The following is a 95,589-nucleotide window of genomic DNA, read 5'->3' as shown; positions in this document are numbered from 1 at the left end:
CCGGGGGCTGTTGTATACGCCGGCGGTGATGCTGGTCGGTATCGGTATTCTCGCCTGGGGTTCCCCACAGGATGCCATCCAGCTGATTAATGCTCTTCGTAATATGCCTGCTGCGGAACTGGTGCATCAGATTGGTTTTGTCCTGTGCCTCGTCCTGCAGATTAGCGTCATATCAGTTCTGATCGCTGATGTTGTAGCCGGGAGAGGATTGCCGAATGTATTTCGCCGCGCGTTGCTCGACAGGCTGCCGGCAGAGTTCTGCCTTATCAGAAGAGGGACAGAAAGATGAGGACGACGACAGGAAAACGCATCGGGAAAGAAAGGAACATCAGGGAATAAAATACATGGCAAAGATATTAATGATGGCGGGCAGTACCGTTGTTGTGCTGAGTTTGCTGGGGTTTCTGGTGCTGCTTCTGAAAGGACGCGCAGTAACGAAGACTTCCCCGGTTCTGATGTCACTCAAAGCCCTGGGTATTCGCCCCTCAGAGGCTGAGCAACGGTTGTGTCGCCAGCAGGTCTGGGTGGGTAATGACACACTGATGACGCCACGGGAACAACATTTTTTCCGGGCATTACTGAGGCATACCAGCCGAAATCGCTGGCTGTTGTGTCCTCAGGTCCGGGTGGCAGATATTGCCACACTCTCTTCCCATATCCGGCCACGATCCCGGACCTGGTGGCAACTCTTCCGCATGGCATCACAGTGGCACTGCGATGTGGTCATCGTTGACATCCATACCTTCGCTATCATCGGCGCAGTTGAACTGGATGATGCCTCACATCTGAAAAAACACCGTATCCGGCGCGATATTCTGCTGGAAGAGGTTCTGAGGCAGGCCGGTATTCCACTACTACGCGATCGGGATTCAGAGAGGCTGGTAAGAAGGGTCGGAGAGTTTCTGAAAAACCGCGGAGCCGATGCTGCCGAAAAATCCATAACCGGTATGAATTCAACGACAGAGCATACTGAACGCAAGGAGAAAGAAAAATGATTATCGCCGCCGAAGTGAAACGTGATGAACAGGGGTACTGGACACATCCAGCGCTGGCACGCAGTGGTTGTGAAACTTCCGCAGAATTAAGCTACTGGCTCAGAACTCATAAACTTCAGTGCTTTGTGATGACAATGCGCGATGAAGCGCCTGAAGCCTTTGCTGCCGGATTTACGGATGAAGCCCCGGATGCCCTTGGCTGGATACCGGAGCCGCCGGATGATGATGGCTGGTTCCTGGGCTCTGTCCACGATACCGGCGACGGACCCGTCTGCTACTGGTTTCGGCATACCACAAAATCCTGACGCCTCCGCATGGCGTCGTTGTCCAACCCCGGGAACGGGGAAAAGCCAGTTTCCCCCGCTCCCGGCGTTTCTTAAAACACCCGTTAAGGAAATACTGTGAAAAAAATTAACCGTACACTCCGCAAATGTTGTCTGTCGGGGCTTATCAGCCTGGTTTTGTGTGCACCTGTTCCGGCCGTGTATGCCGCCAGCATCGAGACGGGATATTCTCCGGAAGGAACGGCTCTGCAGCTGGTCCTGAAGACTATTGATTCTGCACAGCAGGAAATCCGGCTGATGGGCTATTCCTTTACTTCACCCGAAGTCGCCGGCGCGCTTGTCAGAGCAAAACAGCGTGGTCTTGATGTGAAAGTGGTTCTGGACTGGAAAGCCAATACCGGCAAGCAAAACCAGGCGAGCCAGGCGGCCATGAATCTTCTGGTCAATGCCGGCATCCCGGTTCGCACAGTGTCGCAGTACAAAATCATGCACGACAAAGTCATCATTGCTGACGACCGCAATATTGAAGTCGGGTCTTTTAACTACACCCGAGCCGCTGATCGGGTCAATTCAGAGAACGTGCTTGTCGTGTGGGATGATCCAGTCGTTGCTCAACTCTATCTGCAGCACTGGTCAACCCGCTGGTCGCAGGGGACGGACTGGAAACGGGCTTATTAACGCTCCTCAGACATAAAACGAGCATCAATATGGTTCACTTACGTCCATGCTAAAGCGCCTGGTCCACACGTCGCTCGTATCTTATCTCTTAAGCCTTGCCCCTGAAGGTACTCACTTTAGTTCAGGATAGGGCTACTCTCCATCTCTCTTAAAAGAGGACATAGGCATCTCATTCAGTTGAAATTTGTACGCCAATACAAATTACAATTTTAGAAAGGATCTCTTGCAAATTGAAAGTAAGTTATTGATTTGCAGGATCTGAGAGTTCTGTAGTATCCTCCGTTCCGAAGACATTTCTGAGGTGTCAGGAGAGCGATAAATGTCACGTTCAGCAGATAAAACAACTTCCTCTACGAATGCAAAACGAGCATACCGGAAAGGTAAGCCAATGTCTGCCAGTGAGAGACAGCTTGCCGCAATTGCGCGTAAACGCGAAACTCATAAAGAAGTTAAGGTTTTTGTTAAAAACCCACTAAAGGACGTGATGATAGCGGTTTGTGAAGAAGAAGGTCTGACACAAGCCCAGTTTATCGAGAAACTCCTCGAGCGAGAGCTTACAGAGCGCGGCCTTATAGATGTAAAGACTTCACATTCTTGATCATGTTTGTATTGAGTGCTAGATTGTTGATGGTCTGAATAATTTTGGGTGTGCCACGCCGTAAGGTGGCAGGGAGCTGGTTCTGATGAGGTATCTACCCGGGACCAGAAAAGCAAAAACCCCGATAATCTTCTTCAATCTTGGCGGAAGGAAAAGATTAACGGGGCCTTTCAAAACTGCATAGAACGTGTTGCTCTATGCAGGGAGTATATGTACATGCACAGAAAACTTCAAGATCAGTTTCTGTGTCATTCGCTCCTTCCGTGCAACATAAGCGCAGGAAGCGGTGACTGATCTTCTTCAAAACCACTATTCACAGGTCAAAAACCCGAACCCGGTTTTCACGCCGCGAGAAGGGAAAAAGACCCTGCCGTTCTGCCGTAAGCTGATGGCGAAAGCCGGCGGCTTCACGTCTCGTTTTGATTTTTCCATTCATGTGGCGTTTTTGCGTTCGCTGGGTAAGCGTCACCGGATGCCACCCCTGTTGCGCCGGCGTGCAATTGACGCGCTACTGCAGGCAATGTGTTTTCACTACGATCCGCTGGCCAATCGCGTGCAGCGCTCGATTACCAATATGGCCATCGAGTGTGGACTGGCCACCGAGTCCAGGAGCGGCAATCTGTCAGTCAGTCGTGCCACCCGGGCGCTGAAGTTTCTGGCAGAGCTGGGTCTCATCACCTATCAGACTGAATATGACCCGCAGATCGGCTGTAATATCCCGACCGATATCACGTTCACCCCGGCCCTGTTTTCCGCGCTCGACGTTTCTGAGGTGGCTGTGGTGGCCGCGCGCCGCAGCCGTGTGGAGTGGGAAAACCTGCAGCGCAAAAAGCAGAAACTGAAACCGCTGGAGATGGACGAACTGATCGCAAAAGCGTGGCGGTTTGTGCGTGAGCGTTTTCGCAGCTATCAGGCTGAGCGTAAATCTCACGGCCGGAAGCGGGATACTGCACGGCGGGATGCATCACGGCAGCGTCATGACATCGAGACGCGCGTGCGTCAGCAACTGACCCGCGAATACGCCACCGGCCGCTTCAGGGGTGATAAAGAAGCGCTGAAGCGTGAGGTTGAGCGCCGTGTGCAGGAGCGCATGCTGCTGTCGCGCGGGAACAACTACACGCGACTGGCCACTGTCCCCATATAACATCACCTTCCTTAAAAAATCCGGCCGGCGCCGGAGGCTTTCGCACGCCTGTTGGCCGACTACTACGTATTATCTCATCTTCAGACCTGCATTCCTCACCATAATTCCGGTCTTCCTGGCGTCAAAGTGGCCTTAAATGTTATCGCCTGCGTCACTTCTGACGGCCGAATTCTGTTATCCACATATAACTGCAAGGGTGTATTTCATATAGCGCGAACCGATATTTTCGTAGAGCGCCAACCGTCGGGCTTTCAGGGCGCATGGTTCCTTTTAAACATCAGCTCTGTATCTCTTTTAAAGATCCTTTAATAAATCCTGTAAACACATAACCTGTTCATCGCCTGCCCTGTGGACAGGCTCAGGAGAATGCCCGCCCTTGCAGCGACCTGACGGTCTCGCCGGTTCGGCAACCTCAGAGAGAGCTCCCATCGCTTCGCGACGGGCCCCGACCGGAGAACCACATTAGTTACAACATTCAAAAGGAAAATCATCATAAAACCGGCGCCGGTTTGCCAGCCGGGTGCCCCTCCCCACCACTGAAAAGCGCCGCCGCCCCCGGCCGAAGGCCGGGAGTAATGTCGCTTTTAATAATGGGTGTTGTAACTACTCTTCTTCATCGCTGTGGGTGGAGCTGCGGTCAGTTGTCTGGTACACGCTCGTAAGCGGCCCTGCGGCCCGCTAACGCGGAGATACGCCCCGACTGCGGCTGTCGCCTTGTCGGGACCACTCCGACCGCGTACAGAGGCATCTGAGACGTTTTTAGCGGGTATAGCTTTGCAGGGAAGGGGGTGGGATAGGCAGAACCTGTCAAAACAGCAGCCGGCTGCGCCGGGCGACGGCGCCATTTGCCCTCGGTACTCCATGCTGCTTCAGCTGGCGCCTCCATGCCGCTGACGCGGCATCCGGAAGTTTCCCATGCTGTAGACTTTAACGTCTGCTTTGTGCCAGAAGCGGACGTCACTCACGATAGCGCATGTTAAATAAATGAAGAGCGAGCTAATATGAAAGCTTGAGTAAGGTAAAATAAAAATGGATAATGTTAAGGGTGCTAGTTCACAATGGGATGATTTTAATGTTGGAAAAAGCTAAAGATAATTGCATTCGAATATTATACATAATAATATGTGCTATTATTGTTTTCGTTTGTTATAAATATCAACATGATATAATTAGCATAAGTGAAAATTTGAACATGTTTTCATATTATGCTTCTGTTGCTACTGTTATTGCATTACTGATTTCAATAATGGAAATCTTGTATAACGTTAGTATTACAAAAAGCATTAAAACTCGCTCTCTATTTAATCTGAGTAAGTTCAAAGATGCAACTGGATTAAGTTATGCACATGAATGTGTATCTTACTATGATCAATGCCTCAATGATCTTGCGACAAAAAAATACCCACTTCTAGTGGCTAATTTTACTATAGCAAGAAAGTTACATATAAGCCTCGCCAATCACTTCATGACAGAAGAAGACAAAAAGGAATTTGATGACAAAAAAACGGCATTAAACGATTTAGAAAAGAAAATATTTTCGACTCGTCATATTAATGCTTCAAATCCTTTGGGCAACGCTCAGATTAAAGAGATCCAAGACGCATTACTCGAGGTAAAACAGAGATTTGAAACGAAATACACATTCAGAAAGTCAGAGGATTAACAGATGTTACCAAATACAATTGTAAATTTTGTAAGCCAGTTAGTTTCTGAGACTCAGAATGGTATCATTCATTGGAATTATATTTCAGATGAAGATAAAGTATGGACTAATTACCAAGGAATGCGAATAACTCTAGATTATGCATTCGATTTCAACATGGAAGTAGGTGTGCAAAGATTAAGCATCATACAGAATGATGGGAGACATTTTTTCTTTTCTATATCTGAATATGATTCGGGTTATACTTTATTGAAACAACTTTATAATGAAGCCCAAGCTTCGGATTTTAAATTCTAATATCAGGCCACACACGTGGCCTAAATATATTCAGCAAGCATATATTTGATAGTTATAAACATTCTACTTAAACGATTCATTCACTTTTGTTAACTTCCTGCATTCCAGTGAGGCCAATGTCTGTTCTTCGCTCATAGCAGACTGCGCTCACTAACCTGACCTTAAGGGAAGGGGGTGGATGAGGCAGAACCTGTCAAAACAGTAGCCGGCTGCGCCGGGCGACGGCGCAGTACTCCATTCAACTGCTGCAGGCGCCTCCATGCCGCAAAGCGGCATCCTGACCCCGGATCCACATCGATCACATCTTCTATAATTTCAGTCTGGCCAATGGAGGTAACCATGTGCGGACGTTTTTCGCAGTCAATGACGCGGGAAGAGTATCTTTCTCTCCTCGCCAATGAAGCCGATCGAAATATTGCCTACGACCCGGAACCCATCGGTCGCTATAACGTCGCCCCGGGTACCAGGGTGTTACTTCTGAGCGAACGCGACGAACAGCTGCAGCTCGATCCGGTTAACTGGGGTTACGCGCCAGGGTGGTGGGATAAACCGCCATTGATTAATGCCCGGGTTGAGACAGCAGCCAGCAGCAGGATGTTTAAACCTCTTTGGCAGCACGGTCGGGCGATCTGCTTTGCTGATGGCTGGTTTGAATGGGTGCGACGTGAAGTCGCATAAGTGATTGTTCGGAACATATATTATTACCGAACCTGCCGTCCCATCGGCAGTACCCTACGAGGTAGGGCGGACTGGTAACAGGCCGTCCAAAAGCCCTCGGACAATGTAGCCTTTACCATTTGGTAAGTGCCAGAATCGTGAGAAAACGGCATGCCTGCGAGCATCAACGCGGGTCGGAGCTAGGGGGAGTGGCATGGTTAGCATATGCGAACCTCGTTTACTATCGTCAACCATGAAGGGCCCAAAGATGCTGACAGGGCTCGATTGCGGTCGGAGCGGATGTCCCATTCTCATCCGCCATGGGCAAAGTGACCGCCGGTAGCGTAAGAGGAACCTAAATCTCACGCACGGTTCTTAGAGGGGGTGTCGGAGGTAACTTCGGCACCCTACTCGACAAGCGTGAAGGAGACAAGACGCAGCCCTATTTCATCCACCGTAAAGACGGCCAGCCAATCCTCATGGCCGCGATCGGAAGCACTCCGTTTGAGCGTGGTGATGAGGCGGAAGGGTTTCTGATTGTCACGGCCGCGGCTGATAAAGGTCTCGTTGATATCCATGACCGGCGCCCACTTGTCCTGGTACCGGACGCCGCCCGGGAGTGGATGAAACAGGACGTTTCGGGTAAGGAGGCTGAAGACATTGCTGCAGATGGATCTGTGTCAGCTGATCATTTCATATGGCATCCTGTAACGCGCGCTGTTGGCAATGTGAAGAATCAGGGACCAGAGCTCATAGAGCCCGTTGGCTGATGAGATGTCGGAGGCTGATCCGTGTTTTAAGGCTAATGTACGCATACATTAGCTTTAATTTGATTGTGTTAACCGTCAACTATTGTCCGCTTTGCGCTGTGAGTTCAACTATCTGGACAGCACCTTAATAAGGCCCACAACAATAGACATTTTGTATGTCAATTCCGACATCTGATGTACAAGATATTTGCTAAATTAAACAACGTATTAAATATAGGCATCTTAGATATATCGCTATATCGAAGTTCTATCTTGCTAACTTGACTTTTTTAAGAAAACGACTAAAAGTAAGTATGGCGGCGTAAGCTTAAAAATTTTTGAAGTATGCAAAAACAAACGCCTCAATGTAAAAAGATAAATACTTAAGCATTAGGAGGTACAGTGAAAAAATCACTTATCTTGTTACTCCTATTACATACAGCCAATGTCAATGCCTTTGCTTGGGTACCAGTTGCTATTACAGCGGCCACATATCTATTGCAATCCAACACTCCTAAAGGAGATGGAGGAATCAGTATATTAATAGCTATGAGTAATAACATCGCTAAAATAAATGAAGGTATTCAAGCTATAAATGCTCACATAGGGGAAATAAATGAAACATTAAAAAACATTCCAACAACCACCTTTGAGATAATTGAAAAGCAAAAAGTTTTGACTGCAGCGGATAGATTAACAAAATTACAAAACTCAAAGAAAAACTATGATCCACTACACAATAGACGAGCATACTATAGAGACATTTATGAAATATATAATAATGGAGAAAATGTTCAGAGTGACGTTTTAAATAACGAGTTCAAATATGCATTTGTGTTCTATGTTCCGGTGCTATTTATTATACAGAGTTCCGCTTATTCAATGCATACGGAGATGCTAACTGGTATTCCTGAGGATGAAATTAGTGAATATAGAATAAACAGAGGGATGTGGATAGAATCTATAAAGAGATATTTAAATTATTACAATCAACAAAACAACCCTAATGTTATTGGTAGTTTTTCATGGGCCTTGAAGGAAATAGAAAACACAAATAACTTCGTTTCAAAGGATTCCAGTGATTTTAAAAACTTAAGGGAAATCATTCAAAACAACATAAAAAAAAGAGAGTTTAATAGCATATCAGGTAATATGTGTTATCCAGTAGACGTTGAAAAAAGGACGTTTTATACAGAATGTCATACTCATGATTTTGATGAAAGTGGGTCAGGGGGACTAGATTGTCAAGGAAGTGAAGATTATTTTAAATACAATATTGCCGAGGTGAATTTTCGAGCTTTAGTTATCGATGGTAACACGCCAGAATTTGATAATCTTACTATTATTTATAGTGGAGAAGAACATAATAATGAATATAAATCAAACATTACTAATTATATGGAAAATATGTGTACTGAGTTTACATTTTCAAACCAAGACAGAATGAAAGAAAAAATAGCACTTCTACTAAATCAATACATTAATCATTCTTTAAAGTATATGTTACTTTTGAAAATTGATGAGTTAAACAAGGCAGTATCTAAAACTATCTACACTGAAGCGAAAATATTTATTCCAGAAAACGAGTTGAAACAATACCCATATGTCAAACAAATATTTGAGGTGTCTAAATGAAGTACTGGAGAGATATTTCTATTGGTCTTATGACAGATTTGCTTGTAAAAATTTCAGAGGCTCTTTATGAGAACTACAAGAAAAGAGTGAGTCTGGATGACAGTCAAATCTCAGCTTTAGTATCGCAATATAGAATATTAACACCCAACATTCAAGTTGGTCTTGAGTATGGTTTTTTATTCACCGTTGTAAAAAATAATGATTCACTAATTTTCCTACCCGTTGGCTACGGGATTAGCCCAGCAGATGCTATATTAATTAACAGGGTATCAATGGAAAAGTATCCAAACATTAGTGCTGATATTCAAAAAAGCAACGCTGCTAGCATTCAATCTATTGGTGGCGGAAGCATAGACAGTCAAGCATTGTGGATTAAATTCAATGCATATACTAATAGTTGGATTGCTACATCTATAGACTATAATAAAGCCATTCTACATGCCGATTATAAAATGGAGGGTTTGAAAAGCGCATTTTATTTAACGGAAAGTTCTGCTGGCATAAATAAATTAAAAAACCAAGCGATTTCTTACAGTGTTTTATACGAAAGTTATAAGACATTGCTCATCAAAAATAAAATAGATGATGAAATAAGGAAACTAATAGAAGCTAATGATGCAATGACAAAGTCCATTGAAGACTCATTAGAAAACTATCGAAAAATATCTGAAATGCAAAATTTTTTTAATACATGCTCTTTTGTGTTAAATATAGTGAGTTCCGCTTATAATATTTATAACAATAACACTAAATCAATCTCAGATTTGGAATATGAGAAGATATTATCATATCAAGAAGTAATGACGTCAGGACAAAACTCTGCCCAAATTAACATTGAAATAATTAGAAAGCTTACTCCTATTATAACAAATAAAGATTTACCTCCTAAAATAAGTTATGATGAAGACATTGCCCCTCTTCTAGACTAATTAAATCTCATTATTGCTATGGATGTCCCTTTTTTCGTGCCAATTTGCGCATCCAGTTCAGAGTTACGTTAAAAAAAGCATTCGTCAGGTTTGCTCCACCAACCCCCTCCGCACTATCTGGTTCAGTTCGCCTCAGCAGACCCAGCGATAGCGTGGCTGCTGAATTTTAGGAGTTCGTTGTTTGCGGGGAATCCAGAGGCCGGCTTTAACCATGAGCGACCGTACATAAAAACTTTGCTGTTACAATGCTACTACGCTTAATGCGTTTTATGTTAAATATCAATTACTTGTATCATTAATTTGTCATATATCGATGTGTTTGTCGTGTCGTGACAGCAAAATCAGAGATGTGACCCACTAACGAGGTAAGGGCTAAGGCCATGAACAAAACAGCACATGAAGTACAGACCCGCTGTATAGGGGGTTAGTTTGGAGGAAGTTCCGCTTATTACCCTGTTGCTTATGGTTTAGGTGTTAGGTTTTTTGCTTCAGGTGCATTCGGCCCGGCACGTAGATCCCCTAATGCATCAAATTCAAGTGCCCCGAGTGCGGTCAGGCACTAACTTTCAACGACATACTACATGGTGAAACAATTGATGAAATTAAAAATACGCCCTGCCCTTACTGTAATATGCTGATCAGCAAGGAAGAAATCACACGACAAATTCAGAGTAATGTTGCAAGGCGAATTGGGGCTATGCTCGGAGGACTAAAATAGCCCTTCGTGGTTCAGTCGAAGGAAAGGAGTCCGGTGTGTCATGACATCACGTGACAAGCGCTCACCGGGGAGCCGTACTGGAATTTGCTGGCGCAGATATTCCTAGCAGGTTTCTATGGAACGGCGGAACACCACAGATGCCAGAAGGCTGATCAGTCCAGGCAGGCTGTACTGAATGAGGGGATACCCCGGCGGCTGGGGTCCGCCATAGGGCGTGTTGGTACGCAATAAAACAAAGGGGGTTTATGCCTCTCTGTGAAAATTTTTCAGCACCTCTTTTTTTCACTTTTTTTATCCCCATTACTTATAAGCAGTTTCACTGGGGGCTAATCCCCTTTCTTATGGCAAGGTATAGCGTGGGGCTTTATGAGTGATGATATGATTAGGAAAAAAGTTGGGGACTTAGTCATTGAAATACCTTCTTCAATGATAGTCGACGGTGAAGTATTACCCTTATCCCCTTCTGACTTAGAGCCTGTATTTGCGGAAGGAGGAGATCCAGATGACAACACTCCTATTGGTTTTAATTTAGTTCATGAAGTTCCAGGCAATGGAACTGTGAATAACGGTATCTATGTTGATAATTGGGGTGAAACCCATGTAACATCAGGGCCATTAGACGAACGCGATGACTACGAACACCTTGATGATAGTCCGATAGATACCCACTTCACTCCTCCTGATGATTTTATTCAAAACGTCAACGTATATGTCGAATACGATGACGAGGAAGGAGAAGAAAGCGATGATGAAGAAAGCGATGATGAAGATCTAGACGATTAATCAGCTCTTATTCTAAAGGGCCCTTCCGGGCCCTTTTCTTATCTGAGGATTATCACTGCTTAGCTGTTAATTTCTCAATCTCTTGAGCAATAGCATGAGCCTGCATGGAAGTGAGTTCAATCATCGTTCTACGGAAATTAGCCCCGCCCCCGGTTAACTCTTTAAAGCGACGCGCGGAGATAGCCTTGAAGCCGGTTTTAAAATCTTTGAGTGGCTTAGCGTATTTATCATCAGCTACGCCGTAATGCGCGCTTTTCACAAGCTCGCCATCCACAACACCAGAAGCAATGATGCCTACGCCACTCTGATACAGATAGACCTTATCACCTTTAGAAAGCTGGCAGATGTACTCCTTCCAACCTTCGCAAAAAGCCGCAGCCTCTTGGTTTTTAACCATGTCGAAATGCGTTTCTACATCGTTGTTGTAGTTCGTATTCAACATGAAGGCTTTCCTATCAAGAAAGCTAGTTGCGCTGTCTTCACGCTGGTCAACTAGCTGCTCTTTCATTTCAGCACTAATCAGAGAGCGTTCCTTTAGTAGCTCATTCGAAGTAACTACCCCGGCCTTAATAAATTCGCTGATTAGCGAGCTCTTAGAGCGATCAAGACTTAAAGATAGTTCGTCCAACTCGTTGTTTAAAATGGTAGGGATGCGGATAGATATAGGCGCAGAAACGCTATCATCGACTTGATTAAAAAGACTATTTTTTAAAATTTCTTTCAGATCTGGCATGGGTAATCTCGCTATCTGTATGAATACAAATTGTATTTAAGAAAATGTAATACAAATTGTAGCTATCGTCAATTGAGTAACAGTCGGGCGGCAGCTGCGCTGCCATACAAAGCAGTCGTGATGCCACCATGCAGCATACAAAGCAGCACCGGAGGCTGCCCCCATGGAACAGACACCACAACAGAAAGCCGCCGCACCCAGATGTGGAGAGATCACCCTGATATGGGCGTGCGCCCGATTGCCGTAAATCTTGGCATCAAACCCGGAATCGCTCCGGGCTGGCAGAATAGGTTAATAAAAAAAGTGGGATATTAAATCAGGATGGAATTGTCAGTGCCGATGGTGATTACTGTCTGGCCCTCTTTTACAATCCGGATGAATTCGTGTTTTTCGAGTATCTTAATTAACCTGTTGATACCCTTACCACCGCGTGAAACCTTTATCTGCGCCTTGATTTTTTCCGGGGCAATGTAGCTGTTCAGCCCGTCCACCGAGCACAGTGCATAAAACCGCAGGTTTGCAGAATGCCTCAGGAAATTAGCCTTCCGGTCGGGGCTCATCCAGCCAATCATATCTAGGATGTCGTCGTAATGTTTCCTCAACAGACTGCAGCTGGCTTGCGTACCGTACACTGGTTTTGAGTAATCAGTTTTTCCTGTGGCGGGATTTCTTTGGTGGAATTTCCACACCGCTTCATGATGCGACAGACGGTTTCTCAGCTCCTTTATTTGAAAAAATGCGGCACAAATATCGGCGCGCGTGTACCCTGCCGGGGCATTAGGAAATACATGTGAGGTCAATGTAGGCCAGAGTAACCGGTCCCCGTGGGGATCTTCATAGGGGGCCGTCAACAACGTGGTCCAGAAACCAAAAGTGAGCCCGGCGATGATCCTGTCAGGGGTTGGTTTTTTACCTTCCTTACTAATCTGGCTTTTGGCCTGAGATACCAGATTTTCCTCAGTCAATGTTCTCGCCAGTAGCCTGTTGCTCCATTTATCCAGTAGATAGCCAGCAGCATCCTGACGATCTTTACGATTTCTGGCTCGTTTGTAGCGTTCCGAAGAATTGATTCTGTTATCACCCATATATTTCGGAAGACTGGTCACCCAGTTTGTGTTGGTATCCCACAAACCTTTAGCTCCCGCAGGCGGGAAAGACTGGATCGCGGTGTTAATCGCATTGCGAAGCGTTACCTCAAGGCACTGCATAGCGGGAAGCAACGCGCCAGCCAGCGCTTTGTTCCAGTGATAAGCAGCCATAACCTGAGCGGGCTTAACTTTAAGGTGCTTTCTGTATATATCCAGCCTTTCTGTTGTGATGTAGTGTTTTGCAGTCATGAATGAAGTCCTGAAAATACTATTGACGACGCCGTCACTTTATGGCGTAATTAGTTAATCAAGGCGGAGTCGCCTCTTTCAGAGGTCTCACGCGGAAAAAGTAGTCTGGAAAAGCCATCCCTAGGGGTGGCTTTTCTCGTTTCAGGGATCGGTGACTGGCAACAGGGATTTCACGGCTCTGATTTCATTAATCGCCCTGTAATACTGCTCTCGTTCGACAACAAACCACAGTGAAGTGTAGAACTGTGCGATGGTCAGCCCGTCCCGCCCGGCCACTTCACAGAACAGGGCCATTATCAGTGAGATTCCCTTCGGCAGAAACGGAACCATGCCGAAACGAAGCTGTTTCGAACGCAGTTCCAGATAGGGAATGTTGTTCATCAATACACGTTTGAGGTCGTCCTCGTTTTTCAGCGCGAGGATACGGCAGTATTCCCGGTTGTAGATCGGGGTAAGATTGCTTTCAAAGCTCTGCAATATTATTTCCCGATCAGTCATCCGGGCAACCTCTTTGTCCATCAGGGCCACCAGTTCACTGGAACGCACAAAATTCCCCAACAGATCACCGAATGTGGACGTCAGTAACTCAAGAACAAGATCGTTTTTGGATTTCCCCGTCAGGCTGGCCTGTTCTGTAATGGCCGTATCGATATCAGCAGGAATTTTTCGCAGCGTTATTACTTTGCTGGCTTCATCCATGACTTTATCAAGAAACTGACCCATAACAGAACCTGTAATCATCTATGTGGATTGGTTTTATAGTTTTATCTCACAATTGAAAATAATGAGTCAATATCAATATTTTGCATCAATTTATATATTTGATGTGATAAGTGTTTTTATGAAGCAGCCAGTGTGTGCCATTCTTTGTTCAGATCCGGAAAAAGGCAGAGTCGGAAACTTAAAGGCCCGATTAATCGAGCCTTGGAGAGAGTGCTGTAGGGTGTTCCTTCAGCTGCGGGCCGTCATTCTTTTGTTTATCAAATCGCACAGCTTTTCAAACCGATCCAGTTCTTCTGTGGACAGCAGTTGAATATCTCCGTCTTTCAGACGGTTCATGAATGCGCGGGCGGGTTTGGCTTTCACAAAATGCTTCTTGTCTGTCGAGAAGGAATTTTCAATCTGTTTGACAATTCGCGGAATTTTCTCATTCAGCTTAAGAGTGCCAGGCTTCAGATCATAACTTTCATCAACCAGTTCGAGGAAAGTATCACGATTAAAGAGATCTTCAATATCACACTCGTCACGCTTTGACTCCAGAGCATCAGACACAAATACCACGTTCTTTCTGTTGAGCATGCCCTGCTGCTGAAGCTCAACGGAAGTCTCACGGCTTTGTTTCTCATCATCCAGAAGTACAACAACATTGAGATTCTGAGAGGACAGTAGAGAAACCATGTAGGACACCCGCTGTGCCCCACCGGCAGGAGTTATTATTATTTTGCTGTTCAGGCCTTTTCTACCAGCGGAGGTAAGTACATCTGAAATCGTACTGAGGTACCAGAAATCAGTTACTCCCTCGACAATAAGGTTATGAGATCCAATAAATAGCGACTGCGCAATGTCATATCCCAGCGCTGCCTGCAACGGGAATAAGGTTGTCGAATCCCCGCTGGGATCGTTGGTTACCGTCGTTCCTTTGTCCTCTGCAATAGAGACAGTTTTTACATCGGAAATATTTTTAATTGGTACAAGGAATGGAGAGTGAGTGGTATAGATAATCTGGTTATCAAAATCATTGGTCAGGTGATTGAGAAGATCAGCTTGAGATTTAGCATGCAAGTAAAGCCCTGGCTCATCCAGTAAAATAACAGCATTTTCTGCTGATCCACCCTTGGTATCAGCAAAAAATGTTATATAGAATGAGAAAAACCATTTAAACCCACGGCTTCTTTCGTCCAGGTTCACCTCAACATCGTAGGCATTATTGGAATCCGAAACATATGTATCAAAATAATCACTGTCAACATTAAAACGGATTTTAAGAGGTTTATCCTGCCAGAGCCTTCGGATTTCTGTCGTAACGACAGCTCCCGCTCTGTTTACAAGCTGATTTCGAACCTCTGAATTATTTCTGTTAGCCGTCAGCTCGTCAGGGGAAATCCCTGCCACCTTGCAAAGTTTCTCAAAATGGATATCGGCATTAGTTAATGCACCCTGCTGTTTATGATAAGTATATTCAGCCATTTGATGGTGACCGTTCAGTTCCGGATATTCATCTACCATCACAAACACAGGGAGTTTTGTAAGGATCCATTCTCGTGCCCGTTTAGATCGGGAAGAATCGTTGCTTATCTCGTTAAGAGTATCCTCCAGTTCATCTAGAGCATCATCTGATTCTGACTTAAGCTCGATGTCATACTTAACAAGAAATTTTCTCAGCTCCTGTGGTTTTCCCATGGCCTGCGCTGACCAGCCAATTGGACGGTCCGGGATCGGAAGTAAGGCATTGCATATATCACTGATAGCCTGTATATCAGGCTGAGTTTGTTCTGTTTCATTTTCGGAGTTATCGAAAAACAAATCAATTTGAGCCTTTATTTTACGGACTTCTTTTTTTATTTTTCGTTCATCATATGTTAATTTGTCAAGACCACTAAAATTGATGTACCTGATTTTTCCATTGTATCGTCTGCTGATGTCAACATAAGTAATACTTCGTGCGCGTGGATAAATGGCACTGAGTTCAGCCAGTTCTGGTTCGGTTAATTTCCACGTTGTATCTACAACTGGTGTGTCAGGAGTACATTCACTCAGTTTTCTGTTTCTTGGGAAATCTTTTATATCATTAAGCTTGCCGAAACCTTCTGCCGGATTAAGGCTTTTAAGAGCGAGTAACAAGTTTGTTTTCCCGCTTTCATTCCTCCCCAGAATTGCAGTCAGTTTCTCAGTGGTTATCAACCCACTGTCAAATACAGAGCGGAAGTTTCGAACACGAAAGGATTCCAGTTTCATACATATTCCCCTATTTCAGTAATGCTGTGGCAATCGCAGTGACGGAAGAAAGAAAGGCCAGCCCAAGAGCAGACCATATTTTAAGATTATTAGTTTTAATTTCGAAGCTGAGCCTTTTATTTTGTTCTTCTACGGCAATCATTTTCGTCACGAGATCCAGCATAATGCCCATCTCTGCAGCACTGACTGGAGGAGATTCACGAGCATCTGTTTCATTGTTTTTCCTTCTTCTTGCATAGCGTAGATGGAGCATATAGAGGGGTTCGCCCTGTGAACTGAGATTGGAAGAGCGTCTGAAAAACGCCGGGTAAGAAGCAAGCACCCGTTCTACCTCCTGCATGTCCATGCCCAGACTATCAGCAATATTCCTAGGGGTTCTGCTGTTCCAGCGTTCATGCGCGCCCAGATGCTGTATCAGAGCTGTCAGGTAGTGGAAATCTCTGGCAAAAGATGGCTCGTTATGAGCAGGTTCATTTGATTGCCGTCCAAATATCATATTTATCCTTAAGAGATACGAACACGATTTACGGAAGAGTATCGGGGAGATCCTGCCCTTCTACGATATGTGAGTTTGTATTTTAAACGGATTTTTAAATGACATCATTGTGGTTTTTAGATGCCTCATACTTACCGAAAAGATTCATAATTATTGATATTAATGGATAAAATCAAGAATTTTTTTGCTTAAATGCAATAATCCTAAAATAGCAACAATTCTGTTTTTTTTGTGATTCACCAGCAATAATCCTCCTCCTCTTTTCCTGAGCTCCGAAAACTCCAAAAATCGAAACCACCCAAATTGACGAATGGCATTGACTCAGTACCTCCTGAATTGACATCCCGTTATACTCTGTAAAAACAGGAGGCTGGCGTGAAACTGAAAATACAGGACCTGAGACTGTTTAATCTCGTCTTTGAAAGCGGTCCGGGCTGGATACTCGATTTCTCCAACCGTACGCTGTCGGCTTTTTTGATGAAGAGCTGAACATTGATATTGATGATGAACTTTATAAGGAAGAAGGAACCTCAAAACCTAAACGGGTAAGATGTTTGCTGAAACAGGTGGATCGTGAGACAGCCCTGCGGGTTCTTGATGCTCTGTGGCGGTATAAAATGTAGACCATGCCTGAGCAGGCCGAACAAAGCCGCAATGACTGGCTTGACTGATTTCACGGCTGAAAAATACGGACGCTGATACAGCCAAAGGCGACAGGCCTGTACAGGTATGGCACGGTGTTGACTGGCCTTCACTGATAGCTGAAATGAACGAGATGAAATCCCTGCCGCCAGATCCGCGGGGTTTCCGTTTTGAAGCATGGCTTGCAGAACTTTTCAGTATCTTTAAGCTTGCCCCCCGCTCATCATTTCGTAACACGGGCGAGCAGATTTGCACGTATTCGAAGGAAAACTCAGCACCAAGGCAAAGTGGGCCCGGGGGGCGTTCATCAGCTGGATGGGGTTTACTGATGAAGGTCTGACGGCCTTCGGGAAAGGAAAACGGGTGATCTGTGTCAGTGGATATGATCTTTAGCATTCACTCAGTCACGGTATCGCTCTGCCCGACCTTCGGACGCAAAACTCCGACACGCAGCGGAAACAGGGGAGCCTTATGCCCAGTTCGACAGGCTTTACACTCTTAAGGGCATAATAACCGGCACGCCGAAATAACCTGCAGGGTAATTCAAGAAATTACCCTGCAGAGAGCGGCTTACTTCACCCAGTCTTCCAGCACCAGGCCAGGCACCCGCTCAAACTCTCTTGTATTATTCGTCACCAGGATGGCGCCCGCCGCGATGGCGTGTCCGGCAATCGCCGTGTCGTTCGGGCCGATCGGCGTGCCGGCGAGGCGCAGCGCCACTCTGATGTCCATCGTGGCATCCACCGCGGCGCGGTCCCAGGGCAGGATGGCATCTAGGCGGGAGCAGAACGCGTCGACCAGCTGAATATGGAGCGGCGAGGCCTTCGGGCCGGTGGCGCCGAAGCGCATCTCGGCATACGTCACGGCCGAGACCACGATGCGGTCACCGCGCAGCACCGCCTGCTCCAGGCGCTTCAGCACCGCTGCCGGCTGCTCGCGCATAATGAACGAGCAGATGTTGGTGTCGAGCATCCAGGTTTTCTTCATGGCTCAAAGCGTCCTTCATCGCGGACCACATCCTCACGCTCCGCCATAAAGTCCGGATCGGCCCTGTCCAGCTGCGCGAATGAGCCCCAGGTCGGCCGGACGGGACGCAGAATGATGCTGTCCCCTTCCCGGACGATCTCCAGCTCACTGACGCCGTCAAAATCCAGGTCCCGGGGCAGACGGATGGCGCGGTTATTGCCGTTTTTAAATATCGAAACTGTGCGCATGGATGTTCCTCCTCTCTGATCTGCATGATGAGTGATTGCATATGTGTAGTATATGCCTGCCTTAATTTTCTGTATAGGTTTTACATATGCAGATGACTGGCATATGCGTATGCCTAGGATATGCAGATGTCAGGCATATGGATATGCTGAACATGTTCTTCTTTCTCGTTTTTTCACCACAGATCCGAAAAAAGGCACAGCTGGAGGTGGCTGTTTGAACCTGCTATTCAGTGAGATAACAGGAACTGACGGCCGGTAAGCGGGTAAACGCCTTCAGAAAAAGTCACCCTGGGCGAGAAAATGGAATTGGGGAAAATGGCATGAAGGAATTAAATAACCAATTAAAATCAGATAAATAGTGGGTTTTCGTGCCTTGAATCGGGCGAAATTTAATGTTTTCGGAAGTGAGAGGTTGCCTGATAATGGCATCAGGCAGCTGCCGACCGGTGATATGGTGATTTACAATAATGCCGGACAGTACCTGATTTGCGCGATCTATTAAACCTGGCACCGGGCTGACAGTCTTTAATTGAGCGACCTGCAGGCCTCTATATAGTTTTATCCCTCGTCCGGCGTCATACCGGAGCCACTGATACAGGATGTCCTGATGCACTTTTATGTTGATGAAACCGGCCATACCGGACCGAACCTTTTTGACAGCACTCAGCCGATACTGTCCTACGGCGTGCTGTCCTCACCCGATGATCTCGATACTGTCGCGGAGCCTGCCCTCGCTGCGCTGCGTAAAAAAATGGGGGTGGTGCGACTGCACGCCGCCGAACTGGGTATGCACCGCCTGGATAACGTCATCGATACGTTACTGGTTCTGCAGAAAAAGCACCGTATCCGCTTTGATATCTGGCAGGTGGTCAAACGCGATCACGCCATCATTTCCTTCTTCGATCAGGTGTTTGACCAGGGGATGAATCCGGTGGTGCCCTGGACGTCCTACTGGACCCCGCTTCGCTATCCCCTGCTGATAAATCTGGCCCGGCTGTTTGATGATGAGCTAGCGGAAAAAGCCTGGCGCGCCCGTCTGGAAGCCCACGATGGCCGGTCGGCGGCGTTGTTGGGGGAAGTCTGCAGCGTACTGCTTTCACGTGTCGGGATGCTGGGCGATCCCCGTTTCATTGAAATTGTGACTGATGCGCTGTCGTGGGCAATGGCCCACTTTGATGAACTCAGCTACAACTGCAAAACCAATAAAGAAAAACTGCAGATCATGCCCAACATGATTGGCTTTCAGTCCGTGCTTCATGGGATCTGCCACCGGCTAGGCGCTCCCAACCGCAAGGCCCGCATCATTGTTGATCAGCAATCGCAGTTCAACACCACCCAGCGGGAGTTGAGCGTATTTTATCGTCAGATTCGCGCTCAGCCATGGGAGCTGGGGCCAGGTCTGCCGGTGATGGACATGAAAAACATGCCAGAGCAACCGCTGGTCTTCCAGTCTGGTACGCAGAGCGCCGGACTGGAACTGGTTGATCTCTATCTGTGGATCTTCAAACGCTTTATGGAAGGTAAAGAACTAACCCGGCCGCTGACACGCCTGGTTTATACCAACCGGCATACCTCTATCACCTCCAGCGTGTCACTGGACGCGATCGGCAAACAGTTTAAAGCGTTCATGGAGACCCTGCCGGAGCCAACGGCGGACATGTTGCAAAAAGGGCGTGAACTTCAGGCCCGGGAAGAAGCCCGCCGTCTGCAGCACCGGGTTCCCGGTTTCACTAGCATCTGACCGGCGGGTGGCACGATGGAAAATCAGGAGCACCTGACGCTGATCCACTCGCTGATCAAAACCCACGCCTTCAACGGTTATACCCTAGTCAGCACGAAGTACTGGCAGACGCCCTCGGTCAGTGACATTTCCGTGGTCCGGGGGCTGATCCCCCTGACTGACCTGGAGCTGGCCCACCGGCTGGCGGTGGACCCACGAACTATCCGCAAATGGAAATCCGGCCAGACACAGATGGTGTTCACCACCTGGTGCTGTCTGTGCTGGCTGGCCGGGCTGGGCATGCCGCTGGATAACGAAATCAACGACTGAAGACGCGACGGTAGATACGGCGGAAAATATACCGGCGGTAATATCGCCAGCTGCATGTCCAGATATAGGGAAGCTCGTCAAAGTGGGTGAAGAACCAGGTGAGGCTCCGGTACGCTACGACAACGGCCCAGATGAACTTACCGATGGCGATGAGGGTGAGGATGACAGTAAATACTGCTGCGATAAATGTAGACATAGTGTTCTCCTTTATGTCCGGGTTGATGTGCAGGTATTTACTGTTGACGAGCGGACTTAAAGGCCGCTTTTCCGCAAAAAGTGAAAATAAATTCGTTTTTCGCCTTTTATTGCCGTTATGTATTGAATAAGACAGAACCTTTGTTGATTACGCATTAATGCCGTTTTTGCAATAATTTTTCACTTTCTTTCTTATTTTGTTCGCAATGTCTCTGTTTCGTTCCTCAGATCCGAAAAAAGGTAAACCCGGAAATGATGGGTTGCATGGTTCTGTCGTGAGGGTATGGAGAAGATTTCTCGAACCGAGCAAGGGAAATTACTCACACCATTTGCTATGCTAACTGCCACACTATTCAGCCTTTTTTTGGGGTAATACATGCCGTTAACACAACTGATGCGTGACACTCTCTCCCTTGTTAAGCAAAATGGCGACAGGACTGATGGGATAAAAGGAAGTGTTCAAAAGAATAAGATTTTCATTAACCGGAGCGATATTGCTATTGAAAAGGGGGATCTGCTTATACGCAGTATGCCGCATGGCGGTACTGAAGAATATATTGTAATCGAGCCTAATTTCAGAATGGGTGTAGGGGGTATTCCTGCGACCTATCAGGCTGAGGTGAGACTGAAGGAAAATACAACTACCGAGGAAATGATGTCATCCTCTTCCACAGCAGTACCGGAAGCAGTTATTGCCACTGTAAATACATTCATTGCTCTGTGTGTCACCATTGTAAATGAGGGTGCATCAAGTCCTGATAAATATGTTTCGCAGTTTTATCGCTTGCGTCAGGAATTACTTGAACTCGATGATAATATCACCATTCCTTCATGGATCAGATTCTCCATGTCACCCGCTGACATTAAGAATAATGTTGGCTTAAACGTCACAGGTGGCGATGGAGCTTGGGGACGAAGACGTCAGTATTTACAGAGCGAATCGATGAAAATACTTTCAAGCTATAAAACCGCTCCAATTATTGAGCATTCTGTTAGTGAGAACAAAATAAAAAATACTGAGCAAGTCAGCGGGTTGACAACGATGGCAAGCGATGCAGGGTTAAACATGAAGAAGAAAGTATTCATTGTCCATGGGCACGATGATAACCTAAAAAACGAGGTTTACATTTTTCTGGCAAATGAAGGTTTCCAGCCTGTCATACTTCATCATGAAGCCAATGAAGGACAGACCATAATCGAGAAGCTTGAGAAGCATATCGACACTGTATCCTATGCAGTGGTGCTTTATACTGCCTGTGATGAAGGGAAAGCCAAGGATGAAACTGCACTAAAAAAAAGAGCCCGGCAGAATGTTGTTTTAGAACACGGCTGGCTCATGTCCAAGCTATCGCGTAAATTCGTCGCTGCGATAGTTGAAGATGGTGTTGAATTTCCTGGAGACCTGTCCGGAGTAGTCAGAATATCTGCATCAGACTGGAAATATGATCTATCTAAAGAATTAAAAGTGCTCAATAATTAAATTGTACTCAGTGATGTAAGGATATTTTTATGGGGTACACCAGAAATCAACACATGCTCTCACAGTGGTTTCTCAGGAACTTCCGCAGTGATGATACGTCACAGAGTCCGAAGGAGAAGCAACGGGTCTGGGCCCACGTTGTGGTTCCTACGGCAGAAGGCAAAAATGACATAAAGGACATCCCGCTACCGATATCCAGCGTGGCCGTCTGTAAGGACTGCTTTCGTCTTACCGACGGTGATACAGGCGAGGTTTTTGATATCGAGCATGAGCTCAGTGACTATGAACAGGATATGGCTTTGCTTGTCCGGGATCTTGTTCAGAACCATAATTTCCCACGTCTGGCTAAATGTGACACTGATGATTTTCCGGTAGAGAAGCTTGCAAGTTTTGCCATATTTCAGATGTTACTTAACCTCAATAACCCGCAAAGTAGATTTCCGGGTAAAAATGAGTTATTTCAGTCATTCATCAATCCAGTAAAAAACAACCTTCAGCATATTATTTCCGAAACAATTTCTTTGCCTGAAGTTATGCCGGAGCTGGCGGCTTTAAGTATCTATCAGAAACTGATTCGTATAGCTCGTTCTTCTTCAGGGGATGACGAAAAAGCTAAGGCCATGTTTGTATTATTTTCCCTTCTAGCGCTCCAGGGAAAAATAACAATGATTGACGCAATGGCCAGGTTACGCGGAGAGGTTTTTTCAGGAATACATCGTGTGGATATATTTCATACCGGGCACCACTTTGACAGTACAGAACCACGTCCGGTTTTTACAGTATCACCTAATGTATTTTGCAAAATAACAGAAGAATCCGTCCTGTACCTTCCCCTTGCTCATAATTTGGCTCTTGAGTTTTATCAGTACCCTGAACACGGATTTTTTACCCCACTGGAAATTAATGTGTTCAGCCCGGCCCCCCAGAAACTACTGACAAAAGACATGTCACGAATCAATGTTTATAAATGCTCCTATGATTATATTGACCAGGTTATGTCAATAATTGATATGTATAACGTCGGGTTTTCAAATATTATTTATTCTAGCTGGCAACTTAGTGACGTAGAAAATTATCTGAAGCTGCAGAACGAACATCATGATAATTATTATCTTCCGGAACATCCCGTTTGCTGGACTGTATCCAGGGAGAAAGGCTGATGGCCCTGACCCCGGAACAGATAAGTTGCCGGAAGAAGCTCGTGGCAACGGGTGACTTCAATGCCCATACTCTGCTGCCTGGAGAGGAGTGGACCAAGCCAGAAACGTTGATGTCCGGCACGTTCTGTCGTTGATCTCACTGAATGACATTCAGTTGGCCGAGCGGCTGCATGTCAGGGAGCGTACGGTCCGTAAATGGAGATCAGGGGAAACCAAGATGGTTTTCACCACTTGGTGCTGCCTGTGCCAGATTGCCGGACTGGGCTCCCTGTTAGAATAATTTACTGAACCATCTGCGGAGCCTGCATTTCATCTCAGGGAACATGAAACGGCGATAGTATCGCCAGTTTCGTTTCCAGATATGAAGAGGTCGTCAAAATTGGTCAAAAACCATGTTAGACCACGGTAAGCGACCACGATAGTCCGATAGTCCAGATATAGTGGCCGCAGGCGATCAATGTAAGTACAGCTGCAAATAATAATGACATAGTAAGTTTCCTTGTCTGTGGTTTATCTACAGGTATTTAGAATTCGCCTGGCGGCCTTTAAGGCCTGTTTATGAAAAATAACTGAAAAAAGTTTCCCTTACTTCTTTGTTGCTGTATCAGACTCAGAAAGCAGTGAATTTTGCATTCCCATGAAATAATCCACTTTACGCAACAATATGGTGTTTTTTTTGCTTTTAATGCAATAGTCCTTCTCTTCCTCTCCTGAGATCCGATTTCTGGTGGTTCCGGATCTGCGCACACCGCTCCGGGGCTCAGCGGCGCATAGACACAAGATGTAGTGTTATTGTCAGCTGTACACCACGCTATATGTTGTGGATCTCCCCTGCCCCGTGACCCGGCGCGCAGCAGCAGAAAACAGTGCTTCGCTTACTTCCTGACCGTGGTACACTTCCGGAAACGGTGAGATAGCGGAAAAGTCGGATCTACCGGAACCGGCCATCCGGTAATTTAACGGCGTGGTTGTATGGCTGCTTTTTATCTAGGATAGAATGATTACTTAATGGAAAAATCACAATATGTGACTATCAGGCGCGTCAGTAAGTGATGACAGATGATGTCAATTCGGTACTATTAACTGGGTAATTAATTTATGACTCAAAGCACTGACTTACCAAACACTGGGTTATCCGGGTTATGGAATGAACTCTGTGACTACCAGCGAATTTGGTTTCACAGAACTAACAGCTACGGGTATCCCTTGGTACATGTTTTAGATCATGACGGTAGGGAGATTGCTCGTCGTATTAACTCAACTGGGCACTGGGAGTGGAGAACTCACTCTCCTGAGCGTTGGTTCCCGATTCCTGATGATGCTATTCCTTACGAGTTCCAGAGTGACGAGGAACTCGATGGTATCTACCTGGATTCGCTTGATACCACTGTTCCGGGTGGTTTCAGGGGTTTATCCATCTGAAGTTGTAACAAGTAAATGACGGGCGGGATTTCTCCTTTATTAAGGCACTATAAGAGGTCACAGCAATATGGGTAGCATGAAGGAATATATGCAGGATCTGGAAGCTGAACGGTTTGATGAATGGCTTGAGGAGAATTACCCGGATGTTATTCCCAACTCTGAAGAATGGGAGCAGGCCGCGAACTTGTACTGCTGGGAGCAGGAAGCGCTGGCCGATCTGGCTCAGTGGGATCATGAACACGGGCTCTTTGTGGCTTCTCTGAACAATATTCATCAGCGTTACATACACGCAAAGGAGGAGCTGAAGAAGCTGTATACCCTACTCGATAAGGAGCAGCCTGAACTGGTGTACAGGATGTCTTTCGTCCATGCCGTTACGGTCATGGAGGCATACCTGATGTATTGCGCCAGGGCACTGCTTGAGCATGACTGGCCCCTTACACGTTTCAGGGATGAGTTTTATATGAAGTCAGATAGAATAAAAAACCCGGTAAAACATGCTGCCCGTGAGATGGAGCTTTCACTTTTCCGCCCTGCGGCGCGAAACTTCGTTTCCCGAATGACTTTTCATAACGTTAAAACCATTAAGCGCTATTTCGGGGCCGTGCTGCACATCCCTCCCGTCTGGCCAACTGAGCCACTGGGCATCGTCTCAGACTGGCGAAATGATCTTGTACACCGCAACGGCGTGGATGAACATGATGTGCCACGAGTGATATCAGCACAGCAGCTGCAGAATACCTTGCAAAAAGTATCGGACCTGATAGAGGCGGCTGACATATCCCTGCGACTGGAAGTGGACTATTTCGGTAACTGGCGTAATGAGGAAAACCGGGAAATCATCGCATCAGCACTGAATATACCTCCAGCCGGAGAGTCACACTGATGACCGGACTCGTTACCCTGGGGCAGCAACCAGGAACGATAGCTCAGTTGCCTGTGTCCATCGACTATCCGGCGGCGCTGGCTCTGCGCCAGATGGCTCTCGTTCAGGACGAACTGCCCAGATACCTGTTGGCTCCGGAAGTTAGTGCCCTGCTCCACTATGTTCCCGATCTGCACCGCAAGATGCTGCTGGCAACACTGTGGAATACGGGCGCGCGTATTAATGAAGCGCTGGCCCTGACCCGGGGGGATTTTTCGCTGGCGCCGCCGTATTCATTCGTGCAGTTGGCCACGCTCAAGCAGCGCACCGAGAAAGCGGCCAGGACGGCAGGTCGTGCCCCCGCAGCCAGTCAGGTCCATCGTCTGGTTCCCCTTTCCGATCACCACTATGTCAGCCAGCTGCAGATGATGGTGGCCACCCTGAAAATTCCTCTCGAAAGACGAAACAAGCGCACCGGCAGAATGGAGAAGGCGCGTATCTGGGAGATCACAGACCGTACCGTCCGCACCTGGCTTAGCGAAGCGGTGGAGGCTGCAGCGGCCGACGGGGTGACGTTCTCAGTACCGGTGACTCCCCATACGTTCCGTCACTCCTACGCAATGCACATGCTGTACGCCGGCATACCACTGAAGGTTTTGCAGAGCCTGATGGGCCACAAATCGATTAGCTCGACGGAAGTCTATACGAAGGTGTTCGCACTTGATGTTGCTGCGCGGCATCGAGTTCAGTTTCAGATGCCTGAAGCGGATGCGGTAGCCATGCTGAAAGGGAATATTTAAGTACTTAGGAGACTGATGCTGGCGAACGTCCTGCTCGCCGGTAAGGTCTGTCAGAAGTTATCTGGACCAGCTGACGGGAATATGTGCTCTGTATTCCTGATACTGCTCATAAATCGCATGCTGAAGCATCGTAATACGTTCTGACAATCTGTTGGCGTCCGACATATGCCGCCATTCCCCCTCAATAGTGGTTTTCTGTCCATCCGGGAGATTGAGCGTGATCAATACCTTTGTATCACGAATAATCACCCCATCAGTGAAAGAATTAAGACCACTCCTTACGGTATTATCTATCTGTATATCTTGAAGTTTCATCTTGTTACCTCCTGTTGTAAGGATCCCTAGCATAAGTATCTGAATTCATATTGCCAAGTGAAATGTCTGGATATGCCGCATTTTACCCAGTGCGCCGTAATTCTGGTCATGGATATGATCGAGCCAGCAGTGCTCGCCGCAGCCGAGCGACAGGGCGAAGCCCCGAGTGAGCGAGGAAGCACCAGGGAACAGTGCTTATATATTCCGCTTACGCTCTATGCCTGAAAAATTTCCTTACCTAGGGGTTATCCACTTATCCACCGGGATATTTTTATAAGATCTTTTTTTATAGTTGTTAGATCTTTATTTTTAGAATGCCCGCAGGCCTTTATCCATGCGGGTTCCAGAGGAGGAACTGTGACAAACCGCCCTTTCAGTGTGACAAACCACCCTCAAATAGCATTCCTTTCTGTGACAAATCACCCTTAACCCTGTGACAAATTGCCCTCAGATGGCGTTGCTTTTCACAAAGTTATCCATCCCTGTTGACTCTGTTTTATGAAGTGTGACAATCTGAAAACCTGTCACACTTCACATGGATCTGTCATGGCGGAAATAGCGGTTATAAACCACAAAAAACGTAAAAATAGCCCGCGGATTGTCCAGTCAAATGAGCTGACTGAGGCGGCATATAGTCTCTCCCGGGATCAAAAACGTATGCTGTATCTGTTCGTTGACCAGATCAGGAAATCCGATGGTTCGCTGCAGGAACACGACGGCATCTGCGAAATTCATGTTGCTAAATACGCTGAAACATTCGGGCTGACCTCCGCTGAAGCCAGCAAGGATATACGACAGGCTTTGAAAGGTTTTGCAGGTAAGGAAGTGGTTTTCTATCGCCCTGAAGAGGATGACGGCGATGAAAAAGGGTATGAATCCTTTCCCTGGTTTATCAAACGTGCCCACAGCCCATCCAGAGGGCTTTACAGCGTACATATCAACCCCTATCTCATTCCCTTTTTCATCGGGCTACAGAACCGGTTTACGCAGTTCCGGCTCAGTGAAACAAAAGAGATTACCAATCCGTATGCCATGCGTTTATACGAATCCCTGTGTCAGTACCGTAAACCTGATGGCTCAGGTGTCGTGTCCCTGAAAATCGACTGGATCATGGAGCGCTACCAGCTACCTCAAAGTTACCAGCGTATGCCGGACTTTCGCCGCCGTTTCCTGCAGGCAAGTGTTGATGAGATCAACAGCCGGACACCAATGCGCCTCTCTTACATCGAGAAAAAGAAAGGCCGCCAGACAACTCATATCGTATTCTCTTTCCGTGATATCACCTCCCTGACAACGGAATAGTTTGAGGGTTATCTGTCACAGATTTGAGGGTGGTTCGTCACATTTGATCCGGCAGGTTGAGGGTGATTTGTCACAGTTTTGCTGTTCCCTCCCTGGCAGCCTGCGCTTATTAATACCTTTTTGGCTGTAACCGGTAGTGAAACCAAGTTTGAGGGCAATTTGTCACAATACATGAGTGCAGTTTGTCACAGTTGAATGAGTGCAGTTTGTCACAGTTGATTTCCCCTCTTTCCCTTTTTCCCTCTTCCCTTTAGTCGCAAGTCCTGAGGCAGTGGTCGAGCTCGTCATAATTGATGAGGGCAGATTGTCACACTTATTGCCCTGAACAGGCTATCTGCGCGTGTGCCTGCGCTTGGGGCGTTTCCCGCAGACCCGGCCTGACCCGTATCCCACAGTCAGGGCTGCCTGCGAAGTTGCCCTGTTTCCAACAGAGGATGGAAACCTATTCATGTATTGGGCGTAAGAGCTATCTGCCTGAACGGCTCCTCTTTGCTTCCTCGCCAGTTCGCTCGCTACGCTCGGTCTCATGGCTGCGGCGAGCACTGTTACAGAAAAGCTATCTTTGAACGGTCGTAACAAAAATCAGCCCCTGAGCGTAAAATTGCGATTCAGAACGGTGTTTGAGTGGAACACCCTTCTGGCTTGTCCAAACCCTCCCATTGTTGAGAGCGAAATCAAAACAACATGATTTTTTACTTGCAACATGACTCTTTTTGTTCAAAATGACAAAAAACGTCATGAGGTGATGAATGGACAATATTGAGCAGTTACGGAAAGTCGCCACACGTGCAGGTAAGCTTCTGACATCTTTGAGCGAAAATATACGCCAGCAAAAAGAGGAATTGAAACTTACCGAGTTCTATCAGGAATACAGCAAAGCCGCCCTGTATAAGCTGCCTAAACTCAGTAAAGGCAGTGTTGAGTATGCTGTGGCCGAAATGGAAGCCGGTGGCTACGTTTTTAAAAAGAAACCTTCCGGCAATACGATGAAATACGCGATGACGATTCAGAATGTCATCGATCTGTATTTCCATCGTAAAGTGCCCAAGTACAGGGATCGCTTCGATAAAGCCTTCACGATTTTTGTTTGTAATCTTAAAGGTGGTGGTTCCAAGACAGTCTCTACCGCTTCATTATCACATGCTTTTCGAGCTCATCCTCAGCTTCTGTTCGAAGACCTCCGTATTCTGGCCATCGATTTCGATCCGCAGGCATCTTTGACAATGTTCCTGAGCCATGAGAATTCAGTGGGCTTGGTTGAAAATACGGCTGCTCAGGCCATGCTCCAGAACGTGTCTCGTGAAGAATTACTTTCCGATTTTATAGTGCCGTCGATTATTCCGGGTGTTGATGTCATTCCCGCTTCCATTGACGATGCATTCCTTGCTGAAGGCTGGAAGGGGCTGTGTGAAGAACATCTGCCAGGGCAAAATATTCATGCAGTGCTTAAAGAGAACATTATCGACAAGCTCCAGCATGACTACGACTTTATTTTCCTTGATAGCGGTCCTCACCTTGATGCATTCCTGAAAAACTGTATTGGTGCGGCAGACCTGATGTTGACCCCCCTTCCACCGGCGACGGTTGATTTTCATTCTTCCCTGAAGTTTGTGGCCAGCCTCCCTGCCCTCATTGATTCGATCGAAATGGACGGGCATACCTGCAATCTCATCGGTAACGTCGGCTTCATGTCCAAAATCCTGAACAAGTCTGATCACAAAATTTGTCATAGCCAGGCCAAAGAGGTTTTCGGTGCCGATATGCTCGATATGGTTCTGCCGAGACTGGATGGTTTCGAACGCTGTGGGGAGACTTTTGACACCGTTATTTCAGCAAATCCCGCAACCTATGATGGAAGTACAGAGGCGCTAAAAAGCGCAAAATCAGCAGCGGAGGACTTTGCGAAGGCAGTATTTGATCGCATTGAGTTCATTCGTACTAACGGAGGTATGTGATGTCGAATGAGAGAAGAAAAACCATCGGCAGACAGTTAAATACTCAGGCGTCAATGGTCGAGATGACTGACACCGATAGAAGCCAGGTATTTACCTTAAAAACCGGCAGGAAGGTAACGTTCAGGTTTGTTCGGATACCTGCAGCTGACGTTGAAAGTATGACCTTCGTAAACCAGGAGAACAATGGACGAGATCAACTTGCTCTAACCAGGGAGTCTCTGAAATCCATTATCCAGACGATTAAGTTTCAGCAGTTCTTCCCCTGTATTGGTATTAAGCAAGGTGAAAAGATTGAGATACTGGATGGTTCAAGACGGCGAGCCTCAGCGATTTATATCCGCACAGGCCTTGATGTCATGGTTACCGATGAACATTTATCAGCTGATGAAGCTCGCCAACTGGCTAAAGATATCCAGACAGCTAAAGAACATAACCTTCGGGAAATCGGCCTGAGACTGATAGCTCTTAAAGAATCCGGATTCAATCAAAAGGAAATTGCTGAACTGGAGGGGTTATCTCAGGCTAAGGTCACCAGGGCGCTGCAGGCGGCGGCAGTACCGCAAGACTTGATTGCTCTGTTCCCGGTTCAGTCGGAGTTGTCATTTAGTGACTATAAAATTCTTTTAGAAGTTAACGAAAAACTCAGTGAAAAGGGCTTAACGCCTGAAGAGCTCATTCAGTCTGTCTCAGATCGGCATAATGCAATTTTAAGTGATTGCGAGCGACCAGAAGACGAACAGAAAGCCAGTATACTGAAGCTGATTTCTCAGGCATCTCAGGCATTGATAGCGCCACCTCCCAGGGAAAAGTCAGTGATTTCCCCACTCTGGACCTTTGAAGAAAAGGACAAGTTCGCACGCAAGCGTGTGAAAGGGCGCACGCTGACTTATGAGTTTAGCCGTATGTCAAAAGTGGTTCAGGATGAACTGGACAAGGCTATCAATGAGGTCCTTGAAAGAAATTTGAGTCAATAATTTCGCCATGGCGATTTCACATCTAACTTGTTGTAATTAAGAAGTTTAGGTTGAGAATTTCAAGGTGAAATCGCCAAAGTTTTACGCCAGTTTCGCTTCAGGAATATCTGACCATCGTGTCGTATAAGCAGGAGAAAGCATCTCCCGTTTCATCTGCCATTCCGGGGCAATGCCCCGCCCCGCAAACCATACTTTACCCAGCCCTGAGTGGTTGATCCCGTCCAGAACCTTCATCAACTCAGCACTGTGAGGGCGTGGCGGGCGTTCGTCGAACAGTTGCAGCTGCGAAACGCCGGAGCCGGTGAAGTCATTCAGCATAACTCCGGCTTTGGCATACCGGTGCTCATCCCTCCAGATACGCTCCAGAGCCGTTGTGGCGGCTGCAATGATGTCCCTGGTGTCCTGAGTCGGGGTAAGCAGTTTTTCCGTGGCCACGTTGCCGTAGTACAGCTCTTTAGCGGCGAACGGGGACGTTTTGATGAAAACGGAAATATGCCGGCAATACTGGCGCTCTTTACGCAGCTTTTCAGAGGCCCGCTCTGCGTGCTGGCAGATAGCCTGGCGGAGCGACTCGAACTCAGTGATCTTCACGCCAAAACTGCGGCTGCACACAATTTGCTGTTTAGTCGAAGGGGCTTCCTCAAGCGAAAGGCAGCTTTCCCCGTTCAGTTCACGTACCGTTCGCTCAAGGACCACAGAAAAATTTTTGCGGATGAAGGCCGGGTTCGTCAGAGCCAGATCGAGTGCGGTCTTTATGCCCAGCACATTCAGCTTGCGTGCAATACGGTTACCCACCCCCCATATTTCTTCAACTGGCTGCAGTGAAAGCAGTTTCCGTGTTCTCTGCGGATTTCCCCTGGTCAGAGCGAGTACGCCACGAAACTGTTTCCACTCTTTTGAGGCCCACTGGGCTGATTTTGCGAGGGTTTTCGTTGGTCCGGCGCCCACGCCAATAGTCAGGCGGGTACAGTCATACACGTGCTGACGCAGCTGCCGGCCGAAGTCCTCAATCTCCATACAATGCTCCACGCCGGTCAGGTCGAGGAACATCTCATCAATTGAATACTGTTCCACCCTGGGTGCCAGTTCCTCCAGGCAGTTCATCACGCGCGCTGACATCGAGGCGTAAAGTTCATAGTTACTTGAAAATGCATATATTTTTTCCGGGTACCTTTCGTTTTTTATCTGAAACCACGGAGTCCCCATTTTGATCCAGGGCTTCGCCTCGGCACTGCGAGCGATTACGTTCCCGTCGTTGTTGCTCAGGACGACTATCGGCTTTCCTTTCAAATCCGGGCGGAAAACACGTTCACAGCTGGCATAGAAGCTGTTCACATCGGCCAGGGCAAACATCAGTACATCTCCCTCGGTCGGTGGATGATATGCGTGACGACGCCAAAGATATCCAGCTCGTCGGGGTCAGGATAAATCGGCGACCAGGAGGCATTCATGGGCTGCAGCGTCAGCCGTGGCGTCAGCAGAAGCCGTTTCACCGTAAACTCCCCCTGTACGCTGGCGACAACGATATCGCCGTGCCGCGGCTTTTCAGCACTGTCCACAACCAGCAGATCGCCATTGTACAGACTGCCGTCGGCCATGCTGTCTCCGCTGGCACGCAGGTAGTAAGTCGCGCTCGGATGCCGTATGCAGTAATCATGGAGATCCAGATCGGACTCGACATAGTCAGCAGCAGGGCTGGGAAAACCGCAGCAGGCCAGATCGGCAAACAATGGATGGGCCTGTGGCGGGAGTTCTTTCCCGGCGCTGAAAAGTTGGAGCTTCATCTTTCCTCCTGATACTCCAAAAAATACTGGTTATGCATACAGTATATTTTACAGCGTGGCGATAATCCAGTTCGCCTTCTGAACGAACTTTTTGAGTAAATAAAAGTGCTCAAAATGCTCTATTTAATCATTTTGATGTTTTTATATTGCTCATATTGAGAAATATTACTTTGATTTTTTCATTTTGCTCGTATAATTAGTATCAAATTGAGTGTGATTAACGGAGCATAATGATGAATATTTACTGCGATGATGGTTCAACTAATGTTAAGCTGGCATGGTTTGAAGGCGATGAGCTTCAGACCCGAGTCTCTGCGAACTCCTTCAGGCATGGCTGGAAAGTGGCGGAATTCAGTGCGGCAACGTTCAATTATCAGGTGGGCACGCTGAAATACACCTGGGACAGCGTCAGCCGGGATGCCATCCCGACAACAAACGTGGATTATCAGTACGGTGATCTCAACCTGCTGGCTGTGCATCATGCGCTGCTGAACAGCGGACTGGAGCCGCAGCCGGTGAGTCTGACCGTGACGCTGCCCGTGAGTGAATATTACGACGGGGACTGCCAGCGGAACGAGGAAAACATACGACGCAAACGGGATAATCTGATGCGTGAGCTGGTTCTGAATAAGGGCAGGGCGTTTACCGTAACGGACGTGAAGGTGATGCCGGAATCACTGCCGGCGGCGTTCTCCCGTCTCGCTGAGCTGAAACCTGGCCCCGCGGAGACCACCCTGATTATCGATCTCGGTGGCACCACGCTCGATGCCGGTGTGATTGTCGGCCAGTTTGATGACATCAGTGCGGTGCACGGTAATCCGTCTGTTGGCGTGTCACAGGTCACCCGGGCAGCTGCAGGCGCACTGCGGGCGGCAGACAGCGAAACCAGCGCCCTCATCGCTGACACTATCATCCGCAACCGCAATGATCGTCAGTATCTGCAGCGTGTGATCAACGATGCCGGTAAAATCGACGAGGTTCGGAACAAAATAGCAGAGGCAATCACCTCCCTGGGGGCGCGAGTCACCAGTGAGCTGACGGCTTTCAGGAACGTTAACCGGGTATTCCTGGTCGGGGGAGGGGCCTCCCTCATAGAAGAAGCTATCCGTCAGGCCTGGCCTCTGGCCCCTGACCGTATCGAGGTTATCGGCGATCCGCAGATGGCGCTGGCCAGGGAGATTGCCCTTTACAATAAAGAGGACTAAACGTGCCGGACGGCCAGTATTCTTTCTATCTGCACAGCGACGATCGCACCGACATCGCGGCGATGGCTACCATCAGCACCATCTCACAGCCCCTGCGCGGTGAGTTCATCCGTACCGCCGCCACCGCCGGGTCGGTGGTATACCAGGTGGATGCCCGTTTACCGGCGCTGATCCCGGTGTTCTTTGCCGGGCAGCTGAGCGCTGTCCGCCTTTGCGCTGTTATGGCCCTGGTCTCCGGAACCTGGTCTTCACTCGCCGGCCTTCCGGATGAGCCCGAAAGTGGTGAGGCTGCTCTGCCTGTATCACCGGAGACGGAATATCAGCGCCGGCGTTACACCCTGACGCTTCAACATGGCCGGAGCGGAGAACGGGTGGAAAGTGTGCTGACGGAATCATCATCCCGTCTGCGTGGCGATCTGCTGAGAAACCTGATTATCACCGGTCTTGCCCTCCACACGACGGCACCGGAGCTGCCGCGCCTGCTGGCCAGTATGCCGGTACCGCCCACCTCGGTCAGTGAGCTGCAGGCGCTGGTTCAGCAGATGGCCGGCTCCGCTGGCGTGAGCAGGGCTGCTGCTGCAGTAGCGGATACGCCGGCAACATCTGCCGTGCCGGTGTCGGGGTCGGATACCCGGGAAATAAAGAAAAATATGCGGCGTGCATTCGGTGACTAACAGTACGAATCACATCCACCACTATACCGATTTCAAATGACTGGCATCCCCAGGGAGGTTCTCATGTCACCAGGATTCAGAAATGTTCTCCGTCTCGCCCGCATTCCCGTCGACAGCAGTGAACCGGTGCGCAGAAAATTTGGCAGCCGGCTGATTGGCATTGTGACGGTATGTCTGCTTCCGCTTCTGGTTTTCGACGTTCCGCAGTGGGGTTTCATTTTGTCGCAGGTCATCTGGGGGGCGGGCGTCTATATTGGCCTGTCCGTGGCCGGGGATAAATCCCTGAACCGCTGATACAAACTTTCTGGTTGTTCAATAAAAGAACAGACGTAGTGGCGTCTGTTCTCCCGTGCTTCTCCGTCGTTTGCCTTCAGGTTATCCACAATCTTAAGCCCCGGATTTGTGGACAGGTATGCCGGTAATTCCCCATTCGCCTGACGTTAACGCAAGCCTGCCACCCGCTGCCAGTGTCTCGCGTCCGGTCTGGTACGGGACGGGCGGTTTTCCGCTCCGGCCCGGCGTCGTTGAGAGTGTACGCCAGTCCCTCGCCCTTTTAAGGAACGCCCTTCAAGCCGCTTTCGCGGCATATCCTTGCCGTCGAAAAGACGGACGGCTGCGGTATTCCACGGTCGGCCTGACCCGTGACCGGACGCGATGAACAGGCAGCGTGCGGCAGGGAACGGTATCGCGGTGATGCCTCCTGCCCCCTCTGACTACAGGAGTGCTGCCATGTCCAGATTCATTCTCGGGAACTGTATTGATGTGATGCGCGGATTCCCCGACCGTGCCGTGGACCTTATTGTGACCGATCCGCCTTACCTCGTCGGCTTTAAGGACCGCCAGGGCAGACAGATTGCCGGGGATGTGACGGACGAGTGGCTGCAACCGGCCACGCTGGAGATGTACCGCGTCCTCAAAAATGACGCGCTGATGGTGAGCTTCTACGGCTGGAACCGTGTGGACCGCTTTATGGCCGCGTGGAAGGCGGCAGGATTCTATGCCGTGGGCCAGCTTGTGTTCACCAAAAACTATGCCTCCAACCGCCGTAATGCCAAGGCCCGACGCGGATTTGTGGACTACTGCCACGAAGGGGCTTATGTCCTTGCCAAAGGCCGTCCCGTGCCGCCACTTAAACCGCTGCCAGACGTGCTGCCCTTCCCGTATACCGGCAATGCCCTGCATCCGACGCAGAAACCGGTGGAGGCGCTACAGCCGCTGATTGAGTCATTCAGCGCCCCGGGCGCGATTGTTCTCGACCCGTTTGCCGGAAGCGGGTCGACCTGCGTCGCCGCATACCGCGCCGGACGCCGCTATATCGGCATCGAAATGCTGGCGCAGTACCACCGGGCCGGAACCGAACGACTGGCCGCCATGCACCGGGCCGTCAATACCCCGGCGGCGAATGATGAATGGCTCCCGGAGGCCGCGTAATGAATTACGACGGACACGAAGCCCTTCGTCGCGATATGGCCGGGCTGGCGAACAATCTTTGCGACCTGAAAACCACCCTGAAAGTGCTGGAAGACACGTACCACTACCGGCACGACGGACTGACGGAACGGCTTGCCGGTATCAGTCTGCGACGTCTCAGCGTCCTGATGGATGAGGCGTTCAATATTGCACTGATGATCGATGAAAGCTTTCTGGAGTGAGGAGAGAAAATGTACGGAATCCGTGAAGACATTTGCAGGATGCTGAGTGAGCAATATCCCGCAGAAACCCCGCTGAACCTGATTATCTGGACTCCGGCGGATATTGAAGCGCTGGCTGACGGGATGGAATATTCCGTTTCAGGACAGGACGTAAGGGCCGTGCTGGAACGCATGGATGCCATACCGGAAGAACAACGTCTTGAGTCGGGCGTGTCAGCCGGACTGGTGATGGCACTGATAGACCAGGTGAAAGAGAACGGGCAGAGGGTGACTGTGCCGGTTGACCTGCTTGAAACCCTGCTGATTACAGCTGAACAGGCATTGTGGGACAGGGAATGGACCGCACGGGATCGCAATCACCCGGTGCCGGAAAGCGTCATGCGCCGCCTGGCAGATACAGCAAAAGTGCGCGCATTACTGAAAAGCTGACAGCAGCTCGCCCCGACACGCTGCGGGGCAATATCACCCGAACAGAGACGATAATGATGAAAAATGAAACCCTTAACGCGCTTATTCTGCGTCACGGCGACCGGATGCTGCGCCAGGCTGGCTGGCCCGACGCTGTTGATATGGCACCCGTCGCACCCGAAACCGTACCCGGCTGGCTCGCCGCCTGCGGCTCTCTCAGTGGCGTGGAAATCCTCACGCTTACGGAACAGCTTTGTCAGCCGCTGACGTATGGCCGGGCAGCGTTGTTGCTCGCCAGCGCCCGGCGGCTGGCGGGAACCCCGGCCCGTCTGCATCTCTTTCCGGTGCAGGCATATCCGCATCCGGAGCGGCTGGCTGACTGTCAGGTTATCCGCCTGCCTTACGCTCAGGAATGGCTGACGGCGGCGGAATGTGTCGATCTGCTGGCCTTCCTGAAAGCCTCCCTTACGCAGATAACGGAAATCGTCCACCGGGATACGAAGCGCATCGCCGCCGCACTGAAGCCGTCCGTCACTCCTCATCTGATGGACAGGCGGATCGGTGACTGGCGCTTGCTGGCCGCTGAGTATGATCATGATAACTGGCTGGACGAGGATGAGACCGACAGGCTGGATCAGGTCCTTGATGCCATTCTTATTCGCGATGCGCGATTCTGCCCGGTTCTGCTCACCCTGGTTAACGAGCGGGAGGAAAATATCAGGAGCGCAGGGGTTATCACTGATCAGCTGCGTTTTACGGACACTCCGGTCCGGCGCTGGTTTGATCGCCGGGTTTTAAAGGATGTGGTGAGAGAGGCCCGCGCCATCAAAACTCAGGAGTGACCGCCCGGCGCATCAGGGGAGGGGGGATCCTCCCTTGTCAGCCTGCCGGCACAGGAGGAGTGGTGCAATAAGGATGTCGCCGTGCCAGCTCCACGTCCACCCGGCCCGTTTTCCGGGCCTTTTGGGTGAACCCCCCCCCTTCTGTTAATGCCGTACCGTATGCGGGCGGTGCCGTGCCTTCACTGTAGCCCGGCTGCGGCAGAGGCAGGAGTTCGCTGGCGCAGCCATCCCCGGATGAAGTCGCCGGCTTGCCGTTGCCGCCGGCTCCGCTTCACCCGGTCCCATCCCTCCGGTCTGTGGCCTTATTCCTGCGTCTGTCGTGTCGCGACATCTGCTTCCGCTTTTCTCCCTGTGGTCGAAAAACGGGACAGAAACCCTGTATTCAACCTCCTGCATCGCGACGGGTAGTGCCGTGCCTTCACTTTAGCCCGGCTGCTGCAGATGCAAGGGTTCGCTGACGCCGCCATCCTCGCCCGGTCGCAGTTTTTTTATGATACTCGCCGTTCTTCCCGTCGTTTTCTCGCTCAGGTTTCGCTCGAAAACCGTCCAGACCCGCTTCGCGCTTTATCTGCGCTGCGGCCTCCGGTGTCGCCCCTGCATCTTCCGCTTTCCGCCGGGCTGACGTGTCGGCACGGCACAACCCGGTGCCGCAGTCCATGTGATTACGGAGGTTTATCCATGCAGTATGTGAAGACATGCCCTGTCCTGAATGTTGAAGAGTCCGACCGCCTGTCCTTCATGCCGTACCTGTTCGGCACGGATTTCATGCTCGCGGAATTACAGGTGTACGCTCTGGCCAAAAAATGGATGCCCGGATATGAGGGCGGCTTCTGGCATTTCATCCGCCTGCCGGAGGGGGGCGGATACATGATGCCAGACAGTGGGCGGGTACATCTGGTCAGTGGCGAAAACTGGTTTGATCGCACGGTCAGCGCCGACGCGGCGGGCATTATTCTGACCAGTCTGGCAATTAATCGCCGTCTGGCGGCCCATCATGACAGCAGTAACCCGGCACTGACTCGTCTGTATATGCTGCGTGATGCCCAGCTCTGGAATCACATCACCCTTCACCCGGAATGCAGTGCTATTTACGCCGCGCTGGACTGATTCACGACCGGGGCGGTTACTCCGCCCCGTAAGGAGATAAAAATGACTTCATCAGTAACCGTTCCGGCCGTCTACGTGGGCACATATCACCAGTACAACGGCGGCAGTATTTTTGGCGAATGGTTTGATTTAACCGACTTCGACGACGAAGACGAATTTTATGACGCCTGCCGGGCGTTGCATGCCGCCGAGGATAACCCCGAGTTTATGTTTCAGGACATCGAGGGTATTCCGTCACAGTTTGCCTCTGAATCCTCTGTTAAGTGGGCGTTTATCGAGGCATTCCGGCAGGCTCAGGACGAAGGACGCGCCGCCGCGTTTGTGGCCTGGGCGGAATATACCGGCGAGTGCGACTATGACGCCTTTGATGATGCGTATTGCGGCGAGGCTGAAAGCGAGGAGGATTTTGCTTATGGCTTTGTGGAGGATCACGGCCTGTTAAACGAGGTGCCTGAATCCCTGCGCGTCTATTTCGATTATGAGGCTTACGCGCGGGATCTGTTCAGCAGCGGCTATGTCTTCCATGAAGGCTATGTATTCAGCAACTGATTACTATCCGGCGGGGAAGCCCGCCGGTTAAGGAGAAAGCACATGAAACTTGCACCACAAAGCCGCGATATCCTGCGACAGTACAAAGCCCTGATTAATGCCCGCCGCCGCGATGCCGGTCAGCGGGAACTGACCACTGCGCAGTTGATGGATGAAATCTGTGAATACATGACCTGTCAGTGTGCCGTCTGTATTGGCGGCCATTTCATCCTTCAGGGGGGAAAGGAACGATAAATCACAGGGCAGGGGGGAACCTCTGCCGCTGCCGGCCGCGCGAAACCCCGGGCAGGCTTCGCCTGCCGGAGAGAGACGTCGCCGCGCCTCCGGCACCGCGTTCGCTCTTCTCCGTTGTCAGTCGCTTCCGCCTGATAATGGGCGTATTATCAGGTTCTCTTTCTGTAAACCTGACCGGTGGTGTATATGTCGACGTGGAATATCGCCGCTTTTTCAAAAGAGGAGCAGGACAAAGTTGCCGTCGATAAGGTGGCCGCTGCTGTTGCCTGGCAGTAACGCATGAACAAGCCCGTCATGCCGGAACTTGTTGAACGGGAACAGCCTGAACACCTGCGCGAATATTTCCGTGAACGGCTCCGCGTACATCGACTGAACAGTCAGCAGCTGCCGCGCGCAAATGTGCCCGAATATAATAAACCGGGTGATGATCTGCAGAATTGATTTTCTTACTCAGTGTGTCCAGGGAGGGTAATCTGTGCGTATGTCTCTGATGTTTGCTGCCGTGACGCTTTTAACCGGTATTAACCTGTTGTTTATTCCGTTTCAGCCTGTCCCGGCTCTGTGGGGGGCTATCCTGGCCGTTGCTTTTGTTCTGATTAATGTCGTGGCAGAAAAACTGCGCCTCTGGAGTGGCATGGCGTGGATTATCGCTGCCGCCATCATCATAACGCTGATGCTGAAGGGGAAAGAGCCGGGTGACGAATTACGCGTGCTGATCACCGTTTTTGCTTTCCTGGCTTCGGCCTGGTACTGCGTTGTGCAGTACAGAAAAGAAAAGCATTTTCGCTCCTGATGTTCCCGGCTGGTATCACGCCGGATAATCGTCAGCCATCTCTTAAGCCACATGTAATCCATTATTACCCTCCCGTTTTCTGTTTTCTGCCCGTTCCCGTTTTCACTGCGGGCGTCCGGGCGGGCTGTCGTGAACGGAGCCGGTAAACCGTCTCCGCCCTTCGGGCTTCCATCCCATGACGCAACACCAGGGCTTGCAGCCTCCGTTCCGGATGCGCCGCCCCTTTTACGCGCCGTATCCTGCGCTTTTCGCACCCCGGCAAACTGACGCCGGGCTGTAAGGCGCAACGCCGTTTCGCGCCCGCGCGTTCCGTCGTTGCGGCGGGTCTCTGCTCATTTCCGTTCCTGGTGCCGTTCACCCCTTTAAGCCCCTTTCGCCCGGGCTGACATAGCCACAACCTGTCGCATTGGCTGTCCAGGGTGTAATGAACAGTCCACAAAACTTTTTGCATGGAACTGCAAAAACTTTTGTGTCCTGCCCCGGACAGATGCGTCAGGCCGTGGCGTCTTTGCCCTTGCGGCGAAGGTTCTCAAACGGGTGATGGAAAATACCAGGGGAACAAAACAGCAGGTTCCCGCAAAACGTCAAACCCGCGGCTTCCGGTAACTCAACGGATGATGGGGTTTAAAAGCAAAACCAGCGATTAAAGGAGACATTCATCATGGCATCACGTGGGATTAACAAAGTCATTCTGGTCGGTCATCTGGGACAGGACCCGGAAGTACGCTACATCCCCAACGGCGGCGCAGTGGCCAGTCTGACGCTGGCCACGTCTGAAACATGGCGTGACAAACAGAGCGGCGAAGCGCGCGAAAAAACCGAATGGCACCGTGTGGTGATCTTCGGCAAGCTCGCGGAAGTGGCGGGCGAATACCTGCGTAAAGGTGCGCAGGTTTACATCGAGGGCCAGCTGCGCACCCGCAACTGGCAGGATGATGCCGGAACCACACACTATGTCACCGAGGTGCTGGTCGGGCAGAACGGCACCATGCAGATGCTCGGCGGCCGCCGTGAATCCGGTGAGCCTGAGAGCGCTGCGCAGCCGCAGAGTCCTGCCGCCCCGGCACAACCTGCTCAGGCCCCGGCTAAATCCCCGAAAGCAAAGGGCGGTAAGAAAGGCCGTCAGGATGCGGCTCCGTCGCAGCAACCGCCTCAGCCACTCCCGGATGATTTCCCGCCAATGGATGATGACGCGCCCTTTTAAACCATGATGAAGACACCCCGTTCAGGCGGGGAAGAAAAGGAGAAACACATGGACCACAACGTTTTGTCCCCGCTTGAATCCTTGCCGGATGGCACGTTTACCCGCAGGCAGGCTCAGGTTGCCGCAGCGCAGTATCAGAATGTGGCGATTGAAGATGACCAGGGGACCCATTTTCGCCTTGTCGTCCGTCATCAGGATGACGGCAGCATGATCTGGCGCGTCTGGAATTTTGAACCGGGCGGTGAGTACCTGATGAACCGCTATATCCGGGACTACGGAGTACGCAAAACGCAATAAGCCGTAAGAGGTGCCGGGCAGATGGGCCTGCCCGGCAGACATTAATCAATATCGGAGAGAAATCAATTATGTCAGTGACCGAGTCTAAAGCAAAAGCAACGGTTAAAACCAGCAAAAAAACGGTGAAACCTGACGAAGCCGCCGCCCTCAAAGCCGCGCTTGAGGCTGCTCAGATTGAAATGGTGCCGCTGTCGTCGCTGGTCAAATCCCCGCTGAACGTTCGCACTATCCCCTATCCGGCTGACAGTGTCCGGGAGATGGCCGACTCCATCATGGCGATCGGCCTGATCCAGAATCTGGTGGTTCACTCGCTGCCGGACGGTATATCAGGTGTGGCTGCAGGTGGCCGTCGTCTTGCCGCCCTGCAACAGTTGCTCAGCGAGCAGCGTATCGATGCCGGATATCCGGTTGTCGTCAAGCGTGTCAGTGACGACCTGGCGGTGGTCGCCTCGATGGTCGAGAACGACAAGCGTGTGGCCATGCACCCGGCAGAGCAAATCAGCGGGTTCCGTACCCTCTCAGAACAGGGGAAAACCCCGGCGCAAATCGGGGACCAGCTGGGCTACAGTGCCCGTCACGTTCAGCGCATGTTGAAGCTGGCAAGCCTCGCCCCGGAACTGATTACCCTGCTGGCAGAGGACAAACTCGACGTGGAGCAGTGTCAGGCCCTGAGTCTGGAGAGCGACCCGGCACGTCAGGTGCAGGTGTATGACCAGGTGAAAACCTCATACGGCAGCACACCCGCTCACCTGCTGAAGCGGGCCATCACGGATACGGAAATCGCCGTAACCCACTCCCGCTTCGTGTTTATCGGTCGTGAAGCGTATGAGGCCGCCGGGGGCGTGGTGCGTGAGGACCTGTTCAGCGCTCAGGAGGGAGACGGAACGGCGGACGGGGTACTGGTTGAACGTCTGGTTCAGGAGAAGCTGGCGGCGGCTGCACTGGCTATCGAACAACAGGAGGGCTGGTCATGGTCACTGGCTCGTGAGGGATCCGTCAGAAACTACGGTGATGACCGCGAACATTATCTGGTGCTGCCGGCGCAGGAGGGGGAATTCAGCGCTGAGGAACTGCAGCGCCTTGATGAACTGTACGCCACGCTGGAGGCAACGGAAACCTTTGAGGATGAAGCCGCCATTCAGGTGCTGATCGATGAGATTGAAAATGCCGCATCGGTTCGGGCGTGGACACCGGAGCAGAAAGCGGCCTGTGGCGTGGTGGTCAGCCTGTATGACGGTGAGCTTTGCGTCCAGCGTGGTGTGCAGAAGAAGATCCAGACGGCGGCATCTGACGGCGGGGAGCACGGTGGCGAGCAGGCTTCTGTGCATGTGGTCACCCGCAGTATGCCGGATGCAGCAGAGGGTATCAGCGTGCCGCTCCTGAAAAAAATGTCTTCAGAAAGGACACTGGCGGTTCAGGCCGAACTGGTTAAGCAGCCACAGAAAGCCGTGGCCCTGATGGTCTGGCGGCTGTGCAGCTGCGTGTTCGACTATTGCACCACCACCCGGCACCCGTTTGTCCTGCGCCTTGAGGTGCATCACAGCGGCCTGACCAGTGAAGCCCCGACCGGAGAGGAAGGTCAGGCATGGCGGTATCTGATGCAGGAGAAAGCCCGTCTGGAAGCCCTGCTGCCGGAGGGCTGGCAGAAAGATTTCACCACCTTCTTCACCCTCGACGGACAGACCCTGATGTCGCTGATGGCCTTCTGTACCGCCTGTTCCGTCGATGGCGTCCAGACCCGTGAATGTGGCCACACCCGCCGCAGTGACCTCGATGGCGTGGAGGCGGCGCTGGGATTTCATCTGCGCGACTGGTGGCAGCCGACAGCGGATAACTTCCTCGGGCTGCTCAGCAAGGCCCAGATTGTGGCGGCACTGAAGGAGGCCGGGCTGACCGGAGCCGCCTCGGATGCCGAAAAAATGAAGAAGGGTGATGCTGCCAGCCATGCTGAACAGTGGCTCTCCGGCTCCCGCTGGGTACCGGGATGGATGCAGTCCCCGGATGCCGCAAACCCGGACGATGCACATGTTGCCCCGGACACCGATGAACCTGCCTCACACGCTGCCTGATAACGGAGACGCCGCCCTGCGGGGCGGCGATAAGGAGACTGAAAATGAAAACGTTACTGACTCTGGATGTCCTCAAAACCATGTCCGTCGATGAGCTGGAAGATTACCGCGCTGCCGGTGAAGATTTCCGCCGTGAGCTGACCCATGCTGTGATGCGTGTTCTGGATTTGCCGTCAGGCTGGTCCGTGAACGGTGAATATCGCAGCGAGTTTGGCGGCTTTTTCCCGGTTCAGATCCGCTTTTCTCCGGCCCATTGCCATTTTGATGTCGCTGTCTGCAGCCCCGGAGAGTTGAGTGAGCGCTGGATGATCGTCTTTGTGACACGTGGTGGCCAGCCGTTCTCTGTTGTTCGCAGCATCGAAGAATTTAACCCGGAGTTGATCTCCCACACGCTGGCATTGATAGCGTGTCTCGATACTGACAGATATTCCTGCGCCAGTATCATCAGCACGCTGGAACAGGAGGGCGCACAATGATCCATTCGTCCCGTTCCCTTGTCACCCTGCAGCCTGCCCGGCAGGCTGCGCTGCAGGCCATTATGACCGTGGAGAATGCCCGCCAGCGCGGTGCTCGTCTGTCTGCAGCGCCACACGTGCGTACCTTCCTGCGCCTGCTGACCGGGAACAGCCGTATGAACACGACCGTGGCGCAGCGCATTCCCGGCCTGAGCTGGGATCCGAAACATCGTCTGAGCAGTCTTAAACAGGTGGAAGAGGCGCTCGATGCACTGATTGCCAGTCACGGGGAGTACTGTCCGCTGCCGCTGCCGGTTGATGTTCAGGCCGAACTGTTCCCGGAGGTGCAGCACAGCCGGACTGAGCGCCGGAAACAGCGCAGCAGCCTCGCCTTTACCCGTAAGATGCGTCGGGAAGAACGCGCATTGGCGCATCACTGGCGGTTACGGCAGAACCTGCTGGGACAGGCCGTCACGGAGCTGAATTTTCAGTCGCCGGAGACGGTCAGTCGCTGGTACCGCCGGTGGGCCGATGAGTTTGACGCGCGAGAGCTTGCACCTGCCTTCTGGCACTGGCGGTCGCGGTTTGCCTCGCTGGCCTCTCTGGACTGGCTGCGGGATGCCGGGGAGCCGCTGTATGAGGTGATGCATGAAATCAGTTTTATCGTCAGGGGATCCGGGGAACACATTCTGGAACGCGAACGCTGGCTGGTTCCCAACAAACTTGAGTTGCGGGAGATAAAACGATGAGAAATAACCCCTGCAAAACGGAGCTGAAGGTGGCCCGCAGTCAGCGCAATAAACTGCATACCATCTCTTCCCGACTTAAAGATATGACCTGCGAATGGGACGGGTTGAGTGGCTGGCTGGAAACAGAAACAGAGCGGCTGGTTGAATATGTCGATCAGCATATTCAGGCGCTGGATGAACAAATAAGGGACTGGTCTGCAGGAAACAGCGACAGGGAGTTCTGATGAGTATTGTCAGCCGGAAGTTTGATCGGAAGGATGTGGGAACGGTATTTCGCCATGCGGTGACCGGGAGAGTATTGTGCCGTCTGGAGGTAAAACTGACTGCAGAAGACAGGGAGGAGTTACTGTCCTTAATCAGTCTGGTGTATCGCGCCGGAGAGAACGCCGGTAGTGAACAACGGGCGGTTGAAATCCGGCAGGCGCTGGGTTTACAGACAGAGAACGAGTCAGGAGGTGTTTGAGGATATATTCAGTTATCAGGCTGTTAGTCCTGGGTGGATTCGATACGACAGGGTATAATGACGTCGGCGCTTGAGGCTTTTTGCCTCATGACGTAAAGGTGGTTTGTTACCGTGTTGTGCGGCAGAAAGCAGAAAGCCCCGTAGTTAATTTTCATTAACCCACGAGGCCCCCTGTATGTCTCATCAACAACAGTATGGCCTCTTACCGTGCTCAATGCAAGGAGGAGTAAACCATGAAACTACCGCGAAACGCCCTGGTCTGGTGCGTATTAATCGTGTGTTTAACGCTCTTAATATTCACATGCCTGACCCGGAACCGCTTATGCGAAGTCCGGCTGAAGGACGGGAACAGGGAGGTCGCGGCAAGCCTGGCTTACGAATCCAACGGTAAGTAGCAACCTGGAGGCGGGGGATACCCCGCCTTTTCAGGGCTGCGTTGGTCTGACATGCCTGAAGCGCCTTTATGAAGGGGTTGCCGGTTCGCCGGTAGCCCCTTTTTCCTTATGTGCCCTGCATGGGCGCACTCCTGTGGGTGAAAGTCCCGCCTTAAGCTGGTCACTGCGAAAGAAGTGAAGCGCAACTGCATGAGGGCGACCGAATGTGGGTAGGAAGCGTGGAGCATAAATCATGAATTGATGTGCTTATCGTGTCGTGACCCTGGCCTTCTTCGCTGGTACCTCATACAGGAGCGCCCGGCGCTTTACAGGCTCTGGTTTTGTTGTTGATAGCCCGACGTTCTGTTTTTCAGCCAGAAAACGCAGTAGCAGCAGACGACGAACGGAATGCCAAAATACAATGCGACGCGTTGGGAGGGATCGAATGCAATACCGATGCACGCGCACACGCACAGTACGATGGAGACAATGGGAACAATGGGAAAGGCTTTCACCTTATATTTGAGATCATCTACGCTGCCGCCGTTAGCGATAAATGTCTTACGAAAAGCGAGCTGGCTGGCTGAAATACTTATCCAGACCAGCACCACCGCGAGTCCCGAGATCGAGACGAGTGCTAAATACACCGTATCGGGAGAGAGCACGCTGCTCAAAAGAGATGCGCCTGCACCCATCATGCTGAAAATAATGGCAAAGACGGGCGTGCCTTTGGCGGTTAAACGTGAGAATGAAGTCGAAATATGCCCCTGATCGGAAAGGGTCCACAGCATACGCGAGGCGGCATATAGTCCAGAGTTGGCCGCTGACAGCAATGCCGTGAGGATCACAAAGTTCATCACATCCGCCGAATAGGAAAAACCGGTTAACTCAAACACCATCACAAAGGGGCTTTCGACCAAACCCGCTTTCTCTCGGGGCAGCAGCGCTGCCAGAACAAAAATCGTACCGATGAAGAATAGTACCAGCCGGTAGATCGTGGTTTTGATCGCTTTAGGTATTGACTTTTCCGGGTGCTCTGCTTCACCCGCCGTAATCCCGATGAGCTCCGTCCCCGAAAACGCAAATGCCACGGCTAATAATGCCGATAAGATCGATGCGGGGCTCGTCGGGAATAGCCCTTCACGAGTGAAATTTGCCAACCCGTACTGCATAGAACTGTCGTGATGAAACACCCCAACAATAACCAGCCCACCGACGACAATGAAAACGACCACCGCGATAACCTTAACCAGCGACAGCCAAAACTCTGTTTCCGCAAACAGTCGCACCGAGACAATATTGCAAATCATCACCGACGCTGCGAAGAGCAGACTCCAGATCCATACCGGAGACTCAGGAAACCAGCGCGTCATGAGAATACCGGCGGCGGTAAACTCGGAACCAATCGCCACCGTCCATGTTAACCAATATAACCAACCAACCGTATATCCCGTTGCCGGACCGATAAACTTTGCGGCATAGCGACTAAATGACCCGGTTTCCGGCATATGTACGGCAAGTTCCCCTAACGACATCATCACCAGATACACCATTACGGCGCCTACCGCATAAACCAACACCGATCCCAATGGCCCTGCCTGATTAACCGTATATCCGGATGTCAGAAACAAGCCGGTACCAATCACGCCTCCTAGCGCCAGCATGATAATATGACGAGTTTTCATTTCCTTTTTAAAAGAATTATCGCTATGCGACTTGCTTATTGTTGCAACTTCCATCAGGACACCTCGAGAAAATAGTTTTCGTAAGTAATAAGAGTGTTGTCTGGTCATATTTAAGCAACGAATTAATGTTGTTAAATTATTAACTGCATTTATCGTTATTCTCATCCTGAGCACAACACGAGGCAGTTGCCGGGTAATATATATTTCGGAATTTTAATATCCACGCCATGAGATATAGTTCGCCCGTTCTGGCTGGCACAAAATTCAATTTCTTATATGTATTTTAATTTAGATATCTCAACAGTTTCCCGGCTATATCCGTGCCATCGCTAACCCGAGAATCTAATAAATATTGATATTCGCAAAGTAATTAATAACGGGCCTGAGGGGGCGTTTTTTTAATGTCTGTCGCAATATCCCACGCCCGGAGACTGAACGAATTGACCGGTTAATGGTCTTGTAAATATTTGTTTTTTTTGATATTTTATATTTTATACTGTGTCATTAAGGCCCCCAGATGCATCAGGCCAGGGGGCAGTGTATAAGAGGTAAGTATCAGCAATCAGAATGAACGTGCTTTTGTATCACATGGAATGCTTATTACATTAATGTATCCCCTGACGAATGCCTCACAAGCCATTCAGCAAAACGTCTGGCAAAAGGGTTGCTGAAACCGGTGGTCGGATAAATCAAATAGAAATCCTCGGTCGTCGATAAGTGCTGTTCGAAAGGGGCGACCAGCGTGCCTGATTTCAGTTGATCCTCGACCAATGAAGAGCGGCCCAGCGCCACGCCAAATCCCGACTCAACAAGATTAAGGACGCAGGCATAGGTGTCGAACTGCATTCCTCTGGAGGTATTGACGGTACTGCAGCCGACATATTTTAACCATTCTCCCCATCCCTGTTCATAGCCCATAACATGGATGAGATTATGATGCTCAAGGTCATGAATATCATTTAAATTTAATTGATTGAGTAGTTTTGGTCCGCAAACGGGAAAAAGTTTATCATGGGTCAGACGCACGAAATTGACGCCCTGCCACTGGCCCTTCCCCCAACGAATCTCCATATCGGCGCTGATGTTTTCCTCGCGCATCCAGATATCAGTGTTGAACTGGATATTGATATCCGGATGTTCTTGATGAAACAGGCTCAGACGACGGGCGTTAAGCCAGTAGGTGAAAAAAGCGATACTCCCTTTAACCTTGATTTGTTTGCGATGCCCTTCACCAAAAATCTCATTTGTGGCGATTTCTAAATGTTGAATTGATGCCTGCACGATGGTCAAGTAGGCCAGTCCCTCTTCCGTCAGTTCAATACGGCGCGCCAGCCTGATGAACAGATGTGATTTAAGGTGCGCTTCCAAGCTTCTGATATGCTGACTGACCGCTCCCTGTGTCATATGAAGTTCTTCTGCGGCAAGGGTAAAACTCATGAGTCTTGCCGCCGATTCGAAAGAACGCAGCCAGTTTAGTGGGGGGAGCTTTCTCACGTTTTGCATCTCGTTCCTCGTGTTCTCTCCTGCTGCGTGCGGCTAGGGTCATGCGCAGGAACAGAGTTAATTCTGCGATTGTCACATAGCTTCTGAGCCTATGTATTAATTTTTCGATATCTTAGCACGTTATTTTTTCTGTTTAATTTTTTCTCATTTTAAGAGATTCTCCCGGCATAGGATCAGCTGACAGGCTATAGAGCTGCTGGATAACTTTCAACTGGTTATCGATCTGATTACGATTATGAATAGAAATTAAACCCATTTATATATTCTGTTACGGACATTTTAATGAATAATTTTGATACGTTACTTGCGGGGTTAGATCACTATACGGATAGCATAACGGGGGGATTGGTTCCTTCAATTCATACCGCCGTTTCATCCAGAACAATAATGAATGATGCAGCGATCAATTATATTCGCAGCGGCAATCCAACCACCCAACTGGCGGAAAATATTTTAACCAAAATGGAGGGCGGGGCGTCTGCCGCGGCGTTTAACTCCGGTGTTTCAGCGGCGTGGGCAGTTTTGCTGACTCTTAAGCCACATGATGCCATTGTTGTTGAAAAAGACTGCTACTATGAATTTTTCAAAATCATGAGCGATTTTTGTAGTCAACATCAAATTACGATTTATTTTATTGATCTATCTGATTATGATGCCCTGGAAACGGCATTAGCCGGAAGAGCTATCTCGTTTGTTTGGGCGGAAACCGCCACCAATCCCTTATGGAAGATCGTCGATATTGCCAGAGTCGCCCGTCTCGCCAAGCGCTACGCATCGCGGTTAATCGTCGACTCTACAGTCTCAACCCCGCTTGCGGTACAGCCTTTGGCGCTAGGCGCCGATATAGTCCTGCATTCCGCAACAAAATATTTAAACGGCCACGGAGACCTGACTGCGGGCTTTCTGGTGTGCAAAGAAAACGATTACTGGTGGCAGCAGATATTAAATTTCAGAACCAGCGCGGGACTGATTCTTCAGCCCATGGAAGCATGGCTGCTGGTTCGCGGGATGCGCACCCTGGCGTTAAGGTACGGTAAAGCTAGCGCTAATGCGCAACAACTTGCAAACTGGATGTTAACGCAAAGCGCCATTGCCGAAGTTTTCTATCCTGGAATAGCCGCCAATGAATCCGCCGATCTAGCCAGAGTTCAGATGAATAATCTCTATGGCGCAATGCTGTCATTTCGGGTGAAAAACGGAGCCGTGGCCGCAAGAATATTACCTAAACTTACCAAGCTATTCAGAAACTCGATCTCGCTAGGGTCAACAGAAAGCCTGATTGAATACCGAAAAGATACCGAAGGAGAGGAATCATCTTGTCCTGACGATCTGCTCAGACTTTCGGTCGGCATTGAAAATGGACTGGATTTGATCAATGACTTAGCGCAAGCGTTCGATGCGTTGCAAAAATTAAAAATATAATCGACATCATGAGTGGGACAATGAATACACCTATAACGCCGTTGGCAAAGCGTAAAGACCGATATCGAGGATATAGCCTATGGCTGATGCTGACGCTCATGGTATTATTATGGGGATTAAGTTGGCCAGCGATGAAAACAGCGCTCCATGATATTCCTCCACTGTGGCTAGGAACCCTGCGATTCTTAACCGCCGGAATATGTCTGTTTATCATCGTCGGGTGTAAAAAGCAATTGACCGTCCCATCGAAAAAAGATCTGCCGATAGTCTTCAGCGTCGGAGGCCTTCAGATGCTCGCCTTTACGGCGCTGGGGCTGATCGCAATGCAATATACCGACGTCAGTCGGGCGGCACTGCTGGCCTATACAACGCCTTTGTGGGGGGTGCTCTTCGCCTGGATAATCAATAAATCGCTGCCCCAGAAAAAGCAGCTGCTCGCTTTATGTATAGGCATTATCGGTATTGCCATCATCTGCTCTCCGCTGGAGATAGACTGGTCCCAGCAGGGGATGGTAAAGGGCAATCTGTTCTTGCTACTAGCGGCGCTTTGCTGGTCGGTGGTGATTTTTCACGTTAAACAGCATCAATGGCATCTGTCACCGCTGGCGCTGGCACCCTGGCAAATGTTATTTGCGACAATACCGATGCTGTTGCTTGCCATTAAATATGAGGGATGGCCACGTGAGATCCACTGGAGTCCGCTGCTTTGCGCGTTGATTGTTTTCATCGGACCGATTGCGACCTCTGTTTGTTTCGTGATATCGACGGAGTGCGGCCGAAAAGTATCCAGCTTTACAATGTCAAATTTCACGTTGGGCGTCCCGGTGATTGGCGTCATCTCATCCGTAGTTTTCCTCGGCAGTCATCTTACCTTTGTCTTTTTGAGCGGCTTAATCTTGGTGTTTACCGGGGCCATGATGGCAGTAGCCTTTTCATTTCGGGACGCTTAACAGAGGGAGTTTTACCTGGATGAGATTATCTGCTTGAGCAAAGCGGAAATTCGGCTCTGTCGCATTAAGAAGCCGTCAGATAACATACTGTTTTTTTTGCGATATTACCTCACTATGCAGTTGATCCGAAAAGCCTTCAAACGTCTGCACTATCCTGTCGATATTATTGCTCAGTGTGTTCGCTGGTATCTGACTTACTCACTCAGCCTGCGAAATCTCGAGGAGATAATGGCTGAACGCGGTATCACTGTCGACCATTCCACAGGCAAAGCAAGTATCTGAATAACCTGATTGAGCAGGATCATCGAAATATCAAACGACGAATACGTCTGATGCTGGGATTTAAGTCGTTCCGTCGGGCACCGACGTTGCTGGCAGGTATTGAGCTGCTCCACATGATACGTAAAGGACAGTAGCAACCCCCACAAAGTGATGGATTGTCACCCGCAGAACAATTTTATCTGTTAACTGCCTGTAAATTCAGCAGCATACAATTGCTGACATGCATACGCTAATGCGACAGAGCCCTTGAAGCTCGCGCCTGGTTGCTGCAGAACAAAGCTGAATTCATCGCTCTGATCCTGGGCATTGAAGTCGTAAAAGTCGGGTAATCGGAATGGCTGGCGGGGAAGAAATTGGCCTGTCAGCCTGTTCCCATATTGTCAACTCCCGTAGAGTTAAGTACAATGTTTCCATAATGGAAACCGGAGACATGGCGTGCATGTTATATCACGAGCCCCTTTTGATGAGGCGGCAAGACACTATCCGAATGATGCAGCGGCCATCGATGACACCTATCGTGTACTAAAGCGGGTTGTCGCAAAAAAACCGGATGAGCTAAAGCGATACTTTACTAGTCTGGATCGCATGAAATACCGGGAGAAATGGTGGGTTATCGATATCGGCGGTAATAACCTTAGAATGATGTTTTTTGCTGATTTTGAGCGCGGAAAGATATTCGTCAAACACATAACCACCCATGCTGAATATGATCGCTTAACGAAATATTATCGGGAGCACAAAGAATGATTTTTAGCGATGCCATTAAAGCTGCGAATGACCTGGCCAGTATTGTCCCTCTGCTGGGTGGCAGCTCGTCCCGCAAAGATTACGAAGAGGCACTTAAACTCGTTGAATATCTTCTGGAACATGATCCGGACAGCCCGCTGGTTGATATGCTGACTGCCCGCATCGATGCCTGGGAAGATAACGCGGTGGAATTTGAAGAATTTAATACGCGCATCGAAGCAGGCAAAAACGGTGTATCGTTGCTGCGGGTTCTTATGCAGCAACACGGGCTTTCACAGTCCGATTTCGAAAATGAGATAGGTAAAAAATCGCTCGTCAGCCGGATCCTCAGTGGTGAACGCAGTCTGACCCTTGATCACATGCGGGCGCTGGCAAATCGATTTCAAATCCCGGTCTCGATGTTTGTTGACTGATACCGGAACAGAGCAGGCGAAGAGGGCACAGATGAAAGAGCGAGACGTATTTTGTGAACTGCTGGAAGGCATGACTGCATGGTGAGAGTTCAATGCAGGGAATGAAACGCTGCGATCGCACAGTAGCTGTCTTAAACCTGTCATTCTGACTACGAGACGGGCAAAAAGGCCGCGCGCCTGCGGCGCCGGGAAAACCGGGCCGCGCTGACGCGCCGCCCGCATTTCCTTTCGGCGTCTTCCCTGTTTGCTGCCCGCTGTCTTACTGCTTCTTCTCCCTGCTGTGTCGTCGCTGTTAAACCCTTTAAGGCCTTTACGTCAAAGGCATAACAACTCTGGACCCCTTCGGCTCCTGACCCGCTGGCGCGGTTCAGTCGTCGAGCCACACTCCGCTAACCGCGAAAAGACGCGGTAAGCTCCGCCGAACCCGCTACGCGGTTTCGGGCCTGACGGCTAGTGTCTGAGGTCAGCTGCAGCGCTTGCTGCGACCGTTCCGGCCGCGCCGCTTTCACCGTGCCGGCGATACACCTGCCGGCACTCTGATGGCGCCACGCCGTTCCGTCGTGTCGGGTGTGTTCATTCTCATCCCTTCCCCTGGTGAGTCATCTCTAGTTCGTTCCCCGGCGAAGGGCTGTTCGTAGCACCGCCGTGTCGTCACCCAAGGGGTAAATAAACTCCGCCAAAAACTTTTTGCCAGGGACCGCAAAAACTTTTTGTCTCCGCCCCTTGTTCTCCTCCTTACGACGTTGCTCCTTTGCCCTTTGCCGCCAGGGAACTCACCGAGAGATGGATTAACCACCAGACCAGAGGAAAAGCAGAATGAACACACAGAACGTCAACGTCAAAACCGCCACCAAAGAATCTACCGAAAGATGGGTTGAAAACCGTCAGGCCAACGTGATTAGCGAGCAAAAGAGCCTCCTGATGTATCTGGCGGAGCTTAAAAACAAGCGCCTGAGAGAAAGCGAAAGAGCTGAACTGGTATGGGGCACGTTGATGCGTATGGCTGATAACGTCCTGGGTGCGGGAGTGGTTGACTGGCACGCGGACGTTCTGCAGGTGCATTTCGGCGTTGCACAACCGTGGCTTCAGTCCCGGAAACTCGTTGAGCTTTTTTATGGTGATACCGGTAAGGAAGCGTGGAAGGACGCACGCAAATACATTGCTGACTCAATGCGTGCTGAACGCCATATGCCATGAATCTGCTTTTTTTACCCAACATCTGGCGGTCCGGGGGCCGCCGGCGATCCACATAAGGAGAGACGTATGAACTCACACCTGACCGAATCCTCTGCAGTCCTGGGAATGCAGACCACCGCAGAGGCAGAACGTGCGTACTGGCTGAGTCGTCGTAACGATGCGGTGAAAGCACTGGAAGAAATCGACGTTCATGCCTTTCACGAGGCGCTGGGACTGATGTACCCGCTGAACTGGTCAACGAGCGAAAACAATGAATGGGAGTCCTTCATGATGGCTGAAATGTACTGCTGCGACGTGACAGAGATATACGCCCGCTACGGAGCCAGATATTTCCGGCTGCGGGATGTGTGCAACCTGAGCCATGCGCAGATTACAACGCGCATTAAGGAGGAATTTAACCTGTTCCAGAAATGAAAAAAGCAGGGAAAACCCTGCTTAATCCACGCCGTAAAAATCGCTGTAACGGTTTTTACGGCTCCATTAACTACCAGACGGAGTTAATTCTATGAACAGAAGTATTGTTTCACCTTCCACAGCGGCTGTAAAGCCCCGTCGTCATCCACGTATCCAGCGAGACGATATTGCGGCCCAGGAGATTGATCCGGCGCTGAAAGCCTTCGGACGGCATATTGCCCGCAGTATTCGTAAGGGGCGCGGCGTTCATATCCCCGCGATGAACAACACCGCCTTCGGGCAGGTACTCCGCACGCTTGAACTTAAACGCGCATGTAACTGATAAGGTGAGCCGCTCCTTCGGGAGCGGCAACAGCGGAGATAATTGTATGTCACAGCTGAGTTTTGCCGATTTTTTTAACATGGCCAGAGGAACTGCGGATAACAGCGCTGTCATTCAGGCAAGGCTACAGGTCCCGGAAATGGTGCCTTCTGTTCAGCGTTTGATGGACGAGCAGCACAGCCGGAGCCGCTTTATCCGTGTGTTTAAAGACACGGGCCGCCATCTGGGACGCTGGGAGGTGTTCAGTGATTTTCTGTCACTGGCCGCCAGTGAACTGGATATGGCCCGCATCAGAACGCCGGAAAGCATGGAGCACTGCCGGAAAATCTGCGCCCGGTACGAGGCCACCGACATCGCGAACATGCAGGAAATGTTCTGCATGATGGTGTGTGCGCTGGAGGCGAAATTTCATGATTTTCTCGGTGCCATTTTCATGGAGCTTGAACTCGGAGATAACTTTCGCGGGCAGTATTTTACCCCGTATTCAGTGCAGTGTCTGATGGCGCGGATGCTAATGCCAGGTGTCAGAGACACTATCCGCCGGGAAGGGATTGCCACAGTCAGCGATCCGGCGTGTGGGGCTGCCGGGATGCTGATCGCCTATGCAGAGTGCCTGCTTGAAGCGGATATTAACCCCTCCATGCACATGTTCGGCAGCTGCATTGACATCGATCCGGTGGCGGCAGATATGGCATTCATCCAGCTGTCACTGCTGGGGATAGCAGCGGAAGTGGTAACGGGCAACACGCTCACGATGCAGATCCGGCGTGTGAGGTATACCCCGGTTTTCTACCTCAATGACTTTGAAAAACGACTTGCAGATCTGCGCCGGTTCAGGTCTATGCGGGACTTTATGCGCGGAATACAGGGGGCCGCGTAAATAACCGGAAGGGCAGGGGATAACCTGCCCGACTGCGCTAAAAGGCCGCAGCGCCTGCGGCGCTGAATAATACCGGCTGCGCTACGCGCCGCCCGTATTACTCCGGCGCGGTATTATCTCATCAATATTCTTTATTCATCCCTGTTACATCGCTTCCGCTATTCTGCTGTGTATCTCTTCCGCTATTTATCTCTGATGAAAGATTAAATAAATACTGACCCGGGCGTCGTCCCTGTCGGGACACGGCTGTCGTGAACAGAGCCAGCAAGCTGTCTCTGCCCTGTCGGGCTTCCATCCTGACGCAAATTCAAAATCTCGCTTGCTGCATCCTTATCAGGATGCGCCGCTCTCACCGTGGCGATAAATACCCGCCACTCCAGGGCCTGAACGTGAATCTGATAAACACCGGATTGACGTTCAGGGTTGTGCGCATTCTCACTCCTGCTCGATATCGCCCGACTTCATCTTTCGCGGAGGGCTGCTTTTAGCATCAGCCGTGGAGGAAATAAAGGGGTATATAAACGCCGCGCGCCCCTTTATTTCCTCCCCGTCGGCTGCAAATTGCCCTTCGCCGCTCAGTGATGAAGTCGAACGTTTTAATAAACCGCGAAGGAGAAAATCAGTATGCGCACAATGAAAGTCAACACCGCCACTCGTGAATCAGACGAACAGTTTAAAACAGATAAATATCTGCGCAGTGCCGTAACCAATGGTAAAGCTCGCCTGGATTTTATCCCGGAGCTCTTTTTTACGCCGTTAGCCGATACTATGGCCGCGAACTGGTTACGCCAGCATTCTGAATACGACGGCGGTTCCTGGTCTTACTGGGTTATTCCACAGGGTGTCGGCGGGAATATTGCACCCAACAGCATCCAGTTCATTACCACGCAGACCGGATATATCGCACCTGAAGGTGAGCAGCGTTACAGGATGTGCATCCCGGGAAATTATTTCGAAGGTGAGGTCAGCGCTGATGCAGCAGGCATTATTGCCACGCTGATGATTATGAACAGGCTGTCCTGGCACGTGGCTGAAATGGGGCCGCAATATGACCAGATCTGCAGGCGACTGGTTTCACGGCAGGATGCACTGAAGGATTACATCAGCATTATTCATCATCCCGAACGGCATTTAATATGGCGGGCAATTGATTAATCACTTCCCTGTTCTGAAGACCTCATGAATGAGGTCTTCATTTTGTTGTTAAAGATGACTGGCCGGCATTTTTATTTTTCTTGATAGCGAGGTAGATGGCCTCAATCTTCCTGGCGTACTCCAGTCGTCGCATGGCCTGCCTGTCCGTTCTCCGGAACCCGGCGTTGTAGGCGCCGACTGCCTCCCAGCTGACTCCCCATTTTTTAAAAGCCAGTGCCAGATAATAAGCACCGGTGTAAATATTCAGACAGGCATCAGTCAGAAGGTGTCCCGGTTTAATACCGTACTGCGACAGTTCACCCTGGTGTTGCGAGTCGATCTGCATCAGTCCGGCACCGTAGCCAGCTCCCGGGTTTTTCCCGATGGCATTCACCTTCCATTTAGACTCCTGCCATGAAATAGCCCGCAGCAGATCGGGATCTATTCGATAGTCCCGTCCTGCCATATCAAAACAATCCGCAGACCAGGCAGGCATGGAAATTAAAAGCAGGGTGGCTAATACCAGTTGTTTTCTCAAAAGACTCCCTCCGGGTCGATTCCTGCAAATACGTTAACCCAGACCAGAACCAGACTCAACAGATATGCACTCCTCACCACAAAATCACCACACCCCACGCAAAATTAAAATTTTGCAGATTGCTATTTGGAAACAGTGAGTTATGAAATAAATAATGTGCAGTACATTTATTTAATGTGTTAATGCGAATCGGCTATGAATCTATATAGATTCACTAACGAATTGCATGAGATTCAGTAGAGACTATTTTTTTGTAAAACATTTATTTACAAGTGCCATGAATCTATATTAGATTCGTGGCTAAAAGGATAGTGATTCGTGAAGTGAATCTTCATTTCTATCATAGTGACTCTAATTGTGAATCGCGCAACATGCGTAGTTTTAGCTCTTAGGGTTTATGGATTATACGAGATTATAATTGTGAGGGACTATGGCTAAGATCCAGGTTTATGTAAATGACAATGTTGCTGAAAAAATTAATGCGATAGCAGTTCAGCGTCGTGCTGAAGGTGCGAAAGAGAAAGATATAAGCTATTCAAGTATTGCATCTATGTTGCTTGAGCTTGGTTTGCGTGTCTATGAAGCCCAGATGGAACGTAAAGAATCCGGATTTAATCAGATGGCATTCAATAGAGCACTGCTAGAAAGCATGGTTAAAACTCAGTTTACTGTAAATAAGGTGCTGGGGATCGAGTGTCTAAGTCCTCATGTTAATGGCAATCCAAAGTGGGAATGGTCAGGGTTAATAGAGAACATACGGGACGATGTTAGTGCGGTGATGGAGAAGTTCTTTCCGAATGAAAGTGAGATTGAGGATGAATAGCGTAAGATTTTACGTAATATAAATGTAATCATTGGTTGGGCTGGCTTATTTATTGTAGAATGAATTATTGTTCTTCTTATTGGTGAATATTTGGAAGAATGATCTAAGCTAATCAGATGACATCCTTTTCAATGGGATTTATAATTTAGGTGTAATTGAAAATTTGAGAATCATTGGTGTAGAGAGTCGAACCCTCTCTACACCAACTATCCATAGAAACCTTCTAAGGAGGAACCTATGTGTGCGATGGATCGTAGTAGTGATGACAGCTTAAGTCAATCGGTTAGGGATGCTCTTCTTCACATAAAGGGGTTGTATAACATCTCACCTGTCTCTGTTTGCGTAAGAAACCAACAACGTGATGTACTATATTCCAACACATCATTTGAACAAATGTATGACTTTTTTAAAACAGAATGTGTAGCAGGTAGTTTTTCTGGAACGTTTTATGAATTGGATTTGATGTTTTCCCAATTAGAACTTGATTGCATGGTGCTAGGTAAAGGCTGTGTTTTAAGTAAAATTTTTTCGTGTGGAAAATCGAATTTTCAAATTCGGATTGAGTGTATCAGTCTTTTGGATGATGATTTTTATTTTTTTTGGCAAATAAATCTTCTGATAACGGTTCCATTACCCAGCCGGAAAATGGAGGTTATCAAATCAAAAGGTAATTCAGATTTTGATGAGGCTATTTCAAAGATAAGTGATTTGAATATAATTCCTCTTTCATTTTATGTTCTTGGCTTTAGCTATTTGGATATATCAAGTTATATCTGTGTGTCTGAAAAAATTGTGAAAAAAAGAATCGATCGTTCGAAAGAGAAAGTACTGGAGATCTATCCTTCTTTTAGCTCATTCATATCGGATTGTTACAAGACCAGGAAAATATATTTTTTCATTGAGAGTGTTTACGAATATATAATGTTAATGAAGTGTTAAATAAATTGGGGCTATTTAGCCCCTTTATTTCCTGTGCCTTTCTGTGTAATGATTTGTCTATAAGGTCTCGAATCGGAGAAGTTGTGTGTCAAAGCGTTATACCAACACTGGAAATAAGAATATTGTTTCCGTTTACCTTGATGACGACACTCATGCACTTTTAGTTAGCGCAAAGAACCGTAGTGGCAGAACGAAGTCAACGGAAGTGGCGATGCGACTTAAAGATCATCTAAGACGCTTCCCCAATTATATTTTTTCTGAACAGAGCGAGGAGGAAGGAAGGTAAAGATATAAAAAATCAGGTTTAGATGTGATTTTCTACTAACGTATACATTCTCTTTAAAGGAAATAAATATGAATGCTGTATTAAGTGTTCAGGGTACTGCTGTCTCTGAAGAAACCAAACCGTCTTTTCTGTCTCGCGTTTTCAATAAAAAGAAAGCCCTGAAAGTCGCTAAAGTTGCGCTGCCGGTTGCTGCTGTGGCGGCGTTCTTCCCGGATGCTGCGATGGCCACCACCACGGCAACCGACCTGATGAAGTCCGGGGATGCGACCGTTAAAGGCACGTTTGGTAAGTCTTCCAGCGTCGTCAAATGGGTGGTTCTGGCAGAAGTCGTCGCCGGCGGCATCATGTACATGATGACCAAAAACGTGAAGTTCCTGTTCGGCTTCGCGATTATTTCCACCTTTATCACCATCGGTATGTCAGTCGCCGGTTACTGACAGGACGCTCGTGATGACGGGAGACGAATTAAAGCGATACCGTTTCCCGGAAACACTGACTAACCAGTCCCGCTGGTTTGGCTTATATCTCGATGAACTTATCCCGGCCGTGATTTGTCTCGGCTGGGGTTTCTGGACCAGCAAGTTCATTTTTGGTATAGCTGCAGCGGCACTGGTTTTCTGGGGTATCAAGAAACTGAAAAAAGGGCGGGGCAGTTCCTGGCTACGCGACCTGATTTACTGGTATCTGCCAACCTCCCTTCTTAAAGGTTTCTTTCATGATGTTCCGGACTCCTGTTTCCGGCAGTGGATTAAATAAATCAACGGGGAAATAACATATGGAACATGGTGCCAGACAAAATACCACCCGCGTTATCGCTGTGGGATTTATCAGTCTGGGGACACTCCTGACCCTCAGTCTTGCGACCAATATTATCCAGGGCATAAATAATTACCGTCTTCAGACAGAACAGAAAGTCGCTGTGACACCGATGTTATTCAGTGCTCCCTTTGCGGTGTCTCAGAACCAGGCTGACGCCTCTTATATTGAGCAGCTGGGCCTGTCCTTTATTGCCCTGCGTCTGAATGTCACGCCGGAAACGGTTGATGCCCAGCATCAGCAGCTACTCCGGTATGTATTACCCGCCTCGCAGAACAGCCTCAAGGTCCAGCTGGCTGAAGATGCGAAACGCATTAAAGACAATAACGTTAATGCCACCTTTTATATGACGTCGATCCGTGCCTGGCCGGCAGAGAACCGCGTGGATATCCGGGGTGAGCTGAAAACGTGGATTGGGGATTCCAAACCCTACAGTGAAATTAAAAGCTATGTCATTCAGTTCAGTCGTGTCGATGGTGTCAGCTGGCTGGCGCGTTTTGGAGAAATAAATAATGAAAAAAATTAACCCGTTATTTATTTCAGGCTGTCTGCTGTTGGTCGCCCCCGCGATGTCAGCGACCCTCAGCGGTACGCTGGCGCCGACAGTGGTCCCCCTGACCAATGGCGGTCAGGCAAATATTGCCGTGAGTAACACCGACCCGAATCTGTTCACTGTACCAGGCGATCGCATCACGGCGATAAACAGCCTGGACGGTGGCCTGACAAACCAGGAGCAGACCGACAGCGGCGGCGCCATTCTGGCGACCGTCAGTAAAAAACCATTCACCTTCATTGTGGAAACCGAACGCGGGCTGAACTTCTCCATTCGTGCCGTGCCCCGTGCGGGCTCAGGCCGGACAATTCAGCTGGTCAGCGAGCTGGCGGGGACACCCGGTCCGGCAAAAGCCTGGGAAGAGTCGAACCCCTATGAATCGTTACTGGTTTCGCTGAATCGCGCCGTGCGCCAGGGCAGCGTACCCGATGAGTATCAGTCTGTCCCCGTCACCTCTGAAGTGCTGCAGGTGCCGGCTGGTCTGCGCGCCACTGCCGACCGGGTCTGGGTCGGGCACCACCTGAAAGTGGTCCGTTTCAGTCTGGATAACGTCTCCCTGTCGCCCCGTATGGTGCGTGAAAGCGATTTCTGGCAGCCCGGAACACGTGCCGTCATGTTCAGTACCCCGGCGGGCCTGCTGACTGCCGGTGGTCGCATGCAGATCTGGGTCACGACGTCAGATGAAGGAGTGAAGCGCTGATGGCCAACTTCAACACGCTGATCAAACGTAAGCAATATATCTGGCTGGGACTCATTCTGGCGGGCGGCGCAGCAGCAGTCGGAGGCGGGCTGTATCTGTCAGATCTGAACATGAGCTCTGATGAGGAAGCTCCGGCTCAGGGCGAACCCGCGCCGGATATGACCGGGGTGGTCGACAGCAGCTTCAACAGTAAGGTGGAGCAGCACGCGACCACCGAAATGCAGGCGACTGCCGCAGATCTCAACAAGCGTTTTGACTCCCTGCAGGGGGAAGTGGAACTACTGAGTAAGGCGCGAACCGCTGACCAGATACGTATCGACAAGCTCAGCAGTGACAATGAAGCCATGCAGAATCAGCTGAAGGCGCTGGGCGTGAAACCGGCTGTCTCTGGTGGCGAGCCCGCGCCTACTCCTCCGTCACCGCCACCCGGTCCGGAAGGGGAGCCGCAACCAGCCAGTTATCCGCCGCAGACCGGCGCCGCGGTACCGCCTCCGACGGCATTCTATCCGGGGAATGGTATGACACCGCCGCCGCAGGTCAGCTACCAGTCTGTGCCGGTACCAAACCAGATACAGCGTAAAACGTTCAGTTACGACAAAGGAAAGAACGCGAAGTCATTGCCGTACATTCCGTCGGGGAGCTTTGCAAAAAGCATGCTTATCGAGGGGGCAGATGCCAACGCGTCTGTTACGGGGAATGAATCCACTGTACCGATGCAGCTGCGTATCACCGGTCGCGTGGAAATGCCAAACAGCAAAACCTACGACCTGACAGGGTGTTTTGTGGGGCTTGAAGCCTGGGGCGACGTATCGAGTGAGCGCGCCATTGTCCGGACCCGCAATATCAGCTGTATCAAAGGTGATAAAACCATCGATCAGCCCATTAACGGCCACGTGTCATTTATGGGGAAAAACGGGGTTAAGGGAGAGGTGGTGATGCGTAACGGAAAAATCCTCGGCTGGGCATGGGGGGCCGGTTTTGTTGACGGGATTGGTCAGGGCATGGAACGGGCTTCACAGCCGGCAGTTGGCCTGGGGGCAACCGCATCTGTTGGCGCCGGTGATGTTCTGAAAATGGGCGTCGGCGGTGGTGCATCTAAAGCTGCGCAGACGCTGAGCGAGTACTACATCAAAAGGGCCGAGCAGTATCACCCGGTCATTCCGATTGGTGCCGGCAATGAAGTAACCGTGGTCTTTCAGGATGGTTTTCAGCTGAAAACCATTGAAGAGCTGGAAGCGGAAAAGAACGGGCAACAGCAGGCTCAGAATCAGGAGGCGGAGCCGGCACCGCAGGCTGATGCACATCATCAGTCAGGCGGCGGTATGAACGGATTCAATACTGACGAGATGCTGAAGAAGCTGGGCAAACTTGATCCGCGGGAGTTCTCTCCGGGCGCAGCGCCGCAGGGGGAAAATAATGGCTAAGTCTCTCATTACTGCTGTTCTGTCAGCACTGCGCTGGGCTCACTGGCTGGTTAAGTGTGCGGTGGTCTATCCGCTGGCCATGATGATGTTACTGGTTGTTCTGGTGTTCCGGACGGGACCGTACACGTTCGGCCAGACGCTGGTGAAAACCGTAGAGTCTGTGCAGCAGGAGGGATATGTCATTCAGGACTGCACCGGGCCGAAAGAACTCTATGGTGATGCGGTGAACGCACCACTGCCTCCGGTTTTACAGGAAGACTGCACCACCGTCAGTACGGATGCGGCAGGGTATGCAGCATATATCGACCAGAGCTATACGCATAATATTCTCTGGCTCTGGCTGCTTATGTCTGTGGTGTTTACCGGGATGGCTGTGGTTTTCCGTAGGACTCCTGTCCGCAGGGGATTTCTCGGGTGAAGGATGTCAGGGGGGGTACCTGCGTAATGAAGAGGATGCAGGAGAAAAAGGAGCCTAAGCCTGTACCTCAATCTGCAAATTATTTAGACCCCAAACTTTATGAGGAGCTTGTAAGGGCTGCTAATAATCTTGCAGAAGCAGTATTCAGGAAGACTGACTGGAAATCGATTTTTAAAAAATAAACAGATTACGGGTGAATATATGAAGGAATTAATGCTGTTAATTCCTCTGGGCAGCGCTTTGCTCTTAACCGGGTGTGCGGGCACAGAGACCGAATTTCAATGTAATGCCACGACGTCGGATACCTGTATGACGATGGAACAGGCAAATGAAAAAGCGAAGCTGAAAGAGGAACGCAGTGACGCAAAGCCGGCTGCGGCCGGGTTGCCACAACTGGCTGAGGGTAATTTCAGAACAACGTCAGTTAATTCGTACCCGTTGCCGCCTCAACCTAACCTGAACCGGGCCAGAGTGGCAGCGGAGAAAGATCGAGCACGGGCAGTGTACCTAAATAATCCAACGGCAAAGAATGAGGCAGCATATTTCGAAACCGAGAAAAGGAGCCAGTCTTTGCCGGTAGTGAAAATGTCTTTACCAGTTGTGGCGTCAACGTTTACGTCGCCATCAACGCTGCCAGGTAATTATCCCCGGCCATTAAGAAAAGGGGAGGAGACAACGTCATTGTGGATAGCGCCGTATGTGGATGCAGATGATGTATATCACCAGCCAGCAACGGTTCTTTTTGTCGTGACACCATCGGCGTGGGGACAACCTCGCCTTAATTGATTCACAGCGCCATTACTGGCGCTGCAGTAAGTTTTCATTTCTGAATTATAACGAGTGCCCTCTGCGTTGAAAGGGATGGGCGGTAGCGTGTGAAATGAACGTCGATAACGAAAAATGAAAGGATTTGAAAAATGACTGACTCAATAAAATATCTATGGCTGCTTTTGCGCGAAGATTCGTCATATATTTTTATGTTGATGTTGATTGTTGGCACTGCCGTAGTAATGTCTTTCTTTTTGCAGAGGTTGTTTGTGTCATGGTGGGGTAAGTCAATCATTCTGATAATGTGTATTGTCGTCGCGATTACAGAAGTTTTTGGCTTTCTTGAGCCTGAGTCAACATATAAACAGATTCAAACCAGAAAACAGGATGTCATCTATACGCTGAAAAACTGCAGAATCTCCGCATTTGAAGCGCAGCAGGCAGGGTTTCTGGCTAAAGCGAAAGATGGCTGGTCTTGTCCGGATGGCGTAACACGGTATATGGATGTGAGATACAGGGATAAGGCAGAGGTTAATAAACTTAGCACGGAGGGTAAGTAACGTGATGGATGAATTATTCAAATGGCTGCTTGCTCTTGCTTTTTCAGTATATCTATTGCTGTTTGCTTTCAGTAATGACCCTGTACCAGAAGCGCTAGCACACCACTGGACTCATGACTGCCACTTGCTGGAGAGGAATATTGATAAAGGTTTATTCTCTCCCACGCAAAACCGGCTTCAGTGTGGTGATGTCATTGAAAATGTCAGTACAGATGAGTATGAACAGGCGATAAGCGGGAAAAAGCCGGTCACCTTACAGGAGTTAATCGAAGGGATGTTCAGTCGTTAATATATAAACAGGGGAAATAAAGTATGCATGCCTTTATTTTTCTGGTGCTGATGACGCCGAGTAGTGGTGGTGGAATTTGGGATATTACTCCCATGCCTAATACAGATGTCTGCATAAAAATGCTACGGGTACTCGAAGCACGTGGAGGCAGAGGTTACGGAAGTAATACAGGAGAGTGCATTGAAATTAAAACACGCGAGCCTTTGAACAGCGTGATGGAAACATTGAGTGAGGGTGGGTAAATGGCTGAATACCAGTTAAGTTTTGATGGTTTTGTACGACTGTTTTTTGCAATGGCAATCATTATCTGTGGTTACGGCTATGTAATTATTGGTGTTTTTGTAAGAGATACGCTTGCCTGTATTTTAATGTTGTTTGGGCTTACAGGTCTCAGTGCTTTATTTTCTTTCATGGTGTTCATGGATAAAAACATGTGGGCCGGTTCTCCTGATTTGACGCTGTCAGTAATAACGGGATTTTTTACAGCCACAGTGATCTTTTATATGTTTTATGTCTTGATTTATTCCTTTGATCGGATGGGGGCAGGTGAATAGTAAGACCGATGGTCAGTATTAACAATCTCACGTTATTTGAAAGTATGCAGCATAAGGAATAAGAAAGTGAAAGCGTACTATATACTTGGACATAACGTTGCATGGCTTAACGGTATATGCCTGATTCTTTTTGTTATTGGTGTGGTCGGTGCGCTGGCAATGGTTGCCATCCCTGAAAAACTCAATCTTCGAGTTAACAGAGGCGATACATTCATATACTGCGCGCTTATAGCGGTGGTTGGGTTTTGCGGGATGTTCGTTATCTCCATTCACTCATTTTCGATGGATGAACTTGAAGCAGGTAGACACTGGAAAGACGACTGCAGGACACTTGAGGTAAACATACCGACAGGCGCTTTTACCAGCCCTGTTAATAAACTGGACTGTTCTGGTGTCACCATTAATGTGCCTCGGGGACAGTATGATGTATATATCCGTCAGTGGGAATTATACCAGGCGAATAAAAAATGAAAATAAACGTCGTGAGCATGGTTAAAAACATTGTTATCCTAGCCTTTCCACTCTTTTTGCTGGGTGGCCTGCTGTATCTTGTTTACGATGATTACAGAGATAACGGTACAGCGACTGAAGAACAGTTATTAATGATTTCTCATGAAATACCCTGTGCCGGTGAGGGTTTTCGAACGGCACTCCGTAATAGCCCGGGACCATTAACCCTTCGCGATGCGAAGACAATTGCCGCTAAATGTACCGAGAAATATAAACAACTTAACGCACTGAACGCTATGAGCAAATAATCAGGGGATGGATATGATGCTGTTTTTTAGAAAGTATGGATTTTTGTTTATCCCTCCAGTCTACTGGCTCATCTATCTGGGCGCCAGGCTGACTTACAATGGACTGGTCGGAGAGTTTTCTCCTGATTTCTTTCAGAGTATTCGACATGATGGTGTCTTTATCATCTGTAGTTTGTGCGTTTTTTATTTTTTTTGCTTAGAGGTGGGGGGGAGTGATGTGGAGTTCTCAGCGAACATTCTGTTCCTGATTGTTTTCTTTCATGTGGTTTTATTATTTATCACTCTGCTTATTTGTTTGTGGAAAGGGGCGATGTTGTTGGATGCGATCTTTACGGGTCAGATTATTGCTTCCATGTGTTTATTGTTTTTCATTCCTGTGTTTTCCATTATAAGAAGGAGTTTCTAGTGCGGCTGTGAATATTCTTCTTGCCATTTATTACCCTTGTTATTTTGAAATGCTCTTAAAGGAACGCCCGCATGAGTAATAACATTATCGATGCCGTCACCCAGGCTGTGAATTCACTGGTGTCAGCACTGAAGCTGCCCGACGAATCCGCGAAAGCCAATGACACGCTGGGCAGCATGAATTTCCCCCAGTTCAGCCGTATTCTGCCCTATAAGGATTATGATTCCGCGACCGGTCTGTTTATTAATAACAAAACCGTCGGTTTTATGTTTGAGGCGCGTCCTTTACCCGGTGCGGATAAAAGTATCGTCGCCACACTGGAGCATTTACTGCGCAGCAAACTTCCCCGGGGCGTCCCGGTCAGTTTTCATCTGGTCTCCAGCAAACTGGTCGGCAATGACATCGACTATGGTCTGCGTGAATTCCGCTGGAGCGGTAAACAGGCTAAAAAGTTTAATGCCATCACCCGCGCCTACTATCTCCGGGCGGCGGAAACACAATTTCCCCTGCCGGACAATCTGGATTTGCCCCTGACGCTGCGAAACTACCGCGTGTACATCTCCTGCTGCGTGCCCCGGAAGAAGAACTCCACCACGCAAATCGTGGAGCTGGAGAATCAGATTAAAGTGTTACGGGCATCGCTCGGCGGGGCTTACATCCCGACGCGTATCCTCGATGCGGCCGGGATGGTCGAACTGATGCGGGAGCTGATTAACCCGGATCCGCATGAGATGTACCGGGTGCCGTACAAGCTGGACCCGTATCAGGACCTGAACTATCAGTGCGTGGATGACAGCTTTGATATGCAGGTCACCGCCGGTCATCTGAAAATTGGCCGCCTGGGGCGTGACGGGAAAGAGTGCGTGACCCGGGTGACGAACTACCACCTGGAGTGTGATCCGGAAATCGCCTTTCTCTGGACCGCTGCAGACAACTACGCCAACCTGCTGAACCCGGAGCTCTCCATCTCCTGCCCCTTTGTCATCACACTGACGCTGATGGTGGAGGACCAGGTGAAGACCCAGAACGAAGCCAACCTGAAATTCATGGACGTGGAGAAGAAAAGCAAAACCTCCTACGCGAAGTACTTTCCGAACGTGATAAAGGAAATGCAGGAGTGGGGCGATATCCGCCAGAGACTGGCGACCAACCAGACCTCTCTGGTGTCCTACTTCTTTAACATCACCACGTATACCGCCGATAACGCAGAGGCCTCTCTCGCTACCGAGCAGCAGGTGCTCAACAGTTACCGTAAGGGTGGCTTCCAGCTTATCCCGGCCCGCTATCATCACCTGCGTAATTTTCTGGCCATGATGCCGTTCAAATGCGGCGAAGGCCTGTTCAAAGAGCTGCAGGCGGCAGGTGTGGTGAAGCGGGCGGAGACGTTCCAGGTGGCCAACCTTCTGCCGATTGTCGCTGACAGTCCGCTGGCGCCGGCAGGACTCCTGGCGCCCACCTACCGTAACCAGCTGGCGTTCATCGACCTGTTCTACGAGGGAATGAACAATACCAATTTCAACATGGCGGTCTGCGGCACCTCCGGGGCGGGCAAAACCGGTCTGATTCAGCCCCTCATTCGCAGCGTGCTCGACTCCGGCGGGTTTGCCTGGGTGTTCGACATGGGCGACGGCTACAAGTCCCTGTGTGAAAACATGGGCGGCGTGTATCTCGACGGCGACTCGCTGAAGTTTAATCCGTTCGCCAATATTCTCGACGACGCTAACTTTGACCTGTCCGCCGAGCGTATCCGCGACCAGATGTCGGTGATGGCCAGTCCCAACGGCAACCTGGATGAAGTGCACGAAGGTCTTCTCCTGCAGGCGGTCCGGGCGGCCTGGCTGAGTAAGCGCAACAAGGCGCGTATCGATGATGTGGTGGCCTTTCTCCGGAGCGAGAAAGACAGTGAGGAATACGCCGACTCACCGGGGGTGCGCAGCCGTCTTGATGACATGATTATCCTGCTCGACCAGTACACGGTGAACGGGCTGTACGGGGAGTACTTCAACTCTGATGAGCCGTCCCTGCACGACGATGCCCGGATGGTGGTCCTTGAGCTGGGCGGGCTGGAGTCGCGCCAGTCCCTGCTGGTCGCGGTGATGTTCTCGCTCATCATCTATATCGAAAACCGGATGTACCAGTCCCCGCGCAGCCTGAAAAAACTCAACGTTATCGATGAAGGCTGGCGACTGCTGGACTTCAAAAACGAAAAGGTGGGGACCTTTATCGAGAAGGGCTACCGGACGGCGCGCCGGCACACCGGGGCCTATATCACCATCACCCAGAATATCGTGGATTTCGACTCCCCGACCGCATCGAGCGCTGCACGCGCTGCCTGGGGGAACTCCTCGTACAAGGCCATTCTGAAACAGTCAGCGAAGGAATTTGCCAAGTATAACCAGCTGTACCCGGATCAGTTCAGCAAGCTGGAGAAAGACATGATTAACGGCTTCGGTTCGGCAAAAGAGCAGTGGTTCTCCTCCTTTATGCTGCAGGTGGAAGCGAACTGCTCCTGGCACCGCCTGTTCGTCGACCCGCTCAGCCGTGCGATGTACTCCTCAAAAGGCCCGGATTTTGAGTACATGAAAGCGCGCCGGGAAGAGGGGGTTGATATCCACGATGCGGTGTATGGCCTCGCGTGTCGCAACTTTAAAGAAGAAATGGCTGAGCTTGAATCCCGAATACCGGTGAATGACATGGAGGATAAACAGTGATGAAAAACAACACCGAACAACCGGTCAGTACGACCTCTCATACCTTTCGCCGGATACCCGTCATCGTCGCTCTCGTGCTTTTCGCCCTGGCAACCAGCGCGTTTCTCTCGCGCGTGGTTCTGGAGTACTCCACGCCGCGGGTGGTGGCTTTTGATATGAAGAAAACGCTCGACAGTTTTATGGACAGTGTCAGCCAGAAGCAGCTGACAGAGGCGCAGTCAAAAGCGCTCTCTGAACGGTTTAACGACGCGCTGGAGAAGAGTCTGGCGGAGTATCAGCAGCAGCATCATGTGGTCATTCTGGTTTCACCTGCCGTGGTTCAGGGCGCACCCGATGTGACCCGCAACATCCAGCACGACATTGCCCGCCGGATGAAAGGAGAACAGTAATGATACGACTGAAAGGCTGTCTGCTCGCCGCCTGTCTGTTATCGCCGCTGACTCAGGCGGCTGATCTCGGTACCTGGGGGGATTTATGGCCCGTCCGGGAGCAGGACATGCTGCAGCTCATCACGCAGCGTCTGCAGTCGCTGCAATCCTCTGGCCAGTGGGACCAGACGATGGACGCGTTTAAGCAGCGGGTTATCGAGAACAGTCAGCGTCCGGCGCCGGTGGAAGGCATTAAGCGTGCGGAGAAATACGAGCAGCGCTGGTTTGATCCCAGCATCCGCCTGACCGAAGACCTGAAGGACAATGAGGGGCGGGTGTTTGCCCGCAAGGGCGATGTGGTGAACCCGCTTAAAACCGTACCGTTTGTCCAGACCCTGTACTTCATCAATGGTGACGATGCCGACCAGCTGGCCTGGATGAAGCGTCAGGTGCCGGAAACCCTGATGAGCAAAATTATCCTGGTGCGCGGCAGTATCCCTGACACCTCCGCAGCGCTGGACAGCCGGATCTATTTCGACCAGAACGGCGTACTGAGCAAGCGATTTGGCCTGACGGCGGTCCCGGCGCGGATCACGCCGGCGCCCTCCGGTGAACGGCTGAATATTGAGACCTTCCCTGTAAAATAAGGATGTTTCTGTGAAAACCCTGACGCTTTTCCTGAGTGCCCTGATGTTGTGGGGGTACAGCCTCAGTGCGGCTGCTGACCCCTCATGTGAGGGCCGGTTTGTTAACCCGATCACCGATGTGTGCTGGCGCTGCATCTTCCCTCTGTCGCTCGGCAGCGTGCAGGTTGGTAAAGGCGACCTGCCTGATACCAGCAATCCCGGTAATCCCCTGCAGCTGTGTCCGGCGCCGCCACCGCTTTTTGTTCGCCCCGGTCTGGCCATCGGGTACTGGGAGCCGATGGCCATGACGGACGTCAGCCGTTCGCCAGGTTGCATGGTCAATCTGGGGGGCTTCAGTATCAATCTCGGCAAGACTGGCATGGGAACCGCGAGAAAGGACGATAAGCAGGTGAACGGTGCCTTCTATCACGTTCACTGGTACAAGTACCCGCTGACGTACTGGCTGAACATCATCACTTCTGCAGGCTGTCTGGAAGGCGGAGACATGGATATTGCCTATCTGTCCGAGATTGACCCGACCTGGGTGGACAGCAGCCTCACCACCATCCTGAATCCGGAAGCGATCCTGTTTGCCAACCCCATCGCGCAGGGCGCCTGTGCTGCGGATGCGCTGGCCAGTGCATTCCATATGCCGCTGGATGTGCTCTTCTGGTGTGGTGGAAGCCACGGCTCACTTTACCCGTTTAACGGCCAGGTCAGTAATGAATCCAGCCCGCTGCAGTCATCGGTACTGGTCAGTGAACGTATGGCCTTCAAGCTTCACCGGCAGGGACAAATTATGGAGAGTATCGGGAAGGACAAGGCGGTCTGTTACGAATATCCCTCCCCGATCATCCCGAAAGAACGCTGGCGCTATCAGATGGTGAACATGTATCCGGACAGTGGTCAGTGCCATCCGCTTGGACGCAGCGTGATGCGCTGGGAGGCCGGCAAAAATCCACCCAACTCCCGCAAGAACTATGGCTACCTGATGTGGCGTAAACGTAACTGCGTATTTTTGTAACCCGGAGGCAGAACATGAAGCATAAGCATCTGGATTGTTTGATGCAGGACTTACACAATATCAGTCAGATGATTGCCGATGATATCCTGCAACGATCGGAGGCTGCCAGGGAGGTACAGGAAGTGCTCGATACCATGCGAATGACACTATTAAACAGAAAATGCCCCTCTTCGCGACTGGCTGAGTATGCGGTCTGTCTCCTGCGGGCAGAACGATATCGACAGGTGCGGATTTACGGTAAATCGTTAAGAGAAGTCAGGGATCTCAGCCTGTGGATTACAGGACTGAAAGCCTTCAGACGGAGACTGGAGAAAACAGAGGAAACCTGGCGGTACCGCCAGTGGGAAGCAAGCCGTGCTGCATATTCGCTGGCCGGATTATTTATTCTGCCAGCGTACCTTATTTTCTCCCTTGCAGTAGGTGTCGGTTGCGACTTACGGATAAGCTCGGTCATCCTGGGGGGATATCTTGTCTGTTTAACTGGCGTGGCTGTCCGGGCCAAAGACTGCGTAGCCATTTACTGGTCGTTGTACAGTTTCATTCCTCTGGTGATGCTGAATTGATATTTTTGATGCTCCTTTTTTTGATAGCAAATGCGTGCCCCGTGCGCCCGATTTTAACCCCGTTAGCGTGAAGTTTGTGTGAGAAAAGACAAAAGCGGGTCCGACCGCCATAGCGAAAGTTCAGCACTGCTACTTCACTCCAGCATAGTTTGTAAGCTTTGCAGTAACAGGGTATTTTCCGCTTCCTGAATTCTTTCTTCAGAAAGTTTTTACCTTGCACTCTTATCAGGTGAGATGAAAAATAAATTTTCTGGAAAGGTAATGCCTGAAGAACAACGATGTTGTCAACCAGTCTTACCAGTGCGCTGACATATTCCTTCTTTGAGGTTTCGTCAGGTAAATATTTTGGCTGAATATCTATCCTCAGGTTCCTGAATGCGGTTAGTAGCAACCCTGACTCTTTGCACCTCAGGTTCGCAAAGGTCATATAAAACACTACGCAAGGAAATATAATTGAGAGAATAATGAATAACGGGGTATTAAAATAGTTTTGTGGAGAAAAGTGGCAAAATAAAGAAATGAAATAAATACTGAAAAGCAGGACGAAAATAACCTGAGTGTTGCGGGTGTGCTGAAGAAACAGAAATAAAGAATGATGGTATCTGAACCTGAGCCTGGCAGTGAACGCGAAACCAAACAGTACGATCGCTACGGTATAAAGCATCTTTGTCCTCCTGGACGAATCCCTTAATGTAAAATACACCCAAACGGAGAGTCTACATGACTGGTATCAGTACAAAAAAGGATATTGAATACATAAAGGCCGTTTTTAATGACCTCAGTGAAGCGTTAACGCAGATGGCATATGGACAGGTTGTTCTGCCCGTCGATATCAAAGGGTTGCTTTCTGACATTCAGGCGTCTCTGATTAAAGGACGTCTGCCATGTGCCCTGGAAGTCGACTGTTTTGAGGAAAGCCTTCTTTTGTTCCTCCGAAGTGTCAGGCAGCAACGGCAAAGCATTGTCTACACCACTGAGGTGGACAGGCAAATGGCCAGACTCAGGGATGTCAGATACTTTCTTGTTGTGTTAACAGGATATCCTGAGAGAGTACAAGAACCACCCCGGTTACTGTGGAGATGGCGGGATATTAAAACGCTGTCCGTGCTCTTCCTCAGTGTAGTACTGTCTTTTTGTTCTGTCCTTTATCTCGCCTCAGGTAATAATGGTGCTGTGCATGGTGTTTATTGTATTGCGATAATTTTATTTTCTATTTCAATATATGCATTAGAAGAGTCTGGGGTTGGTGGTGTGGTGTTTTCTCTCTCGGGGGTGACCATTTTTACTGTTGCTGCTCTTTGCGAATACTTACCGCCTCAATAACTGGTTTTTGGCGTTGTCATGAAAGTATGCTTTGTAAAATAACTTACTCTTTTTCTATTTACAGACGTCGGTCTGGCGTTTTTGGCAATTATAGATTGTCCTGACGCATCATTTTCCACATAACTGTCGACAGAAGAGAATAATATGAATAAAAGAATTAGGGGGCTGGCCTGGGGGCTGAGTCTGCTTTGCACGACGGCGTCAGCCGCTGACAATATTAATACTCCCGGGGACCAGCAGTGGCTGAAGCAGCAGGAGAACCTCAGCGAACAGCTGCGCCAGCATCCGGATAAACAGCTGCAGCAGGAACTTGAGGCGCAAATCAGTCGCAATCCTCTGCCCAAATCTGACCGCCAGTTTATCGATAATCTGGCCAGTCAGCAGAAAGCGGCGAATCAGGAAAAGCCGGCAGAAGGGGCGCTGTACTTTGTCTCCTTCTCGATACCTGAAGAGGGGCTGAAGCGGATGCTGCACGAAACCCGGCAGTACGGCATTCCGGCGACACTGCGTGGGCTCATCAATAACGACATGAGGACCACCACTGACGCGGTGCTGCAGCTGGTGAAGGATGGCGTGACCGACGGGGTGCAGATCGACCCGACACTGTACACGCAGTACGGCATCCGGAGTGTGCCGTCTCTGGTGGTACGGTGTCAGGCCGGGTATGACGTGGTACGCGGTAACATTCACGTCAAACAGGCGCTGGAGAAAGTCGCACAAACCGGTGACTGCGCACAGGTGGCCCGGCAGATGCTTGATGCGCCCTCAAATGCCGCCGGGAGCCAGCCATGAAAGATAAACCGTACTTCATGGCGTTACCGGAAATGGTGAGGGATGCGGGAGGGTGGAAATGAAGACGGTTATTTCCGTGCTGACCGCGCATTTTTTTGTCCTGGGTACCTTCATCTGGCTGGCATCCCCCGCCTGCGCTGACAGTGGAGGCGACTATAAAGCCGGCTCGGATTTTGCGAAACAGGTGCAGGGCAATGGTCTGAACTCACTGAAAAATTTCAGTGGTGAGCAAAACCTGCCGGGGTATACCGCCAACCCGGATCAGACAAAATACTACGGCGGCGTCACTGCCAGCGGAGACAGCTCCCTGAAAAGCGATTCTGCCCTGGAGTTCAGCCAGGGGGATACCGGCAAAACGATTACGGAGTCGTTCACGAACCGGCCACCGGATCAGATATCTCAGGATGCGCCGTTTATTCAGGCCGCAAAGGATACCGAATCCCGTGCCGACAGCATTGTCGGCGATACCGGACAGTCCTGTACCGCCCAGGTTGTGAACCGCAGCGAGTTCACAAACCATACCTGCGAGCGCGACCTGCAGGTGGAAAATTTTTGCACACGGGAAGCGACCCTGAAGGATAACGCCACCACGCAGAAAGTTAACCGAACCTATCAGCAGGTGGTGACGCTGAATTATACCCGGAGTACCCGGCAATGGAGTGGCAACCTGACGATCCCGACCGATGGGCGTCTGCTGAATGTCTCGGTGGATGGTGAGCCTCTGGTGATCCCCTGGATTGAAGAATGCGACGCCGAAGGGAAGGTGCGGGATAGCTGCAAGAGTGCAGTGAGTGAAAGCCTGACCCTCTTTGAACGAACGTTCCCCATTGATGTGATCAGCTGGCCACGTTCAGAATCGATATGTTCAGGCGGCCAGAACACGCATTGTACGAAATATACCTATGACGGGAAGGCGAAGATTCATCAGTCGTTTGGTGTGGACAAAGTGGTCACTGCAGGGCAGAACTTTGCTGTAAGCAAAATATCACGAACCGTATCATCGGCCAGCCAGAAACCCGTACAGGTCACGGTCACCCTGGTGATGGAGGAAACCGAAACCGTCTACGCACCTGAAGTCGTCTGGGTGGAAAGCTGTCCGTTCAGTAAGGATGAAGGGACAAAAACGGGCGAGGAATGTATCAGTCCGGGAGGAACGCGAACCATCACCCTCGGAGGCAGGGATTACTCGTTCACGGAAGCCTGCTGGAAATATAAGGATACCTGGCTCACGCAGCCGGCGGACAACGGGTCCTGTGAAAGCCTGATGAAAAATACGGCTTGTACCCTGTCATCCCGCCAGTGCGCCTTCTCCAGCGAGGAAGGCACGTGCCTGCATGAGTATGCGACATATTCCTGTGAAACCAGGACGAGCGGGAAACAGATGGTTTGTGGCGGGGATGTGTTCTGCCTCGATGGGGAGTGTGACAAAGCCACGTCCGGGAAGAGCAACGACTTTGGCCAGGCCGTGTCTGAGCTGGCAGCGCTGGCGGCTGCAGGGAAGGATGTCGCGGCACTGAACGGGGTGGATGTCAGGGCCTTCACCGGAAAAGCGAAATACTGCAAAAAATTCGCGGCTGGCTTCAGTAACTGCTGCAAAGACGGCGGCTGGGGCCAGGATGTGGGGCTGGCACGCTGCAGCAGCGAGGAAAAGGCGCTGGCCAAAGCGAAAAAAGACAAGCTGACGGTCAGTATCGGGGAGTTCTGCTCTAAAAAGGTTCTGGGTATTTGCCTGGAGAAAAAAAGGAGCTATTGCCAGTTCGACTCAAAACTGGCGCAGATCGTTCAGCAGCAGGGCAGAAACGGCCAGCTGCATATCGGTTTTGGCGGCGCCAGCAGTCCTGACTGTCGGGGCATTACCGTCGCGGAACTCCAGGGGATTGATTTTAACGAGCTGGATTTCACAAACTTCATGGAGGATTTAATCAATAACCAGAAAATCCCGGATAACAGCGAACTGACCGAAAAAACAAAAGCGCGTATTAAAGAACTTCTCACGCAGTCTTCAGCAAAGTAACTCTCCATTAATAACATATCAAAGGTGACTAAATGGCTGCGTCCTTGATGGTCGTTGTTTTGCTTGTGCTCTTTCTTTTCATTCCGGCCTGTATCGCCCTGTTCATGTCAGGCCGCAGTCTGCTCCTGATATTCCTGGGTGCCGTGGCGTGCCAGGCGGCTGTTGCCGTTGCGTTTGCAGGACTGTCTGCCCGGGGCTGGTCTGAGTCGATGGGGATGGGGGCGGCATCACTCATTTTCTACGTTATCGGGCTGCACAAGGCTGACGGTGTAAAACAGAATACTCATAACGGGAGAGAAAAGAATGAAAGTTAATTTTCACAAACATCCTGCCGTCGATTTTTCTCTGAGACTGACGCTGACGGTAATTATCATATCTCCGGTGATTTATTTCTCCTGGGATGCTGTCAAAGGGACATCGGGGAGTGATTATGTTGAGAGTGTGGTCTTTATTCTCTGCATGGGCGGTGTCGGGCTTATGAATTATCTGTTTTTTTCGGCGCTGACCAGACTTTTACAGAAGGGAAAATAAAGGAGCAGGGATGGAAGAGAGAAAATCGTATGGAATGGTGGTGCTGTTTGTCAGCGTGTTTGTTGTTTTTCTGGTGAGCATTATGTCGTACAGCCTGTGGCGGGACAGACAGGTTAACGCATTTATGACCACCAACCGGGCCTGGGGGATCCAGTGCGACACTGTTTCTCAGGCCGCGTGGGTGATCAGGGACGGGGAGCGGGTGGACCTTCAGATAAATCATCTGCCTCTGTACTGCAGCGGTTACCGCTTTGAAGCCCGTGATGATGCAGGAAAGATACAGCGCCAGCTCGATAAATACAGTGTCTATCAGCATCTGTCACGCCAGTCGCAATAATTCATAAAAGGGTATTAGCCATGCGAACAATACATGCCGCCATGCTGGCGGGGTGCCTTTGCTGCGCCCTGATGCCGGCTTTCGCCAAAGACGCGGGCTGGCAGTGGTACAACGAGAAACTGAAGCCCCGTGATGAGGACAGGAAAGCCGTACCAGCGGCACCACCGCCGCAAATGGATATTCTGGAGAAACTCGCCACACTCCAGGCGGCCACCAAACGGTCGTTGTACGAAGCCATTCTGTATCCATCGTCTGAAAACTTCGTGAAGTATTTCCGGCTGCAGAACTACTGGACGCAGCAGGCAGGTTTGTTCTCGATGAGTGCGAAGAAAGCGATGCTGGAAAACCCCGAACTCGATTACAACCTGCAGTACAGCCACTACAACGGCACGGTAAAAAACCAGCTCGCTGCCGACTATGCCGAACAGCGACAGGCTATCTCCACCCTCGCACAGCACTACGGCGTGATGTTCTTCTACCGGGGCCGGGAAGCGATCGATGGCCAGCTGGTCCAGGTGATTAAAAATTTTCGCGAAACCTATGGCCTGAGCGTGATACCGGTGTCGGTTGACGGAGTGATTAACCCCATGCTGCCCGACAGCCGGACGGACCAGGGCCAGGCAGAGCAGCTTGGCGTGAAGTTCTTCCCCGCGATGATGCTGGTTAACCCGAAAAGTGGCCAGGTGAAGCCTCTCAGTTACGGCTTTATCAGTCAGGACGACCTGGCGAAACAGTTCCTCTATGTCTCCAGTGACTTTAAACCGAATTTCTAAGGAGTGTGTCATGCGAAATATTCGTTTTCCGGATTTAGATATCACCGGGATGTGGGTGCTGGCCGTGGGCGTGTTTTTCCACCTGATAGCCCGGCTTGTCAGAAAACAGCCTGAAATGGCCGTGCAGGCCGCTGAAATTCTGGGATTAGGAATGGTGGTGTTCGGGGGATACCGCATTCTTAACGCCCTCATTGCTGAAGCCGAAAAAGAGGAGAAAGCCTGTGAAAAGCAGCCTGAAGAACATCGCTAAGACGCCGCTGGCGGCACTGGCTCTTTCCCTTGCTCTGGCCGGGATGGCACAGGCGGGCACGCTCGATGAGGTGAAGTCGCTCTGGGATCCGCGGGGAATCTCCGGTAGTGAAACGGCTTCCCCGCAGAGCGACACTCCCCAGGCGGTGAGCGGGGCATCTCAGCCACGCTGGTTACGGCTCAGCAACGGAAAGCAGGTGGACCTGCGCGACTGGAAGGTGGTGCTGTTCATGCAGGGACACTGTCCCTACTGTCATAAATTTGACCCAGTGCTGAAGCAGCTGGCCGGACAGTATGGCTTCTCCGTGTTCTCTTACACCATTGACGGACAGGGTGATGACGCGTTTCCGGAGGCGCTGCCGGCGCCTCCTGACGTGATGCAGACCTTTTTCCCCAATATCCCGGTGGCCACCCCGACCACGTTTCTGGTCAACGTGAACACCCTGGCAGCGTACCCGATCCTGCAGGGCGCCACGGATGCACAGGGCTTTATGGCCAGAGTGGATACGGTATTTCAGATGATGCACTGAGTCTCTGTTATATCCGGTCTTAGCAAGTGATTAAGGAAAATAGCCATGAACAAATATATACGTTCGACGGGACTGTATGCGTTTTTATTTCCAGCCAGTTTAAAAGCACCCGGGCAGACAGCAGCAGAAAAAATAGAACAACTGAAGCCGGAATTTATCCACCGGGAAAGGCGTATGGAAATCTATCTGGAATTATTCATTGTGTTTCTCACTGCAGGTGCTCTGCTGTTATGGATAATGAGATTTTTATTTAATCTCTGCGTGGCTGACTGGATAGAAAGCGGTGACCTGCGAGTAAAAGACCTGTGGAATATTATGATGTACGCCATCCCTTATGCGCTGATGGCTGTTGGGGTGGGGTTCTTTGTTGCCGGAGTGACATTAGCGATCCGCAATTTTTTCAGTTATCACCTTAAGACCCTTTTTATTCTGAGAAATGACAGAGTTAAAAAAATGCTGTGCGTAATGGAGGACAGGATGCGAATTAAACTTCTGTCACTCTTCTGCGGTGCCGCGCTTGGCCTGTCATTTAGTGCCGCCGCCGACGTGAATGGCGACATGAACCAATTCTTCAATAAGCTTGGCTTTGCGTCCAATACCAGCCAGCCGCAGGTCTGGCAGGGACAGGCGGCGGGTTACGCCTCCGGCGGTTCGCTGTATGCCAGAACGCAGGTGAAAACGATCCAGCTGGTCAGCATGACCCTGCCGGATATTAACGCCGGCTGCGGCGGCATCGATGCGTACCTGGGGTCGTTCTCATTTATCAACAGCGAGCAGCTGCAGCGCTTCGGCAAACAAATTATGTCCAACGCCGCGGGCTACTTCTTTGACCTTGCCCTGCAGACCACGGTTCCGGAGATCAAAACTGCCAAAGACTTCCTGCAGAAGATGGCCAGCGACATCAACAGCATGAACCTCAGCTCCTGCCAGGCCGCTCAGGGCATTGTGGGCGGTCTGTTTCCACGGACCCAGGTGGCGCAGCAAAAGGTCTGCCAGGACATTGCCGGCGAGAGCAACATTTTTGCGGACTGGGCGGCTTCCCGTCAGGGCTGTTCGGTGGGGGGGCAGATGGACAAAGTGCAGGATAAAGCCAGCGATAAGGACAAGGAGCGTGTGATGAAGAACATCAACATTATGTGGGATGCCCTGTCCAAAAACCGGCTCTTTGACGGCAATAAGGAGCTGAAAGAGTTTGTGATGACCCTGACCGGGACGCTGATTTTTGGTGAGAACAGTGAGATCACCCCGCTGCCGGCACGCACCACTGACCAGGATCTGATTAAAGCCATGATGGAGGGCGGCACGGCTAAAATCTATCACTGCAATGATTCGGATAAGTGTCTTAAGGTCGTTGCTGATGCCACCGTGACCATCACCTCCAGTAAGGCGCTGAAAAGCCAGATTTCCGCTTTGTTAAGCAGTATCCAGAATAAAGCGGTGGCTGATGAAAAGCTGACGGATCAGGAGAAAGGGTTTATCTCCAGCACCACCATCCCGGTGTTCAAATACCTGGTCGATCCGCAGATGCTCGGGGTGTCTAACTCACTTATTTACCAGCTGACGGACTATATCGGCTACGACATCCTGCTGCAGTACATTCAGGAACTTATCCAGCAGGCCCGGGCGATGATCTCAACCGGTAATTATCCCCAGTCGACAATGGATATGATCATGGAAAACCTCAACCAGGCGAGTGTGCAGATTGCCGCTTTCCAGTCCCGCGTTCAGGTCCAGCAGGACGCCTTGCTCGTGGTGGACAGACAAATGAGTTACATGCGCCAGCAGGTCTCTGCCCGCATGATGACCCGCTACCAGAATAACTATCATTTTGGGGGGAATCAGTAATGCTTGAGGTATATGCCATTGCAGGCGGTGACTGGTTACGGGGCAACCTGAACGCGATTGCGGCGTTTATGGGGACCGGCACATGGTCGACCATAGAAAAGATGTGTATCGCCATCTCGGTACTCATTGTGGCGGGGAACTGGGTAAAAAAACACAACGTGATGGACCTTTTGGGCTGGGTCTTTTCCCTCACCCTGGTCTCTATGCTGGTTGTCATTCGCACCCCTGTGCAGATCATCGATTACAGTAACGTTGCGCAGGTCTATGAAGTCGATAATGTACCTATTGGTCTGGCCATTCCGGCGTCGCTGACAACGCGGGTAGGAAACGCGCTTATCCAGAGTTATGAGATGGTCTTCGCGCTGCCGGACAGTGTCACGTACAGTAAAACGGGGATGTTATTTGGCAGTAATCTGGTCGCGAAAAGTACGGATTTTTTATCACAAAATCCTCAAATTACGACGCTGTTCTCCGATTACGTACAAAACTGTGTGATGGGCGATATTTTCCTCAATCATAAGTACACTTTTGAGGAATTACTGAATTCACCTGACCCGTACACCCTGATTTTTGCAAACCCGAGTCCACTGCGTGGCGTGTTTGATAAAAACAACCAGTTCCAGACATGCGAGGAGGCCTCACGGGATCTGAAATCGGCTCTTGCGCTGGATACCCAGACAGGGGGTAAAACCTGGAACTACTATGTTCGTCAGCTGTTTGGTGGCAAACCTAATCCCGATCTGCTTTTCAGCCAGATGATTGGCGACAGCTACAATTACTTCTACAGCTCGGGACAGAGCGCCGGGCAGATTATCCGCCAGAACGTCACGATGAACGCCCTGCGCAGCGGGATCCAGAGTTATGCGGCCCGCAGCGGGGACACCGCCAGTCTGGTCAATATCGCTAACACATCATCCCTTGAAAAGCAGCGGCTGGCACAGGCCACAATGGGGCACCAGGCGCTTCGCGCACTTCCTCTGACGCAGACCGTCATTATGGGGTTAATGATTGGGATGTTCCCGATCATGGTGATGGCCGCCATGTTTAACATGATGACGCTGCAGGTGCTAAAGGGGTATGTGTTTGCGCTTATCTGGCTGCAGACGTGGCCATTACTGTTCGCCATCCTGAACAGCGCAATGGCCTACTATGCGAAGCAAAATGGCGTGCCGGTTGTTCTCTCTGAGTTGTCGCAGGTTCAGCTCAAAAACTCGGATATTGCGACCACTGCGGGCTATATTGCCGTGATGATACCGCCTTTGTCGTGGGGGATCGTGAAGAGCATGGGGGCCGCCTTCTCCAGTGCCTACAGCCATTTTTCTTCTTCCGGGCTTGGTGCAACATCGCAGGCAGCCTCCGGCGTGGTGGACGGGAATTACTCGTTTGCCAACATGCAGATGGAGAACGTCAGCGGCTACAGCTGGGGTACCAACAGTACAACGAGTTTCGGACAGATGTCACGGCAGCTGGCAAACGGGGGAATGAGCACGCAGACGCGCGATGGCTCGATGGTCTGGGACAGTGGTGGTGCAATGTCAAAACTGCCGGTGGATATCAACGTCGGTCGTCAGATAGCCAGTGCGCAGCAACAGATGGCCCGTGAGTCAGATGTTCAGGCCGAAAGCGCGCTGCATGGCTATAACAGCAGCGTGACAAGTGCCTGGAATAGTCTGCAGCAATTTGGCACCAATAAAGGGAACAGCGCCTCAACAACGACCGGGGCCGATACTACCGAGTCTTCGCAGGATTCGATGGCCAGAAGCAAGATGATGAATGCTGTAGATTCGTATGCTAAAGCTAACCATATTAGCCGTGATGAAGCATTCGGCCAGCTTATGGACAAGTCAGTGAGAGGTGATGTTTCTGGCGAGGCATATGTAGGAGCTAGAGGTGGTGTTGGATTCGAGCTCTTCGGTAATGGCGGTAAAGCTGAATTCGGTGGGAGGATGTCGGCGAGAGGGACAGCAAGTTCTGGATCTCAAGACAATACTACTGAGTCAGGACGCCAATCTAATGCTGACAATCATGATACCAGCAGTCAGGCAGTTAAAGACTTCAGAGAGTCTTCTGATTACTTCATCAACCAGAAATCAAGTCAGTCTGGAAACATCACTGATAACAATGCATCTTCTCGGGTTGATCAATTTTTCGCCTCTTTGGCCAGTGCGAAAAATAGCTATGACCAGTATACGACGAGCAAAACACGTAGCCATGAGTATAGTGAGATGGCCTCACGAACAGAAAGCATGAGCGGCCAGATGAACGAAAACCTGACTCAACAATTTGCTAATTTCGTACAGAAAAATGCCCCACAAAATGCTGAAGCTATTCTTACTGACACGTCTTCACCTGAAATCGCTGCCCAAAGGGAGCAACTGGCTCGTGAATTTGTGAAACAACAGGTTGAACCTAAAGTTGATGAGGCGTACCAGGAGGGCAGAAGAAACATTGGCGCAAATATGCCATCAGTTTCTGAAGGTAAAGGAAGCGGTACAGTATATGCGGACTACAACTCTCACGGTGATAGTATCGATGAGATGACCAAAAATGCAGGTATCAAAAATGATGTTCACCAATCGGTTGAACACATGGTTAGCGATAACCAGCAAGCTCATAAGGATAGGCAAGATAGCATACATAAGCAGGAGGATGATGTTCAGAATGAACACACTCGTCTGGAAAACCACCATAATTTGGAAGGAAATAAATTTGAGAAAGAATACAATGACAAAAAGGCTGAACAGAGAGCACTTCCTGGAGCGGATACAAGAGACGAACTCCTAGCTAAGGCCCAGGAATTTGAGCGGAAGCATAAGCCCTAACTAAGGGGGGAGGAAAGTAAAATATGAAAATGATTGCTTTGCTACTTATTCAGGGTATATCGTGCCTATTAGCAGGATGGCGAGTATCAGAAACTATTTTTATAGTATTAGCATCCGCGATATGGTTGTTGGTGTTCAAATATGTTTTCATTAAAGTTGGTGCGAAAACAAAACGCCGAGTAGCTGATGTTAGTAATCTTTATCTTGTTCTGGCCGGAGTCTGTTGTATTGTTAATCCCATAGCCTGTTTGATAAGTATTGTCCTATACCCAATTTGGGTTATGAATAAAGCAATAAAGTTTGCAACTGTGAAATTTAGTAATGATAATGAAAGTGCATTCGAAAATGGGACCGGCAGGAATTATGTCGGGAGAACACAATCATTGACGACCTTACCATACAAGGAAGTGTTCTCCGAGCGAGAGTTTATGAGTTATCAGCTTGAGCATTGTTCTGACGGTTCAGTCAACCTCGACCAACCTAATAGTACATGTAGCAGTGCTATGGGGCTATATGGAAATGAGATATCTATAAGTACCCATGATATTAATCCTGCGAGTGGGCTTCCTATGATTGAAAATGTAGACGTTGCAGGAAACGTGTATGGTATAGATCGGAATCATTAACAAATGATTAAGCTAATTTGACCACTAAAACTCAGCAGGGAGAGTGGCTGGTTTTAAAAAATCCCCCCTCAAATTTGGCCTATCAATTATGGTGGTTAGTTGGTAGGCTAAAAATACACATGCGAAATTATTAGTGCATTAATTTTAATAAATTTCCACTCAAATAAAAAGTTGGATATAGTAACTGCGCATTCTGGATGCAGAAATGGAATGTGTATGTCTCATAATGATTATGGCACAAGGAATATGTATGCAATTAAATAAATTGATGACTGTTATGGTCGTCAGCTCTGCGCTGGTGTTATCTGGATGTAGTGCAATGGGAACCGCCATTAAAAAGAGAAATCTGGAAGTAAAAACCCAGATGAGCGAAACAATCTGGCTGGAACCTTCAAATAATAAGACGGTTTATCTGCAAATCAAAAATACCTCCGATAAGGATATGAGTGGCCTGCAGGCAAAAATCGCCAGCGCCGTCACTTCAAAGGGATATCAGGTCGTCAGTAACCCGGATACGGCGGGCTACTGGATCCAGGCGAACGTGCTTAAGGCCGATAAAATGGACCTTCGTGAGTCTCAGGGCTGGTTAAGCCGGGGTTATGAGGGCGCAGTGACTGGCGCCGCGCTTGGGGCAGGGATTACCGCTTACAACTCCAGTTCTGCAGGGGCGACTCTGGGAGTAGGACTTGCAGCCGGTCTGGTTGGTATGGCTGCTGACGCGATGGTGGAAGATGTGAACTACACCATGATCACCGATGTTCAGATCGCGGAAAGAACCAAAACTCAGGTTCAGACTGATAACGTGGCCGTATTACGTCAGGGAACATCCGGCGCAAAAGTGCAGACAAGTACTGAAACGGGTAATCAGCACAAATACCAAACTCGCGTCGTCTCTAACGCTAATAAAGTTAACCTCAAGTTCCCTGAAGCCCAGCCTGTTCTTGAAGACCAGCTGGCAAAATCGATCGCTAATATTCTGTAAGCTTTCTATTCCACGGCCCGGTCCCCGGGCCATACTGGCATCCCCTTTCTGGTGTGTCAGAATTAATTCGTCAAATAATCTATGAATTCCAGATCTGAACGGTGAACAGTTGCGCAATTTATTTGTGCATCTGTGAGGCGTTGCCGCCTTCGGCGGAGTCTTTTCGTCTTTATTTGATCAGAGGTTATTTATGGCAATATCTGAACCTGTCAGGTCTCTTGAAACACATAAACTGATGCCTGGCGATATTTATCCACATCCTGCTGTCGGGGAGGCTTATTCCCTGCAACCCCGTTAGGTTTGTTTTCGCTGATTGATTTGTCCTTTCGACCCTAATAATTTACTGACGGATTAGTGCCATGAGTTTCAATGCCAAAGATATGACGCAGGGCGGTCAGATCGCCAATATGCGCTTTCGCATGTTTGGTCAGATTGCCAATATTATTTTCTACGTGCTGTTTATTTTATTCTGGGTGCTGTGCGGACTGATGCTGATGTACCGGCTCAGCTGGCAGACCTTTGTGAACGGCTGCGTATACTGGTGGTGTACGACGCTGGGGCCGATGCGCGATATTATTCGTTCCCAGCCGGTATACACCATTCAGTATTACGGCCAGTCGCTGGAATATACCTCAGAACAAATCCTGGCCGATAAATATACTATCTGGTGCGGAGAGCAGCTGTGGACTGGTTTCGTCTTTGCTGCCGTGGTTTCTCTTGTTATCTGTATCGTGACGTTCTTCATCGCCAGCTGGGTGCTGGGCCGCCAGGGGAAACAGCAGAGTGAGGACGAGAACACCGGCGGGCGCCAGCTTTCCGATAAGCCCAAAGAAGTGGCCCGCCAGATGAAGCGTGATGGAGTGGCCTCCGATATTAAAATTGGCGACCTGCCTATTCTTAAAAACTCCGAAATCCAGAACTTCTGCCTCCACGGTACCGTGGGTTCCGGTAAATCCGAAGTTATACGCCGGCTACTGAACTACGTGCGTGCCCGGGGCGATATGGCCATCATTTACGATCGCTCCTGTGAGTTCGTCAAAAGCTATTACGACCCGTCACTGGATAAAATCCTCAACCCGCTGGATTCGCGCTGCGCGGCCTGGGATTTGTGGAAAGAGTGCCTGACGCTGCCGGACTTCGACAACATCTCCAACACCCTTATCCCGATGGGTACCAAAGAAGATCCGTTCTGGCAGGGCTCCGGTCGCACTATCTTTGCCGAAGGCGCATATCTGATGCGCGAAGACGACGATCGGAGCTACGAGAAGCTGGTCGATACCATGCTGTCCATTAAGATCGACAAGCTGCGCGCCTATCTGCAGAACACGCCGGCAGCGAACCTGGTTGAAGAGAAAATTGAGAAAACCGCCATCTCCATTCGAGCTGTGCTGACCAACTACGTCAAGGCTATTCGCTACCTGCAGGGCATTGAGAAGAACGGCGAGCCGTTCACTATCCGGGACTGGATGCGCGGCGTCCGTGAGGACCGACCCAATGGCTGGCTGTTTATCTCCTCCAATGCTGACACCCATGCCTCCCTGAAGCCGGTTATCTCGATGTGGCTGTCGATTGCCATCCGCGGCCTCCTGGCGATGGGCGAGAACCGTAACCGGCGTGTGTGGATCTTCGCTGACGAACTTCCCACGCTGCACAAGCTGCCGGACCTGGTCGAAATCCTCCCGGAGGCGCGTAAATTTGGTGGTTGTTATGTGTTCGGTATTCAGTCTTATGCCCAGCTGGAAGACATCTATGGCGTTAAGCCTGCCGCCACGCTCTTTGACGTGATGAACACCCGGGCCTTCTTCCGCTCCCCGAGTAAAGAGATTGCGGAGTTTGCTGCCGGTGAAATTGGTGAAAAGGAAATTCTCAAAGCCAGCGAGCAGTACTCTTACGGTGCTGACCCGGTGCGTGATGGGGTGTCAACCGGGAAAGAAAAAGAGCGGGAAACGCTGGTCAGTTACTCCGATATTCAGACGCTGCCGGACCTGTCCTGCTATGTCACGCTGCCCGGGCCGTATCCGGCAGTGAAGCTGGCCCTGAAGTACAAACCGCGTCCGAAAATTGCCGAGGGATTTATTCCGCGCACTCTCGATGCGCGGGTGGATGCACGGCTCAGTGCGCTGCTTGAAGCGCGGGAAGCTGAAGGCAGTCTTGCCAGGGCGCTTTTCACCCCGGATGCCCCGGCATCCGGGCCAGATGATGCCGACAGTCACGCCGGTGAGCAACCAGAGCTGGCCAGTCAGCCTGCGCCAGCAGAAGTGACAGTATCTCCGGCACCGGTAAAAGCGCCGGCGACAACGACGATGCCGGCAGCGGAACCCTCACCCAGGACAGCTGAGCCTCCCGTCCTGCGGGTCACGACCGTACCGTTGATCAAACCAAAAGCAGCCGCAGCGGCCTCAACAGCATCCTCTGCCGGTAACCCTGCTGCAGCTGCAGGCGGGACAGAACAGGAACTGGCGCAGCAGTCCGCAGAACAGGGGCAGGACATGCTGCCGGCCGGTATGAACGAGGACGGTGTGATTGAAGATATGCAGGCGTATGACGCCTGGGCTGATGAGCAAACGCAGCGGGATATGCAGCGGCGTGAAGAGGTCAATATCAACCACAGCCACCGCCACGATGAGCAGGATGATGTCGAGATTGGGGGGAACTTCTGATGATGTCGATTGGCTCCGTTAAATCGGCCGACAAAGCCGCAGATTACTATACCAACAAAGATAATTACTACGTCATCGGGAGCATGGACGAACGCTGGCAGGGTAAGGGGGCTGAGGCGCTGGGGATCGACGGGAAAGCCGTGGATAAGGCGCTGTTTACGGAACTGCTGAAAGGGAGGCTGCCGGATGGCAGCGACCTGACCCGGATACAGGACGGCGCCAACAAGCACCGGCCCGGTTATGACCTGACCTTCTCGGCCCCCAAAAGCGTGTCGGTCATGGCGATGCTGGGCGGCGATAAACGCCTTATCGATGCCCACAACCAGGCGGTAACCGAAGCGGTGCGGCAACTGGAGACGCTGGCCGCGACCCGGGTCATGACGGACGGTAAAAGCGAAACGGTGCTGACCGGAAATCTGATTGTGGCGAAATTCAACCACGACACGAACCGCAACCAGGAGCCGCAGTTACACACCCATGCCGTCGTCATTAACGCCACGCAGAACGGGGAGAAATGGCAGTCTCTCGGCACAGATAAGATTGGAAAAACAGGCTTTATCGAGAACGTGTACGCGAACCAGATAGCGTTCGGGAAACTTTACCGGGAGGCGTTCAAACCCCTGGTTGAGAAGCTTGGCTATGAGACGGAAGTCGTGGGAAAACACGGGATGTGGGAGATGAAAGGGGTCCCTGTGGAACCCTTTTCCACCCGGACTCAGGAGGTCAGGGAGGCCGCCGGACCCGATGCCTCCCTGAAGTCACGGGATGTGGCCGCGCTCGATACCCGAAAGTCGAAAGAAGCCATCGATCCGGCAGAGAAGATGGTGGAGTGGATGAACACGCTGAAGGAGACCGGGTTTGACATCCGGGGGTATCGTGAGGCCGCCGATGCGCGAGCCGCAGAGCTGGCCCGTGCACCTGCCGCGCCGGTGAACACTGACGGTCCGGATATCACGGATGTGGTGACGAAAGCGATTGCCGGTCTCAGCGACCGCAAGGTGCAGTTCACGTATGCCGACCTGCTGGCACGCACGGTCGGCCAGCTGGAGGCGAAGGACGGTGTGTTTGAGCTGGCGAGAAAGGGCATCGATGCCGCCATTGAACGGGAGCAGCTTATCCCTCTCGATCGCGAGAAAGGCCTGTTCACCTCAAACATCCACGTTCTCGATGAACTCGCCGTCAAAGCCCTGAGTCAGGAGGTGCAGCGCCAGAATCATGTCTCCGTCACGCCCGATGCGTCTGTGGTGCGCCAGGTCCCTTTCAGCGATGCCGTCAGCGTGCTGGCGCAGGATCGCCCGGTCATGGGTATCGTTTCCGGTCAGGGCGGTGCAGCCGGCCAGCGGGAGCGGGTGGCCGAGTTAACCCTGATGGCCCGGGAGCAGGGGCGCGACGTCCATATCCTGGCGGCCGATAACCGCTCACGTGATTTTCTCGCCGGGGATGTGCGTCTGGCCGGGGAAACGGTGACCGGTAAATCCGCCCTGCAGGACGGGACGGCGTTTATTCCGGGCGGAACACTCATCGTGGATCAGGCGGAGAAGCTGAGCCTGAAGGAAACGATTTCCCTGCTCGATGGCGCGATGCGCCATAACGTGCAGGTCCTGCTCTCCGACAGCGGGAAGCGCAGCGGGACCGGCAGCGCGCTGACCGTACTGAAGGACAGCGGCGTGAATACGTATCGCTGGCAGGGTGGCCATCAGACCACAGCCGACATCATCAGTGAACCGGATAAAGGCGCACGCTACAGCCGGCTGGCACAGGAGTTTGCCGTCAGCGTGCGTGAAGGGCTGGAAAGCGTGGCGCAAATCAGCGGGACGCGTGAACAGAGCGTACTCAACGGCCTTATCCGTGACTCCCTCAGAAATGAGGGAGTGCTGGGTGAGAAAGACACGACCATTACAGCCCTGACGCCGGTATGGCTGGACAGCAAAAGCCGGGGCGTGCGGGATTATTACCGGGAGGGGATGGTGATGGAACGCTGGGATCCGGAGACCCGGACGCACGATCGCTTTGTCATTGACCGGGTGACCGCGAGCAGCAATATGCTGACCCTGAAAGACCGGGAAGGGGGCCGTCTGGATCTGAAGGTTTCCGCGGTCGACAGCCAGTGGACGCTGTTCCGGGCAGATACACTGCCGGTGGCCGAGGGGGAACGTCTGGCGGTGCTCGGGAAGATACCGGACACACGCCTGAAGGGCGGGGAAAGCATCACGGTGATGAAAGTGGAGGACGGGCAACTGACGGTACAGCGTCCGGGGCAGAAAACCACGCAGACCCTGGCCGTGGGCGCGGGCGTGTTTGACGGTATTAAAATCGGCCACGGCTGGGTGGAAAGTCCCGGCAGGTCGGTTAGCGAGACGGCAACGGTCTTTGCGTCGGTGACGCAGCGTGAGCTGGATAACGCCACCCTCAACCAGCTGGCGCAGAGCGGAAGTCATCTCCGTCTGTACTCAGCGCAGGATGCGGCTCGCACGACGGAGAAGCTGTCGCGGCATACCGCCTTCAGCGTGGTCTCAGAGCAGCTGAAGACCCGATCCGGCGAGACGGACCTGGATGCGGCCATTGCGCAGCAGAAGGCCGGACTGCGTACCCCGGCAGAACAGGCCATTCACCTGGCCATCCCGCTGCTTGAAAGTGAGAAACTGACCTTCTCCCGGCCCCAGCTGCTGGCGACGGCGCTGGAAACCGGGGGCGGGAAGGTTCCTATGGCGGACATCGACACGACCATTCAGGCACAAATCAGGTCGGGGCAGTTGCTGAATGTACCGGTGGCGCACGGCTACGGCAATGACCTGCTGATTTCCCGTCAGACCTGGGACGCAGAAAAAAGCATCCTGACCCGGGTGCTGGAAGGTAAAGACGCGGTGGCCCCCCTGATGGACCGTGTGCCGGCCAGTCTGATGACGGACCTGACCGCCGGACAGCGGGCGGCGACCCGGATGATTCTGGAAAGCACGGATCGGTTCACGGTGGTTCAGGGGTATGCCGGGGTGGGGAAAACCACCCAGTTCCGGGCAGTCATGAGTGCCATCAGTCTGCTGCCGGAAGAGACCCGTCCGCGCGTCATCGGTCTGGCGCCGACGCATCGCGCGGTCGGGGAAATGCAGAGTGCCGGCGTGGATGCGCGCACGACGGCGTCGTTCCTCCACGACACGCAGCTGCTGCAGCGCAATGGCCAGACACCCGATTTCAGCAACACCCTGTTCCTGCTCGACGAGAGCTCGATGGTGGGGCTGGCCGATATGGCAAAAGCCCACTCGCTCATCGTCGCCGGCGGTGGACGGGCGGTGTCCAGCGGGGATAACGACCAGCTGCAGCCCATCGCGCCGGGCCAGCCGTTCAGGCTGATGCAGCAGCGCAGCGCCGCCGACGTTGCCATCATGAAAGAGATTGTGCGCCAGGTGCCTGAGCTGCGACCGGCGGTCTACAGCCTGATTGAGCGGGATGTGCACCGCGCCCTGACCACCATTGAGCAGGTCACGCCGGAGCAGGTGCCGAGAAAAGAAGGCGCCTGGGCGCCGGGCAGTTCTGTGGTGGAATTCACGCCGGCGCAGGAAAAGGCGATACAAAAGGCGCTGAGCGAGGGGAAAACCCTGCCGGCAGGTCAGCCCGCGACGCTCTACGAGGCGCTGGTGAAGGACTATACCGGACGGACCCCGGAGGCACAGTCGCAGACGCTGGTGATCACCCACCTGAACAAGGACAGGCGGGCGCTGAACAGTCTGATCCATGACGCACGGCGGGAGAACGGGGAAACCGGCAAAGAGGAAATCACCCTGCCGGTGCTGGTCACGAGTAACATCCGTGACGGTGAACTGCGCAAATTGTCGACCTGGACGGCTCACAAGGAGGCGGTGGCGCTGGTTGATAACGTATACCACCGTATCAGCAAGGTGGATAAGGATAATCAGCTGATCACCCTGACAGACAGTGAAGGAAAGGAGCGATATATCTCACCCCGGGAGGCATCGGCAGAAGGCGTCACGCTCTATCGTCAGGAAAAGATCACCGTGTCTCAGGGGGACCGCATGCGCTTCAGCAAAAGTGACCTGGAGCGCGGCTATGTGGCCAACAGCATCTGGGAGGTGCAGTCTGTTTCGGGTGACAGTGTCACGCTGTCTGATGGCAAAACCACCCGCACGCTGACCCCGAAGGCGGATCAGGCGCAGCAGCATATCGACCTCGCCTACGCCATCACGGCTCACGGCGCCCAGGGGGCCAGCGAACCGTATGCCATCGCACTGGAAGGGGTGGCCGGTGGTCGGGAACAGATGGCCAGCTTTGAGTCTGCCTATGTGGCTTTATCCCGCATGAAACAGCATGTTCAGGTCTACACCGACAGCCGTGAGGGCTGGATAAAGGCCATCAAGCATTCTCCTGAGAAAGCGACGGCGCACGATATTCTTGAACCCCGTAACGACCGGGCGGTGAAAAGCGCCGATCTGCTGTTCGGGCGGGCAAGACCACTGGATGAAACCGCCGCTGGCCGGGCAGCCCTGCAGCAGTCCGGTCTGGCACAGGGAAATTCACTGGGAAAATTCATTTCTCCGGGGAAAAAGTACCCTCAGCCGCATGTGGCGCTGCCGGCATTCGATAAGAACGGGAAAGCCGCCGGTATCTGGCTCAGCCCGCTGACCGATCGGGACGGACGGCTGGAGGCCATCGGCGGAGAGGGACGAATTATGGGCAATGAAGACGCCCGGTTCGTGGCGCTGCAGAACAGCCGCAATGGTGAAAGCCTGCTGGCCGGGAATATGGGGGAGGGCGTCAGAATGGCCCGCGACAATCCCGATACCGGGGTGGTGGTGCGGCTGGCCGGTGATGACCGCCCCTGGAACCCCGGGGCCATGACCGGCGGGCGGGTATGGGCTGAACCGGCGCCGGTGGCTCCGGTACCGCAGGCCGGGGCTGACATTATCCTCCCGCCAGAGGTTCTGGCGCAGCGGGCGGCAGAAGAACAGCAGCGCCGCGAAATGGAAAAACAGGCGGAACAGACTGCCCGGGAAGTGGCCGGGGAGGCGCGTAAAGCCGGCGAGCCGGTGGACCGGGTGAAAGAGGTTATCGGGGACGTCATCCGTGGACTCGAGCGTGACCGGCCGGGCCCGGAGAAAACGACGCTACCGGATGATCCTCAGTTCCGGCGCCAGGAGGCGGCGATTCAGCAGGTGGCCTCAGAAAGTCTGCAGCGTGAGCGTCTGCAGGCTGTGGAGCGGGACATGGTTCGTGACCTGAACCGCGAGAAAACCCTCGGGGGCGACTGACGCGCCTGCGGCTTGTCTGCCCCGGCAGGGCCTCCGGTTAACACCGGCCCCCCTGCCGGGGCGCGGTAAAAAGAGAGAAGGATACAGAGATGACAGCACACACAATGGGTTTCAGAGCCGCTGACCGCTGGCTGCAGGCATTACTGACCTGGACACCGGGTCAGACGGATATGATTAAAACGGTGGCCCTGGTCCTGATGGTCACCGACCATGCCGGGTTACTGCTGGCACACAATAACGAGATAATGCGGCTTCTGGGACGGGGCTGTTTTCCGCTGTTTGGTCTGGCATGGGGAATGAATCTGGCCCGGCACGCGGAAATACGCCAGTCGCAGCTGAACAGCCTGTGGGGCTGGGCGCTGGTTGCCCAGGTGTCGTTTATGCTCATCGGGTACCCGTGGTATACCGGGAATATTCTGTTTGCCTTTGCCGTCACGGGCCAGGTCCTGCGGTGGGTCAGCCAGCCGTCCTGGTATTACACCCTCCCGGCGGTCGGACTGCTGGTCGCCTGGATACCCCTGTCAACCGGCAGCTACGGCATGGCCGGAGTGGGTATGCTCACCGCCAGCTGGCTGCTTTGCCGCGCACAGCATGCACCGGAACGGCTGGGATACGGGGTGCTGTGGGCCCTCATGGTGTTGCTGATGAATATGCATAACGTGAGTGAATCGGCGGCCGGGCTGGCGATTGCGCTGCTGACGCTGATCGTGTGTTCATCTGCCGGAGAACGTGTGAAACGCTTCTGGCCGCGGCATTTCTTTGTGATGTTCTATGCAGTGCACCTGGCGGTACTGGGTATTGTCATCTCGATGTAAAAAAAAACCGGACACAGGTCCGGGGGAGGGCACATTGCCCGTAAACGTGACAAGGGGATATCATCGTTGTGTCCACTGCATTGTGAGGTGAAACGATGATACCGTTAGCGTATCGTATACCTCAGACCTGTAGCTTTTATTGATATGGCCCCTTATGAGTGAAGAAAAACGCCCTGTACTGAGCCTGAAACGAAAACCGGCGGAAGACAGTACGGCCCCCGCGGAGGCGACGCCAGTTCCTGGTGTGGTGCGCCGTAAGAAAGTCGTGGTGGTTTCGTCCCCGCCGGCCTGGAAGGTAAAGAAAGCGAAACTTGAGAAGGTTAAGCAGGCGGCCGAAGCCGCCGCGCGTAACGCGGCGCCGGAGCCGGTTAAAGCAGTAAAGACGCCACCTCCGGTGCGTTATCTCCGCCTGCTGCCGCCGGAACAGGCCATCATGACCCTGAAGGCATTCTGGCCACAGCTGTTCGACGGAAACGCGCCACGTCTGCTGGCGACGGGCATGCGCGAACAGCTGTTTGCGGATATCGTGAACCGTGACCTGCCGCTGTCGCATAAACAGGTGATTAAATGCCTGAAGAGTCTGACCCGGTCTGCGGGCTATCTGTCCCGGATGAAGGTGGGGGCCTCCCGCTATGATCTGCAGGGGAATGCCGTCGCGACCGTCACAGCAGAGGAAGCGCAGTACGCCAGTGAGCGCATGATGAAAGAACTCCTGCGAACTGAGCGTATGCGGAGCCAGTCAGCTGACTGAATACAATCGGGGGAGAGGAAATGGATTTTGAAGCGCGGAAACAAAAGGCGCTGGCGATCATGGCCAGCCGTAAGATGTGGAAAAGCAATTATGCACCGCTTCTGATACGACTGTTGTGGCGGCTGGGGATAAACATTCCCCCGCTGCCGTTTGCTCCGTTCTGGCAGGTTTTTGTCGTAATGACAGGCTATTTCTCCCTTGGATATGGGCTGTGGATGTACTGGACGGTGTGGCGGGCCCAGGGGATGCCTCTCCTGTTCGCCTGCGAAATCAGTCTTATCGCGGGCGTGTTATTTGGCCTGACGATGGCACTTTTTCATCTGTGGCGGCGAAAGGTGAATAAATTACCTGACTGGAAAGATCTGTAATGAAATAAATATATGCTGTCAGGTTGTGAATATTCCTGGCCTGACAGACGCCTCGTTTTCTAAAAACATTTACCCTGTATGGTGTGGTTATTATACGTGACTACGTCCGTTCTGGTATTACTCCTGTCCGGAAGGGGCTGTTGTGTTTCTTATTGTCGTATATAGTCAGAACAAATATATTCAAACGAAATAGAGGTAAATGGTGAAAGGCATTGTGGCTGAGGCATGTGTGTTGTCCGGGTATGGGCAGACGCGAAGAATGACAAGCCATTCGGTGCCGTGAATGGCTTCTTCGGGACTGCCACGTCCCGGGGCGATGTGACGCTTATAAGTGCTCAATTTTCAATTTAAGTCATCCACTGTCAGTATTTAACTGATTTCAATATTTTTATTACATCACGACGTGCGATATATGAAATGCACAGGCTTTCATATCGTGCGTAAATCATCAAATAAAAAGGAATAATACTATGTTTAAATATTTTATTCTGCGCAAACAGCAGCAGCTGTTCTGTTATTTCTGCGGTATCGTGCTAGCGATGGTTCTTATGCTCCTGTTCCCTTCCGTTCTTCGGGGGAGTGGGTTTTATCTGCTTTTATCGTCTGTTGCGCTGTTCTGGGCAGGCCTTGCCCTATATACGCGTCACATCGACCGGATGAGAAAGCCAGAGGTCTCACCGCTGGTCAGTATTCGCGACGGTAATCAGGTGGTGGCCGAGGTGCCGCGCCATGAAAAGGCCCGGCTGGAATGGGAAATCTTCCGGGACGATGAGGTGTTTCGCCAGCAAAGGTGGGAGCTTACAGGCCTGACCGGACGGGTTATCAGCCGGGGGCTGTTGTATACGCCGGCGGTGATGCTGGTCGGTATCGGTATTCTCGCCTGGGGTTCCCCACAGGATGCCATCCAGCTGATTAATGCTCTTCGTAATATGCCTGCTGCGGAACTGGTGCAT

At 51.0% G+C, this 95,589-nt stretch carries 103 protein-coding genes and 12 pseudogenes; 100 read left to right on the top strand and 15 right to left on the bottom strand.

Translation table 11 applies throughout. The features are described from left to right. The 15 genes and pseudogenes from CWM57_RS25155 to CWM57_RS25070 form a co-directional block, all read left to right on the top strand. A pseudogene (locus CWM57_RS25155) lies at positions 1-289 on the top strand (hypothetical protein); the annotation flags it as partial. A 55-nt stretch (positions 290-344) separates the two neighbouring features. Continuing rightward, a complete protein-coding gene (locus tag CWM57_RS25150; protein WP_060598856.1) occupies positions 345-995 on the top strand; it encodes a DUF2726 domain-containing protein in 651 nt (216 codons plus the stop codon). Beyond that, on the top strand, positions 992-1,300 hold the full coding sequence (locus tag CWM57_RS25145; protein WP_070612642.1) for a hypothetical protein: 309 nt from the start codon (positions 992-994) through the stop codon (positions 1,298-1,300). Before CWM57_RS25150 ends, CWM57_RS25145 begins: the two co-directional genes overlap by 4 nt. Positions 1,301-1,405: 105 nt before the next feature. Next, complete coding sequence (locus CWM57_RS25140; protein WP_060598885.1) at positions 1,406-1,957, top strand: phospholipase D family protein; 552 nt, start codon at positions 1,406-1,408, stop codon at positions 1,955-1,957. A gap of 319 nt (positions 1,958-2,276) precedes the next feature. Continuing rightward, the gene (locus CWM57_RS25135) at positions 2,277-2,555 is read left to right on the top strand and encodes a replication regulatory protein RepA (RefSeq protein WP_004199332.1); all 279 of its coding nucleotides are present in this window, start codon (positions 2,277-2,279) and stop codon (positions 2,553-2,555) included. Positions 2,556-2,771: 216 nt separating this feature from the next. Then, the gene (gene tap, locus CWM57_RS28475) at positions 2,772-2,849 is read left to right on the top strand and encodes a RepA leader peptide Tap (RefSeq protein WP_099913970.1); all 78 of its coding nucleotides are present in this window, start codon (positions 2,772-2,774) and stop codon (positions 2,847-2,849) included. Beyond that, positions 2,842-3,699, top strand: a complete 858-nt coding sequence (gene repA / locus CWM57_RS25120; protein WP_004200825.1) for an incFII family plasmid replication initiator RepA — start codon at positions 2,842-2,844, stop codon at positions 3,697-3,699. Before tap ends, repA begins: the two co-directional genes overlap by 8 nt. Before the next feature lie 1,072 nt (positions 3,700-4,771). Further along, entirely contained in the window at positions 4,772-5,362 is a 591-nt protein-coding gene (locus CWM57_RS25100) for a hypothetical protein (protein WP_129306688.1), read from the top strand. Between the two features lie 3 nt (positions 5,363-5,365). After that, on the top strand, positions 5,366-5,659 hold the full coding sequence (locus CWM57_RS25095; protein WP_080929378.1) for a hypothetical protein: 294 nt from the start codon (positions 5,366-5,368) through the stop codon (positions 5,657-5,659). Between the two features lie 339 nt (positions 5,660-5,998). Further along, positions 5,999-6,316 (top strand): annotated as a pseudogene (locus CWM57_RS25090) (SOS response-associated peptidase family protein); the annotation flags it as partial. Positions 6,317-6,732: 416 nt separating this feature from the next. Further along, positions 6,733-7,086, top strand: a pseudogene (locus tag CWM57_RS25085) (SOS response-associated peptidase family protein); the annotation flags it as partial. 381 nt (positions 7,087-7,467) lie between these two features. Beyond that, entirely contained in the window at positions 7,468-8,700 is a 1,233-nt protein-coding gene (locus CWM57_RS25080) for a hypothetical protein (RefSeq protein WP_133122287.1), read from the top strand. After that, on the top strand, positions 8,697-9,629 hold the full coding sequence (locus CWM57_RS25075; protein ID WP_100676519.1) for a hypothetical protein: 933 nt from the start codon (positions 8,697-8,699) through the stop codon (positions 9,627-9,629). Before CWM57_RS25080 ends, CWM57_RS25075 begins: the two co-directional genes overlap by 4 nt. Positions 9,630-10,155: 526 nt before the next feature. Further along, the gene (locus CWM57_RS28470; RefSeq protein ID WP_413773453.1) at positions 10,156-10,347 is read left to right on the top strand and encodes an ECs_2282 family putative zinc-binding protein; all 192 of its coding nucleotides are present in this window, start codon (positions 10,156-10,158) and stop codon (positions 10,345-10,347) included. Positions 10,348-10,713: 366 nt separating this feature from the next. Next, a complete protein-coding gene (locus CWM57_RS25070; protein ID WP_100676520.1) occupies positions 10,714-11,130 on the top strand; it encodes a hypothetical protein in 417 nt (138 codons plus the stop codon). A 52-nt stretch (positions 11,131-11,182) separates the two neighbouring features. Here CWM57_RS25070 and CWM57_RS25065 read toward each other — a convergent pair whose 3' ends face one another. From CWM57_RS25065 to CWM57_RS25045, 5 genes are all read right to left on the bottom strand, one after another. Beyond that, positions 11,183-11,863, bottom strand: a complete 681-nt coding sequence (locus CWM57_RS25065) for a hypothetical protein (protein ID WP_049141606.1) — start codon at positions 11,861-11,863, stop codon at positions 11,183-11,185. A gap of 311 nt (positions 11,864-12,174) precedes the next feature. Continuing rightward, positions 12,175-13,200, bottom strand: coding sequence for an Abi family protein (locus tag CWM57_RS25060; RefSeq protein WP_100676521.1), 1,026 nt, complete (start codon positions 13,198-13,200; stop codon positions 12,175-12,177). Between the two features lie 141 nt (positions 13,201-13,341). Further along, positions 13,342-13,923, bottom strand: a complete 582-nt coding sequence (locus tag CWM57_RS25055) for a hypothetical protein (RefSeq protein WP_227520646.1) — start codon at positions 13,921-13,923, stop codon at positions 13,342-13,344. A 228-nt stretch (positions 13,924-14,151) separates the two neighbouring features. Further along, positions 14,152-16,155 (bottom strand): AAA family ATPase, encoded by a 2,004-nt coding sequence (locus tag CWM57_RS25050; protein WP_100676523.1) that lies wholly within the window; start codon positions 16,153-16,155, stop codon positions 14,152-14,154. A 10-nt stretch (positions 16,156-16,165) separates the two neighbouring features. Then, entirely contained in the window at positions 16,166-16,651 is a 486-nt protein-coding gene (locus tag CWM57_RS25045) for a hypothetical protein (protein WP_048263657.1), read from the bottom strand. Positions 16,652-17,026: 375 nt separating this feature from the next. On the opposite strand from CWM57_RS25045, the pseudogene CWM57_RS28360 reads away from it, so the two are divergent. Next, a pseudogene (locus tag CWM57_RS28360) lies at positions 17,027-17,823 on the top strand (DUF3644 domain-containing protein). A 40-nt stretch (positions 17,824-17,863) separates the two neighbouring features. On the opposite strand, the gene CWM57_RS25035 reads toward CWM57_RS28360, so the two are convergent. Further along, complete coding sequence (locus tag CWM57_RS25035; protein ID WP_100676524.1) at positions 17,864-18,280, bottom strand: type II toxin-antitoxin system VapC family toxin; 417 nt, start codon at positions 18,278-18,280, stop codon at positions 17,864-17,866. Further along, the gene (gene vapB / locus CWM57_RS25030; protein WP_100676525.1) at positions 18,277-18,507 is read right to left on the bottom strand and encodes a type II toxin-antitoxin system VapB family antitoxin; all 231 of its coding nucleotides are present in this window, start codon (positions 18,505-18,507) and stop codon (positions 18,277-18,279) included. The genes CWM57_RS25035 and vapB overlap by 4 nt, the downstream gene beginning before the upstream one ends. Before the next feature lie 607 nt (positions 18,508-19,114). Between vapB and CWM57_RS25025 the strand changes: the two genes are divergently transcribed. Together CWM57_RS25025 and CWM57_RS25020 are read left to right on the top strand one after the other, a co-directional pair. Then, positions 19,115-20,248, top strand: a complete 1,134-nt coding sequence (locus CWM57_RS25025; protein WP_100676526.1) for a DUF3800 domain-containing protein — start codon at positions 19,115-19,117, stop codon at positions 20,246-20,248. A 15-nt stretch (positions 20,249-20,263) separates the two neighbouring features. Continuing rightward, positions 20,264-20,557: a korC gene (locus tag CWM57_RS25020; RefSeq protein WP_100676527.1), complete on the top strand. Its 294-nt coding sequence runs from the start codon at positions 20,264-20,266 to the stop codon at positions 20,555-20,557. On the opposite strand, the gene CWM57_RS25015 is transcribed toward CWM57_RS25020, so the two are convergent. Further along, positions 20,547-20,753, bottom strand: coding sequence for a hypothetical protein (locus CWM57_RS25015; protein WP_100676528.1), 207 nt, complete (start codon positions 20,751-20,753; stop codon positions 20,547-20,549). The genes CWM57_RS25020 and CWM57_RS25015 overlap by 11 nt on opposite strands. A 375-nt stretch (positions 20,754-21,128) precedes the next feature. On the opposite strand from CWM57_RS25015, the gene CWM57_RS25010 reads away from it, so the two are divergent. The 5 genes and pseudogenes from CWM57_RS25010 (at position 21,129) to CWM57_RS24980 (ending at position 26,479) form a co-directional block, all read left to right on the top strand. After that, on the top strand, positions 21,129-22,232 hold the full coding sequence (locus CWM57_RS25010; protein WP_100676529.1) for a TIR domain-containing protein: 1,104 nt from the start codon (positions 21,129-21,131) through the stop codon (positions 22,230-22,232). Positions 22,233-22,261: 29 nt separating this feature from the next. Further along, a complete protein-coding gene (locus tag CWM57_RS25005) occupies positions 22,262-23,392 on the top strand; it encodes a DUF4238 domain-containing protein (RefSeq protein ID WP_100676530.1) in 1,131 nt (376 codons plus the stop codon). Beyond that, positions 23,392-23,672: pseudogene (locus CWM57_RS28275) on the top strand (korC). Before CWM57_RS25005 ends, CWM57_RS28275 begins: the two are co-directional and overlap by 1 nt. A gap of 1,209 nt (positions 23,673-24,881) precedes the next feature. Next, complete coding sequence (locus tag CWM57_RS24985) at positions 24,882-25,700, top strand: hypothetical protein (RefSeq protein ID WP_100676532.1); 819 nt, start codon at positions 24,882-24,884, stop codon at positions 25,698-25,700. Further along, entirely contained in the window at positions 25,700-26,479 is a 780-nt protein-coding gene (locus CWM57_RS24980; RefSeq protein WP_100676533.1) for a site-specific integrase, read from the top strand. Before CWM57_RS24985 ends, CWM57_RS24980 begins: the two co-directional genes overlap by 1 nt. Before the next feature lie 57 nt (positions 26,480-26,536). On the opposite strand, the gene CWM57_RS24975 is transcribed toward CWM57_RS24980, so the two are convergent. Next, on the bottom strand, positions 26,537-26,794 hold the full coding sequence (locus tag CWM57_RS24975; RefSeq protein WP_100676534.1) for a hypothetical protein: 258 nt from the start codon (positions 26,792-26,794) through the stop codon (positions 26,537-26,539). 546 nt (positions 26,795-27,340) lie between these two features. Between CWM57_RS24975 and repE the strand changes: the two genes are divergently transcribed. From repE to CWM57_RS24955, 3 genes are all read left to right on the top strand, one after another. Then, positions 27,341-28,096, top strand: a complete 756-nt coding sequence (repE, locus tag CWM57_RS24970) for a replication initiation protein RepE (protein ID WP_012539983.1) — start codon at positions 27,341-27,343, stop codon at positions 28,094-28,096. A gap of 749 nt (positions 28,097-28,845) precedes the next feature. Beyond that, positions 28,846-30,051 (top strand): AAA family ATPase, encoded by a 1,206-nt coding sequence (locus tag CWM57_RS24960; RefSeq protein WP_100676535.1) that lies wholly within the window; start codon positions 28,846-28,848, stop codon positions 30,049-30,051. Continuing rightward, on the top strand, positions 30,051-31,025 hold the full coding sequence (locus CWM57_RS24955; RefSeq protein WP_165784259.1) for a ParB family protein: 975 nt from the start codon (positions 30,051-30,053) through the stop codon (positions 31,023-31,025). Before CWM57_RS24960 ends, CWM57_RS24955 begins: the two co-directional genes overlap by 1 nt. Positions 31,026-31,106: 81 nt before the next feature. Here CWM57_RS24955 and CWM57_RS24950 read toward each other — a convergent pair whose 3' ends face one another. Then, the gene (locus CWM57_RS24950) at positions 31,107-32,378 is read right to left on the bottom strand and encodes a Y-family DNA polymerase (RefSeq protein ID WP_100676537.1); all 1,272 of its coding nucleotides are present in this window, start codon (positions 32,376-32,378) and stop codon (positions 31,107-31,109) included. Then, positions 32,378-32,809, bottom strand: coding sequence for a translesion error-prone DNA polymerase V autoproteolytic subunit (umuD, locus tag CWM57_RS24945; RefSeq protein WP_020805749.1), 432 nt, complete (start codon positions 32,807-32,809; stop codon positions 32,378-32,380). Before umuD ends, CWM57_RS24950 begins: the two co-directional genes overlap by 1 nt. 233 nt (positions 32,810-33,042) lie before the next feature. Between umuD and parM the strand changes: the two genes are divergently transcribed. The 13 genes and pseudogenes from parM to CWM57_RS24880 all read left to right on the top strand — a co-directional run bounded on the left by parM (position 33,043) and on the right by CWM57_RS24880 (position 40,273). Further along, positions 33,043-34,014 (top strand): plasmid segregation protein ParM domain-containing protein, encoded by a 972-nt coding sequence (gene parM / locus CWM57_RS24940; RefSeq protein WP_100676538.1) that lies wholly within the window; start codon positions 33,043-33,045, stop codon positions 34,012-34,014. Positions 34,015-34,016: 2 nt separating this feature from the next. Next, entirely contained in the window at positions 34,017-34,688 is a 672-nt protein-coding gene (locus CWM57_RS24935; protein WP_060598826.1) for a plasmid partitioning/stability family protein, read from the top strand. 63 nt (positions 34,689-34,751) lie between these two features. Then, positions 34,752-34,982 (top strand): hypothetical protein, encoded by a 231-nt coding sequence (locus tag CWM57_RS24930; RefSeq protein WP_048993627.1) that lies wholly within the window; start codon positions 34,752-34,754, stop codon positions 34,980-34,982. A 171-nt stretch (positions 34,983-35,153) separates the two neighbouring features. Beyond that, positions 35,154-35,346, top strand: a pseudogene (locus tag CWM57_RS28065) (hypothetical protein); the annotation flags it as partial. Between the two features lie 71 nt (positions 35,347-35,417). Next, a complete protein-coding gene (locus CWM57_RS24925) occupies positions 35,418-36,119 on the top strand; it encodes a DNA methylase (protein WP_100676539.1) in 702 nt (233 codons plus the stop codon). Further along, positions 36,119-36,340, top strand: a complete 222-nt coding sequence (locus tag CWM57_RS24920; protein WP_100676540.1) for a hypothetical protein — start codon at positions 36,119-36,121, stop codon at positions 36,338-36,340. Before CWM57_RS24925 ends, CWM57_RS24920 begins: the two co-directional genes overlap by 1 nt. A 9-nt stretch (positions 36,341-36,349) precedes the next feature. After that, the gene (locus tag CWM57_RS24915; RefSeq protein WP_060598828.1) at positions 36,350-36,769 is read left to right on the top strand and encodes a DUF1380 family protein; all 420 of its coding nucleotides are present in this window, start codon (positions 36,350-36,352) and stop codon (positions 36,767-36,769) included. A 53-nt stretch (positions 36,770-36,822) separates the two neighbouring features. Then, positions 36,823-37,590 carry a hypothetical protein gene (locus CWM57_RS24910; protein ID WP_100676541.1) on the top strand — a complete coding sequence of 256 codons (768 nt, stop codon included), beginning with the start codon at positions 36,823-36,825 and terminating at the stop codon, positions 37,588-37,590. A 678-nt stretch (positions 37,591-38,268) separates the two neighbouring features. After that, the gene (locus CWM57_RS28060) at positions 38,269-38,697 is read left to right on the top strand and encodes an antirestriction protein (protein ID WP_060598830.1); all 429 of its coding nucleotides are present in this window, start codon (positions 38,269-38,271) and stop codon (positions 38,695-38,697) included. A gap of 42 nt (positions 38,698-38,739) precedes the next feature. Next, positions 38,740-39,246, top strand: coding sequence for an antirestriction protein ArdA (locus tag CWM57_RS24895; RefSeq protein WP_072124144.1), 507 nt, complete (start codon positions 38,740-38,742; stop codon positions 39,244-39,246). Positions 39,247-39,288: 42 nt separating this feature from the next. Then, a complete protein-coding gene (locus tag CWM57_RS24890; protein WP_072124145.1) occupies positions 39,289-39,480 on the top strand; it encodes a hypothetical protein in 192 nt (63 codons plus the stop codon). A gap of 186 nt (positions 39,481-39,666) precedes the next feature. Then, positions 39,667-39,921 (top strand): annotated as a pseudogene (locus CWM57_RS24885) (DNA polymerase III subunit theta). Positions 39,922-39,955: 34 nt separating this feature from the next. After that, a complete protein-coding gene (locus CWM57_RS24880; RefSeq protein WP_072124147.1) occupies positions 39,956-40,273 on the top strand; it encodes a hypothetical protein in 318 nt (105 codons plus the stop codon). 117 nt (positions 40,274-40,390) lie between these two features. Here the strand turns inward: CWM57_RS24880 and CWM57_RS28270 are convergent. Further along, positions 40,391-40,609: pseudogene (locus CWM57_RS28270) on the bottom strand (hypothetical protein); the annotation flags it as partial. Between the two features lie 325 nt (positions 40,610-40,934). Between CWM57_RS28270 and ssb the strand changes: the two are divergent. The 9 genes and pseudogenes from ssb (at position 40,935) to CWM57_RS24830 (ending at position 45,905) form a co-directional block, all read left to right on the top strand. Then, positions 40,935-41,477 (top strand): single-stranded DNA-binding protein, encoded by a 543-nt coding sequence (ssb, locus tag CWM57_RS24865; protein WP_100676542.1) that lies wholly within the window; start codon positions 40,935-40,937, stop codon positions 41,475-41,477. Positions 41,478-41,525: 48 nt separating this feature from the next. After that, on the top strand, positions 41,526-41,774 hold the full coding sequence (locus CWM57_RS24860; RefSeq protein ID WP_022644895.1) for a DUF905 domain-containing protein: 249 nt from the start codon (positions 41,526-41,528) through the stop codon (positions 41,772-41,774). A gap of 68 nt (positions 41,775-41,842) precedes the next feature. Then, positions 41,843-43,843 (top strand): ParB/RepB/Spo0J family partition protein, encoded by a 2,001-nt coding sequence (locus CWM57_RS24855; RefSeq protein WP_100676543.1) that lies wholly within the window; start codon positions 41,843-41,845, stop codon positions 43,841-43,843. A 44-nt stretch (positions 43,844-43,887) separates the two neighbouring features. Continuing rightward, complete coding sequence (gene psiB, locus CWM57_RS24850) at positions 43,888-44,319, top strand: conjugation system SOS inhibitor PsiB (RefSeq protein ID WP_100676544.1); 432 nt, start codon at positions 43,888-43,890, stop codon at positions 44,317-44,319. Beyond that, positions 44,316-45,047, top strand: a complete 732-nt coding sequence (locus tag CWM57_RS24845) for a plasmid SOS inhibition protein A (RefSeq protein ID WP_060598836.1) — start codon at positions 44,316-44,318, stop codon at positions 45,045-45,047. Before psiB ends, CWM57_RS24845 begins: the two co-directional genes overlap by 4 nt. Then, positions 45,044-45,271 carry a hypothetical protein gene (locus tag CWM57_RS24840; RefSeq protein WP_048334732.1) on the top strand — a complete coding sequence of 76 codons (228 nt, stop codon included), beginning with the start codon at positions 45,044-45,046 and terminating at the stop codon, positions 45,269-45,271. Before CWM57_RS24845 ends, CWM57_RS24840 begins: the two co-directional genes overlap by 4 nt. Then, complete coding sequence (locus CWM57_RS24835; RefSeq protein WP_100676545.1) at positions 45,271-45,510, top strand: hypothetical protein; 240 nt, start codon at positions 45,271-45,273, stop codon at positions 45,508-45,510. The genes CWM57_RS24840 and CWM57_RS24835 overlap by 1 nt, the downstream gene beginning before the upstream one ends. 175 nt (positions 45,511-45,685) lie before the next feature. Beyond that, positions 45,686-45,838: pseudogene (locus CWM57_RS28265) on the top strand (DUF5431 family protein); the annotation flags it as partial. Beyond that, positions 45,783-45,905 (top strand): Hok/Gef family protein, encoded by a 123-nt coding sequence (locus CWM57_RS24830; protein WP_085842394.1) that lies wholly within the window; start codon positions 45,783-45,785, stop codon positions 45,903-45,905. The pseudogene CWM57_RS28265 and the gene CWM57_RS24830, both read left to right, overlap by 56 nt. Positions 45,906-46,210: 305 nt before the next feature. On the opposite strand, the gene CWM57_RS24825 is transcribed toward CWM57_RS24830, so the two are convergent. Continuing rightward, on the bottom strand, positions 46,211-47,623 hold the full coding sequence (locus CWM57_RS24825; protein ID WP_060598838.1) for an amino acid permease: 1,413 nt from the start codon (positions 47,621-47,623) through the stop codon (positions 46,211-46,213). Positions 47,624-48,169: 546 nt separating this feature from the next. Then, positions 48,170-49,072, bottom strand: coding sequence for a LysR substrate-binding domain-containing protein (locus CWM57_RS24820; protein WP_100676546.1), 903 nt, complete (start codon positions 49,070-49,072; stop codon positions 48,170-48,172). Positions 49,073-49,354: 282 nt separating this feature from the next. On the opposite strand from CWM57_RS24820, the gene CWM57_RS24815 reads away from it, so the two are divergent. From CWM57_RS24815 to CWM57_RS24770, 10 genes and pseudogenes are all read left to right on the top strand, one after another. After that, positions 49,355-50,494: a trans-sulfuration enzyme family protein gene (locus CWM57_RS24815; RefSeq protein WP_100676547.1), complete on the top strand. Its 1,140-nt coding sequence runs from the start codon at positions 49,355-49,357 to the stop codon at positions 50,492-50,494. A gap of 20 nt (positions 50,495-50,514) precedes the next feature. Then, positions 50,515-51,444, top strand: coding sequence for a DMT family transporter (locus tag CWM57_RS24810; protein ID WP_158236771.1), 930 nt, complete (start codon positions 50,515-50,517; stop codon positions 51,442-51,444). Positions 51,445-51,558: 114 nt separating this feature from the next. Continuing rightward, positions 51,559-51,860: pseudogene (locus CWM57_RS24805) on the top strand (DDE-type integrase/transposase/recombinase). 301 nt (positions 51,861-52,161) lie between these two features. Next, a complete protein-coding gene (locus CWM57_RS24800; protein WP_023292165.1) occupies positions 52,162-52,473 on the top strand; it encodes a type II toxin-antitoxin system HigB family toxin in 312 nt (103 codons plus the stop codon). Beyond that, the gene (locus CWM57_RS24795) at positions 52,470-52,886 is read left to right on the top strand and encodes a helix-turn-helix domain-containing protein (protein WP_049010942.1); all 417 of its coding nucleotides are present in this window, start codon (positions 52,470-52,472) and stop codon (positions 52,884-52,886) included. The genes CWM57_RS24800 and CWM57_RS24795 overlap by 4 nt, the downstream gene beginning before the upstream one ends. An 816-nt stretch (positions 52,887-53,702) precedes the next feature. Next, on the top strand, positions 53,703-54,083 hold the full coding sequence (locus CWM57_RS24790; protein WP_060598880.1) for a hypothetical protein: 381 nt from the start codon (positions 53,703-53,705) through the stop codon (positions 54,081-54,083). Between the two features lie 66 nt (positions 54,084-54,149). Then, entirely contained in the window at positions 54,150-54,497 is a 348-nt protein-coding gene (locus tag CWM57_RS24785; protein WP_060598879.1) for a hypothetical protein, read from the top strand. A gap of 91 nt (positions 54,498-54,588) precedes the next feature. Beyond that, positions 54,589-54,819 carry a hypothetical protein gene (locus CWM57_RS24780; RefSeq protein ID WP_023340951.1) on the top strand — a complete coding sequence of 77 codons (231 nt, stop codon included), beginning with the start codon at positions 54,589-54,591 and terminating at the stop codon, positions 54,817-54,819. 46 nt (positions 54,820-54,865) lie between these two features. Beyond that, a complete protein-coding gene (locus CWM57_RS24775) occupies positions 54,866-55,699 on the top strand; it encodes an N-6 DNA methylase (protein WP_100676548.1) in 834 nt (277 codons plus the stop codon). 624 nt (positions 55,700-56,323) lie between these two features. Continuing rightward, positions 56,324-56,854: an antirestriction protein gene (locus CWM57_RS24770; RefSeq protein WP_015632491.1), complete on the top strand. Its 531-nt coding sequence runs from the start codon at positions 56,324-56,326 to the stop codon at positions 56,852-56,854. 37 nt (positions 56,855-56,891) lie between these two features. Here the strand turns inward: CWM57_RS24770 and CWM57_RS24765 are convergent, their stop codons facing one another. Next, the gene (locus CWM57_RS24765; RefSeq protein ID WP_015632492.1) at positions 56,892-57,329 is read right to left on the bottom strand and encodes a transglycosylase SLT domain-containing protein; all 438 of its coding nucleotides are present in this window, start codon (positions 57,327-57,329) and stop codon (positions 56,892-56,894) included. 472 nt (positions 57,330-57,801) lie between these two features. Here CWM57_RS24765 and traM point away from each other — a divergent pair, with 472 nt between their 5' ends. The 42 genes and pseudogenes from traM to CWM57_RS24555 form a co-directional block, all read left to right on the top strand. Continuing rightward, on the top strand, positions 57,802-58,194 hold the full coding sequence (gene traM, locus CWM57_RS24760) for a conjugal transfer relaxosome DNA-binding protein TraM (protein ID WP_020805752.1): 393 nt from the start codon (positions 57,802-57,804) through the stop codon (positions 58,192-58,194). A 237-nt stretch (positions 58,195-58,431) separates the two neighbouring features. Beyond that, positions 58,432-59,133: a hypothetical protein gene (locus tag CWM57_RS28260; RefSeq protein WP_223861285.1), complete on the top strand. Its 702-nt coding sequence runs from the start codon at positions 58,432-58,434 to the stop codon at positions 59,131-59,133. 85 nt (positions 59,134-59,218) lie between these two features. After that, positions 59,219-59,419: a TraY domain-containing protein gene (locus CWM57_RS24750; RefSeq protein ID WP_048289787.1), complete on the top strand. Its 201-nt coding sequence runs from the start codon at positions 59,219-59,221 to the stop codon at positions 59,417-59,419. 68 nt (positions 59,420-59,487) lie between these two features. Next, positions 59,488-59,856, top strand: a complete 369-nt coding sequence (gene traA / locus CWM57_RS24745; protein WP_020316649.1) for a type IV conjugative transfer system pilin TraA — start codon at positions 59,488-59,490, stop codon at positions 59,854-59,856. 13 nt (positions 59,857-59,869) lie between these two features. Then, complete coding sequence (traL, locus tag CWM57_RS24740) at positions 59,870-60,175, top strand: type IV conjugative transfer system protein TraL (RefSeq protein WP_095027391.1); 306 nt, start codon at positions 59,870-59,872, stop codon at positions 60,173-60,175. Positions 60,176-60,194: 19 nt separating this feature from the next. Continuing rightward, positions 60,195-60,761 carry a type IV conjugative transfer system protein TraE gene (gene traE, locus CWM57_RS24735; protein WP_020316627.1) on the top strand — a complete coding sequence of 189 codons (567 nt, stop codon included), beginning with the start codon at positions 60,195-60,197 and terminating at the stop codon, positions 60,759-60,761. Continuing rightward, positions 60,748-61,488: a type-F conjugative transfer system secretin TraK gene (gene traK, locus CWM57_RS24730; RefSeq protein WP_064182676.1), complete on the top strand. Its 741-nt coding sequence runs from the start codon at positions 60,748-60,750 to the stop codon at positions 61,486-61,488. Before traE ends, traK begins: the two co-directional genes overlap by 14 nt. After that, the gene (gene traB / locus CWM57_RS24725; protein ID WP_100676549.1) at positions 61,488-62,912 is read left to right on the top strand and encodes an F-type conjugal transfer pilus assembly protein TraB; all 1,425 of its coding nucleotides are present in this window, start codon (positions 61,488-61,490) and stop codon (positions 62,910-62,912) included. Before traK ends, traB begins: the two co-directional genes overlap by 1 nt. Beyond that, positions 62,905-63,324, top strand: a pseudogene (gene traP / locus CWM57_RS24720) (conjugal transfer pilus-stabilizing protein TraP); the annotation flags it as partial. The gene traB and the pseudogene traP, both read left to right, overlap by 8 nt. 207 nt (positions 63,325-63,531) lie before the next feature. Then, the gene (gene traV, locus CWM57_RS24710; RefSeq protein WP_015632500.1) at positions 63,532-64,116 is read left to right on the top strand and encodes a type IV conjugative transfer system lipoprotein TraV; all 585 of its coding nucleotides are present in this window, start codon (positions 63,532-63,534) and stop codon (positions 64,114-64,116) included. Positions 64,117-64,247: 131 nt separating this feature from the next. After that, positions 64,248-64,658: a hypothetical protein gene (locus CWM57_RS24705; protein WP_048263635.1), complete on the top strand. Its 411-nt coding sequence runs from the start codon at positions 64,248-64,250 to the stop codon at positions 64,656-64,658. A 4-nt stretch (positions 64,659-64,662) separates the two neighbouring features. Continuing rightward, entirely contained in the window at positions 64,663-64,947 is a 285-nt protein-coding gene (locus CWM57_RS24700; RefSeq protein ID WP_086075698.1) for a hypothetical protein, read from the top strand. Positions 64,948-64,970: 23 nt separating this feature from the next. Continuing rightward, a complete protein-coding gene (locus CWM57_RS24695) occupies positions 64,971-65,189 on the top strand; it encodes a hypothetical protein (protein WP_004171484.1) in 219 nt (72 codons plus the stop codon). Next, positions 65,190-65,501: a hypothetical protein gene (locus CWM57_RS24690; RefSeq protein ID WP_100676551.1), complete on the top strand. Its 312-nt coding sequence runs from the start codon at positions 65,190-65,192 to the stop codon at positions 65,499-65,501. It begins immediately after the preceding gene. 66 nt (positions 65,502-65,567) lie between these two features. After that, on the top strand, positions 65,568-65,972 hold the full coding sequence (locus CWM57_RS24685; RefSeq protein WP_100676552.1) for a hypothetical protein: 405 nt from the start codon (positions 65,568-65,570) through the stop codon (positions 65,970-65,972). Then, positions 65,969-66,259, top strand: a complete 291-nt coding sequence (locus CWM57_RS24680; protein ID WP_100676553.1) for a hypothetical protein — start codon at positions 65,969-65,971, stop codon at positions 66,257-66,259. Before CWM57_RS24685 ends, CWM57_RS24680 begins: the two co-directional genes overlap by 4 nt. A 7-nt stretch (positions 66,260-66,266) precedes the next feature. Next, positions 66,267-66,665, top strand: a complete 399-nt coding sequence (locus CWM57_RS24675; RefSeq protein WP_165784257.1) for a hypothetical protein — start codon at positions 66,267-66,269, stop codon at positions 66,663-66,665. Positions 66,666-66,736: 71 nt separating this feature from the next. Beyond that, positions 66,737-69,376: a type IV secretion system protein TraC gene (traC, locus tag CWM57_RS24670; protein WP_020323518.1), complete on the top strand. Its 2,640-nt coding sequence runs from the start codon at positions 66,737-66,739 to the stop codon at positions 69,374-69,376. Further along, a complete protein-coding gene (gene trbI / locus CWM57_RS24665; RefSeq protein ID WP_100676555.1) occupies positions 69,376-69,765 on the top strand; it encodes a type-F conjugative transfer system protein TrbI in 390 nt (129 codons plus the stop codon). The genes traC and trbI overlap by 1 nt, the downstream gene beginning before the upstream one ends. Beyond that, complete coding sequence (traW, locus tag CWM57_RS24660) at positions 69,765-70,391, top strand: type-F conjugative transfer system protein TraW (RefSeq protein ID WP_020314628.1); 627 nt, start codon at positions 69,765-69,767, stop codon at positions 70,389-70,391. Before trbI ends, traW begins: the two co-directional genes overlap by 1 nt. A gap of 19 nt (positions 70,392-70,410) precedes the next feature. Then, a complete protein-coding gene (traU, locus tag CWM57_RS24655) occupies positions 70,411-71,394 on the top strand; it encodes a conjugal transfer pilus assembly protein TraU (protein ID WP_223176982.1) in 984 nt (327 codons plus the stop codon). Positions 71,395-71,408: 14 nt separating this feature from the next. After that, positions 71,409-71,957 (top strand): hypothetical protein, encoded by a 549-nt coding sequence (locus tag CWM57_RS24650; protein WP_022631518.1) that lies wholly within the window; start codon positions 71,409-71,411, stop codon positions 71,955-71,957. Positions 71,958-72,677: 720 nt separating this feature from the next. Continuing rightward, positions 72,678-73,280: a hypothetical protein gene (locus tag CWM57_RS24640; protein WP_022631520.1), complete on the top strand. Its 603-nt coding sequence runs from the start codon at positions 72,678-72,680 to the stop codon at positions 73,278-73,280. A gap of 144 nt (positions 73,281-73,424) precedes the next feature. Continuing rightward, positions 73,425-74,072 (top strand): type-F conjugative transfer system pilin assembly protein TrbC, encoded by a 648-nt coding sequence (gene trbC / locus CWM57_RS24635; protein WP_039698503.1) that lies wholly within the window; start codon positions 73,425-73,427, stop codon positions 74,070-74,072. Positions 74,073-74,130: 58 nt separating this feature from the next. Next, positions 74,131-76,086, top strand: coding sequence for a type-F conjugative transfer system mating-pair stabilization protein TraN (traN, locus tag CWM57_RS24630; RefSeq protein WP_060598862.1), 1,956 nt, complete (start codon positions 74,131-74,133; stop codon positions 76,084-76,086). Between the two features lie 32 nt (positions 76,087-76,118). Then, a complete protein-coding gene (locus CWM57_RS24625; protein ID WP_022644736.1) occupies positions 76,119-76,400 on the top strand; it encodes a hypothetical protein in 282 nt (93 codons plus the stop codon). After that, positions 76,390-76,617 carry a conjugal transfer protein TrbE gene (locus CWM57_RS24620; RefSeq protein WP_012540032.1) on the top strand — a complete coding sequence of 76 codons (228 nt, stop codon included), beginning with the start codon at positions 76,390-76,392 and terminating at the stop codon, positions 76,615-76,617. Before CWM57_RS24625 ends, CWM57_RS24620 begins: the two co-directional genes overlap by 11 nt. 10 nt (positions 76,618-76,627) lie before the next feature. Next, positions 76,628-76,954, top strand: a complete 327-nt coding sequence (locus CWM57_RS24615) for a hypothetical protein (RefSeq protein ID WP_012539967.1) — start codon at positions 76,628-76,630, stop codon at positions 76,952-76,954. Positions 76,955-76,974: 20 nt separating this feature from the next. Continuing rightward, positions 76,975-77,727 (top strand): type-F conjugative transfer system pilin assembly protein TraF, encoded by a 753-nt coding sequence (gene traF, locus CWM57_RS24610; RefSeq protein ID WP_004152677.1) that lies wholly within the window; start codon positions 76,975-76,977, stop codon positions 77,725-77,727. Between the two features lie 10 nt (positions 77,728-77,737). Further along, entirely contained in the window at positions 77,738-77,977 is a 240-nt protein-coding gene (gene traQ, locus CWM57_RS24605; RefSeq protein WP_023340931.1) for a type-F conjugative transfer system pilin chaperone TraQ, read from the top strand. Next, complete coding sequence (gene trbB, locus CWM57_RS24600; RefSeq protein WP_032433944.1) at positions 77,949-78,506, top strand: type-F conjugative transfer system pilin assembly thiol-disulfide isomerase TrbB; 558 nt, start codon at positions 77,949-77,951, stop codon at positions 78,504-78,506. Before traQ ends, trbB begins: the two co-directional genes overlap by 29 nt. A gap of 45 nt (positions 78,507-78,551) precedes the next feature. After that, a pseudogene (trbF, locus tag CWM57_RS28330) lies at positions 78,552-78,994 on the top strand (F-type conjugal transfer protein TrbF). Then, the gene (gene traH, locus CWM57_RS24595; protein WP_072198238.1) at positions 78,972-80,351 is read left to right on the top strand and encodes a conjugal transfer pilus assembly protein TraH; all 1,380 of its coding nucleotides are present in this window, start codon (positions 78,972-78,974) and stop codon (positions 80,349-80,351) included. The pseudogene trbF and the gene traH overlap by 23 nt, the downstream one beginning before the upstream one ends. Continuing rightward, complete coding sequence (gene traG, locus CWM57_RS24590; RefSeq protein WP_100676557.1) at positions 80,351-83,173, top strand: conjugal transfer mating-pair stabilization protein TraG; 2,823 nt, start codon at positions 80,351-80,353, stop codon at positions 83,171-83,173. The genes traH and traG overlap by 1 nt, the downstream gene beginning before the upstream one ends. Before the next feature lie 23 nt (positions 83,174-83,196). Then, positions 83,197-83,799, top strand: coding sequence for a hypothetical protein (locus tag CWM57_RS27270; protein ID WP_048263624.1), 603 nt, complete (start codon positions 83,197-83,199; stop codon positions 83,797-83,799). Between the two features lie 250 nt (positions 83,800-84,049). Beyond that, the gene (gene traT / locus CWM57_RS24585) at positions 84,050-84,781 is read left to right on the top strand and encodes a conjugal transfer complement resistance protein TraT (RefSeq protein WP_016831056.1); all 732 of its coding nucleotides are present in this window, start codon (positions 84,050-84,052) and stop codon (positions 84,779-84,781) included. Between the two features lie 359 nt (positions 84,782-85,140). Next, complete coding sequence (gene traD, locus CWM57_RS24580) at positions 85,141-87,441, top strand: type IV conjugative transfer system coupling protein TraD (protein WP_100676511.1); 2,301 nt, start codon at positions 85,141-85,143, stop codon at positions 87,439-87,441. Next, complete coding sequence (gene traI / locus CWM57_RS24575; protein WP_100676512.1) at positions 87,441-92,702, top strand: conjugative transfer relaxase/helicase TraI; 5,262 nt, start codon at positions 87,441-87,443, stop codon at positions 92,700-92,702. Before traD ends, traI begins: the two co-directional genes overlap by 1 nt. Positions 92,703-92,791: 89 nt before the next feature. After that, the gene (gene traX, locus CWM57_RS24570; protein ID WP_025712712.1) at positions 92,792-93,517 is read left to right on the top strand and encodes a type-F conjugative transfer system pilin acetylase TraX; all 726 of its coding nucleotides are present in this window, start codon (positions 92,792-92,794) and stop codon (positions 93,515-93,517) included. A 154-nt stretch (positions 93,518-93,671) separates the two neighbouring features. Continuing rightward, a complete protein-coding gene (locus CWM57_RS24565) occupies positions 93,672-94,268 on the top strand; it encodes a fertility inhibition protein FinO (protein WP_077138885.1) in 597 nt (198 codons plus the stop codon). Positions 94,269-94,288: 20 nt separating this feature from the next. Next, on the top strand, positions 94,289-94,636 hold the full coding sequence (locus tag CWM57_RS24560) for a DUF6404 family protein (RefSeq protein WP_015632524.1): 348 nt from the start codon (positions 94,289-94,291) through the stop codon (positions 94,634-94,636). Between the two features lie 470 nt (positions 94,637-95,106). After that, positions 95,107-95,589 (top strand): hypothetical protein (locus tag CWM57_RS24555; RefSeq protein ID WP_100699627.1); only part of this gene is annotated, 483 nt, incomplete at its 3' end.

It is taken from the genome of Klebsiella sp. G-Nf4, assembly GCF_002810615.1.
Lineage (GTDB): Bacteria > Pseudomonadota > Gammaproteobacteria > Enterobacterales > Enterobacteriaceae > Klebsiella > Klebsiella variicola.
The sequence above is the reverse complement of the archived record's forward strand: the minus strand, read 5'-3'. Positions and strand labels throughout refer to the sequence as shown.

What these genes read in the sequence shown, in the direction of transcription:
- CWM57_RS25150 (WP_060598856.1), top strand. Translation starts at nt 345, where the DNA reads ATGGCAAAGATATTAATGATGGCGGGCAGTACCGTTGTTGTGCTGAGT.
- CWM57_RS25145 (WP_070612642.1), top strand. Translation starts at nt 992, where the DNA reads ATGATTATCGCCGCCGAAGTGAAACGTGATGAACAGGGGTACTGGACA.
- CWM57_RS25135 (WP_004199332.1), top strand. Translation starts at nt 2,277, where the DNA reads ATGTCACGTTCAGCAGATAAAACAACTTCCTCTACGAATGCAAAACGA.
- tap (WP_099913970.1), top strand. Translation starts at nt 2,772, where the DNA reads ATGCACAGAAAACTTCAAGATCAGTTTCTGTGTCATTCGCTCCTTCCG.
- CWM57_RS25100 (WP_129306688.1), top strand. Translation starts at nt 4,772, where the DNA reads ATGTTGGAAAAAGCTAAAGATAATTGCATTCGAATATTATACATAATA.
- CWM57_RS25095 (WP_080929378.1), top strand. Translation starts at nt 5,366, where the DNA reads ATGTTACCAAATACAATTGTAAATTTTGTAAGCCAGTTAGTTTCTGAG.
- CWM57_RS25075 (WP_100676519.1), top strand. Translation starts at nt 8,697, where the DNA reads ATGAAGTACTGGAGAGATATTTCTATTGGTCTTATGACAGATTTGCTT.
- CWM57_RS25070 (WP_100676520.1), top strand. Translation starts at nt 10,714, where the DNA reads ATGAGTGATGATATGATTAGGAAAAAAGTTGGGGACTTAGTCATTGAA.
- CWM57_RS25065 (WP_049141606.1), bottom strand. Translation starts at nt 11,863, where the DNA reads ATGCCAGATCTGAAAGAAATTTTAAAAAATAGTCTTTTTAATCAAGTC.
- CWM57_RS25060 (WP_100676521.1), bottom strand. Translation starts at nt 13,200, where the DNA reads ATGACTGCAAAACACTACATCACAACAGAAAGGCTGGATATATACAGA.
- CWM57_RS25055 (WP_227520646.1), bottom strand. Translation starts at nt 13,923, where the DNA reads ATGGGTCAGTTTCTTGATAAAGTCATGGATGAAGCCAGCAAAGTAATA.
- CWM57_RS25050 (WP_100676523.1), bottom strand. Translation starts at nt 16,155, where the DNA reads ATGAAACTGGAATCCTTTCGTGTTCGAAACTTCCGCTCTGTATTTGAC.
- CWM57_RS25045 (WP_048263657.1), bottom strand. Translation starts at nt 16,651, where the DNA reads ATGATATTTGGACGGCAATCAAATGAACCTGCTCATAACGAGCCATCT.
- CWM57_RS25035 (WP_100676524.1), bottom strand. Translation starts at nt 18,280, where the DNA reads ATGAAGAAAACCTGGATGCTCGACACCAACATCTGCTCGTTCATTATG.
- vapB (WP_100676525.1), bottom strand. Translation starts at nt 18,507, where the DNA reads ATGCGCACAGTTTCGATATTTAAAAACGGCAATAACCGCGCCATCCGT.
- CWM57_RS25025 (WP_100676526.1), top strand. Translation starts at nt 19,115, where the DNA reads ATGCACTTTTATGTTGATGAAACCGGCCATACCGGACCGAACCTTTTT.
- CWM57_RS25020 (WP_100676527.1), top strand. Translation starts at nt 20,264, where the DNA reads ATGGAAAATCAGGAGCACCTGACGCTGATCCACTCGCTGATCAAAACC.
- CWM57_RS25015 (WP_100676528.1), bottom strand. Translation starts at nt 20,753, where the DNA reads ATGTCTACATTTATCGCAGCAGTATTTACTGTCATCCTCACCCTCATC.
- CWM57_RS25010 (WP_100676529.1), top strand. Translation starts at nt 21,129, where the DNA reads ATGCCGTTAACACAACTGATGCGTGACACTCTCTCCCTTGTTAAGCAA.
- CWM57_RS25005 (WP_100676530.1), top strand. Translation starts at nt 22,262, where the DNA reads ATGGGGTACACCAGAAATCAACACATGCTCTCACAGTGGTTTCTCAGG.
- CWM57_RS24985 (WP_100676532.1), top strand. Translation starts at nt 24,882, where the DNA reads ATGGGTAGCATGAAGGAATATATGCAGGATCTGGAAGCTGAACGGTTT.
- CWM57_RS24980 (WP_100676533.1), top strand. Translation starts at nt 25,700, where the DNA reads ATGACCGGACTCGTTACCCTGGGGCAGCAACCAGGAACGATAGCTCAG.
- CWM57_RS24975 (WP_100676534.1), bottom strand. Translation starts at nt 26,794, where the DNA reads ATGAAACTTCAAGATATACAGATAGATAATACCGTAAGGAGTGGTCTT.
- repE (WP_012539983.1), top strand. Translation starts at nt 27,341, where the DNA reads ATGGCGGAAATAGCGGTTATAAACCACAAAAAACGTAAAAATAGCCCG.
- CWM57_RS24960 (WP_100676535.1), top strand. Translation starts at nt 28,846, where the DNA reads ATGGACAATATTGAGCAGTTACGGAAAGTCGCCACACGTGCAGGTAAG.
- CWM57_RS24955 (WP_165784259.1), top strand. Translation starts at nt 30,051, where the DNA reads ATGTCGAATGAGAGAAGAAAAACCATCGGCAGACAGTTAAATACTCAG.
- CWM57_RS24950 (WP_100676537.1), bottom strand. Translation starts at nt 32,378, where the DNA reads ATGTTTGCCCTGGCCGATGTGAACAGCTTCTATGCCAGCTGTGAACGT.
- umuD (WP_020805749.1), bottom strand. Translation starts at nt 32,809, where the DNA reads ATGAAGCTCCAACTTTTCAGCGCCGGGAAAGAACTCCCGCCACAGGCC.
- parM (WP_100676538.1), top strand. Translation starts at nt 33,043, where the DNA reads ATGAATATTTACTGCGATGATGGTTCAACTAATGTTAAGCTGGCATGG.
- CWM57_RS24930 (WP_048993627.1), top strand. Translation starts at nt 34,752, where the DNA reads ATGTCACCAGGATTCAGAAATGTTCTCCGTCTCGCCCGCATTCCCGTC.
- CWM57_RS24925 (WP_100676539.1), top strand. Translation starts at nt 35,418, where the DNA reads ATGTCCAGATTCATTCTCGGGAACTGTATTGATGTGATGCGCGGATTC.
- CWM57_RS24920 (WP_100676540.1), top strand. Translation starts at nt 36,119, where the DNA reads ATGAATTACGACGGACACGAAGCCCTTCGTCGCGATATGGCCGGGCTG.
- CWM57_RS24915 (WP_060598828.1), top strand. Translation starts at nt 36,350, where the DNA reads ATGTACGGAATCCGTGAAGACATTTGCAGGATGCTGAGTGAGCAATAT.
- CWM57_RS24910 (WP_100676541.1), top strand. Translation starts at nt 36,823, where the DNA reads ATGATGAAAAATGAAACCCTTAACGCGCTTATTCTGCGTCACGGCGAC.
- CWM57_RS28060 (WP_060598830.1), top strand. Translation starts at nt 38,269, where the DNA reads ATGCAGTATGTGAAGACATGCCCTGTCCTGAATGTTGAAGAGTCCGAC.
- CWM57_RS24895 (WP_072124144.1), top strand. Translation starts at nt 38,740, where the DNA reads ATGACTTCATCAGTAACCGTTCCGGCCGTCTACGTGGGCACATATCAC.
- CWM57_RS24890 (WP_072124145.1), top strand. Translation starts at nt 39,289, where the DNA reads ATGAAACTTGCACCACAAAGCCGCGATATCCTGCGACAGTACAAAGCC.
- ssb (WP_100676542.1), top strand. Translation starts at nt 40,935, where the DNA reads ATGGCATCACGTGGGATTAACAAAGTCATTCTGGTCGGTCATCTGGGA.
- CWM57_RS24860 (WP_022644895.1), top strand. Translation starts at nt 41,526, where the DNA reads ATGGACCACAACGTTTTGTCCCCGCTTGAATCCTTGCCGGATGGCACG.
- CWM57_RS24855 (WP_100676543.1), top strand. Translation starts at nt 41,843, where the DNA reads ATGTCAGTGACCGAGTCTAAAGCAAAAGCAACGGTTAAAACCAGCAAA.
- psiB (WP_100676544.1), top strand. Translation starts at nt 43,888, where the DNA reads ATGAAAACGTTACTGACTCTGGATGTCCTCAAAACCATGTCCGTCGAT.
- CWM57_RS24845 (WP_060598836.1), top strand. Translation starts at nt 44,316, where the DNA reads ATGATCCATTCGTCCCGTTCCCTTGTCACCCTGCAGCCTGCCCGGCAG.
- CWM57_RS24840 (WP_048334732.1), top strand. Translation starts at nt 45,044, where the DNA reads ATGAGAAATAACCCCTGCAAAACGGAGCTGAAGGTGGCCCGCAGTCAG.
- CWM57_RS24835 (WP_100676545.1), top strand. Translation starts at nt 45,271, where the DNA reads ATGAGTATTGTCAGCCGGAAGTTTGATCGGAAGGATGTGGGAACGGTA.
- CWM57_RS24825 (WP_060598838.1), bottom strand. Translation starts at nt 47,623, where the DNA reads ATGGAAGTTGCAACAATAAGCAAGTCGCATAGCGATAATTCTTTTAAA.
- CWM57_RS24820 (WP_100676546.1), bottom strand. Translation starts at nt 49,072, where the DNA reads ATGCAAAACGTGAGAAAGCTCCCCCCACTAAACTGGCTGCGTTCTTTC.
- CWM57_RS24815 (WP_100676547.1), top strand. Translation starts at nt 49,355, where the DNA reads ATGAATAATTTTGATACGTTACTTGCGGGGTTAGATCACTATACGGAT.
- CWM57_RS24810 (WP_158236771.1), top strand. Translation starts at nt 50,515, where the DNA reads ATGAATACACCTATAACGCCGTTGGCAAAGCGTAAAGACCGATATCGA.
- CWM57_RS24795 (WP_049010942.1), top strand. Translation starts at nt 52,470, where the DNA reads ATGATTTTTAGCGATGCCATTAAAGCTGCGAATGACCTGGCCAGTATT.
- CWM57_RS24790 (WP_060598880.1), top strand. Translation starts at nt 53,703, where the DNA reads ATGAACACACAGAACGTCAACGTCAAAACCGCCACCAAAGAATCTACC.
- CWM57_RS24785 (WP_060598879.1), top strand. Translation starts at nt 54,150, where the DNA reads ATGAACTCACACCTGACCGAATCCTCTGCAGTCCTGGGAATGCAGACC.
- CWM57_RS24780 (WP_023340951.1), top strand. Translation starts at nt 54,589, where the DNA reads ATGAACAGAAGTATTGTTTCACCTTCCACAGCGGCTGTAAAGCCCCGT.
- CWM57_RS24775 (WP_100676548.1), top strand. Translation starts at nt 54,866, where the DNA reads ATGTCACAGCTGAGTTTTGCCGATTTTTTTAACATGGCCAGAGGAACT.
- CWM57_RS24770 (WP_015632491.1), top strand. Translation starts at nt 56,324, where the DNA reads ATGCGCACAATGAAAGTCAACACCGCCACTCGTGAATCAGACGAACAG.
- CWM57_RS24765 (WP_015632492.1), bottom strand. Translation starts at nt 57,329, where the DNA reads ATGCCTGCCTGGTCTGCGGATTGTTTTGATATGGCAGGACGGGACTAT.
- traM (WP_020805752.1), top strand. Translation starts at nt 57,802, where the DNA reads ATGGCTAAGATCCAGGTTTATGTAAATGACAATGTTGCTGAAAAAATT.
- CWM57_RS28260 (WP_223861285.1), top strand. Translation starts at nt 58,432, where the DNA reads ATGTGTGCGATGGATCGTAGTAGTGATGACAGCTTAAGTCAATCGGTT.
- traA (WP_020316649.1), top strand. Translation starts at nt 59,488, where the DNA reads ATGAATGCTGTATTAAGTGTTCAGGGTACTGCTGTCTCTGAAGAAACC.
- traL (WP_095027391.1), top strand. Translation starts at nt 59,870, where the DNA reads ATGACGGGAGACGAATTAAAGCGATACCGTTTCCCGGAAACACTGACT.
- traE (WP_020316627.1), top strand. Translation starts at nt 60,195, where the DNA reads ATGGAACATGGTGCCAGACAAAATACCACCCGCGTTATCGCTGTGGGA.
- traK (WP_064182676.1), top strand. Translation starts at nt 60,748, where the DNA reads ATGAAAAAAATTAACCCGTTATTTATTTCAGGCTGTCTGCTGTTGGTC.
- traB (WP_100676549.1), top strand. Translation starts at nt 61,488, where the DNA reads ATGGCCAACTTCAACACGCTGATCAAACGTAAGCAATATATCTGGCTG.
- traV (WP_015632500.1), top strand. Translation starts at nt 63,532, where the DNA reads ATGAAGGAATTAATGCTGTTAATTCCTCTGGGCAGCGCTTTGCTCTTA.
- CWM57_RS24705 (WP_048263635.1), top strand. Translation starts at nt 64,248, where the DNA reads ATGACTGACTCAATAAAATATCTATGGCTGCTTTTGCGCGAAGATTCG.
- CWM57_RS24700 (WP_086075698.1), top strand. Translation starts at nt 64,663, where the DNA reads ATGGATGAATTATTCAAATGGCTGCTTGCTCTTGCTTTTTCAGTATAT.
- CWM57_RS24695 (WP_004171484.1), top strand. Translation starts at nt 64,971, where the DNA reads ATGCATGCCTTTATTTTTCTGGTGCTGATGACGCCGAGTAGTGGTGGT.
- CWM57_RS24690 (WP_100676551.1), top strand. Translation starts at nt 65,190, where the DNA reads ATGGCTGAATACCAGTTAAGTTTTGATGGTTTTGTACGACTGTTTTTT.
- CWM57_RS24680 (WP_100676553.1), top strand. Translation starts at nt 65,969, where the DNA reads ATGAAAATAAACGTCGTGAGCATGGTTAAAAACATTGTTATCCTAGCC.
- CWM57_RS24675 (WP_165784257.1), top strand. Translation starts at nt 66,267, where the DNA reads ATGGATATGATGCTGTTTTTTAGAAAGTATGGATTTTTGTTTATCCCT.
- traC (WP_020323518.1), top strand. Translation starts at nt 66,737, where the DNA reads ATGAGTAATAACATTATCGATGCCGTCACCCAGGCTGTGAATTCACTG.
- trbI (WP_100676555.1), top strand. Translation starts at nt 69,376, where the DNA reads ATGAAAAACAACACCGAACAACCGGTCAGTACGACCTCTCATACCTTT.
- traW (WP_020314628.1), top strand. Translation starts at nt 69,765, where the DNA reads ATGATACGACTGAAAGGCTGTCTGCTCGCCGCCTGTCTGTTATCGCCG.
- CWM57_RS24650 (WP_022631518.1), top strand. Translation starts at nt 71,409, where the DNA reads ATGAAGCATAAGCATCTGGATTGTTTGATGCAGGACTTACACAATATC.
- CWM57_RS24640 (WP_022631520.1), top strand. Translation starts at nt 72,678, where the DNA reads ATGACTGGTATCAGTACAAAAAAGGATATTGAATACATAAAGGCCGTT.
- trbC (WP_039698503.1), top strand. Translation starts at nt 73,425, where the DNA reads ATGAATAAAAGAATTAGGGGGCTGGCCTGGGGGCTGAGTCTGCTTTGC.
- traN (WP_060598862.1), top strand. Translation starts at nt 74,131, where the DNA reads ATGAAGACGGTTATTTCCGTGCTGACCGCGCATTTTTTTGTCCTGGGT.
- CWM57_RS24625 (WP_022644736.1), top strand. Translation starts at nt 76,119, where the DNA reads ATGGCTGCGTCCTTGATGGTCGTTGTTTTGCTTGTGCTCTTTCTTTTC.
- CWM57_RS24620 (WP_012540032.1), top strand. Translation starts at nt 76,390, where the DNA reads ATGAAAGTTAATTTTCACAAACATCCTGCCGTCGATTTTTCTCTGAGA.
- CWM57_RS24615 (WP_012539967.1), top strand. Translation starts at nt 76,628, where the DNA reads ATGGAAGAGAGAAAATCGTATGGAATGGTGGTGCTGTTTGTCAGCGTG.
- traF (WP_004152677.1), top strand. Translation starts at nt 76,975, where the DNA reads ATGCGAACAATACATGCCGCCATGCTGGCGGGGTGCCTTTGCTGCGCC.
- traQ (WP_023340931.1), top strand. Translation starts at nt 77,738, where the DNA reads ATGCGAAATATTCGTTTTCCGGATTTAGATATCACCGGGATGTGGGTG.
- traH (WP_072198238.1), top strand. Translation starts at nt 78,972, where the DNA reads ATGGAGGACAGGATGCGAATTAAACTTCTGTCACTCTTCTGCGGTGCC.
- traG (WP_100676557.1), top strand. Translation starts at nt 80,351, where the DNA reads ATGCTTGAGGTATATGCCATTGCAGGCGGTGACTGGTTACGGGGCAAC.
- CWM57_RS27270 (WP_048263624.1), top strand. Translation starts at nt 83,197, where the DNA reads ATGAAAATGATTGCTTTGCTACTTATTCAGGGTATATCGTGCCTATTA.
- traT (WP_016831056.1), top strand. Translation starts at nt 84,050, where the DNA reads ATGCAATTAAATAAATTGATGACTGTTATGGTCGTCAGCTCTGCGCTG.
- traD (WP_100676511.1), top strand. Translation starts at nt 85,141, where the DNA reads ATGAGTTTCAATGCCAAAGATATGACGCAGGGCGGTCAGATCGCCAAT.
- traI (WP_100676512.1), top strand. Translation starts at nt 87,441, where the DNA reads ATGATGTCGATTGGCTCCGTTAAATCGGCCGACAAAGCCGCAGATTAC.
- traX (WP_025712712.1), top strand. Translation starts at nt 92,792, where the DNA reads ATGACAGCACACACAATGGGTTTCAGAGCCGCTGACCGCTGGCTGCAG.
- CWM57_RS24565 (WP_077138885.1), top strand. Translation starts at nt 93,672, where the DNA reads ATGAGTGAAGAAAAACGCCCTGTACTGAGCCTGAAACGAAAACCGGCG.
- CWM57_RS24560 (WP_015632524.1), top strand. Translation starts at nt 94,289, where the DNA reads ATGGATTTTGAAGCGCGGAAACAAAAGGCGCTGGCGATCATGGCCAGC.